Source organism: Mesorhizobium sp. CO1-1-11 (genome assembly GCF_020164995.1).
In the GTDB taxonomy this organism is placed as follows: Bacteria; Pseudomonadota; Alphaproteobacteria; order Rhizobiales; family Rhizobiaceae; genus Mesorhizobium; species Mesorhizobium australicum.
The window spans coordinates 169,845-259,376 of the sequence record NZ_JAIUHE010000008.1 but is presented as its reverse complement, the minus strand read 5'-3'; the positions used below and the strand labels follow the sequence as shown (position 1 = coordinate 259,376).

General features: G+C 62.6%; 91 protein-coding genes, 2 tRNA genes and 1 pseudogene (1 of these 94 cut by a window edge). 40 read left to right on the top strand and 54 right to left on the bottom strand.

Features of this window, described 5'->3' with window-relative positions:
* Positions 1 to 87: 87 nt before the first annotated feature.
* Positions 88 to 164: transfer RNA gene (locus tag LB554_RS12000), tRNA-Arg, on the bottom strand.
* 44 nt (positions 165 to 208) lie between these two features.
* Entirely contained in the window at positions 209 to 514 is a 306-nt protein-coding gene (locus tag LB554_RS11995) for an ETC complex I subunit (RefSeq protein WP_015318428.1), read from the bottom strand.
* 125 nt (positions 515 to 639) lie between these two features.
* Between LB554_RS11995 and LB554_RS11990 the strand changes: the two genes are divergently transcribed.
* Positions 640 to 716: transfer RNA gene (locus LB554_RS11990), tRNA-Pro, on the top strand.
* A gap of 123 nt (positions 717 to 839) precedes the next feature.
* Positions 840 to 1,121 carry a hypothetical protein gene (locus tag LB554_RS11985; RefSeq protein ID WP_224584711.1) on the top strand — a complete coding sequence of 94 codons (282 nt, stop codon included), beginning with the start codon at positions 840 to 842 and terminating at the stop codon, positions 1,119 to 1,121.
* Between the two features lie 28 nt (positions 1,122 to 1,149).
* Here the strand turns inward: LB554_RS11985 and LB554_RS11980 are convergent, their stop codons facing one another.
* The 4 genes from LB554_RS11980 to LB554_RS11965 all read right to left on the bottom strand — a co-directional run bounded on the left by LB554_RS11980 (position 1,150) and on the right by LB554_RS11965 (position 4,148).
* Positions 1,150 to 1,452 carry a type II toxin-antitoxin system VapC family toxin gene (locus tag LB554_RS11980; RefSeq protein WP_224584709.1) on the bottom strand — a complete coding sequence of 101 codons (303 nt, stop codon included), beginning with the start codon at positions 1,450 to 1,452 and terminating at the stop codon, positions 1,150 to 1,152.
* A gap of 183 nt (positions 1,453 to 1,635) precedes the next feature.
* Entirely contained in the window at positions 1,636 to 2,340 is a 705-nt protein-coding gene (hdaA, locus tag LB554_RS11975) for a DnaA regulatory inactivator HdaA (protein WP_224584708.1), read from the bottom strand.
* Between the two features lies 1 nt (position 2,341).
* The gene (locus LB554_RS11970) at positions 2,342 to 3,517 is read right to left on the bottom strand and encodes an AI-2E family transporter (RefSeq protein ID WP_140726476.1); all 1,176 of its coding nucleotides are present in this window, start codon (positions 3,515 to 3,517) and stop codon (positions 2,342 to 2,344) included.
* Positions 3,518 to 3,593: 76 nt separating this feature from the next.
* A complete protein-coding gene (locus tag LB554_RS11965; RefSeq protein ID WP_015318434.1) occupies positions 3,594 to 4,148 on the bottom strand; it encodes a CDP-alcohol phosphatidyltransferase family protein in 555 nt (184 codons plus the stop codon).
* 209 nt (positions 4,149 to 4,357) lie between these two features.
* Between LB554_RS11965 and purM the strand changes: the two genes are divergently transcribed.
* The 3 genes from purM to LB554_RS11950 are packed head-to-tail and all read left to right on the top strand — an operon-like array spanning position 4,358 to position 6,701.
* Positions 4,358 to 5,467 carry a phosphoribosylformylglycinamidine cyclo-ligase gene (purM, locus tag LB554_RS11960; protein WP_224584705.1) on the top strand — a complete coding sequence of 370 codons (1,110 nt, stop codon included), beginning with the start codon at positions 4,358 to 4,360 and terminating at the stop codon, positions 5,465 to 5,467.
* Positions 5,464 to 6,177, top strand: coding sequence for a phosphoribosylglycinamide formyltransferase (gene purN / locus LB554_RS11955; RefSeq protein WP_140717864.1), 714 nt, complete (start codon positions 5,464 to 5,466; stop codon positions 6,175 to 6,177). The genes purM and purN overlap by 4 nt, the downstream gene beginning before the upstream one ends.
* Positions 6,178 to 6,191: 14 nt before the next feature.
* On the top strand, positions 6,192 to 6,701 hold the full coding sequence (locus LB554_RS11950) for a SixA phosphatase family protein (RefSeq protein WP_015318437.1): 510 nt from the start codon (positions 6,192 to 6,194) through the stop codon (positions 6,699 to 6,701).
* 50 nt (positions 6,702 to 6,751) lie between these two features.
* Here LB554_RS11950 and LB554_RS11945 read toward each other — a convergent pair whose 3' ends face one another.
* From LB554_RS11945 to LB554_RS11930, 4 genes are all read right to left on the bottom strand, one after another.
* Positions 6,752 to 6,991 carry a DUF680 domain-containing protein gene (locus LB554_RS11945; protein ID WP_140664751.1) on the bottom strand — a complete coding sequence of 80 codons (240 nt, stop codon included), beginning with the start codon at positions 6,989 to 6,991 and terminating at the stop codon, positions 6,752 to 6,754.
* 205 nt (positions 6,992 to 7,196) lie between these two features.
* Positions 7,197 to 7,430 carry a DUF680 domain-containing protein gene (locus tag LB554_RS11940; protein WP_015318439.1) on the bottom strand — a complete coding sequence of 78 codons (234 nt, stop codon included), beginning with the start codon at positions 7,428 to 7,430 and terminating at the stop codon, positions 7,197 to 7,199.
* A 442-nt stretch (positions 7,431 to 7,872) separates the two neighbouring features.
* A complete protein-coding gene (locus tag LB554_RS11935; protein WP_015318440.1) occupies positions 7,873 to 8,100 on the bottom strand; it encodes a DUF680 domain-containing protein in 228 nt (75 codons plus the stop codon).
* Positions 8,101 to 8,145: 45 nt separating this feature from the next.
* Positions 8,146 to 8,346, bottom strand: a complete 201-nt coding sequence (locus LB554_RS11930) for a DUF680 domain-containing protein (protein WP_224584704.1) — start codon at positions 8,344 to 8,346, stop codon at positions 8,146 to 8,148.
* Between the two features lie 480 nt (positions 8,347 to 8,826).
* Here LB554_RS11930 and LB554_RS11925 point away from each other — a divergent pair, with 480 nt between their 5' ends.
* Entirely contained in the window at positions 8,827 to 9,504 is a 678-nt protein-coding gene (locus LB554_RS11925; protein ID WP_140617181.1) for a response regulator, read from the top strand.
* A gap of 12 nt (positions 9,505 to 9,516) precedes the next feature.
* Positions 9,517 to 10,869, top strand: a complete 1,353-nt coding sequence (locus tag LB554_RS11920) for a sensor histidine kinase (RefSeq protein WP_224584702.1) — start codon at positions 9,517 to 9,519, stop codon at positions 10,867 to 10,869.
* 45 nt (positions 10,870 to 10,914) lie between these two features.
* On the opposite strand, the gene LB554_RS11915 is transcribed toward LB554_RS11920, so the two are convergent.
* The 6 genes from LB554_RS11915 to LB554_RS11890 all read right to left on the bottom strand — a co-directional run bounded on the left by LB554_RS11915 (position 10,915) and on the right by LB554_RS11890 (position 17,137).
* Positions 10,915 to 11,793, bottom strand: coding sequence for an ABC transporter permease (locus tag LB554_RS11915; RefSeq protein WP_015318444.1), 879 nt, complete (start codon positions 11,791 to 11,793; stop codon positions 10,915 to 10,917).
* A 14-nt stretch (positions 11,794 to 11,807) separates the two neighbouring features.
* Entirely contained in the window at positions 11,808 to 12,662 is an 855-nt protein-coding gene (locus LB554_RS11910; protein WP_015318445.1) for an ABC transporter ATP-binding protein, read from the bottom strand.
* A 160-nt stretch (positions 12,663 to 12,822) separates the two neighbouring features.
* A complete protein-coding gene (locus LB554_RS11905) occupies positions 12,823 to 13,836 on the bottom strand; it encodes an ABC transporter substrate-binding protein (protein WP_140617183.1) in 1,014 nt (337 codons plus the stop codon).
* Between the two features lie 175 nt (positions 13,837 to 14,011).
* Positions 14,012 to 14,791: a 4-hydroxy-tetrahydrodipicolinate reductase gene (gene dapB, locus LB554_RS11900; RefSeq protein WP_224584700.1), complete on the bottom strand. Its 780-nt coding sequence runs from the start codon at positions 14,789 to 14,791 to the stop codon at positions 14,012 to 14,014.
* Between the two features lie 10 nt (positions 14,792 to 14,801).
* Positions 14,802 to 16,895, bottom strand: coding sequence for an ATP-dependent helicase (locus LB554_RS11895; protein ID WP_224584698.1), 2,094 nt, complete (start codon positions 16,893 to 16,895; stop codon positions 14,802 to 14,804).
* A gap of 68 nt (positions 16,896 to 16,963) precedes the next feature.
* Positions 16,964 to 17,137: a hypothetical protein gene (locus LB554_RS11890; protein WP_015318449.1), complete on the bottom strand. Its 174-nt coding sequence runs from the start codon at positions 17,135 to 17,137 to the stop codon at positions 16,964 to 16,966.
* Positions 17,138 to 17,246: 109 nt separating this feature from the next.
* Between LB554_RS11890 and LB554_RS11885 the strand changes: the two genes are divergently transcribed.
* Positions 17,247 to 17,387, top strand: a complete 141-nt coding sequence (locus tag LB554_RS11885) for a hypothetical protein (RefSeq protein ID WP_015318450.1) — start codon at positions 17,247 to 17,249, stop codon at positions 17,385 to 17,387.
* Between the two features lie 33 nt (positions 17,388 to 17,420).
* Here the strand turns inward: LB554_RS11885 and LB554_RS11880 are convergent, their stop codons facing one another.
* The 4 genes from LB554_RS11880 to LB554_RS11865 all read right to left on the bottom strand — a co-directional run bounded on the left by LB554_RS11880 (position 17,421) and on the right by LB554_RS11865 (position 21,524).
* Positions 17,421 to 17,591, bottom strand: a complete 171-nt coding sequence (locus LB554_RS11880; RefSeq protein ID WP_224525574.1) for a hypothetical protein — start codon at positions 17,589 to 17,591, stop codon at positions 17,421 to 17,423.
* Between the two features lie 309 nt (positions 17,592 to 17,900).
* The gene (locus LB554_RS11875) at positions 17,901 to 19,061 is read right to left on the bottom strand and encodes a M20 aminoacylase family protein (protein WP_224584696.1); all 1,161 of its coding nucleotides are present in this window, start codon (positions 19,059 to 19,061) and stop codon (positions 17,901 to 17,903) included.
* Entirely contained in the window at positions 19,054 to 20,301 is a 1,248-nt protein-coding gene (locus LB554_RS11870) for a Zn-dependent hydrolase (protein ID WP_224584722.1), read from the bottom strand. The genes LB554_RS11875 and LB554_RS11870 overlap by 8 nt, the downstream gene beginning before the upstream one ends.
* 14 nt (positions 20,302 to 20,315) lie before the next feature.
* Positions 20,316 to 21,524, bottom strand: a complete 1,209-nt coding sequence (locus LB554_RS11865; RefSeq protein ID WP_224584694.1) for a diaminopropionate ammonia-lyase — start codon at positions 21,522 to 21,524, stop codon at positions 20,316 to 20,318.
* 104 nt (positions 21,525 to 21,628) lie between these two features.
* Here LB554_RS11865 and LB554_RS11860 point away from each other — a divergent pair, with 104 nt between their 5' ends.
* Complete coding sequence (locus tag LB554_RS11860) at positions 21,629 to 22,108, top strand: Lrp/AsnC family transcriptional regulator (RefSeq protein WP_015318455.1); 480 nt, start codon at positions 21,629 to 21,631, stop codon at positions 22,106 to 22,108.
* Positions 22,109 to 22,169: 61 nt separating this feature from the next.
* Positions 22,170 to 23,312: a flavin-containing monooxygenase gene (locus tag LB554_RS11855; protein ID WP_224584692.1), complete on the top strand. Its 1,143-nt coding sequence runs from the start codon at positions 22,170 to 22,172 to the stop codon at positions 23,310 to 23,312.
* A 15-nt stretch (positions 23,313 to 23,327) separates the two neighbouring features.
* Here LB554_RS11855 and speB read toward each other — a convergent pair whose 3' ends face one another.
* The 7 genes from speB to LB554_RS11820 form a co-directional block, all read right to left on the bottom strand.
* Positions 23,328 to 24,137: an agmatinase gene (gene speB, locus LB554_RS11850; RefSeq protein WP_224584691.1), complete on the bottom strand. Its 810-nt coding sequence runs from the start codon at positions 24,135 to 24,137 to the stop codon at positions 23,328 to 23,330.
* Positions 24,138 to 24,196: 59 nt separating this feature from the next.
* Positions 24,197 to 26,317 carry a molybdopterin oxidoreductase family protein gene (locus LB554_RS11845; RefSeq protein ID WP_224584689.1) on the bottom strand — a complete coding sequence of 707 codons (2,121 nt, stop codon included), beginning with the start codon at positions 26,315 to 26,317 and terminating at the stop codon, positions 24,197 to 24,199.
* Between the two features lie 82 nt (positions 26,318 to 26,399).
* A complete protein-coding gene (locus LB554_RS11840) occupies positions 26,400 to 28,277 on the bottom strand; it encodes an ABC-F family ATP-binding cassette domain-containing protein (protein ID WP_224584686.1) in 1,878 nt (625 codons plus the stop codon).
* A 134-nt stretch (positions 28,278 to 28,411) separates the two neighbouring features.
* Positions 28,412 to 28,864: a MucR family transcriptional regulator gene (locus tag LB554_RS11835; protein WP_023773435.1), complete on the bottom strand. Its 453-nt coding sequence runs from the start codon at positions 28,862 to 28,864 to the stop codon at positions 28,412 to 28,414.
* A 161-nt stretch (positions 28,865 to 29,025) separates the two neighbouring features.
* Positions 29,026 to 29,229, bottom strand: coding sequence for a hypothetical protein (locus LB554_RS11830; RefSeq protein WP_224584684.1), 204 nt, complete (start codon positions 29,227 to 29,229; stop codon positions 29,026 to 29,028).
* Positions 29,222 to 30,148 (bottom strand): DMT family transporter, encoded by a 927-nt coding sequence (locus LB554_RS11825; protein ID WP_318013203.1) that lies wholly within the window; start codon positions 30,146 to 30,148, stop codon positions 29,222 to 29,224. The genes LB554_RS11830 and LB554_RS11825 overlap by 8 nt, the downstream gene beginning before the upstream one ends.
* 45 nt (positions 30,149 to 30,193) lie before the next feature.
* On the bottom strand, positions 30,194 to 31,027 hold the full coding sequence (locus tag LB554_RS11820) for a hypothetical protein (protein WP_015318462.1): 834 nt from the start codon (positions 31,025 to 31,027) through the stop codon (positions 30,194 to 30,196).
* A gap of 110 nt (positions 31,028 to 31,137) precedes the next feature.
* Between LB554_RS11820 and LB554_RS11815 the strand changes: the two genes are divergently transcribed.
* Positions 31,138 to 32,097 (top strand): LysR substrate-binding domain-containing protein, encoded by a 960-nt coding sequence (locus tag LB554_RS11815; protein WP_015318463.1) that lies wholly within the window; start codon positions 31,138 to 31,140, stop codon positions 32,095 to 32,097.
* A gap of 60 nt (positions 32,098 to 32,157) precedes the next feature.
* Here LB554_RS11815 and LB554_RS11810 read toward each other — a convergent pair whose 3' ends face one another.
* Positions 32,158 to 32,670 (bottom strand): DinB family protein, encoded by a 513-nt coding sequence (locus LB554_RS11810; RefSeq protein ID WP_224584672.1) that lies wholly within the window; start codon positions 32,668 to 32,670, stop codon positions 32,158 to 32,160.
* Between the two features lie 63 nt (positions 32,671 to 32,733).
* On the opposite strand from LB554_RS11810, the gene LB554_RS11805 reads away from it, so the two are divergent.
* Positions 32,734 to 33,426: a glutathione S-transferase family protein gene (locus LB554_RS11805; protein WP_224584670.1), complete on the top strand. Its 693-nt coding sequence runs from the start codon at positions 32,734 to 32,736 to the stop codon at positions 33,424 to 33,426.
* Positions 33,427 to 33,530: 104 nt separating this feature from the next.
* On the opposite strand, the gene LB554_RS11800 is transcribed toward LB554_RS11805, so the two are convergent.
* Positions 33,531 to 33,803, bottom strand: a complete 273-nt coding sequence (locus tag LB554_RS11800) for a DUF2934 domain-containing protein (RefSeq protein WP_140617197.1) — start codon at positions 33,801 to 33,803, stop codon at positions 33,531 to 33,533.
* A gap of 258 nt (positions 33,804 to 34,061) precedes the next feature.
* Here LB554_RS11800 and ndk point away from each other — a divergent pair, with 258 nt between their 5' ends.
* Positions 34,062 to 34,484: a nucleoside-diphosphate kinase gene (gene ndk / locus LB554_RS11795; RefSeq protein ID WP_015318467.1), complete on the top strand. Its 423-nt coding sequence runs from the start codon at positions 34,062 to 34,064 to the stop codon at positions 34,482 to 34,484.
* Between the two features lie 214 nt (positions 34,485 to 34,698).
* On the opposite strand, the gene LB554_RS11790 is transcribed toward ndk, so the two are convergent.
* From LB554_RS11790 to LB554_RS11770, 5 genes are all read right to left on the bottom strand, one after another.
* The gene (locus LB554_RS11790) at positions 34,699 to 35,181 is read right to left on the bottom strand and encodes a molybdenum cofactor biosynthesis protein MoaE (RefSeq protein ID WP_224584668.1); all 483 of its coding nucleotides are present in this window, start codon (positions 35,179 to 35,181) and stop codon (positions 34,699 to 34,701) included.
* 5 nt (positions 35,182 to 35,186) lie between these two features.
* Complete coding sequence (gene moaD, locus LB554_RS11785) at positions 35,187 to 35,444, bottom strand: molybdopterin converting factor subunit 1 (RefSeq protein ID WP_224584666.1); 258 nt, start codon at positions 35,442 to 35,444, stop codon at positions 35,187 to 35,189.
* Position 35,445: 1 nt separating this feature from the next.
* The gene (pgsA, locus tag LB554_RS11780; RefSeq protein ID WP_015318470.1) at positions 35,446 to 36,042 is read right to left on the bottom strand and encodes a CDP-diacylglycerol--glycerol-3-phosphate 3-phosphatidyltransferase; all 597 of its coding nucleotides are present in this window, start codon (positions 36,040 to 36,042) and stop codon (positions 35,446 to 35,448) included.
* A 98-nt stretch (positions 36,043 to 36,140) separates the two neighbouring features.
* On the bottom strand, positions 36,141 to 38,225 hold the full coding sequence (uvrC, locus tag LB554_RS11775) for an excinuclease ABC subunit UvrC (RefSeq protein WP_224584664.1): 2,085 nt from the start codon (positions 38,223 to 38,225) through the stop codon (positions 36,141 to 36,143).
* Entirely contained in the window at positions 38,222 to 38,986 is a 765-nt protein-coding gene (locus LB554_RS11770) for an SDR family oxidoreductase (protein WP_224584662.1), read from the bottom strand. Before LB554_RS11770 ends, uvrC begins: the two co-directional genes overlap by 4 nt.
* Before the next feature lie 412 nt (positions 38,987 to 39,398).
* Here LB554_RS11770 and LB554_RS11765 point away from each other — a divergent pair, with 412 nt between their 5' ends.
* Positions 39,399 to 40,055: an outer membrane protein gene (locus LB554_RS11765; RefSeq protein WP_224584660.1), complete on the top strand. Its 657-nt coding sequence runs from the start codon at positions 39,399 to 39,401 to the stop codon at positions 40,053 to 40,055.
* Positions 40,056 to 40,116: 61 nt separating this feature from the next.
* On the opposite strand, the gene LB554_RS11760 is transcribed toward LB554_RS11765, so the two are convergent.
* Both LB554_RS11760 and LB554_RS11755 read right to left on the bottom strand, forming a co-directional pair.
* Positions 40,117 to 40,713, bottom strand: a complete 597-nt coding sequence (locus LB554_RS11760; protein WP_140717899.1) for a glutathione S-transferase family protein — start codon at positions 40,711 to 40,713, stop codon at positions 40,117 to 40,119.
* Between the two features lie 434 nt (positions 40,714 to 41,147).
* Positions 41,148 to 41,537 (bottom strand): hypothetical protein, encoded by a 390-nt coding sequence (locus tag LB554_RS11755; protein WP_224584658.1) that lies wholly within the window; start codon positions 41,535 to 41,537, stop codon positions 41,148 to 41,150.
* Between the two features lie 634 nt (positions 41,538 to 42,171).
* On the opposite strand from LB554_RS11755, the gene LB554_RS11750 reads away from it, so the two are divergent.
* Positions 42,172 to 42,483: a transcriptional regulator gene (locus LB554_RS11750; RefSeq protein ID WP_140726323.1), complete on the top strand. Its 312-nt coding sequence runs from the start codon at positions 42,172 to 42,174 to the stop codon at positions 42,481 to 42,483.
* 241 nt (positions 42,484 to 42,724) lie between these two features.
* Here LB554_RS11750 and LB554_RS11745 read toward each other — a convergent pair whose 3' ends face one another.
* The 4 genes from LB554_RS11745 to LB554_RS11730 form a co-directional block, all read right to left on the bottom strand.
* Positions 42,725 to 43,177 carry a hypothetical protein gene (locus LB554_RS11745; RefSeq protein WP_015318477.1) on the bottom strand — a complete coding sequence of 151 codons (453 nt, stop codon included), beginning with the start codon at positions 43,175 to 43,177 and terminating at the stop codon, positions 42,725 to 42,727.
* 160 nt (positions 43,178 to 43,337) lie between these two features.
* The gene (locus LB554_RS11740) at positions 43,338 to 44,204 is read right to left on the bottom strand and encodes a 23S rRNA (adenine(2030)-N(6))-methyltransferase RlmJ (protein WP_224584656.1); all 867 of its coding nucleotides are present in this window, start codon (positions 44,202 to 44,204) and stop codon (positions 43,338 to 43,340) included.
* Positions 44,201 to 44,809 carry a hypothetical protein gene (locus LB554_RS11735; RefSeq protein WP_224584654.1) on the bottom strand — a complete coding sequence of 203 codons (609 nt, stop codon included), beginning with the start codon at positions 44,807 to 44,809 and terminating at the stop codon, positions 44,201 to 44,203. Before LB554_RS11735 ends, LB554_RS11740 begins: the two co-directional genes overlap by 4 nt.
* 19 nt (positions 44,810 to 44,828) lie before the next feature.
* Entirely contained in the window at positions 44,829 to 45,506 is a 678-nt protein-coding gene (locus LB554_RS11730) for a TetR/AcrR family transcriptional regulator (RefSeq protein ID WP_140717913.1), read from the bottom strand.
* An 86-nt stretch (positions 45,507 to 45,592) separates the two neighbouring features.
* Here LB554_RS11730 and LB554_RS11725 point away from each other — a divergent pair, with 86 nt between their 5' ends.
* From LB554_RS11725 to galE, 3 genes are all read left to right on the top strand, one after another.
* Positions 45,593 to 46,063 carry a carboxymuconolactone decarboxylase family protein gene (locus LB554_RS11725; protein WP_224584651.1) on the top strand — a complete coding sequence of 157 codons (471 nt, stop codon included), beginning with the start codon at positions 45,593 to 45,595 and terminating at the stop codon, positions 46,061 to 46,063.
* 1,239 nt (positions 46,064 to 47,302) lie between these two features.
* Positions 47,303 to 48,349: a UDP-glucuronic acid decarboxylase family protein gene (locus LB554_RS11720; protein ID WP_140717917.1), complete on the top strand. Its 1,047-nt coding sequence runs from the start codon at positions 47,303 to 47,305 to the stop codon at positions 48,347 to 48,349.
* Entirely contained in the window at positions 48,346 to 49,377 is a 1,032-nt protein-coding gene (galE, locus tag LB554_RS11715) for a UDP-glucose 4-epimerase GalE (RefSeq protein ID WP_224584650.1), read from the top strand. Before LB554_RS11720 ends, galE begins: the two co-directional genes overlap by 4 nt.
* Positions 49,378 to 50,248: 871 nt before the next feature.
* Here galE and LB554_RS11710 read toward each other — a convergent pair.
* On the bottom strand, positions 50,249 to 50,875 hold the full coding sequence (locus tag LB554_RS11710; protein ID WP_224584648.1) for a DUF995 domain-containing protein: 627 nt from the start codon (positions 50,873 to 50,875) through the stop codon (positions 50,249 to 50,251).
* Positions 50,876 to 51,067: 192 nt separating this feature from the next.
* Between LB554_RS11710 and LB554_RS11705 the strand changes: the two genes are divergently transcribed.
* From LB554_RS11705 to LB554_RS11695, 3 genes are all read left to right on the top strand, one after another.
* Positions 51,068 to 52,693, top strand: a complete 1,626-nt coding sequence (locus LB554_RS11705; RefSeq protein WP_140617208.1) for an ArnT family glycosyltransferase — start codon at positions 51,068 to 51,070, stop codon at positions 52,691 to 52,693.
* A gap of 181 nt (positions 52,694 to 52,874) precedes the next feature.
* The gene (locus LB554_RS11700) at positions 52,875 to 53,801 is read left to right on the top strand and encodes a lysylphosphatidylglycerol synthase domain-containing protein (protein WP_041163480.1); all 927 of its coding nucleotides are present in this window, start codon (positions 52,875 to 52,877) and stop codon (positions 53,799 to 53,801) included.
* Between the two features lie 41 nt (positions 53,802 to 53,842).
* A complete protein-coding gene (locus tag LB554_RS11695) occupies positions 53,843 to 54,847 on the top strand; it encodes a glycosyltransferase family 2 protein (RefSeq protein WP_210241254.1) in 1,005 nt (334 codons plus the stop codon).
* 319 nt (positions 54,848 to 55,166) lie between these two features.
* On the opposite strand, the gene LB554_RS11690 is transcribed toward LB554_RS11695, so the two are convergent.
* Positions 55,167 to 55,589 (bottom strand): hypothetical protein, encoded by a 423-nt coding sequence (locus LB554_RS11690; RefSeq protein ID WP_015318489.1) that lies wholly within the window; start codon positions 55,587 to 55,589, stop codon positions 55,167 to 55,169.
* Positions 55,590 to 55,915: 326 nt separating this feature from the next.
* Positions 55,916 to 57,796, bottom strand: coding sequence for a glycosyltransferase family 2 protein (locus LB554_RS11685; RefSeq protein ID WP_224584646.1), 1,881 nt, complete (start codon positions 57,794 to 57,796; stop codon positions 55,916 to 55,918).
* Between the two features lie 614 nt (positions 57,797 to 58,410).
* Here LB554_RS11685 and LB554_RS11680 point away from each other — a divergent pair.
* Entirely contained in the window at positions 58,411 to 59,334 is a 924-nt protein-coding gene (locus LB554_RS11680) for a glycoside hydrolase family 26 protein (RefSeq protein ID WP_015318491.1), read from the top strand.
* Positions 59,335 to 59,465: 131 nt separating this feature from the next.
* The gene (locus LB554_RS11675) at positions 59,466 to 59,984 is read left to right on the top strand and encodes a DUF995 domain-containing protein (RefSeq protein WP_224584645.1); all 519 of its coding nucleotides are present in this window, start codon (positions 59,466 to 59,468) and stop codon (positions 59,982 to 59,984) included.
* A gap of 143 nt (positions 59,985 to 60,127) precedes the next feature.
* Here the strand turns inward: LB554_RS11675 and LB554_RS11670 are convergent, their stop codons facing one another.
* Both LB554_RS11670 and LB554_RS11665 read right to left on the bottom strand, forming a co-directional pair.
* On the bottom strand, positions 60,128 to 60,577 hold the full coding sequence (locus LB554_RS11670; RefSeq protein WP_141907129.1) for a DNA polymerase III subunit chi: 450 nt from the start codon (positions 60,575 to 60,577) through the stop codon (positions 60,128 to 60,130).
* 9 nt (positions 60,578 to 60,586) lie between these two features.
* Positions 60,587 to 62,122, bottom strand: a complete 1,536-nt coding sequence (locus tag LB554_RS11665) for a leucyl aminopeptidase (protein ID WP_224584643.1) — start codon at positions 62,120 to 62,122, stop codon at positions 60,587 to 60,589.
* Between the two features lie 364 nt (positions 62,123 to 62,486).
* Between LB554_RS11665 and lptF the strand changes: the two genes are divergently transcribed.
* From lptF to rsmA, 6 genes are all read left to right on the top strand, one after another.
* Positions 62,487 to 63,689 (top strand): LPS export ABC transporter permease LptF, encoded by a 1,203-nt coding sequence (gene lptF / locus LB554_RS11660; RefSeq protein WP_015318495.1) that lies wholly within the window; start codon positions 62,487 to 62,489, stop codon positions 63,687 to 63,689.
* On the top strand, positions 63,686 to 64,771 hold the full coding sequence (gene lptG, locus LB554_RS11655) for an LPS export ABC transporter permease LptG (protein WP_023795292.1): 1,086 nt from the start codon (positions 63,686 to 63,688) through the stop codon (positions 64,769 to 64,771). Before lptF ends, lptG begins: the two co-directional genes overlap by 4 nt.
* Positions 64,771 to 67,215, top strand: a complete 2,445-nt coding sequence (locus tag LB554_RS11650; protein ID WP_224584641.1) for an LPS-assembly protein LptD — start codon at positions 64,771 to 64,773, stop codon at positions 67,213 to 67,215. The genes lptG and LB554_RS11650 overlap by 1 nt, the downstream gene beginning before the upstream one ends.
* 88 nt (positions 67,216 to 67,303) lie before the next feature.
* Positions 67,304 to 68,236, top strand: coding sequence for a peptidylprolyl isomerase (locus LB554_RS11645; RefSeq protein ID WP_181171225.1), 933 nt, complete (start codon positions 67,304 to 67,306; stop codon positions 68,234 to 68,236).
* Positions 68,237 to 68,249: 13 nt separating this feature from the next.
* Entirely contained in the window at positions 68,250 to 69,266 is a 1,017-nt protein-coding gene (gene pdxA / locus LB554_RS11640) for a 4-hydroxythreonine-4-phosphate dehydrogenase PdxA (RefSeq protein WP_224584640.1), read from the top strand.
* A complete protein-coding gene (gene rsmA, locus LB554_RS11635) occupies positions 69,263 to 70,102 on the top strand; it encodes a 16S rRNA (adenine(1518)-N(6)/adenine(1519)-N(6))-dimethyltransferase RsmA (RefSeq protein WP_140717935.1) in 840 nt (279 codons plus the stop codon). The genes pdxA and rsmA overlap by 4 nt, the downstream gene beginning before the upstream one ends.
* 50 nt (positions 70,103 to 70,152) lie before the next feature.
* Here rsmA and gmk read toward each other — a convergent pair whose 3' ends face one another.
* The 8 genes and pseudogenes from gmk to fabD all read right to left on the bottom strand — a co-directional run bounded on the left by gmk (position 70,153) and on the right by fabD (position 76,860).
* The gene (gmk, locus tag LB554_RS11630; RefSeq protein WP_023773399.1) at positions 70,153 to 70,809 is read right to left on the bottom strand and encodes a guanylate kinase; all 657 of its coding nucleotides are present in this window, start codon (positions 70,807 to 70,809) and stop codon (positions 70,153 to 70,155) included.
* A 21-nt stretch (positions 70,810 to 70,830) separates the two neighbouring features.
* Complete coding sequence (locus LB554_RS11625; protein ID WP_140878612.1) at positions 70,831 to 71,721, bottom strand: YicC/YloC family endoribonuclease; 891 nt, start codon at positions 71,719 to 71,721, stop codon at positions 70,831 to 70,833.
* Between the two features lie 160 nt (positions 71,722 to 71,881).
* Entirely contained in the window at positions 71,882 to 73,147 is a 1,266-nt protein-coding gene (mltG, locus tag LB554_RS11620) for an endolytic transglycosylase MltG (RefSeq protein ID WP_140878613.1), read from the bottom strand.
* A gap of 102 nt (positions 73,148 to 73,249) precedes the next feature.
* Complete coding sequence (fabF, locus tag LB554_RS11615) at positions 73,250 to 74,512, bottom strand: beta-ketoacyl-ACP synthase II (protein ID WP_023773396.1); 1,263 nt, start codon at positions 74,510 to 74,512, stop codon at positions 73,250 to 73,252.
* Positions 74,513 to 74,546: 34 nt separating this feature from the next.
* Positions 74,547 to 74,783 carry an acyl carrier protein gene (locus LB554_RS11610; protein WP_006203723.1) on the bottom strand — a complete coding sequence of 79 codons (237 nt, stop codon included), beginning with the start codon at positions 74,781 to 74,783 and terminating at the stop codon, positions 74,547 to 74,549.
* A 212-nt stretch (positions 74,784 to 74,995) separates the two neighbouring features.
* Complete coding sequence (gene fabG, locus LB554_RS11605) at positions 74,996 to 75,733, bottom strand: 3-oxoacyl-[acyl-carrier-protein] reductase (protein ID WP_224584638.1); 738 nt, start codon at positions 75,731 to 75,733, stop codon at positions 74,996 to 74,998.
* Between the two features lie 34 nt (positions 75,734 to 75,767).
* Positions 75,768 to 75,887, bottom strand: a pseudogene (locus LB554_RS11600) (type II toxin-antitoxin system RelE family toxin); the annotation flags it as partial.
* Between the two features lie 22 nt (positions 75,888 to 75,909).
* Positions 75,910 to 76,860 carry an ACP S-malonyltransferase gene (gene fabD, locus LB554_RS11595; RefSeq protein WP_224584636.1) on the bottom strand — a complete coding sequence of 317 codons (951 nt, stop codon included), beginning with the start codon at positions 76,858 to 76,860 and terminating at the stop codon, positions 75,910 to 75,912.
* Positions 76,861 to 77,135: 275 nt separating this feature from the next.
* Between fabD and LB554_RS11590 the strand changes: the two genes are divergently transcribed.
* A complete protein-coding gene (locus LB554_RS11590) occupies positions 77,136 to 79,064 on the top strand; it encodes an LTA synthase family protein (RefSeq protein WP_224584635.1) in 1,929 nt (642 codons plus the stop codon).
* A gap of 40 nt (positions 79,065 to 79,104) precedes the next feature.
* On the opposite strand, the gene LB554_RS11585 is transcribed toward LB554_RS11590, so the two are convergent.
* Positions 79,105 to 79,353: a hypothetical protein gene (locus LB554_RS11585; protein WP_224584633.1), complete on the bottom strand. Its 249-nt coding sequence runs from the start codon at positions 79,351 to 79,353 to the stop codon at positions 79,105 to 79,107.
* 275 nt (positions 79,354 to 79,628) lie between these two features.
* Between LB554_RS11585 and rpsF the strand changes: the two genes are divergently transcribed.
* The 10 genes from rpsF to purF form a co-directional block, all read left to right on the top strand.
* A complete protein-coding gene (gene rpsF, locus LB554_RS11580) occupies positions 79,629 to 80,117 on the top strand; it encodes a 30S ribosomal protein S6 (RefSeq protein WP_015318508.1) in 489 nt (162 codons plus the stop codon).
* Positions 80,117 to 80,365 carry a 30S ribosomal protein S18 gene (gene rpsR, locus LB554_RS11575; RefSeq protein ID WP_006203718.1) on the top strand — a complete coding sequence of 83 codons (249 nt, stop codon included), beginning with the start codon at positions 80,117 to 80,119 and terminating at the stop codon, positions 80,363 to 80,365. Before rpsF ends, rpsR begins: the two co-directional genes overlap by 1 nt.
* A 213-nt stretch (positions 80,366 to 80,578) precedes the next feature.
* Positions 80,579 to 81,163: a 50S ribosomal protein L9 gene (gene rplI, locus LB554_RS11570; RefSeq protein ID WP_015318509.1), complete on the top strand. Its 585-nt coding sequence runs from the start codon at positions 80,579 to 80,581 to the stop codon at positions 81,161 to 81,163.
* Between the two features lie 177 nt (positions 81,164 to 81,340).
* Positions 81,341 to 82,633: an SAM-dependent methyltransferase gene (locus LB554_RS11565; RefSeq protein ID WP_015318510.1), complete on the top strand. Its 1,293-nt coding sequence runs from the start codon at positions 81,341 to 81,343 to the stop codon at positions 82,631 to 82,633.
* 89 nt (positions 82,634 to 82,722) lie between these two features.
* Positions 82,723 to 83,046, top strand: coding sequence for a YnfA family protein (locus LB554_RS11560; RefSeq protein ID WP_015318511.1), 324 nt, complete (start codon positions 82,723 to 82,725; stop codon positions 83,044 to 83,046).
* A gap of 3 nt (positions 83,047 to 83,049) precedes the next feature.
* Positions 83,050 to 84,015 carry a small ribosomal subunit Rsm22 family protein gene (locus LB554_RS11555; protein ID WP_224584631.1) on the top strand — a complete coding sequence of 322 codons (966 nt, stop codon included), beginning with the start codon at positions 83,050 to 83,052 and terminating at the stop codon, positions 84,013 to 84,015.
* Between the two features lie 244 nt (positions 84,016 to 84,259).
* Positions 84,260 to 85,750 (top strand): replicative DNA helicase, encoded by a 1,491-nt coding sequence (locus LB554_RS11550; RefSeq protein WP_015318513.1) that lies wholly within the window; start codon positions 84,260 to 84,262, stop codon positions 85,748 to 85,750.
* 139 nt (positions 85,751 to 85,889) lie between these two features.
* Positions 85,890 to 87,293 (top strand): DNA repair protein RadA, encoded by a 1,404-nt coding sequence (gene radA, locus LB554_RS11545; RefSeq protein WP_140823737.1) that lies wholly within the window; start codon positions 85,890 to 85,892, stop codon positions 87,291 to 87,293.
* Positions 87,294 to 87,340: 47 nt separating this feature from the next.
* Positions 87,341 to 88,000 carry a CvpA family protein gene (locus LB554_RS11540; RefSeq protein ID WP_140791946.1) on the top strand — a complete coding sequence of 220 codons (660 nt, stop codon included), beginning with the start codon at positions 87,341 to 87,343 and terminating at the stop codon, positions 87,998 to 88,000.
* A gap of 104 nt (positions 88,001 to 88,104) precedes the next feature.
* A protein-coding gene (gene purF, locus LB554_RS11535) for an amidophosphoribosyltransferase (protein WP_015318516.1) crosses the window boundary here: on the top strand, positions 88,105 to 89,532 show its 5' portion. Its footprint extends 42 nt past the window's final position; the window shows 1,428 of its 1,470 coding nt (coding positions 1–1,428); it begins with the start codon at positions 88,105 to 88,107; its stop codon lies beyond the right edge, outside the window.

The window sequence follows — 89,532 nt, the reverse complement described above, 5'->3', positions numbered from 1 at the left end:
ACTCCAAAACCCCTTCGGGCCAAAAGTGTTACCCATGTCTCCGGTATAAACCGTAACCTATGTGTCCGGAACGGACCATTGAAATTATGGCGATCCCGACAGGATTCGAACCTGTGACCATCGGCTTAGAAGGCCGGTGCTCTATCCAGCTGAGCTACGGGACCGTCGGCCGGCCAACGGCCGGCTGGATGCTTGGGCCTGCCGCCTTTCAGTGCGTCCAGGGCGTCCTGCGGTCATAGCGGAAATTCTCCGCATAGGAAATCTGGCGGCGCTTGGTCTCTTTCGGTTCCTCGACACGGAAGGCGAGCCCTTCCTTTTCGGCGTAGGCGACCGCTTCTTCGCGCGTGTCGAAGGTGAGCCTGATCTGGCTTCTCATGTCACCCGACGTGGTGTAGCCCATCAGGGGATCGATCTTCTTGCGCATCTCGGGGTCGAATTCCAGCACCCAATGGCCGGTCTTGGCCTTGCCGGACTGCATCGCGGTTTTGGCTGGGCTGAAAATGCGCGCGGACATAGCCACCTCTTTGTTGTGCGAGGCGGCATCGCCGCCTCTTCGCCCGTCATTACTGCGCATTGGCAGCGGCGGCAAGGTTTTTGCACTTGCCATGTACCACCGAAATGAATAGGCAACAGACCGTTCGGAGTGTAGCGCAGGCTGGTAGCGCATCTGGTTTGGGACCAGAGGGTCGGGAGTTCGAATCTCTCCACTCCGACCATTTCTCCTTAAAATGCGACACCGATGGCACCGAGGGGGTTTTGGCCCTTATCCGCGTGTCAGTATTTCAGGCTCGCTTCCATCGCCGTTGCCGGCTTAAGCTGCGGCAAACGAGGGATTTGCGGTGCTTGGGATCGATGCTTGGGTGTCGCTGTTCGGGCCGGCCTATTTCGCCTATGCGGGCGTGACGGTTCCGTTCATGGTGGCATGGGCGATCGCCTGTGCGGCCTTGGCGATGTGGAACAATCGCGAGAGCCGCAGGCACGGCAGGCTCGCACCTGGCACCGTCGCCTCCCGTTCATGGGCAGCCAGCATCGGGATTTTTGTGCTGGTCGCGGCCTGTTATATTGCCGCGCACTCGGCCGTCTATCTGTTGGTCCGGCATTTCGTCAGAATGTGGCTGTGACTGGCCGCAAGCTCACCGGCCAACAGTGCTACGTTGAGAGCACACCCTCGATATCGGTCTTCGAAAAATCGGCTCCGACATACAACAGCCGGCAAGCGTGCTCCTTCGCCACCTCATAGGAGAAACAATCGCCGAAACTGAGCGCGGCCGGATGGCTGCCCCTGCCCCATCGCGCATAGGCCTCGGCGATGCGCCGGGCCGAGGCCGGCGTTACCACCACCTCGAAACCAAGCCCGTCAGTCGAGTTGGTCCATTTCAAGAGTCTCGACGATGCGGGGCGGTCGGTGTCGTTGGGGTGGATGTCCGCTGCGGCGGCACCCGCTCGACGCATTTGGAACGCAAGCTCGCCGGGCGAGAACCCTAACCGCCTCAGTCCCGGCGAGCCTACAACCTGATTTGGAACGCAATCAGGACCGGGGTCAGCCGGCAAGCTCACACAGCAAGATGAGTGCCAGTCTTGTTTCCCAAAATGGGACTCAGGTCGAGACGGAGGACCGCTGGAACCCTGAAGTCATCAAATCTCGAACTCGCCCTGCCCTTCATCCATGGCGCTCACGGTTTCGGCGGCCAATGCCCTTGTAATCGGCATCTTGCGCTCCAGGGCGCTACGATCCAGGCGCTCCACCACTCGTATGGCGGTTGCCAGAGAACGCTCGATGCGCCGCACCAAATACTGCACGACATGCGGCTCGACCTCGACCTGGCGGTCGGCGAACAGCTTGGTGATGACGCCGGCGAGCAGGAGATCATCGGGCTCATGGATCTCGACGGTCGCCGCCGCCTTGAGCCGCGATGCAAGATCGGGCAGCGATACACCCCAGGCCGAGGGAAAGCGGCGTGCGGTCAAAAGCAGCGTCGAGCCGGCGCCACGCACCGCATTGATGAGATGGAACAGGCCCAGTTCGTCGACCGCGCCTGCGTCGACATCATCGATCAGGGCCGGGCGGGCACCAAGATTTGCGATGCTGTCGCCAATGCGCCTAGCGTCGACAGTCACCGCCTTGGCGCGCGCGCCCCAGATCGAGGCCAGATGCGTCTTGCCGGAGCCGGCTGGGCCCGCCAGCACCACCACCGGTGCTGGCCAATCCGGCCAGCGGTCGACCAGTGCGGCCGCCTGGTTGTTGGTACCGGAGACGACCAGCTCGTCACGCGAGTAACCGGTGCCATGGCCGAGATCGAGCGGCAACTGGCGTGGCGGGTCGGTTCGCTGCGCGGTCACTTCAGCGACGCGGTTGCGAGCGGTGGCCGCCGCCGCGATCGGCTGGCAATGCCGGCGCGGGTTCTGTCGCATGGCCTTTGTAGAGCGGCGATTCGAGATAACGGGCGATGGCAAATCGCACCAGCACCGCAACCGCCGCCGAAGCCGGCACGGCAATCAGAAGGCCGACGAAGCCGAACAGCGCGCCGAAGGCGAACAGCGCGAACATCAGCCATACAGGATGCAGGCCGACGCTTTTGCCGACCAGCCTGGGCTGCAGGATGTTGCCTTCGATGAACTGGCCGATGAAGAAGACCACCGCAACCGCGACGATCATCGTCCAGTCAGGCCAGAACTGAACGAAGGCGACGCCGACGGCCAGCACCAGCCCGGTCAATGAGCCGACATAGGGGATGAAGGAGATCAGCCCGGCGAACAGGCCGATGAGGATGGCGAAGTTCAGCCCGGTCAGCGTAAGGCCGGTGGCGTACATGGCGCCCAGCACCAGGCAGAGCGTACCCTGGCCGCGCACGAAGCCAGCAGTGGCGGTGTTGACGTCGCGCGCGATGGCGCGGACCGTGGCGACGTTGTCGCGCGGCACCCAGCTGTCGATGACCGCCACCATGCGGTCCCAGTCGAGCAGCATGTAGAAGGCCACGACCGGCGTCACCACGAACAGGCTGACCACCGAGACCAGCGCCACGCCCGAACTCCAGATCGAAGTGAAAACCGTCGTGAGCAGGCCGAAACCGGAGGTCAGCAGTGAGTTCAACCCATCGCGCAAGCCATTGGCGTTGACGCCGAATTTCTGTTCCAGCCACTTCGGATCAAAGGAGGTGATCAGGCTCTGCAGCCGGGTCAGGTACTCCGGCAGCTTGCCGGCGAAATCGGCCATCTGTGTCGCCAGCACCGGAATGAGGATGACCAAGGCCAGCACCAGCACGATCAGGAATGTGATGAGGATGACCACCGTCGCCATGAAGCGGCTGAGGCCGAGCCGCTGCAGACGGTCGGCGACCGGATCGAGGAAATAGGCAAGCACCATGCCGGCGACGAAGGGCAGCAGGATGTCGCTGAAGACATAAAGGAAGAGCGCCAGGATCGCGGCACCCGCCAGCCAGAAGAATATCTGGCGCCGGAACGTGGCCGACGCCTCGGCCTCTGCCGCCGTCTCGCCTTCCGGCACGACGACAACCATCTGGCCGTCGTCGGTCTTGCCCAGCGCCGCCTTGCGGGCGGCCGGCTTGCGGGCAGGCCTGCCGTCGATGGGCTTGTCAGCCTGATTTACCGCCTTCGCCATAGCCGCTCATATGCCTCAGCCAAGCCACGAGATAGGCCGCGGCCGAAGCCACGGTCAAGACCCCGGACAGCAATATGAGGCCTGGCCGCAGAGGGTCGAGGTGCACGGCAAAGGCGAGTTCGCCCAGCACAACCGCCGCCAGCACGATCTGGACGGCGGTATTCGCCTTCGAGACCAGGAACGGTTTGATCTCGACCGGATGGGCCATCGCCGTGGACAACAGGACCGCGCAGACGATCAAGGCGTCACGCGACACCATGGTGACGACCAGCCACAGCGGCAACTGCCCGATGATGCCCATGACGACGAACACCGAAACCAGCAGCAGCTTGTCGGCGATCGGATCGAGATAGGCGCCGAACCTGGACTGCTGGTTGAAGCGGCGGGCGATGAAGCCGTCGACGCCGTCGGAAATGCCGGCAACGACGAAGCCGGCAAAGGCCCAGTCCCAACGCGCCTGCAGCATGGCCAACACCACGGCAGGCACCAGGACAACGCGCAGCATGGTGATCAGGTTGGGGATGGTCAACGCATTGTCCCGCCGTATTATGCGTTGAGATAGATGAGGGAGATGGAGGGCCGAGGCAAGGGAGAGCCGGCTGGGCCAGCCGCAAGCACTGAGTGCGATGCCCCCGGCTATCCACGCTTTTGTCGGCCAAACGAAGCCCGGTTCGGCCGTTATCCTTGCGGACCGAAACCGTTCATGCGAAGAGCCCGCAAACGAGCAGGAACATTGCGATGAGCAAGCGCGAAACCGGCCAGCATAAAACGGGCCAGAACAAAACGGCCAAGCGCGGAAACGGGCTCACCTATGCGCAGGCGGGCGTCGATATCGATGCCGGCAACCTCATGGTCGAGAAGATCAAGCCGCTGGTGCGCGCGACGCGCAGGCCGGGCGCCGATGGCGAGATCGGCGGCTTCGGCGGCCTGTTCGATCTGAAAGCGGCCGGTTTCACCGATCCGGTGCTGGTAGCAGCCAATGACGGCGTCGGCACCAAGCTCAAGATCGCCATCGAGGCGGGAAAACACGACACGATCGGCATCGACCTTGTCGCCATGTGCGTCAACGACATCGTCGTGCAGGGCGCCGAACCGCTGTTCTTCCTCGACTATTTCGCCACCGGCAAACTCGATCCCGATCAGGGTGCCGCGATCGTCGGCGGCATCGCGCAGGGCTGCCGTCAGGCCGGCTGCGCGCTGATCGGCGGCGAGACGGCGGAAATGCCGGGCATGTATCACGGCAAGGACTATGACCTTGCTGGCTTTGCCGTGGGTGCGGCCGAACGCGGCCAGCTCCTGCCCACCGACGACATCGTCGAGGGCGACGTGCTGCTCGGGCTGGCCTCTTCTGGCCTGCATTCGAATGGTTTCTCGCTGGTGCGCCGCATCGTCGCCGCCAGCGGTCTGGCGTGGAACGATCCAGCACCGTTCAACGACGAGGCGACGCTTGCCGAGGCACTGCTCGAACCCACCCGCATCTACGTCAAGTCGATCCTCAAGGCGATCCGCAACACGCATGGCATCAAGGCGCTGGCGCACATCACCGGCGGCGGTTTTCCGGAAAACATTCCGCGCGTGCTGCCCAAGGACTTTTCCGCCGAACTTGACCTCAATGCCATCGACGTGCCGCCGGTGTTTTCCTGGCTGGCCAAGACAGGCGGCGTGGCGCCAGAGGAGATGATGCGAACTTTCAATTGCGGCATCGGCATGATTTTGGCTGTCGCTTCCGGTCAGGCGGCGCAGGTCGCGGCCGTGCTGCAGGAAGCCGGCGAGACGGTGACGCCGATCGGCCGCATCGTGCCGCGTCGCGACGCCGGCGCCATCTATCGGGGTTCGATCGGCCTATGAGCACGCAGAGAAAACGCACCGTTGTCCTGATTTCGGGGCGCGGCTCCAACATGACCGCGCTGATCGCGGCGGCCAGCGATCCGGCCTTCCCGGCCGAGATTGCCGGCGTCATTTCCGACAAGGCGGACGCCGCCGGCCTCGGCATCGCCAGGGCACGCGGCATCGCCACCCAGGTCGTTTCCCGCGCCGACCATGGCAGCAAGCAGGCGCATGACGCGGCGATCGACGCGGCACTTGCGGCCTTCAACGCCGACATCGTGGCGCTGGCCGGCTATATGCGCCTCCTGACCCCCGGCTTTGTCCAGAAATGGCAGGGCCGCATGATCAACATCCACCCTGCCCTGCTGCCGGCCTTCAAGGGGCTCGACACCCATGCGCGCGCGTTGGCCGCCGGCATCCGCATCCATGGCTGCACGGTGCATTTCGTCACGTCCGAGATGGATGATGGCCCGATCATCGCGCAAGCGGCCGTGCCGGTGATGGTCGGCGACAATGCGGATACGCTGGCCGCGCGCGTGCTCAAGGCAGAGCACCGGCTCTACCCGCTGGCGCTTGGACTGGTCGCCGAAGGCAAGGCACGCATGGAGGCCGGGCATACGGTTCTTGCCCACTTCGCCGACGATGCCGACAACGGCACCTCGGTGGTGATGGCGCCCGATCCGCTGCGCGAGGAAGCCGACCTCGAGCACCTGGCGCGGATCACGCCCTGAGCGAGAGCGCAGCGATGAAACAGCTGCTCCTGCTGCGTCATGCCAAATCGAGTTGGGACGACCCTGACCTCGACGATTTCGACCGACCGCTGGCGGAACGTGGGTTGAAGGCGGCCCGGCTGATCGGCCGCGAGCTTGGAGCGCGCAACTGGCTGCCGGATCAGGCGCTGGTGTCGCCGGCGCTGCGCACCCGCGATACCTGGCGGCTGGTGGCGGCGGAACTGCCAGTGCATCCCCGGGTCGCGTTTGCCGAGGCGCTCTACGATGCCGCAGCGGCGGATATTCTGGGTCAGCTACGCAAAGCGGACCCTTCGACCAGCTGCCTGCTGGTTCTCGGCCACAATCCGGGCCTTGAGGAGCTGGCAAAACAGCTTGCCGGACCGGGATCGGAGGCGAAGGCGCGCAAGAGGCTCGAGGAAAAGTTTCCGACAGCAGCCCTCGCGCGCTTCGTCCTTGAAGACGATTGGTCCGGGGTGTCGGCCGCCAGGCTGACACATTGCCTGCGGCCGAAGGATCTGAGCTAGAAGTCTAATGTCCGCGGGTGCGGCAGATCAGACCCGCCGCAGCCGCGACATCAGTTACCCCAGATGCCCTGGCCAGGCTCGGGCCAGTCGGTGGCTGGCTTCATCTTGGTGTCGGCGGTCTTGTGTTTGATCATATCCGTGTCGTTGACGGCGCCCGTGGCGGCGTGATCCACGCCGGCGACCGGGGCGACCGGCTGGTTGGCATTGTAGGAGCCATAGTGGTCGCTGCCGGCGAATGCACCCCCGGCTGCGACAAGGATAGCGGCGGTAGCGAGAGCAAGTCTGTTCATTTCAATCTCCTGTTCATCCGTTGGGCGGCGTCTTGGGAGGACGGTTCCGCTGAGGAGAAGACCAGAAGCAGCCTGGTTTTATTCCTGGACGTGAGATGTTTCTGCCGACTGGTAAGATCGGCGGCCTTCGGTCTGAACCTCAAAACAAGAGCGGCGGGCCAGGCCCACCGCTCTTTGTCGTCAAGCCAGGCGAGGCCGGCGTGGATCAGTTGCCCCAGTTGCCCTGGCCGGGATCAGGCTGATTGGAATCGGGCGTCAGCTTGAAACCGCGGTGTTCGACCGGCTTGCGGATCGAAGCCGTATAGCTGTGGTCGATTTTACCCGCGGGCGCGGTGACCGCCGGCTGATTGACATTGTCAGAGCCATAATTGTCGCTGCCGGCGAAGGCGCCGCCCGTGGCAACGAGAATGGCGGCGGCGGTAAGTGCGATCCTGTTCATTTCTTTACTCCGATAGGTCTGGTCTGTCCGTCAAGTGGCGTGCCTTTGGGAGGAATTTCGCGTCGCTCGGACCAGCTGAAAGTGGGTTTTTCGTTCGTCGGCTTCCAATCACGAAGATGTTCCTTCACGGCCCGATTTCGGACATCGAGGCTGGGGCACGGATTCGGCAGAAGTGTTTTTTATCAACGCTATCAGTCTCTTGTTGCGCAACTCACGGAGTATCACGCTTTGTTTCGCCGAGGGGGCGTTCGCCGGGCGTTCACGGAGCGTCAACATTAATTGAACCGATTGGTTCGATCCGTGATCGGCGCGCTGGCCGGCACTTGTTCGACGGCTATCCGGCACGACTGAACCCGACTGGCTCGCCTGATTCCATTTGTCACAAAACAAGAGCGGCGGGCCAGGCCCACCGCTCTTTGTAGTCACGCGATGCTAGAAGGGATTAGCGGCCCCAGATGCCCTGGCCCGACTGAGCCGGAACGTTGGCATTGGCATCGGCCTGCGCCTTGTCCGCCTTCAGGATCGAACCGGTGTGGAAGGTGTCGACGTTGGAGGTCGACTGGCTGGCAACCGGCTGGTTGGCGTTGTCGGAACCGTAGTTGTCGCTGCCGGCAAAAGCGGTGCCAGTGGCAACGAGGATGGCAGCGGCGGTGAGTGCGATCTTGGTCATTTCAAGTACTCCTGAATTCAAAGTTGGATGGATTGGCAGTCGCGATTAGCGGCCGAAGAGGTTGCGGTCAGCGCCCTGCGGAGCCTGGACCGACGCGGCCGTCGACTTCGAGGTCGAAGCAGTGACCGAATGGTCGACGTTGGCGGCAGGCTGGTTGGCGTTGGCCGAGCCATAATTGTCGCTGCCGGCAAAAGCAGTGCCCGTGGCAACGAGGATGGCGGCGGCGGTAAGAGCGATCTTGGTCATTTTATTTACTCCAGAATTTCTTTGTTCTGTCCGTCTAGTGGCGTGCCCTTGGGAGGATTTCGCGTCGCTCGGACCACCTCCAGATGGGGAAGGCCTTTTGGAATTACCAGTCGCGTCGGCTTTGCAGTATTTCACCATATTATGGACAATGCATATTGCATTGCAGCATTTTTAGCCTGAATTCTCAAACGTTTTCAGTGGATTAGCGTTTCTCCCGCAGACGCAAACCCCGACCGATTCGCGCCTATTGTTCACTGTTTGCGATACAATCCGTCAACCAGAACCGAACCGTTCGGTTCGATTTATGTTTCAAACGAGGCATCTAGCCCGCGAAAACCCATCGCCGGCCGCAGCCAAGCCGCATTTGCCTTGCGTTGCGATCGATACTATCGATCATCCGGGTTCCGATTGCCGAATGGGATCGTCGATCGAGCCTTGGTGGCCGTTGAGACCGAAGTGGATGCTGGAACGGCAATAGACATGCGATTGCTGCTTGTGGAGGACAATCGCGAACTGGCGGACTGGCTAGGCAAGACCTTGCGCCAGGCGAATTATGTCGTCGACATCGTCCATGACGGCGAGGATGTCGAGCACGCGCTTGCCGCCGGCGACCACGCGCTTGTCATTCTCGACCTTGCGTTGCCCCGCATGGGCGGACTGGAAGTGCTGCGCATGCTGCGAGCCCGCGGCAACCGGGTGCCGGTGATCGTACTGACTGCCAATGCCAGCCTCGATGGCCGGGTCAAAGGCCTCAACGAAGGCGCCGACGACTATCTGGCGAAGCCCTTCCAGGTAGAGGAGCTCGAAGCGCGCATCCGCGTGCAACTGCGCCGCGCCAATGACCGGACGGCACCGGTCGTTGCCTGCGGCGACCTCATCTTCGACACCAACACCAGGCTGTTTTCGCTCGGCGGTGAAACACTGGCCCTGACACCACGCGAACATGCCGTGCTTGAACAATTGATGATCAAGGCGGGACGTACGGTAAGCAAGGCCGCCCTGTCGGCAGCGATCTACGATTTCGAGACCGACGCCGATCCAAGCGCCATCGAGATCTATGTGCACCGTGTGCGCAAGAAGCTCGAGGGGTCGCGGGTCCAGATCACCACTTTGCGTGGCCTCGGCTATCTCTTGCGCCATGAGGACCTGGCGCCATGATGATTTGGCGCTATGAAGACTAACAGCCTGCGCCTGCAATTGCTGGCCTGGGTCGTGCTCCCCCTGGCCGGGCTTGCGACCATCAATCTGTGGACCAGCCAGCGCAACGCTCTGGCGACCGCCGATCTGGTCACCGACCGCATGCTGGTCGGCTCGGCCCGTGCCATCGCCGAGCAGGTCGCCATGGCCGATGGCGTACTCGATGCCACCATCCCGCCGGCGGCGATCGAGATGTTCGATACCGGCGATCGCGACAGCGTCTACTATCGCGTCGAGACCGCCGGAGGACGGTTGCTGACCGGTTACCCCGATTTGCCGCAAGCGCCGCGGCATGCGAGCGTCGAGGCGAGCTATCGCGACCATATGTTGCGGCTCTTGACGCTCAGCCACGCGGTGATCGGCGCCGGCGGCGATTCCCCCATAACGGTCACCGTGGGCATAACGCTCTCCGGGCATGATGCGATGGTGAAGCGGCTGTGGTTCAGCGCCTTCGTCCAGCAACTGGCGCTGGTGGCGATCGCCGGCGTGTTCGTGCTGCTTGGCCTGCGCCGCGGCCTGGCACCATTGATGAGCCTGCGCGACGCGGTGCGTTCGCCAAGCCGAAGCGACCTCGATCCGGTTGACGTGCCGGGCGCGCAGAGCGAAATCCGGCCTCTGATAGAGGCGCTCAACGCCTACATGGAACGGGTGCGCGCGCAGATGGGAGCGCAGCGCCGTTTCATCGCCAATGCCGCACATCAATTGCGCACGCCGCTGGCGCTGCTATCGACGCAGGCAAGCTATGCGCTACGCGAAACCGCCACCGATGCGCGCCAGGAAGCGCTGGTGGCGCTGCAGGCCAGCTCCGGCAAGCTGGCGCGGCTGGCCGAACAATTGCTCACCCTGTCGCGTGCCGAGCCTGGCAGCCGGCGGCCACGCGCCGATCGCATCGACCTGACAGAAGCCGCCCGCCATGTACTGGAAACGCAGGCGCCCGCGGCGATCGCCCGCAAGATCGATCTCGGGCTGGAGGAAACAGGGCCGGTTGCAGTCATTGGCGACGGCACCATGCTGCGCGAGATGATCGTCAATCTTGTCGACAACGCGCTGCGTTACTCGACGGCAGGCGCCAGCGTGACGGTGAAGCTGGCCGCCATCGATAGCGAAGCCGTGTTGACGGTAGCCGATGACGGACCCGGCATCCCGGCCGAAGAGCGGGATCACGTGTTCGAGCGCTTTTATCGCATCGCCGGTTCGACCGAGGAAGGCAGCGGCCTGGGCCTCGCCATCGTGCGCGAGGTTGTCGAGAATGCCGGCGGCCGCGTCACCCTCGGGGATGGCGCGGCCGGCGGTCTGGTGGTCGAGGTCAGGTTGCCCCTGGCCTGAACCGACCCGCACCAAGCGCGGGCTCGTACTGTCCTCGGAACAAAATCAGGTGCCCTGCTCGTTGAACGGCGCCGGCCGCCACTTGACGACATAGTTCTCGAAGCGGGTGATGATGAATTCCACCACCAGCGCCATAACCGCCAGGATGATCATGGCGGCGAAGACGCCATTGGCGTTGAAGGCGCCCTGCGCGGTCGAGATCAGCAGGCCCATGCCTTGCTTGGCGCCGAGGAATTCGCCGACCACGGCGCCGACCAAGGCAAAGCCGAAGCTGACATGCAGGCTGGCCAGGATCCAGCTCATCGCCGACGGGATAATGACGGTGCGGGTGATCTGGAACGGCGAGGCACCGAGGATCTGGGCGTTGGCGATCATCGCCCTGTCGGCCTCGCGAACCCCCTGGAAGGCGTTGGCGAAAACGACGAAGAACACCATCACCACGGCGAGCGCCACTTTCGAGGCCATGCCGAGGCCGAGCGCGATGATGAAGACTGAGCCGAGCACGACGCGCGGCACGGAATTGGCGATCTTGATGTAGATCGAAAAGACATCGGCCAGCAGCCGGTTGCGGCCGAGAATGATGCCGGCGGCGATGCCGCCCAGTGCGCCGATGGCGAAGCCGAGGAAGGTTTCCTCCAGCGTCACATAGATCTGCAGCCAGAGCGGTCCCTGCGAGGTGCCCTCGGTGATCCAGGACCAGATCTGTTCCCAGATGCCCGAGGGGCTGGCGAAGAAGAACGGGTCGATGATGTTATAGTCGGCGCCGAGTTCCCACAGGCCAAGGAACGCAACGAGGATAGCCAGGCGCAGGCCGATGACCAAAGCATGGCGGCGGCGCAGCCGGGCCCTCGCCCGGGCCTCGGCAACGGCAATGGAGGCATCGCGGACGGCGGCATGGGAAGCGGTGGGAGAGATAGCGGTCATGTTGGTGTCTCCTCTCAATGCCCGCTCTGCAAGGTGCGGCTCTGGCCGAGCTGCACTTCTTCGCGCAGGTCGTTCCAGATCACCTTGGCGATCTCGACGAATTTCGGGTCGTAACGGATGTCGGCCATGACACGCGGACGCGGCAGGTCGATGCGGTAGACACTCTTGACCGTTCCCGGCCCGGCGGTGAGCACATAGACCTTGTCGGCCAGCGCCACCGCCTCCTCCAGATCGTGGGTGACGAAGACGACGGAGGATTTCTGTTCCGACCACAGGCCGAGCAATTCGTCCTGCATGGCCGTGCGCGTCTGCATGTCGAGCGCACTGAACGGCTCGTCCATAAGCAGAATCTTCGGCTGGTTGATGAAGGTCTGGGCAAGGGCGACGCGCTTGCGCATGCCGCCCGAAAGCTGGTGCGGATAATGTTTTTCGAAGCGGCCGAGGCCGACGCGGGCGATCCAGTCGCGGGCCCGATCATAGGCCTGCGCCTTGGGGATCCCGCGATAAAGCGGACCGGCGGCGACATTGTCGATGACGCTTCGCCAGGGAAAAAGCGCATCGGCCTGGAAGACGAAACCGATGTCGCGGCTGATATCGGTGACCGGTTTGCCCATGACGCGGACATGACCTGTGGTCGGCCGCAGCAGGCCGGTGACGAGGTTGAGCGTCGTCGACTTGCCGCAGCCGGTCGGCCCGACGACGCAGGCGAATTCGCCACGCGCCACCGTCATGGTGAAGTCGCGGATCGCCGTCATCATATGGCCGTCGGGCGTGACGAAGCGTAGCGTCACATCATCGATGGCGATCGCGGCATCGGCCGGCGGCGCGGCCTGAGACAACTTCTCAGCCGCCATCGTTTGCACTTGCATGGCATACTCCTGTGGCGATGATGCGAGAATGCCTGCGGCCAAAACTTGTGGTCGCCATCTCTCGACATCGGTAGGCGCGCCGCTGCCAAATCGATTCAGGCCAGCGGCGCAACTTGTTGTTCCTCAAGGGCGAACCGGGTAACCCGCCTCGCCTGCCTGCCTACTTGGCGGCGTCGACGAATTCCGTCGTGAAGGTTTTCGACAGGTCGATCTGCTTGCCCTGCAGGCTCTTGGAGAAGGTCGACAGAACTTTCAGCACCGTCTCGGGGCCATCGGCCGGCATGCGTCCGTCGGGCGTGAACATCGCCTTGCCGCCGGCGAGCCCCTGGATATAGAGATCCTTGTTGCCGGCGTAATAGTCCTTCGGCATCTTGTCGGCGATCTCCTCGGCCGAATGGCCGGCGATGAACTTCATCGTCTTGACGAAGGCATTGGCGAGCTTCTGTGCTTCGTCCTTGTGGCCTTCGACCCAGGAAGACTGGACGTAGAAGGATGCCGCAGGATAGTCGCCGCCCAGCGCTTCCTTGGTCTTTTCGGGCGTGCGCATGTCGACCAGGACACTGGCCTCGCCGGTCTTGAGCAATTTCGCGATGGTCGGCTCCGTGGTCATGCCGGCCTGAATTTGGTCCTGCTTGACTGCGGCGATGAAGGTGTTGCCGGCGCCTACCGGCAGCAGCGTGTAATCACCCGGCTTCAGGCCGCTGCGGACGGCAAGATATTGGGTCAGGAAATCGGTCGACGACCCAAGCCCGGTGACGCCCAGCGTGGCGCCCTTGAAGTCGGCCGGCGACTTGATCTCCGGGTGCTTGGCGGAGACCAGTTCGACCTCGCCAGGGGCCTGGCTGAACTGGACGATCGACTCGATGTATTTGCCCTTTGACTGTAGGTCGACAGTGTGGTCATAAAAGCCGACAACACCCTGCACGGCGCCGGCCAGCAATTCATTCTCGGCCTCGACGCCGGCTCGCGAGTTGATCAGTTCGACGTCGAGCCCCTCATCCTTGAAGTAGCCGAGCTGCTGGGTGAGCACGGCCGGCAGGTAAATCTGCTTTTCCATGCCGCCGACAATGATGGTGATCTTGTCCGCGGCGGACGCCGCGGTCGCGCCCGTGCCGACAATGGCGAGCGTCAGCGCCGCCGAACGCAAGATGCACTTCGAGATCAAACCGGTCATGTAACTTCCTCCACCTGGGCGGCGCGCCATCCAGGCTGCGCCGCATTCCTCCTGCCGGCCACTCCCGCACCGGTCACGCGGCGAACGCCGCAATGAATCAATTGCATGCCCAAGCTTTCAGCTGGCTTTCAGCCACTTTAGCAACCGGGGAATGAAAACAGCCAGGATTTGCTGGTTACGATGCGCCAAAACCCAATACGTCGCGCATGTCGTATTCGCCGGGAGCGCGGCCCGCCACCCACAATGCCGCGGCGATGGCGCCGCGTGCAAACATGATGCGGTCACCAGCCGAATGCGCCAAGGTGACGGTCTCGCCTTCCGTGCAGAAGCTGACGCTGTGCTCACCAATGATGGCGCCACCCCGCGCCACCGCGAAGCCTATCTCGCCCGCCGGCCGCGCGCCGGTGACGCCATCGCGGACGCGCCTCGCAACCGTCTCCAGCCCGATTTCGCGTCCGCCGGCAACAGCCTGCCCCAGCATCAGCGCCGTGCCCGAAGGCGCGTCGATCTTGTGGCGATGATGCGCCTCGAAAATCTCCGCATCCCAGTCATCGGGGTCGAGCGCCCGCGCCGCCTGTTCGACCAATCCGACCAGCATGTTGAGCCCGAGCGAGAAGCTGCCGGAGCGCACGATGGCAATGGTTTTCGCGGCATCGGCGATGGTGGCCATCTCGGCGGCCTCGAAACCCGTCGAGCCAATCACCAGGGCTGGCCCGCCCCTTCCGGCACACAATCTGGCCAGTTCCACGGAGGCGGCCGGCGTGGTGAAGTCGACGACCACGTCGGCCATGGCAATTGCCTCGTCGCGGCTCACCAGCCCATTGCCGACACTGCCCGGACGGTGAAAGCAGCCGGCGAGCGCAAGACGCGCATCGGCCCGTACCGCATCCACCATCCGGCGACCCATGCGGCCGAGAGCGCCTGATATGGCGATCCTGATCGGCGGCTGCGGCATCGGCTTCCTGCTATTTCCACATGCCGCGCATGCGCGCGCCGATGTCGACGCGCACCTCCGGCCGGGGCGCCCTGCCCTGCGCCGCTTGCGCGGCCGGCCACGAAAGCTGCTGGAACGCGGCGAGGATGGAGGCCGGAATGAAACGGGTGCGCGAGGCGTAGACATGGCGGTCGCCGCGTGCCGCCTGGCCATGCGGAAAGAAGCGCTGGGGCATGACGAGGTTGAGATTGTCCTTGGCCCGTGTCATCGCCACGTAGAGCAACCGTCGCTCCTCCTCGATATCTTCCTTGGTGCCGACACCGAGATCGGCCGGAATGCAGCCATCGACCGTGTTCAGCACGAAGACGTTCTTCCACTCCTGGCCCTTGGCCGAATGGATGGTCGACAGGATCAAATAATCCTCGTCGCGGTGCGGCGGGCCGGCCTGGTCGCTGGTTGCGTCCGGCGGATCGAGCGTCAGCTCGGTCAGGAAGCGTTCGCGCGAAGCATAGCCCGAGCCGATTTGCTCGAGTTGCAGCAGGTCGGCGCGGCGCGTGATCGCATCCTCGTGGATGCGCTCCAGATGCGGTTCGTACCACAGCCTGACCTGTTCGAGATCGGCCGGCCATTTGGCGCCGGCGCGCAAGCCGGAATAGAGCGAGACGAAGCCGGGCCAGTCGTCGGCGGCGCGCTGTGGCGGACGCCAGCCGGCCAGGCCCATTGCCTCGTCCAGTGCCGACGTCATGGTCTCGACGATCTGCGCGGCGGCGGAAGGGCCGATGCCGGGAAGAAGCTGCAGCACGCGAAAACCGGCGACACGATCGCGCGGATTTTCGGCAAAGCGCAGTACCGCCAGCACGTCTTTGACATGCGCGGCATCGAGGAATTTCAGGCCACCGAACTTGACGAAAGGGATGTTGCGCCGCGTCAGCTCGATCTCCAGCGGCCCGCTGTGATGCGAGGCGCGAAACAGCACCGCCTGCGACTTCAGCGCGGTACCGGCCTCGCGCTCGGCAAGGATGGTGTCGCAGACGAAGTTCGCTTGTTCGACCTCGTCGCGCACGGTCACAAGTCTCGGTTTGTCGGCGGATTTGCGTTCCGACCACAGGTTCTTGGTGAAGCGCTCCGAGGCTTCGCCGATGACAGCGTTGGCGGCCGCCAGAATGGTCTCGGTCGAGCGATAATTGCGCTCCAGCATCACCACATCGGCGATCCGCGCGAACTGTCTAGGGAAGTCGAGGATGTTGCGCACTTCGGCGGCCCGGAACGAATAGATCGACTGCGCGTCGTCACCGACGACCGTCAGCCCGGCGCCGTCGGGCTTGAGTGCCATCAGGATCGAGGCCTGCAGCCGGTTGGTGTCCTGGTATTCGTCGACCAGCACATGGTCGAACCGTCCGCCCAGATGCGTGGCGATTTCAGGCTCGGCGGTCATCTGCGCCCAGTAGAGCAGCAAATCGTCGTAATCGAGCACATTCTGCGCCTGCTTGGCCTCCACGTAACCGGCAAACAATTGCTTGAGCTGCTCGGCCCAGCCGGCGCACCAGGGGAAGGCGGACCCCAGGACCTCACCCAGCGGCGCCTGCGCGTTGACGGCGCGCGAATAGATGGCAAGGCAGGTGCCTTTGGTCGGAAAGCGCGCTTCCGTCCTGGAGAAACCGAGTTCGTGGCGCACGAGATTCATCAGATCGGCGGAATCCTCGCGATCATGGATGGTGAAGGCCGGATCGAGGCCGATCTCCAGCGCATAGTCCCGCAGCAGCCGCGCGCCGATGCCATGAAAAGTGCCGGCCCAGGTCAGTGCGTCCGTGATCACCGCGGCGTCGCGGCCGAGCACTTCGCCGGCGATGCGCTCGACACGTCTCGCCATTTCGGATGCGGCGCGCCGCGAAAACGTCATCAGCAGGATGCGGCGCGGGTCGGCTCCCTTGACGATCAAGTGGGCGACGCGGTGCGCCAGCGTGTTGGTCTTGCCGGAGCCGGCGCCGGCGATAACCAGCAGCGGGCCTGCAATCTTGCCGTCGCCATGTTCGACGGCCTGGCGTTGGGCGTCGTTCAGCCGGGCGAGATAGGCCGGCTGGCCGGTCTGTTCCAAAAACGTCGAATCATGGGCGGCGAGGTTCATCGCCCATCAAGCATCGTTTCCGCTTTGTTCGCAACAGAGAAGCAGCTCCGCCAATACAGCGGGAGCAATCAGCGTTTCGGGTCAACGCCCATCGACGCCGACTGCCGGCGTAGCGCCTCGCGGTCGTTTGCGGGCGCTGGCAGCAAGAGCGGATCGACACTGTCGGGAACCTCGTCGATCATCTTGCGGGCGAGACGGTAAGTGACAAAGGCCAGCGTGCCAACCAGAAGCAAACGGATCATGCGGCGGTCCTCCTTCGCTGGGTCAACCTGAGGCAGGGGATTTTGTTCCCTCGGCGCAATCGTGCAACCAAACCGACACCGCCTCGTTCTGCGGGTGGAGGAAGTAGCCATGAAAAAGCTGGGACTGATCCTCGCGCTGGTGACTTTGGCTTTCTCGGCCTGCGACAACAAATTGCCGCCGACCAAGGCGACTGGGGCCGATCAAGATCTCGCCATTCCTGTCGTGAACAATGGCATTGCCAGCCAGTGAATGGAGCATTGCGCAAAAACGATTGCGGGATCTTCACCGCATTGCCGCGATGCATTCCTCGAGACGCTCGAGGCGGAACTTGGCATTGCGCAGCTCGTGGCCTGCGTCCTGGCGCAGCTGTCGTGTCTGCGCCGAGGCGGCGGTCAAGTCTCGTTCGAGTTGAGCGATGCGGGCGCGCACCCGCCGCGCTTCGTCCTGACGCACCGCCTTTATCCAGCTCCGCCCGCGCATCTATGAACCCGCAGCCATCCAAAAGCGTGCCACAGCCATGACAGTAAAACCCTAACTTCCGCCGAGCGCGAGCGTTCTAACTTTAACGAAATCTAATTTACCATGCAGGAGAGAAGGCCGGCGCCGCTTGGGAGGTAATCTGATAGCGCCGGCCAGGCGGATATCAGGTCCGCCGCGTGAGCGAGGCTAGCTGAGTCTTGCCGTAGCGTCATGCCAGATCAAGGATTTCGGCCTTTCCCCGGCGTTTTCCCCCGCTAAATGCCGCGAAAATCCCCCGGGGGTTCAAGTCCCAAGCCGCTGCCTGGCGATGGCGGCATGGAAACTGGCGCCGAACAACAGCCCGTCATCGTTAAAGTCGTAACTGGAATTGTGAAGCGGCGCCGAGGCCTCGCCGTTGCCGAGGAAGACGAAGCAGCCCGGCACGTGGTCGAGGAAGCGGGCGAAATCCTCCGACGCCGTCATCGGCTCGCGGGCAACCGCGATATTGCCCGGTTCGAAAACAGCCTCGGCGGCGGCAAAGGCCGCGTCGACCAGTTCGGCGTCGTTGCGCAAAGGCACGAATTCCCTGGTGTAATTGACCTCGGCGGCAACATTGTAGGCGGTAGCGATGCCTTCGGCGATGATGCGCATCTGGCATTCGATCTCGGCGCTGACCTCGGGGCGGAAGCTGCGCGCGTCGCCAAGGATGCGGGCGATGCCCGGCAGTGCGTTGCGGGTGCCATCGGTGATCAGTTCGGTCACCGAAACCACGGAGATGTCGGCCGGGCTCAGCCGGCGCGAGACGATGGTCTGCAGGTTGGTAACCAGCGCACAGGCGGCGACCAGCGTTTCCTGACCCGAATGCGGCCGCGCAGCGTGACCGCCCAATCCCCTGAGCACGATCTCGAAGACGTCTTCGGCCGACATAACCGGGCCGGCGCGGGTCTCGAAATGTCCGACCGGCAAGCCCGGCATGTTGTGCAGGCCAAAGATCTCGTCGAAGGGAAAGCGCTGCATCAGGCCATCGTCGAGCATCGCCAACGCGCCTTTTCCCCATTCCTCCGCCGGCTGGAAGATGAAGCGCACGGTGCCGTCGAAACCGCCCTCCCCGGCCATGAGCTTGGCCGCACCGAGCAGCATCGCCGTGTGGCCGTCATGGCCGCAGGCATGCATGATTCCGGGATTGCCGGAGCGGTATGGCGCGGTTGATTGCTCTGATATGCGCAGAGCATCCATGTCGGCCCGCAGCGCGATCGCGCGGTTGCCGCTGCCGCGCTTCAAAGTCCCGACGACGCCGGTGCCGCCGACACCCTCGGCGACATCGTCCAGTCCGAATTCGCGCAGCTTGGCGGCGACGAAGGCCGCGGTGCGCTCCTCCTCGAAGCCGAATTCAGGGTGCGCGTGCAGATCATGCCGCCATTCGGTCATCTCCAGCTTCAGCACATCACGATCGATTTCAGCCATCGCCTGATACCTCCTGATCCGCAAGCTGGGCAACGATATCAAGCAGGATGTTGGCGCCGGCGACAAGCTCGGCATCGGCGGTATGTTCGCGCGGATTGTGGCTGATGCCACCGGCGCTCGGCACGAAAATCATCGCCGCGGGCGCGAGGCGCGCCATCATCTGCGCATCGTGGCCGGCGCCTGAGGTCATGCGCTTGGATGCATACCCGCGCTTCTTCGCGGCAGCTTCGATCAATTCGACAATGCTGATATCGAAGATCACCGGCTCGAAGCGGGCCAGCCGCTCGACCGAGATCGTGACGCCATCATCGGCCGCGAGGTCCTCAAGAAACGCGGCGAGTGCGGCTTCCTCGGCTTGCAGGCGATGCTCGAAAGGGTCGCGCAGGTCGACGGTGAAGACGGCGCGCGAGGGAATGACATTGATGGCGTCTGGCTCGAAACGCATCGTGCCGACCGTTGCAACGGTCGGCGTGTTCGAAGCTTTGGCGCGGTCGTGCAGGAACGTGACGACACGCGCGGCCGCATGCCCGGCGTCATTGCGCATCGACATCGGCGTGGTGCCGGCGTGGTTGGCGACGCCGTCTATGGTGATGCGCTGCCAGGAGATGCCTTGCAGGTTTTCCACAGCACCGATCGGCACGCCTTCGCGTTCCAGAACCGGGCCCTGCTCGATATGCAATTCGAGATAGACGTGCGGCTTGAGGAAGCCCGGCTCCTCGTCGCCGGCATAGCCGATGCGGGCCAGTTCCTCTCCCAGCACGCTGCCGTCGGTGCCGACGGCCGCCAGCGCCTCGTCGATCCCGACGCCGCCGGCATGGACCAGTGAACCCATCATGTCGGGGGAATAGCGAACCCCTTCCTCGTTGGTGAAGGCGGCGACCGCGAGCGGGCGCGACGGGACAAGAGCCGACGCCTTCAGCGTCTCGATTACCTCCAGCCCGGCGAGCACGCCGTAGCAGCCGTCATAAATGCCGGCATCGATGACGGTGTCGATATGCGAGCCGACTAGGATCGGCGCATGGCCGGCATTCTCCGGCACCTGCCAGACGCCGAAGATATTTCCCATGCGATCGATGGCGATTTCGAGACCGGCCTGGCGCAGCCAGCCGACGAAGCGGTCGCGACCCAGCCTGTCGGCGTCGGAGGCGGCCAGCCGCACCAATCTGCCCTCGCCATCACGACCGATGCCGCCGAGCTCGCGGATGCGGCCAAGCAGCCTTTGTGCGTCGATTGAGGTCATTGCATCGATCAAGGTCATGGCGTCGCTCCAGAAAGCACCTTGCCGGCAAGCACATCTGCCGGACTCGTGCCGACGAGTTCGGCATAGCGGCGGGGATCTGTCGCGCCTTCGGTGTTGACGACCAGCACGCGCGAACTGGCGTCGAGGCCAAGCTCGGCCTTGTGATCGGTCATCGCCCGGATCAGCCCGGCAAGGCCGACCCCGCCGCTTTCACCGGCGACGATGGCCGGATCGTTGCCGGCCGGGCGGGCCAGCCGCCGCATCACGGCGATGGCTTCGTCCTCGTCGACGGTCATGAAGGCATCGGCGACGCGTGCCAGCACGCGCCAGGCGACCGGCGAGGCCTCGTAGCATTCGAGCATCGCCATGACTGTCGCCTCGCCATGCGCGATCTTGACCGGATGCCCGGCCTTGGCGGCGCCGAAAACGCAGGCGGCACGGGCGGGTTCCACCACCGTGAAAACCGGCCTGGCTTCGCCAAGCACGATGGCGAGATGGCCGGCGACCGCCGCCGCGATGCCGCCGACGCCGGCCTGCACGAAGACATGGGTCGGCGGTTCGGATATCTGACCCAGCGCCTCGCGCACGATCGCGGTGTAGCCCTGCATGACGAGGCCCGGAATGCGTTCGTAGCCCGGCCATGAGGTATCGGAAACCACCGTCCAGCCCTTCTCCGCAGCGACGCGCGCCGCCTGCCTGACCGAATCGTCGTAATTGCCGTCGACGCGGATCATCTCCGCCCCATAGCGGGCGATGGCCGCGACGCGCCCGTCACTGACGCCGGCATGGACAAAGATCGCTGCCTTTGCGCCGACAAGCTGGGCGCCTTGCGCGACGGAGCGGCCATGATTGCCGTCGGTAGCACAAGCAACCGTCATGGTCGCCGCGACCGACCGGACTTCGGGCCGATCGAGATCGCCGACATCGACGGAGCGGCCGAGCCGCTTGCTTGCCTCCTCCAGGACCAGGCGGAAGACCGCATAGGCGCCGCCCAGCGCCTTGAAGCTGCCTAGGCCGAGGCGAAAGCCCTCATCCTTGACATGCAAGGTGCCGAGACCGAGTTCGCCAGCCAACGCCGGCAGGGCGTGCAGCGGCGTCGCCAAGTGATTGTCACGGCGGGCAAGGAAACGCTCGACAGTGTCGGCCCCGGCGATGCCGAGGGTTTCGGCGTCGGCCTCGTCCAGCGGCTGGCGGTGCAAGGCATGGCGATTGGGCAGGAACATTGGCGGTCTCTCCTTGGCGTCCAAGAGAAGATATATTGCAAACCCTGCGCAAAAAGCGCCGTAATTTGGCTCTCGAAATGCAAGTTTGTTTCGTCAGGATAGCAATGTCTCAGTCGCCAGCCTCACTCGACAGCTTCGATCTCGCCATCCTTGCCATCCTGCAGCGGGACAACACGACGCCGCAACGGCTGATCGGCGAGGCGGTGAACCTGTCGGCGCCAGCCGTGCAGCGCCGCATCAAGCGCATGGAGCAGACCGGCGTCATTACCGGCAATGTCGCCATTGTCGAGCCGGCGGCCGTCGGCCAGCCGATCACTATCTTCGTCGAGGTGGAGCTCGAGAGCGAACGCACCGAACTGATCGACGAGGCCAAGCGGCAATTCTCGGCGGAGCCGCAAGTACAGCAATGCTATTATGTCACCGGCGAGGCCGACTTCATCCTCGTCATCGCCGTGGCCGACATGGGCGCCTACGAGGCGCTGACGCGAAAACTGTTCTTCGGCAGCAACAATGTGCGGAAGTTCCGCACCTTCGTCGCCATGGACCGCGTCAAGGTCGGGTTGACGGTGCCCCTGCCTGGATGAGCCGGTGCACCCTTGCCACGTTTCTGACATTCTGGATCGCCAATTGGAGGGGGAGGCGCGCATGGACGAAACCACGAAAGTCGCGATCATCGGTGCCGGGCCGGCGGGCCTGGCGGTTGCCGCATGTCTTCGCCAGGCCGGGCAGGATTTCGTCATGCTTGAGAAGGAGCAGCAGGCCGCGCCAGCCTGGCGGCGTCACTATGACCGTGTGCATCTGCATACGACCAAGCGTTACTCCTCGCTGCCCTTCGTTCCCTTCCCAAGGGATTATCCGCGCTATGTGCCGCGCCACCTCGTGGTCGAGTATCTCGACGCCTATGCAAAAGGCTTCGCCCTGGAGCCCCGCTTCGGCGAAACGGTGCGAGCGGTCGCCAGGGATGGCCGCGGTTGGCGGGTGGAATCGACCTCCGGCGCCTTACGCGCTTCGCATGTGGTGATCGCGTCCGGCTACAATGCCGAACCCTTGCTGCCCAGATTTGCCGGCATCGAGGCCTTCAAGGGCAAGACGCTGCACAGCGCCGACTATCGCAACGCCGCGCCTTTTGCCGGCCAATCGGTGCTGGTCGTCGGCGGGGGCAATACCGGCGCGGAGATTGCGCTCGACCTGGTGGAAGGCGGCGCCCGACCGACGATCTCGGTGCGCGGGGGCGTTCACATCGTCCCGCGCGAACTGTTCGGCGTGCCGATCCAGATGGTCGGCATGGCGACGCGGCTCGGGCCGCAGCGCATCAACGACGCGCTGTTCCCCGTCATCCTCGATCTGGTGCTGGGGAGGCTGGAGAAGTTTGGGCTCAGACGGCCGAAGCAGGGATTGCTGCAGCAGATCGCCCTTGCGTCGCGCATTCCGGTGATCGATGTCGGCACCATCGGCAAGATCCGGGAAGGTGCTATCAAGGTGGCGCCCGACATCGCCGAAATCTCGGAACGCGGTGCCCGTTTTGCGGACGGCAAGCACGGCGAATTCGACGCCATCCTCTTCGCCACCGGCTACCGGCCAGGCTATGCCAGGTTCCTCGAACCCGGCGTCGAGCCCGGCCCCAGCGGCGTCAATGCCCAAGCTTCGGATCTCGGCCTCTATCTGGTCGGCTTTCACAACGCGGTCACCGGGCTGTTGCGCGAAATCGGCATCGAAGCCCAGGCCGTCGCCGATGACATCCGCCAGCGGCAAAACAGGAAAAAAGTGGCCGAAACACTGCCGGTGTGATCCCAAGCCGCGCCCTCAATCCACCGCGGGCGATGTCCTGAGCATCATGCCGGCGATCTCCTTCGTCAGTTTGGCGGCGACAAGCGCCGTCATGTTGGAGAGGTCCTGGCTCGGATTGTATTCAACGATATCAGCGGCAACGATCGGCTGGTTGATGCTTTGAATCAGGTTGATGACCTGCCGCGTCGACAGGCCGCCGGGCTCGCGGTGGGAGACGCCGGGCGCAAAGGCTGGATCGAGCCCGTCGAGATCCATCGAGATATAAACCGGGGTCTTGAGATCAAGCGTCAGGCTTTCGCCGAAATGCGCGGCCTCCACGACCTCGACGCCAAAGCGCTTGAACTGATCGCGGTGATGGTCGTTCACGGCGCGCAGGCCGATCTGGATCAGCCGGTCGGCTAGCCGTTCCTCCATGATGCGCGCGAAGGGCGAGGTGTGCGAACGCGGATTGTCACCGTAGGCATGATAGATGTCGGGGTGGGCATCGATATGCACGATCGTCAGGCTCGGGTGGCGACGGCGCACCGCGCGCAGCACCGGCCAGGTGATCGCGTGGTCGCCGCCCAGGCTGATCAGCGGGTGGCCTGCCTCCAGGGCGCGACCGACTTCGCTTTCGATGCGCTGCCAGGGATCGCCCGGTTTGTCGAAGTCGATGTCGCCATGATCGATGAAGCGGCCGGTCAGGTCGAAGCCGGTCTCGCTCCATGAGGAGTAAGCATCGCTGGTGAGTTCGCGCCTGATGAGCGGCGGCGCCTTGGCCGCACCCTGGAGATAGGATGAATTCTCGTCATGCGGTATTCCCAGAAGCGAAATCGCGCCAGCCATCGACACTCTCCCATTGCGACGGACGAATTGACATCAGGCGCAATCGATAATCGCGGCCGCTATGCACTCAGCTCTTGCGCCCGGCGCAGCCAGACCTTGTTGTCGTGAAAGGCAGCGCCGCCATAGGGTGCGGGGGCGTCGGCGCCGGTCAGTACATTGATGCCCTCGCCGCGCTCATGCGCGCTGTTCGGCCAGATGCCTTCGGCGATCACGACGCCGCGCTTGATGCCGCCGAACAGTCTGGCGTGCAGCACCACCTCGCCGCGCATGTTGCCGATCTCGACACGGTCGCCCTCGGCCAGCGCTAGAGCCGCCGCGTCATCGGGATGCAGCAGGAGTTCCGGGCGGCCCTCCTTGGCCTTCGACACCGGTGTTTCGGAAAAGGTCGAGTTGAGGAAGTTGCGCGCCGGCGAGGTCGTCAGCCGGAACGGATGGGCTTCGTCAGCCACCTCGATCAGGTCGACATGATCAGGAAATTCGGGCAATCGCGCCACCGGGCCGAACAGACCCATGCTCTTCGGCGGCCGGTTCGGAGCCGCCTGGCCGGTCCAGTCGGCGCGAAAACGGAATTTCCCATCCGCATGGCCAAAGCCCCGGATGAAATGCGCCGTGTCGAAATCCGGCTGCAGATCAATCCACTTCTGCTCTTCCAAGCTGGCGAAGCTGCCCAACCCGCGCTTGCCGAGGATGATGTCGATATGCTGCTGCTCGGTCAGCCCGAAGCCCGGCCTGTCGGCGACACCAAGGCGCCCGGCCAGCTGCTCGATGACGAAATGGTTGGTGCGCGGCCCTTCCGGCGGTTCGATCAGCTTGGGGCCGAGCGTGATGTGCTGGTTGCCGCCGCCCTTGTAGATGTCGTCATGCTCGACGAACATCGTCGCCGGCAGCACGACGTCGGCCAGCCTGGCCGTGTCGGTCATGAACTGCTCGTGCACGCAGGTGAACAAATCATCTCGCAGGAAGCCCTGCTTCACCAGCCGCTGCTCGGGCGCGACATTCACCGGATTGGTGTTCTGGATCAGCATCGCCGTCACCGGCGGTCCGCCATAGAGCGCGTCACTGGCGCCGGTCAGCACCGGGCCGATGCGGGAATGGTCGAGATAGCGGATCGAGGGATCGCGCATGCGCGTGCCCTCGAGCACCTCCTGGTTGAGCTTGAAGATGCCGGAATTGGAATGGAAGGCGCCGCCGCCCTCATACTGCCAGGCGCCGGTGACGGCGGCGATGCAGGACGCGGCATGCATGTTGACGGCGCCGTTGCGCTGGCGGGCAAAGCCGTAGCCGAGGCGAAAATAGGTCTTTTTCGTCGTGCCGACGAGGCGCGCGAAGGTCTCGATCTCGGCGACCGTCAAACCAGTAATATCGGCCGCCCATTCCGGCGTGCGGGTAACGAGATGCGCCTCCAGGCCCTTCGGATCGTCCGTGTATTTCTGCAGATAGGCGCGGTCGGCCAGGCCTTCGCGAAACAGGACATGCATGACCGCACAAGCGAGCGCGCCGTCGGTGCCGGGCTTCAGGACCAGACCGATGTCGGCCTGCTTCATCGTCGCATTCTCATAGACGTCGATGACCACGATCTTCGCGCCGCGTTCCTTGCGCGCCTTGATGGCGTGGGTCATCACATTGACCTGCGTGACCACAGCGTTGGTGCCCCAGATCACCACGCAGTCGGATTTCGCCATCTCCCGCGGGTCCGGTCCGCGCAGCGCGCCTGCCCCCATCATCCAGCCGGTCCAGGCGAGATTGGTGCAGATCGAGCCGAAGAAGCCCGAGTATTTTTTCGCGTGGCGCAACCTCTCGATGCCGTCGCGCTGCACCAGCCCCATCGTGCCGGCATAGTAATAGGGCCAGACCGTCTCGGAGCCGTACTTCGCTTCGGCCGCGTCGAATTTCTCGGCGACGAGGTCGAGAGCGGCCTCCCAGCTAGATTCCTGCCAGACGCCCTCGCCCTTGGCGCCCTTGCGCACCAACGGCTTCAGCAGACGATCGGGGTGATGGACGCGGTCGGCATAGCGGGCGACCTTGGCGCAGACGACGCCCGATGTGTAGCTGTTGGCCTTGGCGCCATGGACCCGGCCGATACGGTTGCCGTCGAGCAATTCGACCTCGAGAGCACAGGTCGACGGGCAATCATGCGGACAGGCCGAATGGCCGATGCGGAGCTTGGTGTGCTGGTTCATGGCCCCTGTTTAGCGGGTTTCGGGAGTGGCGTGTAGGGCCAGATAATCAGCCAATCTCCCCCTCGTCGGGAGACTACGCACCCTACTCCGCCGTGCCTTCCTCATATTCGGCCGACATCATCAGCCATTTTTCCTCGTGGCCTGCCAGCGTCTGCGCAAGCTGCGAGCGCTCCTTGGCGAGCCGCGTCGCGGTCGAGGGATCCTTTTCATAGACCGCCGGATTGGACAGCTCGTCCTCGATGCCGTCGATGCGCTTGCGGATGCGATCCATCAGCGCCTCGGTGGCGCGGATTTCCTTGGCCAGCGGTTCGAAGGCAGCGCGGCGTGCGGCCGCGTCCCGGCGACGGTCGGCTTTTGACGCCTTGTCCGCTTCGCGCTTGCCACGGCGGTCGCCGGAGACGCCGGTGACCAGCGTCTTGTAGTCCTCCAGGTCGCCGTCATAGGGATTGACCGCACCGTCCTTGACCAGCCACAGCCGGTCGGCGGTCGCTTCCAGCAGATGGCGGTCGTGCGAGATCAGGATAACGGCGCCGGGAAATTCGTTCAGCGCATGGATCAGCGATTCGCGGCTGTCGATGTCGAGATGGTTGGTCGGTTCGTCGAGGATGAACAGGTTCGGGCCCTCGAAGGCAGACAGGCCCATCAGAAGGCGCGCCTTCTCGCCACCGGACAGGTCCTTGGCGGGCGTATTCATTTTCTCCGTCGTGAGGCCGAACTGGGCGACCCGGCCGCGCACTTTCGATTCCGGCGCCTCCGGCATCAGCCGGCGGACGTGCTCATAGGCATTTTCCTCAGGACGCAGATCGTCGAGTTGGTGCTGGGCGAAGATCGCCACCTTCAAACCCGGCGCCACCGTCATGGTGCCGGTTTCCTGCTTCAGACGACCCGACAGAAGTTTGGCGAAGGTCGACTTGCCGTTGCCATTGGCACCGAGCAGCGCGATGCGGTCGTCGGCATCGATGCGCAGCGTCATCTTCTTCAGGATCGGCTGACCCTCGGTGTAGCCGACATTGACGTTGTTCAGCGCCACGATCGGCGAGGCCACGGTCTTCACAGGCTCGGGGAAAGAGAACGGCCGTACCGTGTCGTTGACGATGGCCGAGATCGGCTTCATCTTTTCCAGCGCCTTGATGCGCGACTGTGCCTGCCTTGCCTTGGAGGCCTTTGCGCGAAAACGCTCGACGAAGGATTCCATATGCTTGCGGGCGGCTTCCTGCTTGACCCTGCCCTTTTCCTGCAATTCCTTCTGCTCGGTATACTGGCGCTCGAACTGGTCGTAGCCGCCGCGCCAGAACGTCAGCTTCTTCTGGTCGAGATGAACGATCGAATTGACGGCACGGTTGAGCAGATCTCGGTCGTGCGAAATCAGAAGCACCGTGTGCGGATACTTTGAAATATAGTTCTCAAGCCACAACGTCCCTTCAAGGTCGAGATAGTTGGTCGGCTCGTCAAGCAGCAGAAGGTCGGGCTCTGAAAACAGCACGGCGGCCAACGCAACGCGCATGCGCCAGCCGCCGGAGAAGGACGAGGCCGGACGGCGCTGCGCGGCGTCGTCGAAGCCTAGGCCGGCCAGGATGGTGGCCGCGCGAGACTCGGCCGAATGGGCGTCGATATCGGCCAGCCGCATGTGGATGTCGGCGATGCGGTGCGGATCGGTGGCGGTCTTTTCCTCTTCGAGGAGCGCGGAACGTTCGAGGTCGGCCTTGAGCACGATCTCGATCAGCGGGTCCTCGGTGCCGGGCGCTTCCTGCGCCACCTGACCGATCCGCGTATTTTTCGGCAGGCTGATCGAACCCGTCTCGGAGGGAAAATCGCCTGTTATGGCCTTGAACAGCGTCGTCTTGCCGGTCCCGTTGCGGCCGACAAGACCGGCCTTGGTGCCGGCCGGCAGGGTGAGCGAGGCGTGGTCGAGAAGCAGGCGCCCCGCCATGCGGAGCGAGAGGTCGTTGATGATAAGCATGGCCGCGCTTTTGCACTGGACATCAACGCTTCGCAAGGCCTTGCGGGCCAGTTGACCGCACAAGGCCTTGAAACGGCGCCCACAACCGCGCCGTCAGAGCCGCGACAGCGGCCTGCCGTGCAGTCGGCAAGGCCTCAGGCAGCCGCCTTGCCGCGCTTTGTCGCCTTGGCCACGACTGCCGGCGCAGCGGCCGGCTTGCGGCCAAGTCCCGTCGACTTCGCCAACGCCGACCGGGTCGCGGAGTAATTCGGCGCGACCATCGGGTAGTCCGGCGGCAAGCCCCATTTGGCGCGATAGTCGTCAGGGCTCAAGCCGTAGTCCGTCCTGAGATGTCGCTTGAGCGACTTGAACTTCTTTCCGTCCTCCAGGCAGATGATGTAGTCGGGAAACACCGACCTTTTCGGATTTACGGCCGGAACAAGGCTCGGGCTTTCCACGACAGCCGCACCAGCCAGCTTTCGGACCGAGGCGCTGACGCTGGCAATCAAGTCAGGCAGGCCCGAAGCCGGGAGCGGATTGTTGCCTACATAAGCCGAGACAATATCGGCGGTTAGCTCGATAACGATCTTATCCTCGATATTTGACAATTCTTTCACCCTATTTGCGACAAAGTCGTCTACCCCAGTGAAGACTTTTGTCGATGTATCTCTTTAACCGTGCCCCCAACGGACCCGCCAAGTCCCAAAACGAATCAAGACTTGGCGTCAACTACTTTTATGGGAAATCGACCTCGTGCAAATTAGAAAATCTAATACTTGGATACGGCAGACTTGGTTGAACGGCTGTCAGCCAATATCTCAAGAATACGCTTCCAGCGGGCACAACGCCCGAAATCCTTCTGCTCGATCGCCTTTTCGGCCTTCATCGCGGCGTAAAGTGGTGCCTCGGCGCCAAATTCCTTGATCAGCCAACGCGCTTCCTGCCTGGCGAGACGTTCATTGTCGTCAAACATAATTTTCCGCCTCCGAACGTTCCAGTCCGACCGCGATGCAACTGCCTATGACAAGGACGGCTCCGGCAATGGCTGTCGTCGTCAACCGTTCGCCGGACAAGGTCAGCAGCAGTGTCGAAGCGATCGGCGTGAGATAGGCAATGACAGCCACCTTCCCGCTGCCTCCCAGTTTCAGGGCCCGCGACCAGAAGTAATAACCCAGCCCCATGGGGCCGGCACCGAGATAGAGCCCGAGGGCCAGATCCACGCCGGTGGGCCAGGCTACGCCTTCGCGAACGGACCATATAAGCGTCAAGGCGACGCCAACCAGCGACGATGGCAGCAACAGGCGGTCCGGCGAAGTGGCGAGTCGTCCCACCATCACCGAATAGAAAGCCATGCACAGCGCGGAGCCGAATGCACACAGATAGCCGGCGAGATCACCCTGTAACCAGGTGCGGTCGCGGCCTCCCGAAATCACCAGCGCGACGCCGACGAACCCAAGGGCCGCTGCAAGGCCCAGCAAAGCCGGACGCCGGGGATTTTCGAGGGCGATCACGGCCGCGGCAATCATCAAGGGCCAGGTGTAGGCCACCAGATTGGCTTCGATCACCGGCATCGAGGCGAAGGCGATATATTGCAGCACCATGGTGCCGACCAGACCGATGAAGCCGACCGCGAGCGGCGCCAGCGCGGTGCTCGCCGCGATTGCCGTGGCTTTCTCCCGGCTCATCAACCGGATGGCCGCGAAGACCAGCGCGGCCCCTACAAATTGCAGGAACTGCACCTGCGACACCGGGTGACTGGCCAGCAGGGATTTGCCGACCAGCGCATTTGTCGACCACAACGCCACCGCGCCGGTGGCGAAGACCAGCGCGGACATCGAGCCTGATCCATGCCGAAAGAAGCGCCATGGGGCTCTATCTCTGCGTTCGACCATGATCCTGTCCGAAAACCGGCTCCCTTTTTTCCGGATCATGGATCGTTACCATGATTCCCTGGCCCCACCCGGAACCGGTGCTTCGGCCGGGGCCGGCGTCGGATGTTCCGCCTCGAACCGGCGATAGGCCGGCAGCTGATTGGTCCACACGTCCTCGGCCAGTTCATTGACCCATTCGCGGTCGTGATCATTGTCGGCGGCAAGGTAAAACATCCTGTTGTCGTCGACATAGGGCTTGGCCACGGAGCGCTGGTTGAGCACCAGGGTGACGCGTTCGCCGAACTGGATCGGCGCCGTGCGGTGCAGGACGCCGAGGAACTGCCCGAGCGTCGCATATCTCATCTTGTGATCGATGCGCATGATACGGTTGCGCGGAATCTCGCGGCCGGATTCGAGAATGGCGCGGCCGGTCTCGGAATCATCGCAATAGATTTCGAGATGGCCGCCGACCAGCGGATCGCTGATCGACAGCGGAATGAGTTCGGTGACCGGAACGCCGTCGCAATGCCATTCGACGGCGCCATCCCTGGGATTCATGAAGGTAACGGTCGAACCGACGATCGACAGCGGATAGGGTTCCAGCTTCGTGCCCATCATGTCGGACAGGCGCTCCAGGCGCAACTTGTCGTTCAGCAACTCCTTGATTTCAGGTATGAAACGGTCGGCGCCGGTGATGAAGGTCAGATCGAGATGCTTGTGCACGGCATGGCTGGCCTTGAGCTTCAGGGCGGCCTCCTCGATCGCGGCAAGCAGTACCGGATCATAGCCATGCAGATACTGCGCAACGCCGAAGCTCGACACCTTCCAGGCGGTTTCGTGGCCGATAATGGCCTCGCGGCTCATCGCATAGCGCAATTCGGGTATCGTATGTGCGTTCATTGTACTTCTCCAAGTGGGGGCAAACACTTGGCTAACAGTCGATTAAATTAGCTCCCCCTGTAAAATTAGGAATGCTAGTGCTACCGTAAGCCAAGCTTAAGGTCGAAACCGTGCGTCTGCTCAGTCAGGTCAACCTCAATTCGCTGAAAATCGTGGAGAGTGCTGCGAGGCACGGCAATTTCACGCGTGCCGGAGAAGAACAGTTCATCACCGCATCGGCGGTCAGCCAGCGCGTCAAGAGCCTGGAGGACCAGCTGCGTTTCAAGATTTTCCAACGCGGCGGCAATGCGGTATCGCTGACACCGGAGGGCGAGACCTATGTCTCGCGCGTTCGCGAGGCGCTGGAGCGTATCGTCGCCGCCAGCATGGAAGCGACCGGGCAATCACAGGAACATGTGCTGAAAATATCCGTGCTGCCGACATTTGCCGCGCGCTGGCTGTTTCCGCGCCTGCCGCTGTTCCAGCAGCAACATCCCGATATCGTGATGCGGGTTTCGACCTCGTACGCGACGCATGAGTTCACGACTTCCGAATTCGATCTGGAAATCCGCTATGGCGACGGCCATTTCAACGGACTGCCGTCCGACCTGCTGTTTCGGGAAGACCTGACCCCGGTGTGCAACCGCAAATTGTTCCATGAGGTTCTCGGCGACAAGCCGGTATCAAAGGTGACGCCGGACGACCTCAAGCACTTCACGCTGCTGCATTCCGACACCTGCACCCAGAACTGGCAATCCTGGCTTGGTTTCGCCGGGGCCAGTTTTGTGCTCAGCGAGACCAAAAGCATCTATTTCGACTCTTGCATGATGTCCTACGAGGCGGCCAATGCCGGAATGGGTTTTGCCGTCGCCAACCGTGCCTATATGGCCAGCGACATCCGCGCCGAGAGGTTGGTCGCTCCCTTTGCCGTCCACCATCCGAACACGGCCGGCTGGTATTTCGTCTCGCCCCACAAGAGCCTTGCCGCGCGCAAGGTGCTGCGGTTCAAGCAATGGGTGATGGCGGAAGCGGCTCTGACACAGAGCCAATTGGATGGCGAAGTCACCGGCCTGGCTTCGGCGGCTGTGTGAAAATGCGGCGATAGTCCGCGCCAACCGTTCGCCATCGAATTTAGAACGAAACCATCTGGATCAGGCGAAAGCCCTGCCTTCCTCGGTGCGCTGGAAATGCGCCAGATCGAGCGGCACGGACGGGCGACCCAGGACCGTCAGGATCATATGCGCCTGGCCGCGGTGATGGGTCTGGTGGTTGAAGACATGAGCCAGCGCGGGCGCCAGGCGCTGCGAGACGGTGCGCATGTCCGATACGGTCATATAGGTGAAACGACCCGACAGCGCCTTGTCGCTCAAGCCGCCGAGCCAGTCGATAATCCGCCGGTCCTCGGCCTCGCGCGCTGTCCTCAGGACAGGCAAGGCCCGGTGCAATATAGCGTCCAATGTCGTCGGCGCGGCGCCTTCGCCGGTGAAGCGCTTCATCCAGATGCGATCGGCGGCGAGCAGGTGGTTGAGCGTGCCCATCAGCGAGCCGAAGAAGGCGCCGACGTCGCGATTGAATTCCTCGTCGTTGAGATCGTCGGCGGCATCGTAGATGCGGCCATTGGCCCATTGATTGTATGCCGCAAACATCATGAAGTGCTGTTTCATTTTTCCCGCCGGTCCGTTTCGGGTGTCGGGAGCGATACCTAGACCGCAAAGGAACCCTCGCCAATGACCATTCTGCTTTACGAACTCGTCGGGCGTGACGAGGGCCGCCCGTTCAGTCCACATTGCTGGAAGGCAACAATGGCGCTGGCCCACAAGGGGCTCGATATCTCGACCGCGCCGACGCGTTTTCTCGAAGTGCCCGCCGTTGAGGGCGGCGTTTCGAAAACCGTTCCGGTGATCCGCGACGGCGACAAGGTCGTCACCGATTCCTTTGCCATCGCGCTCTATCTCGAAGAGGCCTATCCGGATCGGCCTAGCCTGTTTGGCGGCGAAGGCGGCAAGGCGATGGCGCGCTTCATCGAGCGCTGGTCGCAATCGACCATCCACCCTTACGTCACCACGACGGCGCTCGTCGACCTTCATGCCATGCAAGACGAACAGAATGGCTCGTATTTCCGCCAGAGCCGGGAGCAGCGCTTCGGCAAGCGGCTGGAGGACGTCGTCGCCGCACGCGACACCGGCCTGGCAACCTTCCGGGCGGCACTGGAGCCGCTGCGCTCCATGTTGAGCTACCAGCCATTCATCGGCGGCGCCTCGCCGCTATTTGCCGACTATATCGTCTTCGGCGCATTGCAATGGGCGCGCATCGCATCGCCGTACAAGTTGCTCGAAGACAGCGACGTGGTGGCGCAGTGGTTCACCCGCTGCCTCGACCTGCATGGCGGGCTTGGACGAAAGGTTGCGGCGGCGGCGTGACGCCGCAAAGGCCTTCTATCCGCAGGGCAGCTCGAGCCCGTCAGCCTGTTGCGAAAATCAGGGGCCGAACAGCTGACCTTACTTCGCCGCCTTACTTCGCCGCCTTACTTGGCCGCCTTCTTTGGCTTGCTGGCTTTCGGCTTGCTGGCTTTGGCGACGAGCTTTTCTTGCTTGGGCGCGGCTTTTGCCTTGCTGGCGCCAGGTGCCTTCTTGGCCGGCTTCTTGCCCACCGTCGGCTTCCCCGCGTCCTCCCGGTCGACGTCGGCCGCCGCCTGGTGCCAATGGCGTTCGTGCTGACCGGCCGGGTGCCCTTCTTCCTGCCAGATCTGATGTGCACGGTTGCGAATGCGCTCCTGACGATCGTCTGTCATGGTCATGTTGTCTCCATTCGGGCCGACTTCAGCGCGGCGCCGACCGGGCGACTATAGCAAGCAAACCGTTGCTGTGCAGCCGTCTGATGCCGACGGCCGACGGGATCAGCCACGGAAATACCGACCATTCCGGCCCTGCGCTGTCGCTCCGGGCGTTCGCTTGGCGGACCACGCCTCCCCCCTCTCCTCAGCCCTCTTGGCAATCAGCCGGGCGGCTTGTATAGAGCCCGCCACTCTCAATTCGAATTCAGACAAGGACGACCCATGGCGCTCGAACGCACTTTTTCCATGATCAAGCCGGACGCGACGCGGCGCAATCTCACCGGCGCGATCACCAGGATGCTGGAAGAGGCCGGCCTGCGCGTTATCGCCTCGCGCCGGGTGTGGATGAGCCGCCGCGAGGCGGAGGGCTTCTACGCCGTCCACAAGGAGCGCCCGTTCTTTGGCGAGCTGGTGGACTCCATGTCCTCGGGCCCGACCATCGTGCAGGTGCTGGAAGGTGAGAACGCCATCGCCAGGAACCGCGAAGTGATGGGCGCCACCAATCCGGCCAACGCCGCCGAAGACACCATCCGCAAGGTGCATGCGCTCTCGATCGGTGAGAATTCGGTGCACGGCTCGGATGCGCCGGAAACGGCCGCGCAGGAGATCAAGTACTGGTTCTCGGATACCGAAATCGTCGGCTGAGCCGACACTGCACGTCCATGCGAGAAGGCCGGTGTTTCGCCGGCCTTTTTCTTTGCTGGCGCTCAACTCTCGCGCACGAATCGCAGCACATCGGCATGCAGCCGATCCATATGGGTGTACATGAGGCCATGCGGCGCGCCCTCGTAAACGAGGAAACGGCAGTCCCGAATGAGCCTGGCCGACGGAATGCCCGACGAGCAAGGTCGGCACGGTATTATTCGGATGGCGGCCGCTTCCAGCGCCGGGCTGCCTGGGCATCGGTTTCCTTGGCCTCGACCCAGCCGCCCTCGGAGCCGTCGGTGCGATGTTCCTTCTTCCAGAAGGGTGCACGCGACTTGAGGTAGTCCATCAGGAAGTCCGCCGCCTCGAACGCCGCCTGGCGGTGCGCCGAAGCGGCTACCACCAGCACGATGTTCTCTCCCGGCGCGATCTTGCCATGGCGATGGATGACGGTGAGACCTTGCAGCGGCCAGCGCTCGCTGGCTTCGGTTGCGATGCGGCCGATCTCGGCTTCAGCCATGCCCGGATAGTGCTCGAGTTCGAGTGCCGAGAGCGCGCCCTGCTCGTCGCGGCACAGGCCTGAGAAGGTGACCACCGCGCCAATGTCGACGCGGCCTTGCGTCAGTGCGGCGATCTCGGCGGCGACGTCGAAATCCTGGCGCTGAATGCGCACGGTCGCTATCAGGACGGCCGACATGACTGTCAGCCCCCGGTCATCGGCGGGAACAGCGCGATTTCGCGCGCGCCCGATATCTTCTCGCGGTGGTCGACATGTTCCTGGTCGATGGCAACGCGGATCACGTCGGGATACTGCAACGCGTGTTCGTAGCCTTCGCCGCGCGACCGCAGCCAGCGCAAGAGGTCGGTGACCGTCTCTATGCCGGCCGGCAGTTCGACATCTTCTTCCGGCATGCCGATCCGTTCGCGAATCCAGGCAAAGTAGATGAGACGGGTCGTCATCTCACTCGTCCATGATGTGCTTGAGGCCGGCGCGGAAATAGTCGTAGCCGGTGTAGAGCGTCACGAGGGCCGCGATCCACAGCAGCACGAGACCGGTCTGCGTTGTCAGCGGGAAGACCTTGTCGCCGGCCGGCCCCGCCAGCAGGAAAGCGATGGCGACCATCTGGATGGTGGTCTTCCACTTGGCGAGCTGCGTCACCGGCACTGAGACCTTGAGTGCCGCCAGATATTCGCGCAGGCCAGAAACCAGGATTTCGCGGCACAGGATGATGATGGCCGCCCACAGCGACCAGCCGGCGATGCCGGCATGGCGGTCGGTGTCGGCAGCAAGCAGCAAGAGGCACGTGGCGACCAGCAGCTTGTCGGCGATCGGATCGAGCATCTTGCCGATGTTGGAGGTCTGCTGCCAGGCACGCGCAAAATAGCCGTCGAAATAATCGGTAACGGACGCCAGCAGGAAAATGACCAGCGCCGACCAGCGAGCGAAGTCGCTCGATTTCAGATGGCCTTCGAGAAAAAAACACAACACGACCAGCGGCACCGCGACGATACGGGCGTAGGTCAGCATATTAGGCAGGTTGAACGCGCGCTGGGCCATGTCTGGTGGACTCTTTCTGCCTGCGTACTCAAATCAGAAGCTGTTGTAGGGGGTCAACAGGCCAGATTCGACTGGCCAGCTGAAAGTGGCGAATTTTTTCAACTTTCGTGGAAATGATTGTAGACCAATTTGGCGACCTGCTCGGAAATGCCATCGACTTTTCTCAGATCCTCGATCGCGGCGCGGCTGACCGCCTTGGCGGTTCCGAATGCCAGCAGCAGGGCGCGCTTGCGGCCGGGGCCGATGCCGGCGATTTCATCGAGCGGGCTCTTGACCATCTCCTTCTTGCGGCGGGCCCGGTGCGAGCCGATGGCGAAGCGGTGGACCTCGTCACGCAGCCGCTGGACGAAATAGAGCACGGGGTCGCGAACCGGCAATGAAAACGAGTCCCTGCCCCTGACGAAGAAACGCTCGCGGCCGGCATCGCGGTCCTGCCCCTTGGCGATGCCGATGGCGACGACCCGGTCCTCGATGCCGAGATCCGACAGGATCTTGCGCACCGCCGTCATCTGGCCCTGGCCGCCATCGATCAGGATGACGTCCGGCCATGCCGGGAAGCTGCCGGAAATGTCGTCCTCGATATCATCGCCCGCCTCGGCCGCCATCGCCTCGCCCGCTGCCGCATCCTCAGCCACGGCGACATCGCCATGCTCCTTGAGTAGCCGCGAAAAACGCCGCTCCATCACTTCGCGCATCATGCCGAAATCGTCGCCCGGCGTGATCTCGGTCGAGCGGATGTTGAATTTTCTGTACTGGTTTTTCACAAAGCCTTCCGGCCCGGCGACGACCATGGCGCCGACGGCGTTGGTGCCCATGATGTGCGAATTGTCGTAAACCTCGATGCGCACCGGCGGCTTGGCGAGGCCAAAGGTCTCGGCGAAACCGGCAAGCAACCGCGCTTGCGTCGAGGTTTCGGACAGCCGACGGCCGAGTGCCTCACGCGCATTCTGCAGGGCGTTGTCGGTCAGGTCCTTCTTCTCGCCGCGCTGCGGCACGGAAATCGCCACCTTGCGGCCGGCGCGGGTCGAGAGCGCCTCGGCCAGCAGTTCCTGGTCCTCGACGGTCTGCGACAAGAGAATGGCACGCGGTGTCGGCTTGTCGTCATAGAACTGCGCCAGGAACGAGCCCAGCACTTCCGATCCCTCCAGCGCCGGATCGGCCTTCGGGAAATAGGCACGGTTGCCCCAGTTCTGGCCGGTGCGGAAGAAAAACACCTGGATGCAGACCTGGCCGCCTTCCTGGTGGATGGCGAACACATCGGCCTCGTCGACGGTCGCCGGGTTGATGCCCTGATGACTCTGCACGTGCGACAGGGCCGCCAGACGATCGCGATAGATGGCGGCGCGCTCGAAATCGAGGTCTTGCGAAGCCTGCTGCATGGCAGCCGAAATCTCGGTCTTCACCTTCTGGCTGCGGCCGGACAAAAAGTCCTTCGCTTCGGCGACCAACTCGGCATAACCCTCATGCGAAATTTCGCCGGTGCACGGACCCGCGCAGCGCTTGATCTGGTAGAGCAGGCATGGCCGCGTGCGGTTCTCGTAGAAAGAATTGGTGCAGCTTCTGAGCAGGAAGGCGCGCTGCAGGGAATTGATGGTGCGGCCGACGGCACCGGCCGAGGCAAAGGGGCCGAAATAGTCGCCCTTGCGCGACCGCGCGCCGCGATGCTTGTAAATGCCGGGCGAGACATGGTCGCCGGTCAAAAGGATATACGGGAACGACTTGTCGTCCCGCATCAGCACATTGAATCGCGGCCGCAAACGCTTGATGAGATTGGCTTCGAGCAGCAGCGCCTCGATCTCGGTGCGGGTGACGACGAATTCCATCGTCGACGTCTCGCGCACCATGCGGCCGATGCGGTTGGTGTGGAATCTGCCTTGCGCGTAGTTGGTGACACGCTTCTTCAGGCTGCGCGCCTTGCCGACGTAGAGCACGTCGCCGGCGGCGTTCATCATCCGGTAGACGCCGGGCGCATTGGGCAGCCGCTTGACCAGCGTCTGGATCACCTCGGCGCCGACCATGCCTTCGGCGTCGCCTGCATGCGGCGTCCAGTCGATGGCCGTGAAGGCGACATCCGGGCCAACCGGTTCGACGATCTCCTCCAGCGCCTCGTCCTCGAGGTCGATTTCGGGAGGAAGATCATCAGCGCCGCCGCGCGCCTTGTTCTTGTGATCCAAAGGACTCATTCCGCCATGCCTGTCACATCGGGCGTCTGCCATGCAAGATGCTGGCCGCCGTCGAGCGCGATCATCTGACCGGTGACCGAGCGCGCCTGCCAGAGATAGCGGATGGTGGCGCCGAATTCCGGCAATTCCGGGCCGCGCCTCAGAATGAGGCCAGCGACCTGCGCGTCAAAATCCGAATCGTCCTGGCGCACGTTCTTCAGCGTCGGGCCTGGCCCGATCGCATTGACGCGGATGCGCGGCCCGAGCGCCTGGGCCAACATCTGCGTCTGCGTCCACAATGCCGATTTCGATAGCGCGTAGGAAAAATAGCGCGGCGTCGGCCGCCAGACGCGCTGGTCGATGATGTTGACGATCAGCCCGTCCCGCCCTTCCGGCAAGGAACGGGCGAAGTTCTGCGCCAACAGCGCCGGGGTTTTCAGGTGAATGGCAAAATGGCGGTCCCAGGCGCGCCAGTCGAAATCCTCGACGGAATCATCGACGAAGAGCGAAGCATTGTTGACCAGCAGCGAGATTGGGCCCAGCGCGGCCTCCGCCTGGCCGACAAGGTCGCCGACGGCATCCATGTCGGTCAGGTCGGCCGCAACCACGGCGGCGCGCCCGCCCGACCGGTTGATCCCCGCGGCCAGCGCATCCGCCGCATCGTGCGAGCGATTGGAATGGATGGCGACCGCAAAGCCATGGCTGGCAAGGTCCTCGACAATCGCCTTGCCGATCCGTTTCGCCCCACCGGTCACCAGCGCAACGGCAGTGGCTTTGCTCATTTGTGTCAATCCTCAATTTCGGCCCGAAAACGCGACGCCGACGAAATGTGGCCCGGCATGCGTTAAACGGCGTTCGCACCTGGGGCAACATTGTGGCGAAGTGCCCAGTTCGACGTGCCGGGCCCTCTTGGACTCGCAACCGCCGGACCGCAATATAGGTCGCTGGAGTCCTTGCTCCAAGCGGCGTGCAGCGCAGCACGAACTTGCTGCTGACATTTCGCTGTTGCGAAGATGCAACGTCAAGGTTCTGCCTCATTCGCGCCGGGGAATGACCCAAGTTCAGGTTCGGTTCAGCCGCATTTTGACACGACATTTGGAACCGACGAACGCCAGATCCGTTTCACCCCCCGGACAGGTCGATGGCGATCGTGAGAAACAAGCCTGTGTCCTGTGGCTTAAGGAGTAAAGAACAATGCAAGCCAATCTCAAATTCGCACGGCCGCTGGCTGTTGCGCTCGGGCTCTTCGCCCTCGGTGGTACCGCTTATGCCGCGGACGTCGTTTCGGAAGAGCCGCCGGCACCCGCTCCGGTTGCCGAACTTCCGGTCGCCTCGTGGGCCGGTCCCTATGCCGGTATCAACCTTGGTTACGGCTTCGGCGGCAAGACCAAGGAAAAGGATCTCGGCTTCTCGACCGACACCAAGGGTTTCGTCGGCAGTGTCTTCGGCGGCTATCAGTGGCAGCAGGAGAACTTCGTGTACGGCGGTGAAGCCGAACTCGGCTACAACGGCGTCAAGGGTGACGACAACGGTATCCACTCCAAGGGCGGCTTCGAAGGCTCGCTGCGTGCCCGTCTAGGCTACGCCGTGACCCCGGAAATCCTGCTCTATGGCACTGGCGGTCTCGCCGGCAGAAGCCTGAAGGTGGAAGACTCGGTCATTCCTGCCAGCGACACCGCAACCATGCTCGGCTGGACCGCTGGCGTCGGCACCGACATCAAGCTGACCGACAATGTCTTCGGCCGCGTCGAGTATCGCTACACCGACTTCGGCAGCAAGAGCTTCGACGGTATCGGCAAGGTCAAGGCGACGGACAACCGCGTCACCTTCGGCCTCGGTATGAAGTTCTAAGTCGTTCAAGCCACGACACGAAAAGCCGGGCCTCGCGCCCGGCTTTTTTTGTGCCGGTCGCTCAGGCCGGAACCGCGGACTTCAGCTCTGGGAATTTTTCGTCGAAACGCGCCGCCCAGCGGGTCAACCGGCCGCGCCCCTTCTCCCACCGACCGCCAAAGCGGAGCGAGAGATAGCCGAGGCAGGCACGCAATGCCAACTGACCGGCCGTGATCTTCTTCGGCAGCTTTGGCGGATTGGCGTTGAGCAGATCGAGTGCCGCCGTGATCTTCGCCCACTGCCGGTCGAGCCAGGGCTGATAGACCATCTCTTCAGGCCGGGTGCGGTGTTCGTAGACCATCGACAGCGCGCAATCGCAGATACCGTCGGCCAGCGCCTCCAGCACTTCCGCTTCCAGACGCTTGTCGGGATTGCGTGGAAACAAGGCGTTCTTCGAAATCCGGTTGAGGTGCTGGGTGATGGCGCGGCTGTCGTGAACCGAACGGCCATCGTCGAGCACCAGCACCGGGATCTTGCCGAGCGGATTGGCGCCGATCAGTTCGGCCGGCCTGTCTTCGGTCTTGACCGGCACCTCATCGAGGGCGATCCCGGCATAGGCCGCTGCCATCCTTACCTTGGAGCTGTAGGGAGAGGCGGACGCGTAGAGCAGCTTCGGCATGATCGGTTTCCTGTTTGCAAACATTCAGTGTTGACCGCAGGACTGTCGCCATCAATTGCCAGAGTGCAAAAAAACAGCGGCCAGAAACCGGCTGCGGTTTCCGCCCTGGCATCACGACAAGCCTGATGCCGGTACTCTGGAAAGTATCAGCAGGCCACGACAAAAAGTCGCCCGATTCGAACGTGCGCCTACACTTCTCTGGCACCCACGCTTCGCAGGCGCTAAGCGTCACGCCGATACATTCGCCAACCACCGCGAGGAGCAAAAAAGTTGGGCGAGCGAGGCAGCCAACCGGCGCCTCGCTTTGCTTGCCCCTCGGCCCCTTCCCGACGCTCAGCCCAGAGGGCTGAACCCGTTGCCGAACATGCTCCGATCCAGAGCGTCAGAGCGTCCTTGCCGGATCCCGAAGGACACGCGACGCCCCAACGATCCGTCTACTTCTTGGCCGGAGCCTTCGCCTTCGCAGGCGCTGCCTTTGCCTTCGGCGCTGGGGCTTTCTTCACCGCCGGCTTGGTCGCGGCGGCGGCTGCTTTGGCAGCTGGCTTGGCCGCCGGCTTCTTGGCCGGTGCCGCTTTTGCTGCCGGCCTCGCCGCGGCTTTCGCGGGAGCCGCCTTCTTGGCAGCGGGTTTGGCTGTGGGTTTGGCCGTCGCCTTGGCAGCAGGCTTCTTGGCCGGCGCCGCTTTCGCCGCCGGCTTCGCCGCCGCTTTCGCGGGCGCCGCCTTCTTCACTGCCGGCTTCGCGACAGCCTTGGCCGCCGCCGGTTTCTTGGCCGGCGCCTTCGCTGCCGGCTTTGCCGCCGCCTTGGCAGGCGCTGCTTTCTTCACTGCTGTTGCGGCCTTCGCCGCGACTGCTTTTGCGGGTGCTTTCTTTGCCGGTGCCTTGGATGCCGGCGCTTTAGATGACTGCTTAGCCATGTCATGCCCCTTCACGTTATGCCGATGGCCGTGAATGACCCCGGCGCGCAATGCATATCTGACTCGCGTCTCGCTAGCCAGCGAAGCAATGGTATGATTTTCTCAACTTAAATTTTAGTTGCGATCCACACACAATCACACTCATCATCGCAAAAATCCGCTGCTGATCTTCTGACGTCGCCAGCAAATCGATACCGGCGTTCCCGATGCGATCTCGCCATCAAGATCCGAAGATTAGCGAGCGGCTTCACGCGTGATCCTTGGCCGTGAACATCATGACCCGCCGCGTCATCGAAGCGATCATCTTTTGCAGGCGCGCGGTTCGCGCGGATCACGAGCGCGATGCGACGGTCGATCTGAAGATCACCTTGTCAAGCATGGCTTGAGCACCGGCTTTCCGATTGACAGAATACTCTGTAGAACAGAGCATTCTGTATGAGATGCGATTGCGCCGTCGGTTTCGGCCATACAGAAGCAAATGGCACCGCAAAATCGCCAAGCCATATGGCGACAACCCAAGGCTTTGCCGCATTGGAGCCTGTTGATGAGCGCCGATGACATTATCCACCAGAGTACACGGCTCAGGATCATGGCCGTCCTGAACACGCTGGAAAGGCGCGAGACCCTGGAGTTCGTCCAGTTGAAAGCCATGATCGAAGTCACCGACGGCAATCTCGGAGCACATCTCGATACGCTGGCCAGAGCTGGCTATGTCGATATTGAAAAGCTTTTCGTCGGACGCCGACCGCAGACACGGATCAGGGTCACGACGGCCGGGCGGCGGGCGTTTCGCGGTCACATTGCCTTTCTTCGCAAGATCATCGATCAGGCAGAGGCAACGCGTCGCAGAAAATAGCAAAGCGACGAGCCTTGGTTCACCGCCTCACGATACGGCGAGCCGCCCGTCGACAGTTCGACGGCGGCGGAATTGCCGCGTGTTTCGACAAGGAGCGCGTTGTCATCACGGCTGATAGCCGAGACAGATGGCGCCGAGCGCGACGACGGCGCAGGAGCCGACCCGCCGGGGCGTCAGCGTCTCGCCTGCGCCCCCTTCAGGCCGCAGGCGCGAAAAAGATCGGAAAGAGAACGAGGTGCGTTCAGCGCAGGACGCGGCAACGGCCGTTATAGACCATCCAGCGATCGAAGCCCGAGACGCAGAACTCGACATTGTCGCCGATGGAGGCAAAGCCCTGGCCTTCCTCGATCAGATAGAAGATCGACCGGTCCCGGCCATCCGACAGGCTGACGGTTGCCCGGCAATAGTGACGACCGATCGGCCATTCCTCGCTCGCCTGCTGATAACGGTGCTGGCGAATGTCGCGAAAATCGGTGATGGCGACGTCGGGCAGATGAGGCACGTGATGCACCTGGTAGGAGAACCGATGCGTGATCTTGCTCAGCACCCATGTCTCGCCACAGATGCTGCCATCGTCCTCAGTATAGACGCCGAGGTCGGCCGCCTGGACCGCCCGGGTGACACCGAGAGGCGCGGCAAGGGGCGTGCAGAGCGAAATCAGGGCAGCAAGTGCGGATTTGGCGAAGCGAGTCATGGCAGCCTCTCAAGGTCGATTGCGCGCACTGTGCGGATTCGCTCGGCGGCGGTCAAGCGGTTGCCGAAACAATGGTTTCCAGAAACCGGCGCCGCGGGTAACGGCTAAGTTCCCCAAGGACTGATCGTGCGGTCGTAAGGAACGCGGCGATCGAAAAAGGCTATCCCGGCGGCGGGACCTGCTCGCCGGCCAGCCATTCCAGCGACCAGTGGGCCGGCTTGCCCACGGCGAGCAATTTGTGCAGTGCCGGCAGCATGGTTCGCAGTTCGCCTTCCAGCGTGAAGGGCGGATTGACCACCACCATGCCGGTGCCATCGAGGCTGGGATCGGAAGAGGCTGGCCTGATCTCGAATTCTATGTCGAGGATTTTCGAGATGCCGGATTGCTTCAGCGCTTTCCTGAAGGCGATCACCGCCTTGCGGTCCTTGATCGGATACCACAGCGCGTAGATGCCACTGGGCCAGCGCCTGTGCGCCTTCACCAGCCCGTCGACGAGGCGGCCGAACTCACCCTCTTCCTCGAAGGGGGGATCGATGAGCACCAGGCCGCGCTTTTCCTTCGGCGGCAGGTGCGCTCCGAGCGCAAGCCAGCCGTCCAGTTCCATCACCTTTGTCTGAAAATCGCCGGCGAACTCGATCTTCAGCCTGGCGGCGTCTTTCGGGTGCAGTTCGATCGCCGACAACCGGTCCTGCTTGCGCAGGAGATTGCGCGCGAGCAGCGGCGAGCCCGGATATTTCTTTACGCCGCCCTCGGGATTGAGCGAGCGCACCGCCGCCAGATAAGGCGTCAGCAGCGCTGCCGCCTTCGCATCGAACGAGGCATCTATCAGCCTGCCGATGCCGCCCTGCCACTCGCCTGTCTTGTGCGCTTCGAGTGACGACAGATCGTAGCGGCCAATGCCGGCATGGGTGTCGATGACGCGAAACGCCTTGTCCTTCTGCTTCAGGTAGTCGAGCAGGCGCGTCAGCACGACATGCTTGACGACATCGGCAAAATTGCCGGCGTGGTAGGCGTGGCGATAGTTCATGTGGGACCCCTGCCCCAACGTGGCGGCGGCTGCGAATTCGGATTTTCCGGTCGCCCGCCAGCAGAACGCATGGACAGCAAGAAACCGATCAGGCCGACCGCCATCAGCGAGAAGCCTATCGGCCGCGCGCGGCCGTCGATTTCCCCGACACCGGAGCGCAAGACAAGGTCGACCGCTCGCATCGGTATGTCCTCGGCATCGCCCGGGCCGACCGTGAAGACGTAAGCGCCAGGGCTGACGGTGGCGATCAGGCCAGCCTCGTCGCGAAAGATCTTGTCGGGCAGTTGCGGGCTGGCCTGGCGCGGATTGTCCACATGGTTGAACTGCAGCGTCGAGGCAAGCACCGTGCGGCCATTGGTGGCCGCGGTCAGCGTCAACACAGTGCGCTGCTGCGAAACGATGCGTTCGGCCCTCGCGGTCAGGTCCACCAGCACCCGCACCGGCGCATCGCGATCCCTAAGCGATACGGTCAACGGCTTGAATCGGCCCTGCTCGTAGACCCGCCAGGTGCCGATTTCGCGGCCGGAAAAATTGGCCGTCGCCCAGGGATAGATGAGACCGATGCCGGTGCCGGCCAGCAGGATCAGGACGAAGAGAAAGCGCATTCAGGCGGTCACCTTGCAATCAAACCTTGCCGGACGGTCGGCTTATATCGGCGCCGTCGCGCAGGCGTTCCATTTCGTCCAGCAGCATGTCGAGGCCGAGTTCGAAGGTCTTGTCGAATTCGGCGGCGCCAAAAAAGCGCCCGGCCTCCACGACGTTTGGATAGTCCCTGGCCAGTTGCTCGTCGCTGACCGTGTTCACCGCGGACGGGCCTCTGGAATAGCCCGCGTTCTCGTCCAGCACCGCGCCCATGAGATAATAGCCCACGGCGCGGAAGAGCCGCGCACTGAGTTCCGCGTCGAAGCCGCCATCCTTGAACAAGCCGATAATGCCGTTCAACCAGGCAAGGCAAGTCGGCGAATTCATCCGGTAGGTAACAATGAAAGTGGAATAGGCGGGATGCTCGCGGCCGATGCGGCGGAAATCGTCGACGGCAACACGCATTCTTTGCCGCCAGGGAAGGCTGGTGTCAGGCACTTCAAGGGCGCCGATCAGCCGGTCGATCAGCGCCTCGTGCAGATGCGCCACCGAGGGGAAGTGATGATAGATGCTCATGGCCTCGCAGCCGAGCGCGGCGGCGAGCTTGCGCATCGAAAAGCCGGAAAGGCCCTCCCTCTCGATCACCTCGAAAGCCGCGTCCTCGATCATTTCGCGCGACAGACGCCCGCGCGCTCTCTGTTTCGTGATTGATTGATCCATAGTGCCGCTTGACAACTTACAGTGTAAGGTTCATTTTCTCCGTCACCTTACATCGTAAGGCTAACAAAGACCAGAGGAGAAAAACCATGTCGTACCATCGCGTCGTCAAATCCGTGCAGTCTTCGTCCCAGCATGTGTTCTTGTCCGCCGCCGCGGCCTGTATCCTGTCGCTTGGCTCCGCGCCTGCCCATGCCGACGACTATGATGCAACCCTCAAGGACATACAGTCGACCATGGGCGGCGTACCAAGCTTTGTAAAACAGTTTCCCAAAACCGGTCTGCCCGGTGCCTGGGCCGAGGTCAAGGCCATCGAGCTCAGCGACAAGACGGCGCTGCCGCCCAAGGTCAAGTCGTTGATCTCCTTGGCCGTGGCGGCGCAGATTCCTTGCACCTACTGCATCTGGTCGGACACGCAGGACGCCAAGCGCGCCGGCGCCACGAACGAGGAGATCGAGGAAGCCGTGGCGATGGCGGCGCTGACGCGCCACTGGAGCACTATATTCAACGGCATGCAGGTCGATTTCGACACATTCAAGAAGGAAATGGGCGGGCAGTAAGCCCGCCGGCAAGAAGGAAATGGGGGCAGTAAGCCCGCCGGCAAGAAGGAAATGGGGGCAGTAAGCCCGCCGGCAAGAAGGAAATGGGCGGGCAGTAAGCCCGCCGGCAAGAAGGAAATGGCGGGCAATAAGCCCGCCGGCAAGAAGGAAGTGGGCGGGCAGTAACATAGCCAAGCTGGAGCACGGCGCCGCGTCAGGAGCGGTCTGCCACACGACAACAGGCGTCCCTGTTTTGTGGTTGCCTGAACGAGATGGCCCGCTGAGAAACGGACCATCTCGACCATTTTTGCGGCCCGCGCCAGTGCGGCGGTCAACCTGGATGCGTGGTCGCGCCATGGACAGCAGCTAGCCTATGCCCTCAAATGCCATTGCCGAGATGGTCGGCATTCCACTATGACTTCGATGCGTCTGCAGGCGAGAAGGGGATGTCGACTCATACCTTGGCGGATGAGGGACCTCGAATGCACAGAGGACACGGGCGGCCCGACAGAGAGAAATCGGCGTTAAAAATCATTCCTGCGGGCCGATTCTGCCTTCTGATTTTGACTCTTGGTCTGCTCTGCGCCGCTGCCAGTTGCGACGTGGATTCCGTCCGCAGAGAGATACTGGCAAAGTATTCACGGCCAAGCGTTTATGTCTGCAGTCCCAGCGGATTTGGGCAGCAATCTCATTGCAACCTGAAGATTTGACGCCTTCTGAATCGCTCTTCATTTCAGACAGTGCCCAGGGGCTACCCAGCCCGATGATCTCACAAGGACACTCCGCCCTGTTCCTCGACATCAGGCTTTTGATGGCACCCGAGAAGAGATCGCGGCAGCCTGTGAAATTTGCTTGGATCGAGCCAATATGCTGATTCAAAATGAAGAACCCCGGCCGTAGCCATCCGCGCCCGCGCCGGGAACGCGTCGGCCATGATTAACCAATGGCAAACACAATTGGTTAAGGAATCTCTAATTTAGTTGACTTGAATTTCCACAGGTATATTTTCAGGGCGTTGGGATGTGCAATTTGGGCGAGCAATCGGCGATGATGGCATGGGGCGCGTGATCGCGATCTTGGGGCGCATGGACTGCTGAACGGCAGATACAAGCCGGGCGGCAGCGGCCTCGTAACTCAGCTAGTGACAAGCGCACATCAGTGATGGCGATCCGCGGATGCGGAGATTGCCGCGTTTAAGGACGTGGCCGGGCAGTGCTTTGCCCTGCCCGGCGGTAGCGTGTGCGGTGCGTGGAGGAAAGCATGAGTAAGGTCATCAAGGTTCTGAAACTTGGTTCCAGAAACGATCAAAGGGGCAACGGCAACGACCATAACCGAGGCCGTGCGCTGGTCGCTGGAGGCGCGGGCTTCCTGGGATCGCATTTGTGCGAACGACTTTTGCAGGACGGATACGACGTCGTCGCACTGGACAATTTCCATACCGGCAAAAGATACAATCTCAATACGCTGCTGCGCGATCCGAGATTCAGCTGCATGGAGCACGACATCGTCGATGCTTTGCCTTTGGACCTTCGGTTCGACGAGATCTACAATCTAGCCTGCCCTGCTTCTCCGCCACATTATCAGGCAGATCCGATCCATACCTTCAAGACCAGTGTGCTTGGCGCGCTGAACCTGTTGGAACTCGCGCGTCGGAACAATGCCAAGATATTCCAGGCCTCGACTTCCGAGGTCTACGGCGATCCGTTCGTGCACCCGCAGCCCGAAAGCTATTTCGGCAATGTGAACACGCACGGACCGCGCTCCTGCTATGATGAAGGCAAGCGTTCGGCCGAAACCCTTTTTTTCGACTATTCGAGGACGTATGGCCTTGATATTCGCGTAGCCCGTATCTTCAACACCTACGGTCGTCGCATGCAACCCGATGACGGGCGCGTCGTCTCGAACTTCATCGTCCAGGCGTTGCGTGGCGAAGACCTGACCGTCTATGGCAGCGGCCTGCAGACCCGCTCCTTCTGCTACGCCGACGACCTGATCGAGGGTTTCATGCGGCTGATGAATGCGCCGAGTGCGCCTGCCCATCCGGTCAACCTCGGCAATCCCGGCGAATTCACCATCATGGAACTCGCGACACTGGTTGTCAGCTATACCAACTCCAGATCGAAAATCGTGCATCGGCCATTGCCGATCGACGATCCCAGACAACGCAAGCCGGATATTTCCTTCGCCAGGAGCAATCTTGGCTGGGAGCCGAAGATCAGCCTGGCCCAAGGGCTCGCGCATACCGTCGACTATTTCGACGCCCTGCTCTACGGGAGCCGGATTACCAAAGGGGCCGCGGCTTCATGAGCCAGCCGGCAGTCCTGGTGACAGGGGGAGCCGGCTTTATCGGCAGCCATACGTGCAAGCTGCTTGCCGCGGCCGGTTATCTGCCGGTCGCATTCGACAACATGTCCCGCGGCAATCGGAAATCCGTCGCCTGGGGTCCGCTTGTCGTCGGCGACATCCGCGACCGGGATGCATTGCAGGCGGCGATCGAAGCCTATCGGCCCGCATCCATCATCCACTTCGCGGCGCTTGCTTATGTTGGAGAGTCCGTCGCTCAGCCGGCCGAATACTATTCCACCAATGTCACGGGCACCATCGCCGTACTCGACGCCGCACGCGCGCATTCGATCGAGAACATCATCTTTTCCAGCAGTTGCGCAACCTACGGCGTTCCGGAAGCGCTGCCTATTCGTGAGACCTCTTCGCAAAATCCGATCAGCCCGTATGGGCGCACCAAGCTGATAGGCGAACAGATCATCAGCGACTATGCCAGCGCATACGGAATGAAGTTCGCCATCCTGCGCTACTTCAATGCCTGCGGGGCCGATCCCGACGGGGAGCTCGGCGAGTGGCATTCGCCGGAAACGCATCTGGTTCCCAGGGTGCTGATGGCGGCGTCAGGCATCATCGACGAGATCGAGGTCTTCGGCACGGATTATGAGACATCGGACGGGACTTGCGTGCGCGACTATATCCACGTCAGCGATCTGGCCCGCGCCCATTTGAAAGCTCTTCAACATTTGGAGGGCGGGGGACAAAGCCTGGCGGTCAACCTCGGCACCGGGCGAGGCGTGTCCATCAAGGAGATTGTCCAGGCGGTCAGCCGGATGACTTCAAGACCGGTTCCGGCCGTCTTCAGGGCCCGGCGCCCGGGAGATCCGGCCGAACTCTATGCCGATCCGAGCAAGGCGCGCGCGCACCTTGGCTTTGTGCCGCAGCTTTCCGACATCGACACGATCGTCAGGACCGCCGCCCCATTCTTCGGGGTGCGGACGAAACCGACGATACTGCCACCAAGCGACGGCGCGGTAGCGGTCGCTGCTCGATAGATCAGAGATAGCGCGGGTGGCAGCTTGCGCGTTGGCCAAATCCGCTGGGGCTGCAGATGTAAGGCGAGCCTCCTAACAACGCACCTTCATCGACAGGACTGAAAGCGACTTTCACGGGTCCCGTTGTGCGGATCGCGATCGGCGGTGGCGGAGCAAAAGCGTAAGTTCTTTCAGTGGTGCGGATAGTCCTTGTCATCAGCACCTCAGGCTCGATCCTGAGCGAACGCACGATGTATCCAGCCTGGACCGGTCGGACTGAAGGCTTGCTCCGGAGCGGATGCGCGACCGGTGCAATGAGGACGGAACCGGTTCTGGTCGTATCCATCCCCTGACATCCTGCAACCAGAGAGGTCATCGCCACCACAACAATAGAGAGAGCTTTCTTGCTTAGGCGAGAAGCGCCCATTGCGGAATTGTTCCCCATGTGTCCCTTGCCTTTGAGTATAAGCTGGGGCGCGTTGCGACACCTGCGCCGCTTTACGCCGTTTCAGTGACCACTCGCACATCACACACAAATATTAGACATCACTAATTATTAAATTTTATGAAAACCATATGGTGTTGGATCCATCGTCTCGCCGTTCTGTCAGAGAGAAGTGATTGCGCCAATCGGCGGTCGCTGCGCCGACAATTCCAGCCGGACTGCTCAACGTTTTATAAGCGATTCGCAAGCTTCTTCACAGGCCTGGCAAAAGCGGCCTGCCTGAATCCGCCCCTCCGGACACGCCGTCACCGATGTGGTATCGGGAGGGGCCAACGGAGCCAGGAACGGCGCCTGCCGCGGCGAATAGGATTCGCCCGACCTGCTGTAAGCTTCTGATTTCGTGCATGTCGTTGTCCCGGAACCGAGGACACTTCCGAGCCATATGCATCAGTTCTTGGAGTCGATCAACTTGCGGGCCTCTTCGAACCGCGCGGCCTTGGTATCACCAGATTCGAATTTTCGGTATTCGTCGGAAGGACCTTCGGGAGTTCGTTTGAAACTGTACCATTCTCCGTCCGGATCCTTGCGTTGCTCGATCGTTCCATCCTTGATTCGGTGGCTGTAGCAGGTGCGGCGCTGTTTGCCCTTGTAGCTCTTGGACCGCCAAGCGACATCCATGCACATCTTGCCGTCTTTGGTCACCAGCCACCTGCCCTCTGCGACAGACGCTGAATCCTGCCCCGACGTCCAGGCCTCAAGGCGCCGATTGCCCTTCGCGAAATAGGCCGCTCCATTTTCCCATATCCATGTGCGATCGGCATACAGAAGCTGCAGCTCATAGGCAGTTGGAACAGTGGCGGCAATTGGAGCAATAGCGCTATCCGCTTTTGCAGGTGCGCTGTCCTTGGCGGCAGCCGCGTGGGACGTTCCCGGGAGGGCCACCTGGCCGCAGAGGGCCAGGACAAACAGGAGCAGCGTGAAACGTGCGGACCGACGACGTTCCCTGCGCCGCAGACGATCTACGCCATGCGGCGGCGACCTGGTCGGAGCTATCGGTACAATCAGCGTTGGCATGTCTGTACGGCCCGGGGCAGCGCTATCGGCGCGACAGCCTTTGCGAATTATTTAACAGCCGCGGGAGCTGCGATGTCAACTTTCGCGGCGCCCGCTGTCGCCAAAATTAAGGATTGCGTCGTATACTCCCTCGCCTTTGACAATCGCGCGCAAAAGCAACATCCGCAGACGTCAGAGAGGACGCGGTTCCAAATGGGCGACGATCCGGAATTGAATCAGGCCGAGGTTCAGCAATACCTGCAGCAGCCGATCGCTCGGGACCCGGCTGCTCGCAATTACCTGAACCTCGACACGGCGATCTTGCTGGGGATCCTGTTCATCGCGGTCGTGTTCAGGTTCCACAACATAACCTTGCCGCTGGTCGACGCTTTCAGCTGGCGCGAGACAAGCACGGCAATGATGGCCGACAATTTTCAACAGCGCAGCTGGAACATCTTCTTCCCGGAGGTGAGTTGGACCGGACCCGGCCCGAGTTATCAGGGCCGCGAGTTCCAGATCGTCAGCTATCTGACCGCCCTGCTCTACCAACTCTTCGGCTGGCACGACTGGTTTGGCCGCGTGGTTGCGGCCTTCTTCGGTCTGGTGACGGTGTTTTCGCTGCACAGGTTGACGGCGCTATGCTGGGGCCAAACGCATGCCCATGCGGCGGCGCTCGCCTACGCGCTGATGCCGGCGGCGATCATGATCGACAGCTCGTTCCTGCCCGATCCGTCGATGCTGGCACTGGTAACAACAGGCGTTTGGCTGTTCGCCAAATATTGGGCTGGCGGCAGCCGATGGCTTTTGCCGCTCGCCGCCGTCAGCTTCACGCTCGGTGCGCTGGCAAAGCCGCCGGGCGTGGCGGCGGGCGCCGTCATCTTCTACCTGATGGTGCGCTGGATTCTGCAGAAGAAACGACGGCAGGCGACTGAGGTCTTCCTGTGGGGATTTTTGAGCCTGGCCATCATCGGCGCCTATTTCAGCTGGGCCATCTATCTCGGCCGCAGCTATCCACCCTATCACGTCGCGGGCAGCGGCTACATCTGGAACTCCGGATTGTGGACGTTCGTCAATGATGGCTTCTACTTCAAATCCGTGTGGAACACCTCTGTCTGGTGGTTCTACGGCTATCCGTTCATGGCGCTGATCGCGGTCGGTTTCTGGATACCGCCCGGACCCGCCGAAGACCCGACGAAGCGCACCCTTTCGGCCATTCCCTATATTTGGCTGGGTGCGGCCATGATCGTCTACCTGGCGGCGGCGCGCGAAATCACCAGCAACCCCTGGAATTACCACATTTTCCATGTGCCGTTCGCGATGTTCTGCGGCCGCGGCGCGCTTCTTCTGGCAACGTTTGCATCGGGAACCGTTCTGTCGCCGGTCGTGCTGCGTTCGATCTGTATCGTTGTCGTGACCCTCGTGTGGTCGACCTTTCCTCTCGTGAGGACAATGAAGGCGCCGGTCGCGATGAACGGCAAGCTGCTCGGCGAGGAGTTGGCGCGGTTGGCGCAACCGGGCGACCTCGTCGTGGCCATCGCGCCGGAGGTCGGCGATCCCGTCGCCGTCTACTACAGCAGGGCACGCGGCTGGGTGTTCCCGCCTGGCGGAGGCGATGTCGAATGGTCGAAATTCGTCGCGGACGACGCCACCGCGATCGCTCAGCTCGAGGAGTTGCGCGGTCAAGGCGCGGATCTGTTCGGCACGGCCAAGAACGCTGCCGACAATCAGGACCAGTTGTTCATCGAGCATCATGGGGGGGTCGTCGACTATCTGGACAAGACCGCAACCAAGCTTGTGGATTCGGATGCTTTGCTGGTCTATAGGATCACCCGTCCATGAGAGCTGCGACAGCTGTGGGCCTTGACAGGATATGGCCCGACGGCTCAGCGGCCACGCATCCGCCCCGCGGAAGGCCGGCAAGGCGGTGGGCCAGGCGAACCGCCCCAGGATGACGCCTTGGACGTTCAGTCGCCACGATGCCGCCGCTGGAACTCGGCGGTGAAAACCGGCGGAGAATTGGTTGAAAAGAGCAATCTCGATAATGGTGACGCTGGCCCTGCTGGCTTGGCTGGCAAGCGACTCGCGCTGGCGGATGGTCGGCGATGCCTTCGACCGCATCACGCCAGCTACGTTCGCGGTGGCGACGATCGCCTTTTTCGTCACCTATGTCTTGCGTGCGCTACGCGTCTGCGACGAGTTCCGCGACGAGGTGAATGGCCGTTTCGGAGCCTGCCTGCGCGTCATTCTGATCCACAATGCGATGATCAACGTCGTACCCTTCCGGGGCGGCGAGACGGCCTTTCCCTTGCTCCTGCGCCAGGTCTTCGGCGTGCCGATCATGCGCGCCAGCGCCTCGCTGCTGTGGTTCAGGCTGCAGGACGCTTTCGTCGTCGGCGTGCTGGCGCTGGCGGTGTGGCCGGGCCTGCATGCGGCGATAAGGATCGCTGGGATCGCCGCCTTGATCGCTGCCGCCTGGTACCTGCCGCGCTGGGCGCGCGCGCCGCATGACTGGGCCGGGCGCGGCAGGATCGTGGCGAAGCTCGGCCTGCTGCGCGACACCTTCACCGAGGCGACCGGGCGCTCGCGTTACGGCTGGTGGTGGACGATCGCCAACTGGTCGCTGAAGCTCGCCGTGCAGGGATGGCTGCTGGCCCTGATACTGGGAACATCCTTCACGACGGCCTTTCCAGGCGTCGTCGGGGCCGAAGGCGCCGCAATATTGCCGGTGCAAGGCGTCGCCGGCTTCGGCACTTATGAAGCGGGAGCGGCGGCGGCACTGCTCACATCCGGAATTGCGATGAAGAGCGGTCTGCAGGCGGCACTGGCGCTGCACCTGTTCATCTTCTGCTCGGCTATCGCCACCGGCGCTATAGCCTGGCTGTTTCCCTCGAAATCGACGCTGCCAGGGACTCCGGCCGTCGGACCTGCAAGGAAGCCATCCCAATGAACATATTGCCCATCCCTGCTTCGGGGCTGCCTGATGGCGCGATGATGCCGGACCATACGCTGTCCATCGTCGTGCCCATGTACAACGAGGCCGAAAACGTCGAGCCGCTGCTGACGCGGATTCACCAGGCGATGGAGCGCTACGAGCAGCCGTGGGAGGTCGTGCTGGTCGATGACGGCAGCACCGACGCGACGGTGAGCGAGATCAGGCGCCTGGCTGCGCATTATGGCCCGCATGTGCATGCGGTCGAACTCGTGCGCAATTACAAGCAGACCGCCGCGATGCAGGCCGGCATCGACGCGGCGCGCGGCGATGTCATCGCCACGATCGACGGTGACCTGCAAAATGATCCCTTCGACATCCCGCGCATGGTCTACCGCCTGCTGAGCGAGGATCTCGACTTGGTGGTCGGCTGGCGCAAGGACCGCCAGGAGGGGCTTTTGATGCGCAGGCTCCCTTCGCGTATCGCCAATGCGCTGATTGCACGCGTCACCGGCGTGCGCCTCAAGGACTATGGCTGCAGCCTCAAGGTCTATCGCGGCAGCGTCATCCGCAGCGTCAAGCTCTATGGCGAGATGCACCGCTTCATCCCGGCATGGCTGGCTACCGTGACGACCCCCAGACGCATCGCGCAGGAGGTTGTGACGCATCATGCCCGCATCCACGGCCAGTCCAAATACGGCATTTCGCGCACCTTCAGGGTCGTGCTCGATCTGGTGTTCATGTATTTCTTCATGCGCTATCGCACACGGCCCGGACATTTCTTCGGTGGCATCGGCATCGCGCTTGGCGCGCTAGGTTCGCTGATACTTGCCTATCTGCTTTGCCTGAAGCTGTTTTTCGCGCAAGACATCGGAACACGGCCGATGCTGTTCACTGGCTTCTTTCTGCTGATCGCCGGAGTGCAGATGGTGACGTCGGGCGTGCTGGCGGAAATGCTGGCCCGCGTCTATCACGAGGCAAACGGATCATCGGCCTATGTCGCGCGGCCACGGCCGGCGCCCGGCGACGATGACGGCTGGCTCCGCCCGAGCCGGCCTTCATGAGGAGATCGGAACGCCAGGGATATTCATGGCCACGAGCCCGTGGCGGTCGAAGGGCAAGAGATAAGGCGCAACCCTGCGCCCACCTCTCGCCCTCGACTCGTGCCCCCAGCGAAGACCTCGGCGGCAGCCCTCGGTCAGGCACCGCCACTTACACATGTCGCGGCGAATAGGATTCGCCCGACCTGCTTTAAGCTTCTGATCTGCATGTCGTTGTCCCGGAACCGAGCACACTTCCGGGCGACATGCATTCTGATTTTATGCATGTCGTTGCCCCGGAACCGAGGACACTTCCGGGCGACGTGCATTTAGGTCCAATGCTCTAGTAACGCGAACGGCAGCTGGCGCGCTGGCCGAAACCGCTCGGGCCGCAAATCCAGGGCGAATGCCCCAGGAACTGACCGCCATTGCCCGGGCTGTAGGAAACCTTCACCGGTGCCGGCCTATCAATCCGTTGCGGCCGCACGAAGGCCGCGTAGGCCTCCTCCCTGGTACGCGTCACGACGCTCATCTGTGTAAGCGGTTTGCGGTAGAGAAGCTTTGTCTTGACGTGATGGACCTTCCCAGCGTGATGGGCCATTTTGCCGAACCCGTAGTCGATGGTTCGCCCGTTGATCGAGCCGGTCTTGGTTGTATCCATGGTCTGGCAGCCGGACACCATCGAGACGAGCACAAAAGCAGCAACAGCACAGGTATATTTTCTGCCGTTGTTGGCCAAATGTTCCATAACCCTGTTCATCTGCATCTCTCTACCCTTAAACATAATTCGGTTATGTGCGGGTGATATACTTTATAGTCGGCTTCTTTCCGCACTTTTTAAGTGATCATCGCCACTCAATCTGCATACGTATATTAGAACGAACTTATTAAAATTCGTGCAAACAGCATAATGAACACAGTCTTTCGGTGTTCGCTCGGATATGACGAAAATTCGATTGATTGCATCGGAGGCTGGCGGGGAGCCTGGCGTGGGGGTGCTTCGGCAAACGAAGCCTCCGCACCGGTGGCAACGACGGCGATCGGCGCTCAGGCTGGCAGAGTCGAAGGGCTGTTGCAGGTGTTAGGGGACGCTCAGCGCTGCGTTTCCCAACCTGGATCGAAGTAGAAATTGCGGGCGCCGATTTCGCCCATGCCGGCGCCCGAAACTGGGAAAGCCATCTTGACGAGATGAACGGCGCCGGCACCCTGCTGCAGTCCGTAAATGCCCTCCAGGCCGCGGCCGTAAAAACCCGCGAGCGGAGCCGTTAAAGCCACGCCGGCGAGCGAAGCCTGCAAGACAAATTTGCCGATACTTGGCCGCAGGGAAATCTTGTTCTCGGTGACGTGCTTGGCAATGATCACGATGGTCAGCAGGCTATATAAAGCTGCATTGAACGCGGCGAACCAGTAAAAACCCGTGGCGCTCTGCGGATTTTGTACAAGGAGCACGGGCAACGACGCACCGACGGCAAGCGCCACATAGGGGATGACGACACGAACCGGCAGGAGATCCTTCGGGCCGCGGCCCTTCGGCGTGACGCGAAAATCGACAAACGATTTGGTCAGATAGTCGCGGACGGCCGACAGCGTGCCCGCCAGCACCCACGGCCAGCGCGCGAAGAAATGAAACAGCATACCTTCCCAGCTGAGTGCCTTGGCCGTTACCGGTCGTGAGAGCGCGAACGCCTTCAACATCATCACCAAGACGATCGGCGTAACCGAACTCGGCGCATAGTGGAGAATGAAATCCAGATACGTCACATTGGCGAAGTTCCGGCCAGAAAACAGCGCGTAGATCGGCATGAGATACGTGGAGAGCGCGAGCAGTGCGAACAGCGGGTACCAAAGCTGGCAGAAAACGAACTGCAACCTCAATCGCAACCTCAGCTTGGAGAGATACATGGGCGAGTATTCGAGCAGGATGGTGGTCAGGCTCCTCGACCACTGGAATTCCTGAGTGACGAGGTCGGCGAAAGTCTGCGGGCCATCACCGTGCGCAATGGCGTCGATTGCATGCACGCCGCGCCAGCCCCCCGCGTTGATCAGCATGGAGGTCGAGTGGTCTTCGGCCAGTTCTGGGCCAAGCCCGCCCGCCTGCTTCAATGCGGCGGTGCGCACTGCATAGTGCGAGCCTATGCACAGTGGCGCTCCGACGCTCGTGTAGCCGGACTGCAGCAGGCCGTGCAGCATTCCCTCCACGAACAGTCGGCCGCGGGCCGACCAACTCTCGGCGGCATTGTTGTCGCAAATGCTCGGCGCCGAGACATAGCCGACAGCGGGGTCGGCGAAGGCCGCCAGCATCTCGCGCAGATAGGTCTGCGTCGGCACGTGATCGGCGTCCATCTGCGCGACGAAGTCGTAGCGTTCATAGCCGTAGTGATCATAGAAGAAGGCGAGATTGCCTTCCTTGCAACGGGTTCGGCGCGGCCAGGTCTTGCGATGATAGTCTTCCCGGCCTCGCCGCGTCGAAATCTGGATGTTTCGCGCCTCGCACCATGCGATCGTCTCCTCGGAAGGGTCCTCGTCGGCAAGCCAGGTGTCGTGAGGATAATCCTGCGCAAGCATCGCCTCGAGCGTGCGCGCAACCACGAAAAACGGTTCGGATGGCGCTTTCGTCACCACCATCGCCACACTCGAACTCGCAGCGACCGTGTAAAATTTGGACGGCCTTTTCGACACAAGCACGAATAACAGAAAATACATCGGCATCAGCGTCAGCCAGGCCAGCACCGTCGTCGCGAAGGCGTATGGCCCGATGTACTCGACATGCTCGGGCCTTAGCCACCAGATCCAGAAAAAACCGAGCGTGACGAACCAGAATGCCAGCGCCAGCCTCAGGATCCATTGCTGAGTGGCAGACAGGACGGGAACCAGAAAAGGGCCCTTCTGCGCCGCCTTGGCCAGAGCCGCCCGAGACCCGCGTTTCGGCCTCGTCTTACCGCTGATGGTCGCTACGTCCGCGGAAACACTCATACACGTACCGCCGCCACTCTAAGCGTCAGCCGAAGACGGCCGACAACCTTCAACCCCGGCGCCAGAATCCATCGCAAATTTATTAGAGTCAACTAAATTAAGAGCTTCTTAACTATGCTTCTTGGGAACTGGTTAACCTAGCGCCTTTGAAGCGCCGGGCCGATCCGGCGGTCGCGTGCGCCCGACCAACGCTGGACAGGCAAGCCGGACGTTTTGCGTTGAGGAATTCACCGAGAGGGGGATGGTCCCCATGTCTGGATGAGGACAAGCAGCGTTAACCACGTTGCGAGCGCCAAGGTTAAGCAACCGTTAATTGTGCTTGACTCTTGGCCCCGACCGGCTCTTAAATTAGCTAGGGATGATATATCGGGATGTTGACGCGAATTTGTGAGTATCGCGGCGAACTTTCTCTCTGAAGCTCTTCAGTATCGGAGCCTTGAGGGATAATTTTGGGTGGGTCCGTGCAAAGTTCGCACACTCGCCAATGGTCGCTCCGAAATCCCGCAGATTACGCCAATAGAGCCGATGGGTGTTGGATGGGCGTGTCGATCAGGCATCGACGCGCCGGGCGAAGCCTTGGCTTTCGTAGGAAGTCGGGCCTTGGGAGGCAAACAATGAAACGCTCCGCAGCAAATGCGCTTGTAGTCACGCTGGTTTTGGGCGGAAGCGCCGCGTTCCCCACGGCGGGAGGCGCCGGCTCCGTCCCCGTGACGGACCCCGTTCAGACGAGCAGCGCCGCGTCGGCATTCGGGTCGTACGATCCGTATGGCGATTTCACCAATGACAAGACCGCCAGCATCGAGGAACTGTTCCTGCCTTGGGAAGACGTCGATTTATCGACGCTGCCTCTGGCCGATGCTTATGCCCAGCAGCGCGGGCGCTCGCTGTTGATCACGATCGAGCCGTGGACCTGGTCGAAGGACTGGCGCATCACCCCGCCCGAGCTGCGAGACGGCATATTGGGCGGCAGATATGATGCCAATATGCAGGCGATCTGCGGCTTGGTGGGACAGATGAAAAGCCCGGTGACCATTCGCTGGGCGCAAGAAATGGAAGACAAGAACGGTCGCTTCACCTGGGCCAACTGGGCACCGAAGGACTGGATTTCCGCCTACAAGCGCGAAGTCGATATCTGCCGCAAGGCCGCCCCCACGGCCAAATATATGTGGTCGCCCAAAGGCGATGAAGGCTTGGAAAAATACTACCCTGGTGACGACTATGTCGACGTGATCGGCCTGTCGGTGTTCGGCCTGCAGAAAAAGGACAACGACGAGGCCGGTCACGACCGTACGTTCGCCGAGTTGCTGAAGCCAGGCTATGATCGCGTTGCGGGGTTCAACAAGCCGATCGTGGTGGCGGAACTCGGCTATGTCGGCAAGCAGGACTATGTTTCGAAGTGGCAGGACGATTCTCGCAAGTCCTATGCGGAGTTCCCGGCGCTGACTTCAGTTGTCTACTTCAACCAGAAGGAAGTGTGGCCGTGGCTGGGGGGCTATGGTCTGCCCGACTGGAGGGTGACCCAGCACGTCCTGCCGTAGACGCGTCGTCCCGATGCGTCCCGACACGATCGGGATGGATCTCCATCTTTCTGTTTGTTTGCCATCCATGCCGAACCAGCGTTTCGGCATGATGGTGAGGCGTGGCGTGAATCAGTCCGTGGAGTAGTTCCGTGAAACGAGTGCTGGGTAATTGTCTTGGAGCGGCATTCGCCTGCTCCGTTCTTGTTCTTGCCTTACAGGTCCCCGCGACAGCCAAGACAGCGGCCAAAATCGCCGAGCAGGCGCAAAAGGGCGCCGTGGTGCCCGACGAAGGCGTCTACCGGATCTATCAGAACCGTTCGTGGATGTGGGGCAATCACGGGGCCGCGTTCTTTGCCGTCAGGCAGCGGCAATTTAACGCCTGGTCGACGGAAAAGGGCCAGCCGGGCTATGGCGACGGGATATGGTTCATCCCCGGCGGCGGCAAGTTGTGCTACCGCGCGCAATGGCACGGCTCCTGGGGCGTGAAGGGCTCAATGACCTGCTTCGAGCATCGCCAGACCGGCAAGGCGATCTACAAGCGCAAGTCGCCTGATGGCGAGTGGTACGTTTTCAGGAGTTCGCATCGGAACCGGTCGGACGAGTCCGCGAAATTGAAATACGGCGACTACGTCACCAGGAAACAGACACGGATCAAGGCAAGGCTTTAGAACCGTCCTCCGCGAAAGCCGCCGGGCTGGAGTTGTTCATCGTTCCAGGCGAACGTCGAACTGCTCTTCGTTCTAGCGCAATTCGCCAGGCAAGGCGCTGCGCGCTTTTCCCGGGATAGGTCCACACTTTCCGTGGAATTGCTCTACGCCTTGCGCTCCCAGCGGCGGTCCGCGGCTTGCTGCCAGTAGGTCACGGCGTGGCCGGCGTCCTTCATCGTCTTCCAATGCGCCCGGGCCATCTCGACCTGGGCCGCGTCATGGCCGTCGAACAGGAACACCGCACGCTCATAGCCGCCGAGGTCGGGCGGAGCCGCGCCGTCTACGAGGAACCTGATCTTGGCTTGGTTGGGATTGCCCTCGCCGGTGGTCAACAGGATTGGCTGTTCACCGGGATAAGCTTCGCGATCGGTCGCGTGCGCCAGGAAAGAATCGTCGCGGAAAGTCCACAGATGCTGGTCGAGCGCGTCGCGCCGCTCCTCGGTGCCGGTCTGCACCACGGCGCGCCAGCCGCGATCGACGCTGCGCTCGAGCAGGCCCGGCAGCGCATCCTCCAGCGTCGATTCGGTCAGATGGTAGAACAGCACATCGGCCATGGACGAACGTCAGCTCTCGTAGTGATCACGCACCAGCCGGTCCAGCAGCCGAACGCCGAAACCCGAACCCCAGGACTGGTTGATCTCGTTCAACGGCGAGCCCATCGCGGTCCCGGCAATATCGAGATGCGCCCAGGGCGTGTCCTTGACGAAGCGCTGCAGGAACTGCGCGGCAATGATCGCGCCGCCGTAGCGGCCGCCGATGTTCTTCATGTCGGCGTTCTTGGAATCGATCAGCTTGTCGTATTCGGCGCCGAGCGGCATGCGCCACAGCCGTTCCTGCGTTGACTGTCCGGCCGCGGTCAGCCTTTGCGCCAGTTCGTCGTCGTTGGAGAACAGGCCGGCATAATGCAGGCCGAGCGCAACCATGATGGCGCCGGTCAGCGTTGCCAGGTTGACCATGAATTTCGGCTGGAAGCGGTCGTTGCAGTACCACAGCGCGTCGGCCAGAACGAGGCGCCCCTCCGCGTCGGTGTTGAGCACCTCGATGGTCTGTCCGGACATGGAGGTGACGATGTCGCCGGGGCGCTGGGCATGACCGTCGACCGCGTTTTCGACAAGCCCGATGATGCCGACGACATTGGCCTTGGCTTTGCGCGCGGCAAGCGCATGCATCAACCCGGTCACGGCGGCGGCCCCGCCCATGTCGCCCTTCATGTCCTCCATGCCCGAGGCCGGCTTGATCGAATTGCCGCCGGTGTCGAATGTGACACCCTTGCCGACGAAGGCGACGGGCCTGTCCTTCGGCTTGCCGCCGTTCCACTGCATGACCGCCATGCGGGCGCCCCGGGGCGAGCCTTGCGCGACGCCGAGCAGCGAGCCCATGCCGAGCTTCTTCATCTCCTTCTCGGTCAGGATCTCGACGTTGACGCCGAGTGCCTCGAGTTCCTTGGCGCGGGCGGCGAACTCGACAGGTCCCAGCACGTTTGCCGGTTCGTTGACGAGATCGCGTGCCAGAAGCACACCGTCGATCACCGCCTCGGCATCGGCGAAAGCTTTCTTGGCGCCTGCGGGGTCGGCGGTATGGATGGTCACCTTGACCGGCTTTTTCGGATCGGGCTTACCGTTCCCTTGGCCGCCCCCTTGGCCGTCGTCCTTATCCTTCCTGGTCTTGTACTTGTCGAAGGAATAGCTGCGCAAAAGAATGCCCGCCGCGAGGTTCGCGGCGTCCTTGCCATCGGGCGAAGCGCCGGCCAGGTCGAGCACCACGGCCACGTCGGTTGCCTTGCGCAGCGATGCCGCAATGGTGCCGCCGAGCTTCAGCCAGGCATATTCGTCGAGCCCCGCGACCTTGCCGGCGCCGATCGCGACCAACCTGTCGAGCGACGTCGTTTCCGGCGCCAGGATTTCGACGATGCCGGCGAGCTTGCCGGTAAACTCGGCGATCGGGAAAGCCCGATCCAGCGTCTTGCCCGGATCGTAAGCCCTGGCCGCATCGCTCAGGCCGCCATTATCCGCCGACAGCACGAAGACCGTGCCCTTCCTGCTCGCCGCCGCCTGGGGCGCGGCGAATTTCGCAAAGGCGATCGACGGTCTCGGGTTCATCATGTCCTGCTTTCGGGGATTGGGCGACTTTGCGCGAAGCGGTTTGAAGTGATCCGCGACATTTGGTCGTTTTCCGGCATTTGGCAAGACTTTGCCAAAATGGCTACCCATATGAGACGTGGAATCGAAGGCGATTCGTCGCGGCACGGCCCCGCTTCATGCCGCAACCTGTTGTTAACCATCGATGTTCGTCCTTTCTTATCCATTGCCGCCGACACTCCGATCCGCTGCGGCACGCGACGTGGGACGGGAACCAGATCGCCTGCCTGATGCAGCCCAACGGAGCCAGTTGTGCGGGCGTCGCCGGACAGCTACCCTTAGCGTGGTGGCATGATGCCGTTCGAGAAAATCGAGTAAAGCCTTCATGAAGGTCATTGAACGCTACATCATGCGGCGCACTTTCGTTGTCTTCATCGCAGCGCTGGTCTGGACGCTGGCCATCGTGTGGACGACGCAGGTGCTGGCCAAGATCAATCTGGTCACGGACAGCGGCCAGTCGGCCTTGACCTTCTTCGAGGTCGCGTCTCTCATTCTCCCTTCCATCGTTCCGATCGTCGTGCCTTTCGCGCTCGTGGTGGCGGTCGCGCAGACACTCAGCGTGATGAATTCGGATTCGGAACTCGCGGTGGTCAATGCATCGGGTGCCTCGCGCTGGACCATCGTGCGGCCGATCATGCTGCTGGCGCTGGCCGCCAGCGTCTTTTCATTCGCCGTGGACAACGGCATCGACCCCTATGCACGACAGAAGAACCGCGCCCTGGTGGCGGAGTCGCGCGCCGACCTTTTGTCGCTGATCATTCAGGAAGGCACCTTCCGCAAGATCGAGGAAGGACTGTTCCTGCAGATTGGCGAGCGGCTTCCCGACAACCGGCTGGGTGGCATCTTCGTCGCCGATTCCCGTGAGGAAGGCGTCAATCTCGTCTATTATGCCAAGACCGGCAGCATCATCGAGCGGGGCGGCGAAAAGGTGCTGATGATGAATGACGGCGTCATCCATCGCAAGACGCTGACAGGCGACCTCAGTGTTATCCGGTTCACGTCCTATGCCTTCGACATGTCGGCCTTCATGTCGGCGGCCAACCAGGTGACGCTCCTGCCAAAAGACCAGACCACCCAGTACCTGCTCAATCCAAGCCCCAACGACAAGAACTACCAGCAAAGTCCGCAGGAGTACCGGGCGGAGATCGACCAGCGGTTTTCGGAATGGACATACTCCATGGTTTTCGCACTGATCGCGCTCGCGGTCGCGGGAGACGCGCGTTCGCATCGCGAGGCGCGCGTCAATCCGCTGATCACCGCCATCGCGATATCGCTGTTCGTACGCTGGCTGGGGTTCTTCGCCGCAAGCAAGGCCGACGAGGTCCCGCAATATTCCTATGTGGTGTATGGCATACCGATCGCGGCTTCCGCGGTGGCGATCTGGTTCATCGTGTCGAACCGGACCATGGAACTGCCGGTTGCCTGGGCGGACTGGATGACAAACCTGGCCAGCCGCATCGGTGACGGGTGGAATGCCCTCAAGTCTCGTTTGTCCAGGCGCGACACCTCGGGCCAGGGAGTCGGCTGATGGGCTGGACGCTGGGCCGTTACTTCTTCTTCCGTTACGTGGCGATCACGATCTGGTTCTTCATCGGCCTTCTGGCGCTGGTGTTCCTGATCGATTTCACGGAATTGTCGGGCCGCACCACTGGCCTGCCGGGCTTCACCTATGGGACGGCGATGGCCATTTCAGGCCTTCGAATGCCCATGATCATGCTGCAGACGGTGCCGTTTGTCGGCTTGTTCTCGGCGATGGCGACGCTGGTTTCGCTCAACCGGCGTTACGAACTCGTCATCGCGCGGTCCGCGGGTGTCTCCGCCTGGCAGTTCCTTTTGCCGTGCTGCATCGGCGCATTGCTGTTCGGCGTCGTGTCGGTCGGGATCATCAACCCGCTTGCCGCCCACGCTTTCTCCTTGTCCGAACAGATCGAGACCGAGCTGCGCTCCGGCAAGTCCAATACCGTTTCAGCAGATGCCGCGCCCTGGATTCGCCAGAAAACCAGTTCCGGCGACACGATCATCGGCGCGCGGGCTATCCTCGACCAGGGCCTGGAGATGGCCGACGCCGTGTTTTTCATCCTCGACCAGCAAGGCAACATCGTCGAGCGCAAGGACGCGGCACGGGCCTACCTGCGCGACGGCTATTGGGAATTGCAGGATGTGAAGACCTTCAGGAACGGCACCATCCAGCCCGTCGCGAGCGATCGTGTGCCGACCAATCTGAAGCCGGAATTCGTGCAGGAGCGGCTGGCGCGCCCGGAGACAATTCCCTTCTATGACCTGCCCGGAAAAATCGAGGTTGCCCGTTCCTTCGGCCTCAAGGCAAATGCCTTTGCCATGCAGTTTGATTCGCTGGTGGCGTTGCCGTTCCTGCTCGTCGCCATGACGCTGATTGCTGCAACAGTTTCAATGCGATTTGCGAGGATGGGACAATCGGCAACGATGATTCTGGGTGGCGTCGTTGCCGGGTTTCTGCTTTATGTCGTTTCGGTGCTGGTGAAGGCGTTCGGCGTGGCGGGGTTCGTGCCGACTGCCATAGCCGCCTGGGTGCCGGTCGTGGTAGCTATGTTCTTCGGGGTGACTTTCCTGCTATACAAGGAAGACGGCTAGTGAGGGAGGCGTTTTTGCCCAGCGACAGGCAGGCCCATTTGGCGCGCCTTTATGCGGCGAGCGCCTTGGCGTGCCTGCTTGCCTGCGGCGTCCCGCTGCCGGCCTTCGCGCAGGAGGTCGGCAACTTGGCGACCACCGTTCCATCCGGTTCGCAGATGCTGCTGGCCGCCGACACGCTGGAATACAACAACGACAACCAGACCGTGACCGCCGTCGGCGGCGTGCAGATCGACTACGGCGGCAACCGCCTCGTCGCCCAGAAGGTCGTCTACAACCGCAACACCAAGCGGATGGTTGCCAGCGGCAATGTCGAGATCGTCAACAGCGACGGCACCAAGATCAATTCGCAGCACATCGACATCACCGACGATTTCGCCGACGGTTTCGTCAACGCGCTGCGCGTTGAAACGGTCGACAAGGCCTATTTCGCCGCCGAAAGCGCCGAACGCATGGGCGGCGTGCTGACCACCTTCCACAATGGCGTCTACACCGCTTGCGAACCGTGCGAGGACAAGCCCGACAAGGCGCCGACATGGCGCGTCAAAGCCAGGAAGATCATCTGGAACGGTGAGAAGAAGACGGTTCGCTTCGAGAACGCGAATTTCGAGTTCTTCGGCTTTCCGCTGGCTTACCTGCCGGCGTTCGAGATCGCCGATCCCACCGTGAAGCGCAAGAGTGGCTTCCTGATCCCCAGCATCGGCTACAACAGCCATCTGGGGTATAGCGTCAAGGTTCCCTATTATTTCGCCCTTTCGCCGACATATGACCTGACGGTGACCGGAAGCGGTTACACCAAGCAGGGCTTCCTCGGCGAAGCCGAATGGCGCCAGCGCTTCAACAACGGCGAATACACATTCAAGGTTGCCGGGATCCAGCAGCAGAATCCGGACGACTTCCTCGACAGCGCCGCGTTCCCCTCGACCGCTGGCCACAATATCGATTCCGGCGCGGTGGGCGATCCGAACAAGTTCCGCGGCATGATGGGCACGCAAGGGCAGTTCGCCATCAACGAACGCTGGAATTTCGGCTGGGACGTGTTGCTGCAGACCGATAAGAATTTCTCGAATACCTACAACATCGCCAAGTACAATTCGTATGTCCATCAGTCCTCGGTCTACCTGACTGGTCTCAACGACCGTAATTATTTCGACGTGCGCGCCATGCATTTCGAGGTCCAGGAAGATACGCCCAACGACAATGCCGCCGCGAGAAGTGGCCAGCAGCCCTGGGTGCTGCCCTCGCTCGACTATGCCTATATCCCCGACACATCGGTCGCCGGCGGCCAGTTGTCGCTCAACGTCAACACGCGCGTCATCCGCCGCGAAGATCTCGACGAGGCTTTCAACACGCCATACGACTCTTCTACGCTTGCTCAGCGCGTGCGCGGCATCGAAGGCGAGTCCGGCCGCCTCACCGCCGAGGCCGAGTGGAAACGGAGCTTCGTCACCGATGATGGGCTGGTATTGACACCGCTGCTGGCATTCCAGGGCGACGTTGATTACGTCCGCGCTTCATCAGCTTCGCTTGCGGCCATTCAGGAGATGGCCGCCAACCCTGTGATAAATACCAGCGAAGACATGCGCTCGTCCTTTGCCCGCTACATGGCGACCGCCGGGCTCGAGATGAGCTGGCCCCTGTTGTTCTCGCTGGCCAGCGGGTCGAGCCACGTTGTCGAGCCGATGGCACAGGTGTTCCTGCGTCCGAACGAACAGTATGTCGGCGGCCTTTCCATTCCCAATGAAGACGCGCAGAGCATGGTTTTCGATGCGACCACGCTGTTCGAGCGCGACAAGTTCTCCGGTTATGACCGTATCGAGGGCGGCTCGCGTGCCAATGTCGGGCTGCGCTATTCCGGCTCCTACATCAATGGCTGGGGCACCAATGCCATCTTCGGCCAATCCTATCAGATTGGCGGCGAGAACTCCTTCGCGGCCCCCGACCTGGTCAATGTCGGCGCAAATTCAGGCCTTGAGACCACCAAGTCCGACTATGTCGGCCTGTTTGGCATAACCAGCCCCAATGGATTCGCGGCCTCGGTCAGCGGCCGGTTCGACGAACAGAGCTTCGAGATCCGCCGCGCCGAGCTGAAAGCTGCCTATTCCGGCCTGCCGGTGTCGTTGAGCGCCAAGTATGCCTTCATCCAGGCCCAGCCGCTCTACGGTTTCACCACCGACCGTCACGAGGTCACGCTCGGCGCATCCACGCATCTTGCCGAGAACTGGCGCGTGTTCGGGACAGGAACCTACGATTTGCAGGAGGGCCTGCTGGTTAAGGACGGGGTGGGCTTCGCCTACAACGATTCCTGCTTCACCTATCTGATGACGTACGCACAGTCGCGTGACCTGAACACCAGGGAAGTGACGCAAAGCATCGGATTCAACCTCTCGTTCCGCACCCTCGGCGACTTCGGCTCGTCGAGCAACGGAGTCGACACCATCCAATAGGCGGCGACATCGTTTCGCCGCATAGGGCTGGCACGGATTCGCGCATCCGGAAGGGGACGGAACGGGCGGAGCCGGGAATAGAATTGGGATGCCAAGGATGAGGAAATACCTCTTTTCAGCAGGGTTCGCGTTGCTTGTGGCGGCGACATCCGTGTCAATGACCGTCATGACGCCGCCGGCTTTCGCCAGCGAGATCAAATACGTCGTCAACGACATACCGATCACCACCGGTGATATCGCCCATCGTGCCGCCTTCCTGAAGCTGCAGCGCAAAAAGGGTGATGCTGGCCAGGAAATGATCGACCAGACGCTGCGGCTCGCCGAGGCCAGGCGGCTTGGTATCCGCATCAGCGATGCACAGGTCGAGGCCGCCTATCAGCGCTTTGCCACCAACAACAAGATGCAGCGCGGCCAGCTCGACGGCGTCATGGAAAAATCCGGCGTCGGCAAGGACCATTTCAAGGAGTTCATCCGCGCCCAGATGGCCTGGAACCAGGCCTTGAGCGCGCGCTACCGTTCCGGCGAAGGCGGCAGCGTGACCGAACAGGACGCGGTGCGACGCATGCTCGACAAGGGCGGCGCCAAGCCGAGCGCCATGGAATACATGCTGCAGCAGGTCATCTTCGTAGTGCCGGCGGCCGAACGCAGCGCGACGCTGGCCAAGCGCAAGCGCGAGGCCGACGCCATGCGCGCTCGCTTCAACGGCTGCAACACGACGCGCGAGTTCGCCAAGGGCCTGATCGACGTCACGGTTCGTGATCTCGGCCGGGTTCTGGCGCCGCAACTGCCGCCAGACTGGGCCGAGCAGATCAAAGCGACCAAGGTCGGCGGCGCCACCGTTACGCGCGAGACCGAACGCGGCGTCGAATTCATCGGCATCTGCTCGTCGCGCGAAGTGTCCGACGACAAGACCGCCCAGATGGTGTTCCAGAGCGAAGGCTCCAACGACAAGGCCGCCGACGATCTCAGCAAGAAATATGTCGACGAACTGAAGGCCAAAGCCCGCATCGTCAAGCGCTGACGTGAGTAGCGCGATGACCGCGCTGGCGTTGAGTGTCGGCGACCCATCCGGCATCGGCCTTGAAATAGCCATCGCCGCCTTCCTTGCGCGTGACGCTGTCGGCTTGCCTGCGTTCTATCTGCTGGCCGACCCGGCTGTGGTCGCCGCGCGGGCGCGCCGCCTTGGCGTTTTGCTGCCCGTCCAGGAGGTGACGCCGGTGCAGGCGATCGAGGTCTTTGGCCACGCCTTGCCGATCGTTCCGTTGACGGCGCGCTTCATCGACAGCCCCGGCCGGCCGGACCCGGCCAATGCGGCCGGCACCATCGAAGCGATCGACCGTGCGGTCGCCGCCTGCCTTGCCGGTGAGGCCGCCGCCGTCGTGACCTGCCCGATTGCCAAGAAGCCTCTCTATGATGCGGGCTTCCTTTTTCCCGGCCACACCGAATATCTGGCGCATCTCGCGGCTCGGCACAGCGGCGTCGAGGCGATGCCGGTGATGATGCTGGCAGGCCCCGACCTGCGCACCGTTCCCGTCACCATCCACATCGCCCTGGCCGAGGTGCCGAAGGTCCTGAGCACCGAATTGATCGTCGCGACCGCGCGCATCGCCGCGGCCGACCTTGCCAGCCGCTTCGGCATCGCCAGGCCGCGGCTCGCCATTGCCGGCCTCAATCCGCATGCCGGCGAAGGCGGCTCCATGGGCACGGAAGACGAGCACATCGTGCGCCCGGCGGTCGACATCCTGCGCGCCGAAGGCATCGATGCTTTCGGCCCCCTGCCCGCCGACACGCTGTTCCATGCCCGGGCGCGGGCGGGCTACGACGTGGCGCTTTGCATGTATCACGATCAGGCCTTGATCCCGGCCAAGGCGCTGGCCTTCGACGAGGCGGTCAACGTCACGCTGGGGCTGCCCTTCATCCGCACCTCGCCCGACCATGGCACCGCCTTCGACATCGCCGGCAAGGGCATTGCGCGGCCCGACAGCCTGATCGCGGCGCTGAAGCTCGCCAGAAAACTCGCCGACACCGACGCAAGCGCGGCGGCCGCATGAGCATCGATGGGCTGCCGCCGCTGCGCGACGTCATCGAGCGTCATGGACTGCAGGCGAAAAAGGCGCTTGGGCAGAACTTCCTGCTCGACCTCAATTTGACAGGCAAGATCGCGCGCAGCGCCGGCGACCTGACAAATGCCACGGTGATCGAGGTCGGGCCCGGGCCCGGAGGGCTGACGAGGGCGCTGCTTTCCAACGGCGCCCGCCGGGTCGTCGCCATAGAGCGCGACGAACGCTGCCTGGCAGCGCTTGCCGAAGTCTCGGCTCATTACCCCGGCCGGCTGGAGGTGATTTCGGGCGACGCGCTGAAGACCGACTTCGCCGCCCTCGCCGCGGAGGCGGCTGGAGATAGCGGGCAGGTGCGGATCGTGGCCAATCTGCCCTACAATATCGGCACGGAACTGCTGGTCAGATGGCTGACGGTCACGGACTGGCCGCCCTTCTACGCCTCCATGACATTGATGTTCCAGCGTGAGGTCGCCCAGCGCATCGTCGCAGCGCCCGACAGCGACGCCTATGGCAGGCTGGGTGTGCTCGCTGGCTGGCGCACGCAGGCCAGGATCGCCTTCGACGTGCCGCCTCAGGCCTTCACGCCACCGCCCAAGGTCACCTCTTCGGTGGTGCATCTCGAGCCCCGCGCGACACCCCTGCCCGCCGATGTGAAGAAACTCGCTCGGGTCACGGAAGCCGCCTTCGGCCAACGCCGAAAGATGCTGCGGCAAAGCGTGAAAAGCCTCGGCGGCGAGGCCTTGCTCGAACGAGTGGGGATCGACCCGACACGACGCGCCGAAACGCTTAGCGTCGAGGAGTTCGTGCGGCTGACCAATGCAGTGTAGCTCTGTTCTCGCCGCTCACGCAGGGCTATCCGGGAGAAGGAAAAAAGCGGTCAATCCGTCTTCTCGTCCAGCAAGCCCGACACGAAATCGAAAAGACCTGGCCGGCGGTCGCGGCGCAGCCGCTCTGCCACGACGATGCCGCGCACTTCGGCGAAAGCACGGTCTAGATCGTCGTTGACGATGACGAAGTCATATTCCTTCCAGTGCTCGATCTCGTTGCGGGCGTTCTTCAGCCGCGTCTCGATCACCGCTTCTTGATCCTCGGCGCGGCGCTTCAGCCGCGCCTTCAATTCCTTCATCGACGGAGGCAGGATGAAGATCGAGACGATGTCGGCGCGCATCTTCTCCTTGAGCTGCTGGGCGCCCTGCCAGTCGATGTCGAACAGCATGTCGCGTCCCTGCGCCAGCGCCAGTTCGGCAGGTTCACGCGGCGTCGCATAGCAATTGCCATGCACCTCGGCCCATTCGAGCAGCGCGTCGGAATCACGCAGCCGCTCGAATTCGCGCATCGTGCGGAAATGGTAGTGAACGCCCTCGATTTCCGAGCCGCGGCGAGGCCTTGTGGTGACCGAGACTGACAGTTCGAGGCTGGAATCGCTCTCCAGAAGGTTGCGAGCGATCGTCGACTTGCCGGCACCCGATGGTGACGACAGGACGAGCATCAACCCCCGGCGGCGGATGCGGGACCCCAAATCCCTGGCAACCATCGGTTCCTTGGCAACCATCGGCTACTCCAGATTCTGGACCTGTTCGCGAAACTGGTCGACGACCGCCTTCAGTTCCAGTCCGATCGCGGTGACGGCGGCGGCATTCGACTTCGAACACAGCGTATTCGATTCGCGGTTAAATTCCTGTGCCAGAAAATCGAGCTTGCGGCCAACGGCGCCGCCGCCCTCGAGTAAGGCCCGGCCAGACGCGACATGCGTTTTCAGCCGGTCGATCTCCTCGCGAATATCGGCCTTGGTGGCAAGAAACGCCGCCTCCATGTGCAATCGGCTTGCATCCAGATTGGCGGATGCATCCATCAACAGCCTGACCTGCTCGGCGATGTGTTCGCGGATCGCCGCCGTATCGCGCGACGGATCCGCTTCCGCGCGCAGGGTCAGTGTCTCGATGACGTCGATATGACCGGACAAAAGCAGGGCCAATGCGGCACCTTCGCCCTGCCGGGCCTGTTCCAGGCCGTTCAGCGCCACGTCGAGCGCGGCCATGATGGCGGTGTCGAGCGCGGCCCGCGCCTCGTCGGTTTCGATGGTTTCGGGAACGTCGAGCACACCACGCAGCGACAGCAAACCGTCAGCCGTTGCGGGCGCAACGCCGAACTGTTCCTGCAATCGCTTGGCCAGGCCGGCAAGATCTTTCAAAAAAACCTCGTTGACCACAGGTTGCGCCTGCGCGCCGGCGGCACGGCCGATGGTCAGCGTCGCCTGGAAGTTGCCGCGCGCGAAACGCTTCTGCAGCGTTTGCCGAAGCACAGGCTCCAACCGCTCGAACCCCTGAGGCAGCCGCAACCGCACCTCGACGCTCTTGCCGTTGACGGATTTGACTTCCCAGGCAACGGAGGTGCCGTCATGCTCGGCGACGGCGCGCGCAAAACCGGTCATGCTCTGCAAATTCATGTCGCCTGCACATCCCTGGCGCCTCACCCCGAAACCGGTTTTCCGGAGGGACGAGTGCGGCTTAACTTAAAATGACCATTCCGCGAATACGTCGAAATTGGACGCCTGGCGTTCCTTCAAATGTCAGGCCGCCGCCTTCCAGGCAACGCTTTTCTTCGCCTTACTGGGCCGCGCCTGCATCACCGCCAGCATCGCCATTGTCGCCATCGGTGCCGCTGTCAATGGCAGGCTTGTCGTCAGCTGGCTTGTCGGCACTGCCGCTGGCACCGGCGGCAGCAGCGGCCTTGGCTGCCTCATCGGCCTGCTTCTTCTGCAGCGCGCGATAGCGGGCGACGTTTTCATTATGCTCGTTCAGCGTCGAAGCAAAGACGTGACCGCCCGTGCCGTCGGCGACAAAATAGAGATCGTCGGTCTTCGACGGGTTGGCCACGGCCTCGAGGGCCGCGCGGCCCGGATTGGCGATGGGCGTCGGCGGCAAGCCGCTGATCACATAGGTGTTGTAAGGCGTCTGCTTCTGGATGTCGGACTGATAGATCGGGCGATCCGCCGGCTTGCCCTTGCCGCCAAACAGACCGTAGATGATGGTCGGATCGGACTGCAGGCGCATGCCCTTGGCCAAGCGGTTCAGGAAGACGGCGGCCACGCGCGAGCGTTCGTCGCCCTTGCCGGTTTCCTTCTCGACGATCGAGGCCAGGGTGACAAAGTCCTCGACGCTGGCCAGGGGCAGATCCGGCGCGCGCCGCTGCCACACCTCATCGACCAGTTTCTTCTGATCGGCGAGCAGCTTGTCGACCATCTGCTGACGCGTTGCGCCACGCGTGAAGCGTAGCGTGTCGGTGGCAAGGCTGCCTTCAGGGGGTGTCTTCGCCGGCATATCGCCGCTCAAAGCCGGTTCGTCGGCGATGCGCTGCAAGGCCTGCTCGACCGTCAGCCCCTCGGGAATAGTCAGCGAATACATCACCGACTTGCCGCTCTTCAGCAGTTCCATGATGTCGCGCATGGATGCCCTGGGCTTGATCTCGTACTCACCGGCCTTGAGCGCGGAATCGTTGCCGAAGGCACGCACCCCGAGGCGGAATACGCGGGCGTCGCTGATCAATCCGCGGCGCTCGAGCTGGTCGGCAATGTCCTGGACGCCGGTGCTGGGCTTGACGAGGAAAGTGTCGCCATTGGCGGATGGGCCGGGTTCGGTAAACTCCTGCTTGCCGAAATAGAGGGCCACGCCCGCCGCCAGAACGATCAGCATCACCGCCGAGATGACGAAGTTCATGAACACGACGACCTGGCTGCGCGAAGCACGCGAGCGTTTCGGCGGCGGTGTTCCGGCTTCCGGCCGCAAGGCTTCGCTGGCCGTCTTCGGCACGATCGGCCCGGTGTTCGCCGGCCTTTGCCCGAATTCTCCGTTGCCCGACGGATTAGTGTTCATGTCGCCCTACCGTTCGATCTCTCAACGAATCCCCTGCGGCAGAGTAGGGGCGAATATGGCAAAATTGACGACACGCCAAAGCATTGCCCGGTAACCGGACCGTCAGCCATTATACCGCTGGAAGACGAGCGAGGCGTTGGTGCCACCGAAGCCGAAGGAATTGGACAGTGCCACGTCGATCTGGCGGGCGCGTGGCTTGTTCGGCACCAGGTCGATAGCGGTTTCGCGTTCTGGATTGTCGAGATTGATGGTCGCCGGTGCGATATTGTCGCGGATGGCGAGGATCGAAAAGATCGCTTCGGCCGCGCCTGCCGCTCCCAGCAAATGGCCGATCGACGACTTGGTCGACGACATCGAAATCTTCGACGCCGCATCGCCGACCAGCCGCTCGACGGCGCCGAGTTCGATCGTATCGGCCATGGTCGAGGTGCCGTGCGCATTGATGTAGTCGACATCGGCCGGCGTAAGCTTTGCCCGGTTCAACGCCGCCGTCATGCAACGGAAAGCGCCATCGCCATCTTCAGCCGGTGCGGTAATGTGATAGGCGTCGCCGGTCAGGCCGTAGCCGGTCACCTCGGCATAGATCTTGGCGCCGCGCGCCTTGGCATGCTCAAGCTCCTCCAGCACGAGGACGCCGGCGCCCTCGCCCATGACGAAACCGTCACGGTCACGGTCATAGGGCCGCGAGGCCGTTTGCGGGGTATCGTTGCGCTCGGTCGACAGCGCCCGGCATGCGGCGAAGCCGGCGAGCGACAGCCGGGTCACCGGCGATTCGGCGCCGCCAGCCAGCATGATGTCGGCATCGCCGAAGATGATCAGCCGGGCGGCGTCGCCAATGGCGTGCGCGCCGGTCGAGCAAGCGGTGACGACAGCGTGGTTGGGGCCTTTCAACCCGTGCCGGATCGAAACCTGGCCCGACACGAGATTGATGATGTTTCCGGGAATGAAGAACGGGCTGATGCGTCGCGGGCCGCGTTCCTTGAGGATGATCGCGTTCTCGGCGATGCCCTCAAGACCGCCGATACCGGAGCCGATCAGCACACCGGTGGCGCAACGCTCCTCCTCGGTTGAAGGCTGCCAGCCGGAATCCTTCAGCGCTTCATCGGCGGCCGCGATCCCGTACAGGATGAAGTCGCCGATCTTGCGGAGTTCCTTCGGCTCAAGAATGGCTTCGGGATTGAGCGTGCCGTTGGAGCCGTCGCCGCGCGGAATGACGTGGGCGATCTTGCAGGCAAGATCGTCCACCTCGAACTCGGTGACGCGCTTGGCAGCGCTGCGGCCGGTCAGCAGTTCCTTCCAGCCGTGCTCGAAGCCCATACCGAACGGCGAAACCAGGCCAAGGCCCGTGACGACGACACGCCTCATCGCAGGTCCTCCCCGGTGACGACTGCGAAAAGCGTCAGGCCGAAGCCTTGTCGATGTACTTCACCGCATCGCCGACCGTCAGGATGGTCTCGGCCGCGTCATCGGGGATCTCGACGCCGAATTCTTCTTCAAACGCCATGACGAGTTCAACCGTGTCGAGGCTGTCAGCGCCCAGATCATCGATGAAGCTCGCCTGCTCCGTCACTTTGTCGGCATCGACGCCAAGGTGCTCGATGACGATCTTCTTGACGCGCTCTGCGGTGTCACTCATTTGGGGCATCCTCGTCTATTGTTTGTCTGTCTTCGTTAGCGGGCGGAATGCCGCTAATCAAGCTGAAAGATGGTCCTGCCGGAAACGCAACGGCCACGGACCGGTTTTTGCCCGAACCGCCGGGTTGCGGGCCGCATTACACGAAAAATAGCCGAGGTCCAAGCCGAAATGGTGGGTTTTCACAGCCCGTCCGCGTTGCTGTCGGGCCTCGCTCAGATCATCGCCATACCGCCATTCACATGTATGGTCTGCCCGGTTACGTAGGCGGCCTCGTTCGAAGCCAGATAAGCAACGGCGGACGCCACTTCGGCACTGGTGCCCATGCGCTTGGTGGGGATCGCCGCCATGATCGCCTCTTTCTGCTTGTCATTGAGCTTGTCGGTCATCGCCGATTCGATGAAGCCCGGCGCGACGCAGTTGACGGTGATGTTGCGGGTGGCGATCTCCTGCGCCAGCGATTTGGACAAGCCGATCATGCCGGCCTTGGAGGCGCAGTAATTCGCCTGGCCGGGATTGCCGGTCACCCCGACCACCGAAGTGATGTTGATGATGCGGCCATGGCGGCGGCGCATCATCGGGTGAGTGAGTTCACGGGTCAGCCGGAAAACGGCGGTGAGATTGACCTCCATCACCGTATCCCAGTCGGCGTCCGACATGCGCACGAACAGGCCGTCCTTGGTGATGCCGGCATTGTTGACCAGGATGTCGACGCCTTCGAGATCGGCCTCCGCCTTCTGGCCGAGTGCCTTGACCTCGTCACGGTTCGACAGGTTGGCCGGGAACAGCTTGACCCGGTCGCCCAATTCGGAGGCCAGCGTCTCCAGTTTATCAACGCGCGTGCCGTGCAAGCCGACGGTCGCGCCTTGCGCATGCAACACCCTGGCGATCGCCTCGCCGATGCCCCCCGATGCGCCGGTGACAAGCGCCTTGCGGCCGGTCAGTTCGAACATCTCTTGTCCTCTTCTCAAATCGTACGGACGGTTATCAATAAACATCACCCCGATGGCCAATCGTTACCACCAGAATGACCAGACGCTTGTCCTTTACATCGCAGATTACGCGGTAATCCCCAATCCGATATCTCCAAAAACTCGTCAAAGAAGATGTCGGCGGCGAAGAATTCAAGTCACAGCGCAGCCACAGCCGCCTCGACCTCGGCTGCGGAACCCACGGAGGCGGTGGCGATGTCGCGGTTGATGCGACGAGCCAGTCCTGAAAGCACCTTGCCGGCACCGATCTCGTAAAGCGTGGTGACGCCGTTGGCGCCGAACCACTCCACCGTTTCGCGCCAGCGGACGCGACCGGTCACCTGCTCGACCAGCCGCCCGGCGATCCCGTCGGGATCGGTCGACGGCTGCACCGATACGTTGGACACCACGGGAACGATTGGCGCGGTCTTTGTCACGCCGGCAAGTGCCTCGCGCATGACATTGGCGGCCGGCGTCATCAGCGCGGAATGGAAGGGCGCCGAAACCTGCAGCATCAGCGCCCGTTTGGCGCCTTTTTCGGTGCACAGTTTCGCTGCCAGTTCAACCGCCGCCTTCGCCCCTGATATGACCAGTTGGCCGCCGCCATTGTCGTTCGCCACCTGGCAGACGGCCCCCTTGCCGGCCCCAAGGGCGGCCTCAGCACAGGCGGCTTCGACATCGGCCTGCTCCAACCCGATGATCGCCGCCATGGCGCCCTCGCCGGCCGGCACCGCTGCCTGCATGGCGTTGCCGCGGATGCGCAGCAGGCGGGCGGCATCGGCAACGGAAACGAAGCCGGCGGCGGCGAGTGCCGAATATTCGCCCAGCGAATGGCCGGCGACATAAGCGATCTTGTCCTTCAGCGAGAAGCCGCGCGATTCCAGCGCCCTGATGGCGGCAAGCGACACCGCCATCAGCGCCGGCTGCGCGTTGGCCGTCAGCGTCAGCGTCTCTTCGGGACCTTCCCAGATCAGCTTCGACAGGTTTTCGCCGAGCGCGTCATCGACTTCCTGGAAAATCCTGCGTGCCTCGGGAAAGGCATCGGCAAGATCCTTGCCCATGCCGACAGCCTGGCTACCCTGTCCCGGAAAGGTGAATGCAACGGCCATGCGAGGGCTCCCCTGACTGGTTTTGCTTGCCTGATACTACGAATTTTCCCTGCCTGTGACGCAAGGCAGGCCGCCAAGTCAAGCCACTTCAGCCCATGCCAATGGGCCCATCCCCGCGCGAGTGCCTGTTCCGAAAGGCTTTTTGGCGATCACACCTGATGAAAACCGCTCACGAATCGTTCGCTGGCTCTTCTTATTTCCGCCACAGGCGCTAGCTTTGCGTGACAATTATATGACAATCGAATGACGTGGGTTGTCTTTGGGCGGAAGTTGAAGTGGCAAAGAGTTTCAAACGTGCCGGCAACGCGGCGCCGCAGTTCCTGGAAGACGATCCGTCCACCGGCTATCTGCCGGGCCGTAGATGGCCTGTTGTCCGCTACGGGCTGATCAGCCTGGCGATCTCGGCCGTCCTGGTGTTCGCCATCGAACTGATCGTGCGCGGTGATGTCGCCGGCACCGTTTCCTTCTTCCTGCAGCCGTTCAAGCCGGGCTGGACAACCATCGTCGTCTTCGCGCTGGTCCTGATCGGTCTCGACGCGGTGCTCGGCCGCAGCCATCAGAGCCTGATGATCGTCGCGCCGCTGACCTTGTCGCTGGCCTTTGTCGGCCACCAGAAGTCGCATTATCTCGGCGATCCGCTCTACCCGACGGATTTCCTCTACGCCCGCCAGATCTTCGCCCTGCTGCCGCTCTTGGTGCGCGAGCGGCCAATGACAGCGCTGGCCATGGTCGCGGGCATCGTCGCCGGCCTGTCCCTGCTCGTCTACGGCTGGCGGCTATGGCGCCGCAAGGTTCCGGCCCTCAGCCGCAAGGGCCGCCTTGCCCGGCTGACGCTGGCGGTGCCGCTGCTCGCCTTCTTCGTCTCGATCATGGATTACGCCACCTTCTCGTGGACCAGGGACCGGCTGCAGATCATCCCGATCATGTGGGACCAGAAGGAAAACTACGCCTCCAACGGCTTCGCGCTCGCCTTCGCGCTCAACGTGCCGATGGCGCATGTCTCGGCACCGCCGGGCTATTCCGACAAGGCGATCGCGGCGATCGAGCGGCCCGAGGTGACCGCCTCGGTGCCGGCCCAGAAGCCGGACATCATCATCGTCATGAGCGAATCCTTCTGGGATCCAACCAAGCTGCCCGGAGTCACCATCACTCCCGATCCGATGCCCAATGTGCGGGCGCTCCGCTCGGGCTCGATGTTCTCGCCCGAATTCGGCGGCATGACCGCCAACATCGAATTCGAAGCGCTGACCGGCTTTTCCAATGCTTTCCTGCCGGCCGGCAGCATCCCCTACCAGCAATATGTCCGCACCCCAACGCCGTCGATGGCAACCTTCCTGAAGAGCGAAGGCTATAGGGCACGCGCCATCCATCCAGGAACGAACTGGTTCTGGAACCGCGGCGCGGTCTATGCCGATTTCGGTTTCAACGACTTCAAATCGGAAGAGACGCTGCCGCCCATGGAAAAGCGCGGACCGCTGGCATCCGACGCGGCGATGACCGACGAGATCATACGCGAAGCGGACGCCAGCGAGGACCCGGTTTTCTTCTTCGCCGTCAGCCTGCAGAACCACGGCCCCTATGAACCGAACCGTTATTCGAATCCGACCCATTCGGTGCAAGCGCCGATCAGCCAGTGGGCGCGCGACTCGCTGCTCTCCTACGCAGAAGGTTCAGCCGACGCGGACCGCGGCCTTGAACGGCTGATCGAATGGGCCAAGAGGCGCGAGCGGCCCACGATTGTCGCCTTTTTCGGTGACCACCTGCCGCCGCTCGGACCGGTCTATGTCGAGACCGGCTTCCTGAAGGACAACGTCGCGCCGCGCAAGGAACCGACGCCGGAGGCCGCCCTCGAACATCACGCGACACCGCTGATCATCTGGTCGAACCGCTCCGGCCCGGTCGAGAATCTGGGCACGGTCAGCCCCGCGTTCCTGCCCTATCATATCCTCACCGCCGCCGGCATCACCCACCCTTACTACACCGGCTTCCTGGGCGAGATGCGGGAGCGCTATCGTGTCGTCGACCGCAACCTGCTGCTCACGCAGGCCGGGGCGGCCACGCCAGACTGGTCGCGTCAGAAAGAGATTGACCCGGCGATCCGCGACTTCCGGCTGATCCAGTACGACATGATGTTCGGCAAGCGCCATGCCGCGCCCGACTTCTTCCCCGAAACGGTCGACAAGATCGTCGCCCATACGAGTTGAGCCGATCGGCGGCGCTTAATTTCCCCTTCGGATCAGCTGCTCAGTTCGTCAATTGCAGCTTCGAAAATTTGTTGGCGATCTGCAGAAACACGTTCGGCAGCTTGGCCGGATCATTGATGGCATAATAGTCGCTGGGATTCGAGGCGGAGGCGCTGTAATGGGTGCGGTTAGCGACCGTTGACGACGGGCTCGACCCTGTGCGACCTGACATTGCGGTTAAGGGCCGGTTGCCGGGAAAATCGCCGGCCTTGCCGGGCGCTGCCACTTGGGTTCCTGCGGCCTGCGACATCAGGGATGCCGCTTGGCCTTGCTTTATCAGCGGATTGCTTTATAGACGCCGCCAATCTGCCGGTCCCAGCTGGGGGCTGAACGGAGGGCCGGAGGTTTTTTCGAGAACCTTCGTGTGAAGCCAGAAGCGTTTCCGCCTCCCGTGTCTCCGCTCTCGACCGTCTCGTCATGCTCCTTTCTTCCCCGCGCCTTTCGAGGCACATGCGGGTCAGAGAAGTTGCAGAGGCTTTTGCCGCCGGGAACCGGGAGAGAAACGAAGAAAGGCACCAAGACATAATGGCTCTTTACGAACATGTGTTTCTTGCCCGGCAGGACCTCTCGCAGCAGCAGGTCGATGCGCTTGTCGAACAGTACAAGGGCGTCATCTCAGCGAATGGCGGGTCTGTCGGCCGGGTCGAGAACTGGGGACTGAAGTCCCTCACCTACCGGGTCAACAAGAACCGGAAGGCATACTACACGCTGATGGACCTCACCTGCCCGCCGGCAGCGCTCAACGAGATGGAGCGCCAGATGGGTCTGTCCGAGGACGTGCTGCGCTTCCTGACCATCAAGGTCGAGGCGCATGAGGAAGGCCCTTCGGCCATGATGCAGAAGCGCGAAGAGCGCTCCGAGCGCGGTGGCTTTGGCGATCGCGACCGTGGCGATCGGCCGGCCCGCAGCTTCGGCGACCGCGGCGATCGTGGCCCGCGTTCGTTCGGCGATCGCGAAGGCGGCGACCGTGGTCCGCGCCGTCCGCGCGAAGGTTTTGAAGGGGGTGCAGAATAATGGTCGACATCAACCAGATCCCGACCCGGCGCCCTTTCCATCGCCGCCGCAAGACCTGCCCGTTCTCCGGCGCCAACGCCCCGAAGATCGACTACAAGGACGTGCGTCTCTTGCAGCGCTACATTTCCGAGCGCGGCAAGATCGTGCCGTCGCGCATCACCGCCGTCAGCCAGAAGAAGCAGCGCGAGCTCGCCAAGGCGATCAAGCGCGCCCGTTTCCTCGGCCTGCTGCCCTACGTGGTTCGCTAATTCTTCCGAACGGGCGGTTCGCCGCCCGTTCCTGTCACCGGCCATGACGGGCATGACCGGTTAGCGTCAAATCCCGAGTTGAGGTCAAAACCTCTAACTGCCGCGACAGGCAGGACAGCGACACCGGCGGCAACGCCCTTTTGCTTCCTGACCTGTTCCAAAGAATTCGGCGTCGGCCTTGTGGACGGACGCCCAACCAAAAGGAACATAATCATGGACGTCATCCTTCTCGAACGCGTCTCCCGCCTCGGCCAGATGGGCGATACCGTCAAGGTCAAGGACGGTTTTGCCCGCAACTTCCTGCTGCCGCAGGGCAAGGCGTTGCGCGCCAACGAAGCCAATAAGAAGAAGTTCGAAGGCCAGCGCGCCCAGCTCGAAGCCCGCAACCTCGAGCGCAAGTCGGAAGCCGCAGAGGTTGCCGAAAAGCTGGACGGCAAGAGCTTCATCGCCGTTCGCTCGGCCGGTGAGACCGGTCAGCTCTACGGTTCGGTGTCGACGCGCGATATCGCCGACCTGCTGACCGCGGAAGGCTTCACGGTCAACCGCAACCAGATCCAGCTCAACCAGCCAATCAAGACCATCGGCGTCACCAATGTGGCAATCGCGCTGCATCCGGAAGTCGAAGTCACCATCACGCTCAACATCGCCCGCACGGCTGACGAAGCCGAGCGCCAGGCCAAGGGCGAGACGCTGACCACCGCCGAAGCCATTTATGGCGACGACATCAACGACAATGCGCGGCCGGAAAACTTCTTCGATCCGAATGCCGAGTTCGAAGGCGGCGAAGAAAACGCCTGATCACATACGCTCCGAGCGCCGGACCGGCGCTCCGATCGTGCTGTCGATTTCCAGTCATTTCTGGACCAATGCCCGGGCCTCTCGCCCGGGCATTTTTGTGCCAAAAGGAACTTTTCGAAACCCTATATATTGATGCAGAGTAGGACAGCCTGTCTGACCGTGAGGGGACACCGGACCATGAATATTCTGTTGAAGCGCGTTCTCGACCGCCTGGTGCGCACGGGCAGCCTCAAGGTAACCGGGCCGAAGGGCACGACGTTCATCTTCGGCGACGGCAGCGGCGAGCCGGTGCACATGCACATCAAGACCAGGCATGCCGAGCGCGCCATCACCTTCGATCCGATGCTGGCGGTGCCTGAATCCTACATGGACGGCGAGCTGGACATTCTCGAAGGCGGCGTGCTCGGACTGATGCGCATTGCCTTCCAGAACATGGGCAGCGGCGGCATCGACGCGACATGGTCGAAAGCCATCGAGGGCCTGCGCCACGCCTTCCGCCGCCTGCAGCAGATCAACACCGCCGCTCGCTCGCGCCGCAACGTACAGCGCCACTACGATCTGTCGGGCGAGCTTTACCGGCTCTTCCTCGACGAGGACATGCAGTATTCCTGTGCCTATTTCGAGCAGCCGGACATGACGCTCGACGAGGCGCAGGCCGCCAAGAAACGTCATATCGCCGCCAAGCTCAGGCTGAAGGCCGGCCAGACGGTGCTCGACATCGGCTCCGGCTGGGGCGGGCTCGGGCTCTATCTGGCCAAGGCCTTCGATGTCGACGTGCAGGGCGTGACGCTGTCGACGGAACAGCATGGCGTCGCCACCGACCGGGCCCATGCGCAAGGGCTGGAAAATCACGTCCATTTCGAACTGAAGGATTATCGCGAGCTCAACGAACGCTTCGACCGCATTGTCTCGGTCGGCATGTTCGAGCATGTCGGCGTCAACCATTACCGCACCTTCTTCGACAAGGCGGCAACATTGCTGAAGCCTGATGGCGTCATGCTTTTGCACACGATCGGCCGCTCCGGCGTGCCGTGGGCGACCAGCGCCTTCATCCGCAAGTATATTTTCCCGGGCGGCTACATCCCGGCGATGTCCGAGGTGCTGCCGGCGATCGAGAAGTCCGGCCTCGTGGTCACCGACGTCGAGATCCTGCGGCTCCATTATGCCGACACGCTGAAGCATTGGGGCCAGCGCTTCGCCGCCAACCGCGACAAGGCAAAGGCGATCTATGACGAACGCTTCTGCCGCATGTGGGAGTTCTATCTGGCTGCCTCGGAAGCTGCCTTCCGTTGGCAGGACTTGGTGATTTTCCAGTTCCAGATCACCAAGAAGAACGACACGCTGCCGATGACGCGCGACTATATGGCCAAATGCGAGAAGGCGCTGGAGTTGCGCGACATGGGCCGCCGCGAGGCGGCTCCTGTCGAGAAGTCCGCCAAGCCCGCCCGCCGACGCAAGGTGGCGGAATAGGAACAGCGCTGACAGGACGCATTATTGGCGCTTGCCATTATAGGCTCCTGCCCCGAAAAAGGCCTCGTGATCGTCGCGAGGCCTTTTTTATGACCTATCTCCTCTACACAGCCGCGGCGCTTGCCGAGATCGCCGGCTGCTTTTCGGTGTGGGCGTGGTGGCGGCTGGAGAAGTCGCCGCTCTGGCTGCTGCCTGGCTTTGCCTCTCTGATTGTGTTCGCCTGGCTTCTGGCGTTGGTCGACACCAATGCAGCCGGCCGCGCCTATGCCGCGTATGGCGGTATCTACATCGCTGCCTCGCTCGCCTGGTTGTGGCTGGCCGATGGCGTGCGGCCCGATCGCTGGGACCTTGCCGGCGCGGCGCTCTGCATGGCCGGCGCCTCGATTATCCTGCTTGCACCCAGGGGGGCATAGGCCATGGAGCTGCCGGCCGCTCTTCGACAGGGTGTCGATCGCCTTTTGGAAAAGGTGGCGCTGCCGGACCTGAAGCAGGCGGCGAAAACCCTGTCCGACCGCTACCGCGCCGAATTGCGCGACGGTCGCCTGCATATGGCGCAGGACATGGCGGTCAAGGCCTATCTGGCGACGCGCATGCCGGCGACCTACGCCGCGGTCCGCGCCAGCCTCGATGCGCTCGCCGAAGCCCGGCCGGATTTCACACCCGCGACCTTGCTCGACGTCGGCGCCGGTCCCGGCACCGTGCTTTGGGCCACCAGTGATCTCTGGCCTGAACTGGAACTGGCCACGCTGCTTGAGGCGAGTGCCGCGGTGCGCAAGGTCGGTGAGACGCTTGCCGCCGATGCGATCACGACCCGGACCGTCTGGCGGGCCGGCGATGTCACGACGGACATTGCCGACCTCCAATCCGCCGACCTCGTCACATGCGCCTATGTGCTGGACGAGATCGCGCCGGCGTCCCTGCCCAAAATGGTCGACCGGCTATGGCAACTCACCAAGGACACGCTGTTGATCGTCGAGCCGGGCACGCCGGCGGGCTGGCTGCGCATTCTAGCTGTACGCGCACAATTGATCGCGGCCGGCGCGCATGTGCTGGCGCCCTGTCCGCACGAGGCGCCCTGCCCGCTCAACCCGCCGGACTGGTGCCACTTTTCCCGCCGCGTAGCCCGCTCGCGCCTGCACCGCCTAGCCAAAGAGGCGGAAGTACCGTGGGAAGATGAGAAATTCATCTATGTAGCCGCTTCGCGCCGGCCGGCTGCCTTCCGCGCCGCGCGGGTCGTCGCGCCGCCGAAATCTGGTTCCGGCAAGGTCGTGCTCAAGCTTTGCGAGGCAAATGGCAGCGCCGGCGAAAGGCTCTTCACCAAGCGCGACGGTGACGCGTTCAAGGTGGCGCGGCGGGCGGATTGGGGCGATGCACTGGCATGAAGATGAAAGAGACACGACAGCCTCGCAATCCGGTGTCGCCAGCGCTCACTTTCCTGTTTTGTTCTCCTGCGAGAAACGCTAAGTTGCCAACTCTCGATTCGAGTCAATTGCGATTCTTTCCACGGAAAAATTTTGGCTGTGAATCGCGAGTACCAAAGCCGCTTCTTCACGGGCTGTTGCAGATAAGTCAGCACTGACTTGTCCAGTTCTGATATCGACAGACGGGATCGAAATCGGGGACATCATGGCAGAGGCAGCACGAAAATTCGGCGTGGCGGAGCAACCGCTCTATCGCGAATCGCCCAACAACATCGAGGCCGAGCAGGCGCTGCTTGGCGCTATACTTGTCAACAACGATGCCTTCTACCGGGTGTCCGACTTCCTGAAGTCCGGCCATTTCTACGAACCCCTGCACCGCAAGATCTTCGATGTCGCGGCCGAGCTGATCCGCATGGGTAAGGCGGCGACGCCGATCACGCTGAAGACCTTCCTGCCGGCCGACGAAAAGGTCGGCGACATGACGGTGGCGCAGTATGTGGTGCGGCTGGCGGTGGAAGCCGTCACCGTCGTCAACGCCACCGACTACGGCCGCGCCATTTATGATCTGGCGACGCGCCGGGCGTTGATCACCGTCGGCGAGGACATGGTCAACATCGCTTATGACGCCCCTGTCGACATGTCGCCTTCCGAACAGATCGAGGACGCGGAGCGCCGCCTGTTCGAGCTGGCCGAGACCGGGCGCTATGACGGCGGCTTCGAGAGCTTCACCGACGCGGTCAAGACCGCGGTCGACATGGCCAACGCCGCCTATATGCGTGACGGCGGTCTGTCGGGCCTAGCCACCGGCATGCGCGATCTCGACCGCCGCATGGGCGGCCTGCAGTCGTCCGATTTGATCATCATCGCCGGCCGTCCAGGCATGGGCAAGACATCACTCGCCACCAACATCGCCTTCAACATTGCCGAGATGTATGAGCCGGCGCAGCAGGCCGATGGCTCATTCAAGGCGGCCAATGGCGGCGTGGTCGGTTTTTTCTCGCTCGAAATGTCGTCCGAACAGCTCGCAACCCGCATCATTTCCGAACAGACGGAAATTTCGTCCTCCAAGATCCGCCGCGGCGAAATCAGCGAAATGGACTTCGAAAAGCTGGTCGCCTGTTCGCAGACCATGCAGAAGATCCCGCTGTTCATCGACCAGACAGGCGGTATTTCCATTGCCCAGTTGTCTGCCCGCGCGCGTCGTCTGAAGCGCCAGCGCGGCCTGGACCTGATCGTCATCGACTATATTCAGCTGATGCAAGGCTCATCCGCCAAGTCTTCGCAGAACCGCGTGCAGGAAATCACCGAGATCACCACGGGCCTGAAGGCGCTGGCCAAGGAGCTGGCCGTGCCGATCATCGCGCTATCGCAGCTGTCGCGTCAGGTCGAAAGCCGCGACGACAAGCGTCCGCAGCTCTCCGACCTGCGCGAATCCGGTTCGATCGAGCAGGACGCCGACGTCGTCATCTTCGTCTATCGCGAGGAATATTACCTCAAGAACCGCGAACCGAAGCTCGGCACCGAGGAATACGTCAAGTGGGAAAACGAGATGAACGAGATGCGCGGCAAGGCCGAGGTGATCGTGGCCAAGCAGCGCCATGGGCCGACGGGCTCTGTCACGCTTGCCTTCCACGGCGAATTCACCCGCTTCTCCGATCTCGCGGAAGAGCACCACATCGCGGAAAGGTTTGAGTAGCCTCTTGCCAGCGATCTCACCAATAGCAACGGGTCTCGGCGCCCTACGGCGCCCCCCTCTGTCCTGCCGGACATCTCCCCCGCACGGGGGGAGATTGGCTGTCGCGCGCGGCGCCCGCCAGCGGGCGGGAAGGTAAAGCGTGGTCAAATCCCGCGTCCAGTTCATCTGCCAGAATTGCGGTTCGGTGCATCAGCGCTGGGCCGGCAAATGCGATGCCTGCGGCGAGTGGAACACGCTGGTCGAGGAAGGCACATCTGGCGGCATCGGCTCGGGTCCTGCCAACACGCGCAACGCCCGCAAGGGCCGCGCGGTGGTGCTGACCACACTTTCAGGCGATATCGAGGACGCGCCGCGCATCATCTCAGGTATCGGCGAACTCGACCGCGCCACCGGTGGCGGTTTCGTTCGGGGCTCTGCACTTCTGGTCGGCGGCGATCCCGGTATCGGCAAATCGACGCTGCTCACCCAGGCCGCGGCCGCACTTGCCTCCAAGGGCCATCGCATCGTCTATGTCTCGGGCGAAGAGGCAGTTGCCCAGATAAGGCTGCGTGCGCAGAGGCTCGGCGTCGCCTCGGCGCCGGTGGAACTCGCGGCCGAGACCAATGTCGAGGATATCCTCGCCACGATCGCCGACGGCAAGCGGCCCGATCTGGTCATCCTCGATTCGATCCAGACACTGTGGACCGACTTGGCCGATTCGGCGCCAGGCACCGTCACACAAGTGCGCGCCGCGGCGCAGGCGATGATCCGCTACGCGAAATCCACGGGTGCCGCGATCGTGCTGGTCGGCCATGTCACCAAGGAAGGCCAGATCGCGGGTCCGCGCGTGGTCGAGCACATGGTCGATGGCGTGCTCTATTTCGAGGGCGAAGGCGGCCACCACTTCCGTATCCTGCGCACGGTGAAGAACCGCTTCGGACCGACCGACGAGATCGGGGTCTTCGAAATGTCGGACAAAGGTCTGCGCGAGGTCTCCAATCCATCCGAGCTTTTCCTTGGCGAACGGCACGCGAAATCACCGGGAGCAGCGGTTTTCGCCGGCATGGAAGGCACCAGGCCGGTTCTGGTCGAAATCCAGGCGCTGGTCGCGGCCTCCTCGCTCGGCACGCCGCGCCGGGCGGTGGTCGGCTGGGACGGCGCGCGGCTGTCGATGATCCTGGCAGTGCTGGAGGCGCATTGCGGTGTGCGTTTCGGGCAGCATGACGTCTACCTCAACGTCGCCGGCGGCTACCGCATCAGCGAGCCGGCGGCCGATCTCGCGGTCGCAGCCGCACTGGTTTCCTCGCTCACTGGTCTTGCCCTCCCCGCCGATTGCGTCTATTTCGGCGAAATCAGCCTTTCGGGCGCGGTGAGGCCGGTTGCGCATGCGCAGCAGCGTCTCAAGGAAGCCGAAAAGCTGGGTTTTGGTAGCGCGGTTCTGCCCGTGGGCAGCGAGGAACTTGCTGGGGGGATTGGGGCCGGCGCTTTCCAGCCCACCGAGCTTGCCGACCTCGTGGCGCGCATAGCCGGCTCACGGCGCGGCCGTGCCGACGATGAAGAATGACGCGGCTCGTCGAGTCGTGAACAAGAGATCGGAGTGGGGCCAAAGACATGCCGATTACGCTGCTTGACGGAATTCTCGTCGGCTTCACCCTGGTCTCGGCGATGCTCGCCATGGTTCGCGGCTTCTCGCGCGAGGTGCTTTCGGTCGTCTCCTGGGCGGCGGCGGCGGCGGCGGCCTTCTTCTTCTACAAACCGGTCCTGCCCTACCTGAAGCCCTATATCGACAATGAGAAGATCGCCATGGCGGCTGCCGCAGGCGTGGTCTTCATCATCGCGCTGATCGTGGTTTCGGTCATCACCATGAAGCTTGCCGACTGGATCATCGATTCGCGCATCGGCGCCCTCGACCGCACGCTCGGCTTCCTCTACGGCGCTGCGCGCGGCGTCCTGGTCGTCGCTGTCGCGCTGCTGTTCTTCAACTGGCTGGCCGGCGCCAAGGCCCCGGCCTGGGTCACGGAAGCCAAGTCGCGGCCGCTGCTGGAACAGATCGGCGCCAAGCTCGAGAGCCTGCTGCCAGAGGACCCGGAAAACGCCATCCTCAAGAAGCTCAATCCGAATCAGCCGGCCGCCGAGACGCCCGTCGCGCCCGACGCACCGGCGGCGGATGCACCAGCCGGAGGCGACGACGCCAATGCGCCGGCGCCTGACGACAACGACGCCGGTCCTGCCGACAACACCACCAAGCCGGCGCCAGCGCCGGCGAACTGAGGTCCGAACGGGGCGTCTGGCGATCGATCCATGTGAACGATCGCACGCGGTGCGTTGCTTTCGACGCGCGACCGCCTTATATGGCGATTTTAGCGGAGCTTAAGATGGCAGACGCAGACGACGTGCTTTCCGCCGAGGCTGACGATCATTTCCATGACGAGTGCGGCGTGTTCGGCATCTTTGGCCGGCAGGATGCGGCGGCCATTGTCACACTCGGCCTGCATGCGCTGCAGCATCGAGGTCAGGAAGCGGCCGGCATCGTCTCCTATGACGGCACCCAGTTCCATGTCGAACGCCATGTCGGCCTGATCGGCGACACCTTCACCAAGCAGCGCGTCATCGACAGCCTGCAAGGCAACCGCGCCATCGGCCACACGCGCTACGCGACCACCGGCGGCGCCGGCATGCGCAACATCCAGCCCTTCTTCGCCGAATTGGCCGATGGCGGCTTTGCCGTCGCCCATAACGGTAACCTCACCAACGCCATGACGGTGCAGCGCGCGCTGCAGAAGCAAGGCGCGATCTTCTCCTCCACCTCCGACACCGAGACGCTTTTGCATCTGGTCGCGACCAGCAAGGAGCGCGACCTCAACTCGCGCTTCATCGACGCGGTGCGTCAGGTCGAGGGCGCCTTCTCGCTGGTGGCGATGACGGCCAAGAAGATGATCGGCTGCCGCGATCCGCTCGGCATCCGCCCGCTGGTGCTGGGCGATCTCGACGGCGCCTGGATCCTGGCCTCCGAGACCTGTGCGCTCGACATCATCGGCGCGCGTTTCGTGCGCGACCTGAAGCCCGGCGAGATGGTCGTCGTCACCTCCAAGGGCATTGAGAGCCTGTTCCCGTTCGAACCGCAGAAGACCCGCTTCTGCATCTTCGAATATGTCTATTTCGCCCGACCCGACTCCTCGGTCGAGGGCCGCAATGTCTATGAAGTGCGCAAGCGCATCGGCGCGGAACTGGCGCAGGAAAATCCAGTCGACGCCGACATCGTCGTACCGGTGCCGGATTCCGGCACGCCGGCGGCAATCGGCTTCAGCCAGGCGGCGGGCATTCCCTTCGAACTCGGCATCATCCGCAACCACTATGTCGGCCGCACCTTCATCCAGCCCGGCGATTCGATCCGCCATATGGGCGTCAAGCTCAAGCACAACGCCAATCGCCGCATGATCGAGGGCAAGCGCGTGGTGCTGGTCGACGACAGCATCGTGCGCGGCACCACCAGCCAGAAGATCGTGCAGATGGTGCGCGACGCCGGCGCCAAGGAAGTGCACATGCGCATCGCCTCGCCGCCGACCAGCGCATCGTGCTTCTATGGCGTCGACACGCCGGAGAAGTCGAAGCTGCTTGCTTCGCGCATGTCGGTGGAAGAGATGGCCGAGTTCATCCGGGTCGATTCGCTCGGTTTCCTCAGTATCAACGGTCTCTACCGCGCCGTCGGCGAGGCCAGCCGCGACGACGAGCAGCCGCAGTTCTGCGATGCATGCTTCACCGGCCAGTACCCGACCCGCCTGCTCGACTTCGAAGGCCACGAC

What these genes read in the sequence shown, in the direction of transcription:
- LB554_RS11995 (WP_015318428.1), bottom strand. Translation starts at nt 514, where the DNA reads ATGTCCGCGCGCATTTTCAGCCCAGCCAAAACCGCGATGCAGTCCGGC.
- LB554_RS11980 (WP_224584709.1), bottom strand. Translation starts at nt 1,452, where the DNA reads ATGCGTCGAGCGGGTGCCGCCGCAGCGGACATCCACCCCAACGACACC.
- LB554_RS11970 (WP_140726476.1), bottom strand. Translation starts at nt 3,517, where the DNA reads ATGGTTGTCGTCGTGCCGGAAGGCGAGACGGCGGCAGAGGCCGAGGCG.
- purM (WP_224584705.1), top strand. Translation starts at nt 4,358, where the DNA reads ATGAGCAAGCGCGAAACCGGCCAGCATAAAACGGGCCAGAACAAAACG.
- purN (WP_140717864.1), top strand. Translation starts at nt 5,464, where the DNA reads ATGAGCACGCAGAGAAAACGCACCGTTGTCCTGATTTCGGGGCGCGGC.
- LB554_RS11950 (WP_015318437.1), top strand. Translation starts at nt 6,192, where the DNA reads ATGAAACAGCTGCTCCTGCTGCGTCATGCCAAATCGAGTTGGGACGAC.
- LB554_RS11945 (WP_140664751.1), bottom strand. Translation starts at nt 6,991, where the DNA reads ATGAACAGACTTGCTCTCGCTACCGCCGCTATCCTTGTCGCAGCCGGG.
- LB554_RS11940 (WP_015318439.1), bottom strand. Translation starts at nt 7,430, where the DNA reads ATGAACAGGATCGCACTTACCGCCGCCGCCATTCTCGTTGCCACGGGC.
- LB554_RS11935 (WP_015318440.1), bottom strand. Translation starts at nt 8,100, where the DNA reads ATGACCAAGATCGCACTCACCGCCGCTGCCATCCTCGTTGCCACTGGC.
- LB554_RS11930 (WP_224584704.1), bottom strand. Translation starts at nt 8,346, where the DNA reads ATGACCAAGATCGCTCTTACCGCCGCCGCCATCCTCGTTGCCACGGGC.
- LB554_RS11925 (WP_140617181.1), top strand. Translation starts at nt 8,827, where the DNA reads ATGCGATTGCTGCTTGTGGAGGACAATCGCGAACTGGCGGACTGGCTA.
- LB554_RS11920 (WP_224584702.1), top strand. Translation starts at nt 9,517, where the DNA reads ATGAAGACTAACAGCCTGCGCCTGCAATTGCTGGCCTGGGTCGTGCTC.
- LB554_RS11915 (WP_015318444.1), bottom strand. Translation starts at nt 11,793, where the DNA reads ATGACCGCTATCTCTCCCACCGCTTCCCATGCCGCCGTCCGCGATGCC.
- LB554_RS11910 (WP_015318445.1), bottom strand. Translation starts at nt 12,662, where the DNA reads ATGCAAGTGCAAACGATGGCGGCTGAGAAGTTGTCTCAGGCCGCGCCG.
- LB554_RS11905 (WP_140617183.1), bottom strand. Translation starts at nt 13,836, where the DNA reads ATGACCGGTTTGATCTCGAAGTGCATCTTGCGTTCGGCGGCGCTGACG.
- dapB (WP_224584700.1), bottom strand. Translation starts at nt 14,791, where the DNA reads ATGCCGCAGCCGCCGATCAGGATCGCCATATCAGGCGCTCTCGGCCGC.
- LB554_RS11895 (WP_224584698.1), bottom strand. Translation starts at nt 16,895, where the DNA reads ATGAACCTCGCCGCCCATGATTCGACGTTTTTGGAACAGACCGGCCAG.
- LB554_RS11890 (WP_015318449.1), bottom strand. Translation starts at nt 17,137, where the DNA reads ATGATCCGTTTGCTTCTGGTTGGCACGCTGGCCTTTGTCACTTACCGT.
- LB554_RS11885 (WP_015318450.1), top strand. Translation starts at nt 17,247, where the DNA reads ATGAAAAAGCTGGGACTGATCCTCGCGCTGGTGACTTTGGCTTTCTCG.
- LB554_RS11875 (WP_224584696.1), bottom strand. Translation starts at nt 19,061, where the DNA reads ATGGCTGAAATCGATCGTGATGTGCTGAAGCTGGAGATGACCGAATGG.
- LB554_RS11870 (WP_224584722.1), bottom strand. Translation starts at nt 20,301, where the DNA reads ATGACCTCAATCGACGCACAAAGGCTGCTTGGCCGCATCCGCGAGCTC.
- LB554_RS11865 (WP_224584694.1), bottom strand. Translation starts at nt 21,524, where the DNA reads ATGTTCCTGCCCAATCGCCATGCCTTGCACCGCCAGCCGCTGGACGAG.
- LB554_RS11860 (WP_015318455.1), top strand. Translation starts at nt 21,629, where the DNA reads ATGTCTCAGTCGCCAGCCTCACTCGACAGCTTCGATCTCGCCATCCTT.
- LB554_RS11855 (WP_224584692.1), top strand. Translation starts at nt 22,170, where the DNA reads ATGGACGAAACCACGAAAGTCGCGATCATCGGTGCCGGGCCGGCGGGC.
- speB (WP_224584691.1), bottom strand. Translation starts at nt 24,137, where the DNA reads ATGGCTGGCGCGATTTCGCTTCTGGGAATACCGCATGACGAGAATTCA.
- LB554_RS11845 (WP_224584689.1), bottom strand. Translation starts at nt 26,317, where the DNA reads ATGAACCAGCACACCAAGCTCCGCATCGGCCATTCGGCCTGTCCGCAT.
- LB554_RS11840 (WP_224584686.1), bottom strand. Translation starts at nt 28,277, where the DNA reads ATGCTTATCATCAACGACCTCTCGCTCCGCATGGCGGGGCGCCTGCTT.
- LB554_RS11830 (WP_224584684.1), bottom strand. Translation starts at nt 29,229, where the DNA reads ATGTTTGACGACAATGAACGTCTCGCCAGGCAGGAAGCGCGTTGGCTG.
- LB554_RS11825 (WP_318013203.1), bottom strand. Translation starts at nt 30,148, where the DNA reads ATGGTCGAACGCAGAGATAGAGCCCCATGGCGCTTCTTTCGGCATGGA.
- LB554_RS11820 (WP_015318462.1), bottom strand. Translation starts at nt 31,027, where the DNA reads ATGAACGCACATACGATACCCGAATTGCGCTATGCGATGAGCCGCGAG.
- LB554_RS11810 (WP_224584672.1), bottom strand. Translation starts at nt 32,670, where the DNA reads ATGAAACAGCACTTCATGATGTTTGCGGCATACAATCAATGGGCCAAT.
- LB554_RS11805 (WP_224584670.1), top strand. Translation starts at nt 32,734, where the DNA reads ATGACCATTCTGCTTTACGAACTCGTCGGGCGTGACGAGGGCCGCCCG.
- LB554_RS11800 (WP_140617197.1), bottom strand. Translation starts at nt 33,803, where the DNA reads ATGACCATGACAGACGATCGTCAGGAGCGCATTCGCAACCGTGCACAT.
- ndk (WP_015318467.1), top strand. Translation starts at nt 34,062, where the DNA reads ATGGCGCTCGAACGCACTTTTTCCATGATCAAGCCGGACGCGACGCGG.
- LB554_RS11790 (WP_224584668.1), bottom strand. Translation starts at nt 35,181, where the DNA reads ATGTCGGCCGTCCTGATAGCGACCGTGCGCATTCAGCGCCAGGATTTC.
- moaD (WP_224584666.1), bottom strand. Translation starts at nt 35,444, where the DNA reads ATGACGACCCGTCTCATCTACTTTGCCTGGATTCGCGAACGGATCGGC.
- pgsA (WP_015318470.1), bottom strand. Translation starts at nt 36,042, where the DNA reads ATGGCCCAGCGCGCGTTCAACCTGCCTAATATGCTGACCTACGCCCGT.
- uvrC (WP_224584664.1), bottom strand. Translation starts at nt 38,225, where the DNA reads ATGAGTCCTTTGGATCACAAGAACAAGGCGCGCGGCGGCGCTGATGAT.
- LB554_RS11770 (WP_224584662.1), bottom strand. Translation starts at nt 38,986, where the DNA reads ATGAGCAAAGCCACTGCCGTTGCGCTGGTGACCGGTGGGGCGAAACGG.
- LB554_RS11765 (WP_224584660.1), top strand. Translation starts at nt 39,399, where the DNA reads ATGCAAGCCAATCTCAAATTCGCACGGCCGCTGGCTGTTGCGCTCGGG.
- LB554_RS11760 (WP_140717899.1), bottom strand. Translation starts at nt 40,713, where the DNA reads ATGCCGAAGCTGCTCTACGCGTCCGCCTCTCCCTACAGCTCCAAGGTA.
- LB554_RS11750 (WP_140726323.1), top strand. Translation starts at nt 42,172, where the DNA reads ATGAGCGCCGATGACATTATCCACCAGAGTACACGGCTCAGGATCATG.
- LB554_RS11745 (WP_015318477.1), bottom strand. Translation starts at nt 43,177, where the DNA reads ATGACTCGCTTCGCCAAATCCGCACTTGCTGCCCTGATTTCGCTCTGC.
- LB554_RS11740 (WP_224584656.1), bottom strand. Translation starts at nt 44,204, where the DNA reads ATGAACTATCGCCACGCCTACCACGCCGGCAATTTTGCCGATGTCGTC.
- LB554_RS11735 (WP_224584654.1), bottom strand. Translation starts at nt 44,809, where the DNA reads ATGCGCTTTCTCTTCGTCCTGATCCTGCTGGCCGGCACCGGCATCGGT.
- LB554_RS11730 (WP_140717913.1), bottom strand. Translation starts at nt 45,506, where the DNA reads ATGGATCAATCAATCACGAAACAGAGAGCGCGCGGGCGTCTGTCGCGC.
- LB554_RS11725 (WP_224584651.1), top strand. Translation starts at nt 45,593, where the DNA reads ATGTCGTACCATCGCGTCGTCAAATCCGTGCAGTCTTCGTCCCAGCAT.
- LB554_RS11720 (WP_140717917.1), top strand. Translation starts at nt 47,303, where the DNA reads ATGAGTAAGGTCATCAAGGTTCTGAAACTTGGTTCCAGAAACGATCAA.
- galE (WP_224584650.1), top strand. Translation starts at nt 48,346, where the DNA reads ATGAGCCAGCCGGCAGTCCTGGTGACAGGGGGAGCCGGCTTTATCGGC.
- LB554_RS11710 (WP_224584648.1), bottom strand. Translation starts at nt 50,875, where the DNA reads ATGCCAACGCTGATTGTACCGATAGCTCCGACCAGGTCGCCGCCGCAT.
- LB554_RS11705 (WP_140617208.1), top strand. Translation starts at nt 51,068, where the DNA reads ATGGGCGACGATCCGGAATTGAATCAGGCCGAGGTTCAGCAATACCTG.
- LB554_RS11695 (WP_210241254.1), top strand. Translation starts at nt 53,843, where the DNA reads ATGATGCCGGACCATACGCTGTCCATCGTCGTGCCCATGTACAACGAG.
- LB554_RS11690 (WP_015318489.1), bottom strand. Translation starts at nt 55,589, where the DNA reads ATGCAGATGAACAGGGTTATGGAACATTTGGCCAACAACGGCAGAAAA.
- LB554_RS11685 (WP_224584646.1), bottom strand. Translation starts at nt 57,796, where the DNA reads ATGAGTGTTTCCGCGGACGTAGCGACCATCAGCGGTAAGACGAGGCCG.
- LB554_RS11680 (WP_015318491.1), top strand. Translation starts at nt 58,411, where the DNA reads ATGAAACGCTCCGCAGCAAATGCGCTTGTAGTCACGCTGGTTTTGGGC.
- LB554_RS11670 (WP_141907129.1), bottom strand. Translation starts at nt 60,577, where the DNA reads ATGGCCGATGTGCTGTTCTACCATCTGACCGAATCGACGCTGGAGGAT.
- LB554_RS11665 (WP_224584643.1), bottom strand. Translation starts at nt 62,122, where the DNA reads ATGAACCCGAGACCGTCGATCGCCTTTGCGAAATTCGCCGCGCCCCAG.
- lptF (WP_015318495.1), top strand. Translation starts at nt 62,487, where the DNA reads ATGAAGGTCATTGAACGCTACATCATGCGGCGCACTTTCGTTGTCTTC.
- LB554_RS11645 (WP_181171225.1), top strand. Translation starts at nt 67,304, where the DNA reads ATGCCAAGGATGAGGAAATACCTCTTTTCAGCAGGGTTCGCGTTGCTT.
- pdxA (WP_224584640.1), top strand. Translation starts at nt 68,250, where the DNA reads ATGACCGCGCTGGCGTTGAGTGTCGGCGACCCATCCGGCATCGGCCTT.
- rsmA (WP_140717935.1), top strand. Translation starts at nt 69,263, where the DNA reads ATGAGCATCGATGGGCTGCCGCCGCTGCGCGACGTCATCGAGCGTCAT.
- gmk (WP_023773399.1), bottom strand. Translation starts at nt 70,809, where the DNA reads ATGGTTGCCAGGGATTTGGGGTCCCGCATCCGCCGCCGGGGGTTGATG.
- LB554_RS11625 (WP_140878612.1), bottom strand. Translation starts at nt 71,721, where the DNA reads ATGAATTTGCAGAGCATGACCGGTTTTGCGCGCGCCGTCGCCGAGCAT.
- mltG (WP_140878613.1), bottom strand. Translation starts at nt 73,147, where the DNA reads ATGAACACTAATCCGTCGGGCAACGGAGAATTCGGGCAAAGGCCGGCG.
- fabF (WP_023773396.1), bottom strand. Translation starts at nt 74,512, where the DNA reads ATGAGGCGTGTCGTCGTCACGGGCCTTGGCCTGGTTTCGCCGTTCGGT.
- LB554_RS11610 (WP_006203723.1), bottom strand. Translation starts at nt 74,783, where the DNA reads ATGAGTGACACCGCAGAGCGCGTCAAGAAGATCGTCATCGAGCACCTT.
- fabG (WP_224584638.1), bottom strand. Translation starts at nt 75,733, where the DNA reads ATGTTCGAACTGACCGGCCGCAAGGCGCTTGTCACCGGCGCATCGGGG.
- fabD (WP_224584636.1), bottom strand. Translation starts at nt 76,860, where the DNA reads ATGGCCGTTGCATTCACCTTTCCGGGACAGGGTAGCCAGGCTGTCGGC.
- LB554_RS11585 (WP_224584633.1), bottom strand. Translation starts at nt 79,353, where the DNA reads ATGTCGCAGGCCGCAGGAACCCAAGTGGCAGCGCCCGGCAAGGCCGGC.
- rpsF (WP_015318508.1), top strand. Translation starts at nt 79,629, where the DNA reads ATGGCTCTTTACGAACATGTGTTTCTTGCCCGGCAGGACCTCTCGCAG.
- rpsR (WP_006203718.1), top strand. Translation starts at nt 80,117, where the DNA reads ATGGTCGACATCAACCAGATCCCGACCCGGCGCCCTTTCCATCGCCGC.
- rplI (WP_015318509.1), top strand. Translation starts at nt 80,579, where the DNA reads ATGGACGTCATCCTTCTCGAACGCGTCTCCCGCCTCGGCCAGATGGGC.
- LB554_RS11565 (WP_015318510.1), top strand. Translation starts at nt 81,341, where the DNA reads ATGAATATTCTGTTGAAGCGCGTTCTCGACCGCCTGGTGCGCACGGGC.
- LB554_RS11560 (WP_015318511.1), top strand. Translation starts at nt 82,723, where the DNA reads ATGACCTATCTCCTCTACACAGCCGCGGCGCTTGCCGAGATCGCCGGC.
- LB554_RS11555 (WP_224584631.1), top strand. Translation starts at nt 83,050, where the DNA reads ATGGAGCTGCCGGCCGCTCTTCGACAGGGTGTCGATCGCCTTTTGGAA.
- LB554_RS11550 (WP_015318513.1), top strand. Translation starts at nt 84,260, where the DNA reads ATGGCAGAGGCAGCACGAAAATTCGGCGTGGCGGAGCAACCGCTCTAT.
- LB554_RS11540 (WP_140791946.1), top strand. Translation starts at nt 87,341, where the DNA reads ATGCCGATTACGCTGCTTGACGGAATTCTCGTCGGCTTCACCCTGGTC.